At 37.8% G+C, this 111,790-nt stretch carries 115 protein-coding genes, 1 tRNA gene, 6 pseudogenes and 7 riboswitches; of the genes and pseudogenes, 26 read left to right on the forward strand and 96 right to left on the reverse strand.

What is annotated here, in order from left to right; genetic code table 11:
- The coding region (locus ACOI1D_RS03160) for an amino acid ABC transporter ATP-binding protein (RefSeq protein ID WP_422499163.1) at positions 1–380 on the forward strand (380 nt) is incomplete at its 5' end.
- A 57-nt stretch (positions 381–437) separates the two neighbouring features.
- Positions 438–1,028, forward strand: coding sequence for a DNA-3-methyladenine glycosylase (locus ACOI1D_RS03165; RefSeq protein ID WP_422499164.1), 591 nt, complete (start codon positions 438–440; stop codon positions 1,026–1,028).
- A 41-nt stretch (positions 1,029–1,069) separates the two neighbouring features.
- Here ACOI1D_RS03165 and ACOI1D_RS03170 read toward each other — a convergent pair whose 3' ends face one another.
- From ACOI1D_RS03170 to ACOI1D_RS03180, 3 genes are all read right to left on the reverse strand, one after another.
- Positions 1,070–1,276, reverse strand: coding sequence for a hypothetical protein (locus tag ACOI1D_RS03170; RefSeq protein ID WP_422499166.1), 207 nt, complete (start codon positions 1,274–1,276; stop codon positions 1,070–1,072).
- Positions 1,277–1,311: 35 nt separating this feature from the next.
- A complete protein-coding gene (locus tag ACOI1D_RS03175; protein ID WP_422499168.1) occupies positions 1,312–2,436 on the reverse strand; it encodes a glycerate kinase in 1,125 nt (374 codons plus the stop codon).
- Between the two features lie 500 nt (positions 2,437–2,936).
- Positions 2,937–3,164, reverse strand: coding sequence for a DUF2164 domain-containing protein (locus tag ACOI1D_RS03180; RefSeq protein WP_422499169.1), 228 nt, complete (start codon positions 3,162–3,164; stop codon positions 2,937–2,939).
- 106 nt (positions 3,165–3,270) lie between these two features.
- Between ACOI1D_RS03180 and ACOI1D_RS03185 the strand changes: the two genes are divergently transcribed.
- Positions 3,271–4,968 carry a M3 family oligoendopeptidase gene (locus tag ACOI1D_RS03185; RefSeq protein WP_422499170.1) on the forward strand — a complete coding sequence of 566 codons (1,698 nt, stop codon included), beginning with the start codon at positions 3,271–3,273 and terminating at the stop codon, positions 4,966–4,968.
- Between the two features lie 348 nt (positions 4,969–5,316).
- Here ACOI1D_RS03185 and ACOI1D_RS03190 read toward each other — a convergent pair whose 3' ends face one another.
- The 5 genes from ACOI1D_RS03190 to ACOI1D_RS03210 all read right to left on the reverse strand — a co-directional run bounded on the left by ACOI1D_RS03190 (position 5,317) and on the right by ACOI1D_RS03210 (position 9,520).
- Positions 5,317–5,514 (reverse strand): YwbE family protein, encoded by a 198-nt coding sequence (locus ACOI1D_RS03190; protein ID WP_422499171.1) that lies wholly within the window; start codon positions 5,512–5,514, stop codon positions 5,317–5,319.
- A 52-nt stretch (positions 5,515–5,566) separates the two neighbouring features.
- Positions 5,567–6,394: a MetQ/NlpA family ABC transporter substrate-binding protein gene (locus tag ACOI1D_RS03195; protein ID WP_422499173.1), complete on the reverse strand. Its 828-nt coding sequence runs from the start codon at positions 6,392–6,394 to the stop codon at positions 5,567–5,569.
- A gap of 17 nt (positions 6,395–6,411) precedes the next feature.
- Entirely contained in the window at positions 6,412–7,077 is a 666-nt protein-coding gene (locus ACOI1D_RS03200) for a methionine ABC transporter permease (protein ID WP_422499175.1), read from the reverse strand.
- Complete coding sequence (locus ACOI1D_RS03205; RefSeq protein WP_422499317.1) at positions 7,067–8,080, reverse strand: methionine ABC transporter ATP-binding protein; 1,014 nt, start codon at positions 8,078–8,080, stop codon at positions 7,067–7,069. The genes ACOI1D_RS03200 and ACOI1D_RS03205 overlap by 11 nt, the downstream gene beginning before the upstream one ends.
- Before the next feature lie 88 nt (positions 8,081–8,168).
- Positions 8,169–8,278, reverse strand: a riboswitch (SAM riboswitch).
- Positions 8,279–8,347: 69 nt separating this feature from the next.
- Entirely contained in the window at positions 8,348–9,520 is a 1,173-nt protein-coding gene (locus tag ACOI1D_RS03210) for a pyridoxal phosphate-dependent aminotransferase (RefSeq protein WP_422499177.1), read from the reverse strand.
- 258 nt (positions 9,521–9,778) lie between these two features.
- Between ACOI1D_RS03210 and ACOI1D_RS03215 the strand changes: the two genes are divergently transcribed.
- The 3 genes from ACOI1D_RS03215 (at position 9,779) to ACOI1D_RS03225 (ending at position 12,396) form a co-directional block, all read left to right on the forward strand.
- Positions 9,779–10,570, forward strand: a complete 792-nt coding sequence (locus ACOI1D_RS03215; RefSeq protein WP_422499179.1) for an HAD family hydrolase — start codon at positions 9,779–9,781, stop codon at positions 10,568–10,570.
- Between the two features lie 57 nt (positions 10,571–10,627).
- Entirely contained in the window at positions 10,628–11,089 is a 462-nt protein-coding gene (locus ACOI1D_RS03220) for a hypothetical protein (protein ID WP_422499180.1), read from the forward strand.
- A 419-nt stretch (positions 11,090–11,508) separates the two neighbouring features.
- Positions 11,509–12,396: a vanadium-dependent haloperoxidase gene (locus ACOI1D_RS03225; RefSeq protein WP_422499182.1), complete on the forward strand. Its 888-nt coding sequence runs from the start codon at positions 11,509–11,511 to the stop codon at positions 12,394–12,396.
- A gap of 176 nt (positions 12,397–12,572) precedes the next feature.
- Here the strand turns inward: ACOI1D_RS03225 and ACOI1D_RS03230 are convergent, their stop codons facing one another.
- The 7 genes from ACOI1D_RS03230 to nadB form a co-directional block, all read right to left on the reverse strand.
- Positions 12,573–13,181, reverse strand: a complete 609-nt coding sequence (locus ACOI1D_RS03230) for a queuosine precursor transporter (protein ID WP_422499184.1) — start codon at positions 13,179–13,181, stop codon at positions 12,573–12,575.
- Positions 13,182–13,237: 56 nt separating this feature from the next.
- Complete coding sequence (queF, locus tag ACOI1D_RS03235) at positions 13,238–13,735, reverse strand: preQ(1) synthase (protein WP_422499185.1); 498 nt, start codon at positions 13,733–13,735, stop codon at positions 13,238–13,240.
- 81 nt (positions 13,736–13,816) lie between these two features.
- Positions 13,817–13,864, reverse strand: a riboswitch (PreQ1 riboswitch).
- Between the two features lie 98 nt (positions 13,865–13,962).
- Positions 13,963–14,829 (reverse strand): chemotaxis protein, encoded by an 867-nt coding sequence (locus ACOI1D_RS03240; protein ID WP_422499187.1) that lies wholly within the window; start codon positions 14,827–14,829, stop codon positions 13,963–13,965.
- A gap of 77 nt (positions 14,830–14,906) precedes the next feature.
- The gene (locus ACOI1D_RS03245; protein WP_422499189.1) at positions 14,907–15,479 is read right to left on the reverse strand and encodes a transposase; all 573 of its coding nucleotides are present in this window, start codon (positions 15,477–15,479) and stop codon (positions 14,907–14,909) included.
- Positions 15,480–15,733: 254 nt separating this feature from the next.
- Entirely contained in the window at positions 15,734–16,843 is a 1,110-nt protein-coding gene (nadA, locus tag ACOI1D_RS03250) for a quinolinate synthase NadA (protein ID WP_422499191.1), read from the reverse strand.
- A 10-nt stretch (positions 16,844–16,853) separates the two neighbouring features.
- Positions 16,854–17,684: a carboxylating nicotinate-nucleotide diphosphorylase gene (gene nadC, locus ACOI1D_RS03255; protein ID WP_422499192.1), complete on the reverse strand. Its 831-nt coding sequence runs from the start codon at positions 17,682–17,684 to the stop codon at positions 16,854–16,856.
- The gene (gene nadB / locus ACOI1D_RS03260) at positions 17,684–19,216 is read right to left on the reverse strand and encodes an L-aspartate oxidase (protein WP_422499193.1); all 1,533 of its coding nucleotides are present in this window, start codon (positions 19,214–19,216) and stop codon (positions 17,684–17,686) included. Before nadB ends, nadC begins: the two co-directional genes overlap by 1 nt.
- A gap of 111 nt (positions 19,217–19,327) precedes the next feature.
- Here nadB and ACOI1D_RS03265 point away from each other — a divergent pair, with 111 nt between their 5' ends.
- Positions 19,328–20,473: an IscS subfamily cysteine desulfurase gene (locus ACOI1D_RS03265; RefSeq protein ID WP_422499194.1), complete on the forward strand. Its 1,146-nt coding sequence runs from the start codon at positions 19,328–19,330 to the stop codon at positions 20,471–20,473.
- Positions 20,474–21,007: a transcription repressor NadR gene (locus ACOI1D_RS03270; protein ID WP_422499196.1), complete on the forward strand. Its 534-nt coding sequence runs from the start codon at positions 20,474–20,476 to the stop codon at positions 21,005–21,007.
- A 98-nt stretch (positions 21,008–21,105) separates the two neighbouring features.
- Here the strand turns inward: ACOI1D_RS03270 and ACOI1D_RS03275 are convergent, their stop codons facing one another.
- From ACOI1D_RS03275 to ACOI1D_RS03330, 12 genes are all read right to left on the reverse strand, one after another.
- Positions 21,106–22,074: a sugar phosphate isomerase/epimerase family protein gene (locus ACOI1D_RS03275; protein WP_422499318.1), complete on the reverse strand. Its 969-nt coding sequence runs from the start codon at positions 22,072–22,074 to the stop codon at positions 21,106–21,108.
- Positions 22,075–22,107: 33 nt separating this feature from the next.
- Positions 22,108–23,148, reverse strand: a complete 1,041-nt coding sequence (locus ACOI1D_RS03280) for a Gfo/Idh/MocA family protein (protein WP_422499197.1) — start codon at positions 23,146–23,148, stop codon at positions 22,108–22,110.
- A 618-nt stretch (positions 23,149–23,766) separates the two neighbouring features.
- Positions 23,767–24,486: a ThuA domain-containing protein gene (locus tag ACOI1D_RS03285; RefSeq protein ID WP_422499198.1), complete on the reverse strand. Its 720-nt coding sequence runs from the start codon at positions 24,484–24,486 to the stop codon at positions 23,767–23,769.
- A gap of 20 nt (positions 24,487–24,506) precedes the next feature.
- Positions 24,507–25,262 (reverse strand): sugar phosphate isomerase/epimerase family protein, encoded by a 756-nt coding sequence (locus tag ACOI1D_RS03290; protein ID WP_422499199.1) that lies wholly within the window; start codon positions 25,260–25,262, stop codon positions 24,507–24,509.
- A gap of 52 nt (positions 25,263–25,314) precedes the next feature.
- The gene (locus ACOI1D_RS03295; RefSeq protein ID WP_422499200.1) at positions 25,315–26,310 is read right to left on the reverse strand and encodes a Gfo/Idh/MocA family protein; all 996 of its coding nucleotides are present in this window, start codon (positions 26,308–26,310) and stop codon (positions 25,315–25,317) included.
- Positions 26,311–26,340: 30 nt separating this feature from the next.
- A complete protein-coding gene (locus tag ACOI1D_RS03300; protein ID WP_422499201.1) occupies positions 26,341–27,420 on the reverse strand; it encodes a Gfo/Idh/MocA family protein in 1,080 nt (359 codons plus the stop codon).
- 21 nt (positions 27,421–27,441) lie between these two features.
- Positions 27,442–28,263: a carbohydrate ABC transporter permease gene (locus tag ACOI1D_RS03305; protein WP_422499202.1), complete on the reverse strand. Its 822-nt coding sequence runs from the start codon at positions 28,261–28,263 to the stop codon at positions 27,442–27,444.
- Between the two features lie 12 nt (positions 28,264–28,275).
- Entirely contained in the window at positions 28,276–29,607 is a 1,332-nt protein-coding gene (locus tag ACOI1D_RS03310) for a carbohydrate ABC transporter permease (protein ID WP_422499203.1), read from the reverse strand.
- 86 nt (positions 29,608–29,693) lie between these two features.
- Entirely contained in the window at positions 29,694–31,022 is a 1,329-nt protein-coding gene (locus ACOI1D_RS03315) for an ABC transporter substrate-binding protein (RefSeq protein ID WP_422499205.1), read from the reverse strand.
- 220 nt (positions 31,023–31,242) lie between these two features.
- Positions 31,243–31,989: an SDR family oxidoreductase gene (locus ACOI1D_RS03320; protein WP_422499206.1), complete on the reverse strand. Its 747-nt coding sequence runs from the start codon at positions 31,987–31,989 to the stop codon at positions 31,243–31,245.
- Between the two features lie 12 nt (positions 31,990–32,001).
- Entirely contained in the window at positions 32,002–32,991 is a 990-nt protein-coding gene (locus tag ACOI1D_RS03325) for a LacI family DNA-binding transcriptional regulator (protein WP_422499208.1), read from the reverse strand.
- 764 nt (positions 32,992–33,755) lie between these two features.
- Positions 33,756–34,400: an SDR family oxidoreductase gene (locus ACOI1D_RS03330; RefSeq protein ID WP_422499209.1), complete on the reverse strand. Its 645-nt coding sequence runs from the start codon at positions 34,398–34,400 to the stop codon at positions 33,756–33,758.
- Positions 34,401–34,550: 150 nt separating this feature from the next.
- Between ACOI1D_RS03330 and ACOI1D_RS03335 the strand changes: the two genes are divergently transcribed.
- The gene (locus ACOI1D_RS03335; RefSeq protein WP_422499211.1) at positions 34,551–35,678 is read left to right on the forward strand and encodes a M20 peptidase aminoacylase family protein; all 1,128 of its coding nucleotides are present in this window, start codon (positions 34,551–34,553) and stop codon (positions 35,676–35,678) included.
- 114 nt (positions 35,679–35,792) lie between these two features.
- Here ACOI1D_RS03335 and ACOI1D_RS03340 read toward each other — a convergent pair.
- The 3 genes and pseudogenes from ACOI1D_RS03340 to asnB form a co-directional block, all read right to left on the reverse strand.
- A pseudogene (locus tag ACOI1D_RS03340) lies at positions 35,793–35,905 on the reverse strand (chromate transporter); the annotation flags it as partial.
- 62 nt (positions 35,906–35,967) lie between these two features.
- Positions 35,968–36,417 (reverse strand): YkvA family protein, encoded by a 450-nt coding sequence (locus ACOI1D_RS03345; protein WP_422499212.1) that lies wholly within the window; start codon positions 36,415–36,417, stop codon positions 35,968–35,970.
- Between the two features lie 144 nt (positions 36,418–36,561).
- Positions 36,562–38,412, reverse strand: coding sequence for an asparagine synthase (glutamine-hydrolyzing) (gene asnB, locus ACOI1D_RS03350; protein WP_422499213.1), 1,851 nt, complete (start codon positions 38,410–38,412; stop codon positions 36,562–36,564).
- 282 nt (positions 38,413–38,694) lie between these two features.
- Here asnB and ACOI1D_RS03355 point away from each other — a divergent pair, with 282 nt between their 5' ends.
- From ACOI1D_RS03355 to ACOI1D_RS03365, 3 genes are all read left to right on the forward strand, one after another.
- Complete coding sequence (locus tag ACOI1D_RS03355; protein ID WP_422499214.1) at positions 38,695–39,156, forward strand: Lrp/AsnC family transcriptional regulator; 462 nt, start codon at positions 38,695–38,697, stop codon at positions 39,154–39,156.
- Positions 39,157–39,344: 188 nt separating this feature from the next.
- Positions 39,345–40,406, forward strand: a complete 1,062-nt coding sequence (locus ACOI1D_RS03360; protein WP_422499216.1) for a M42 family metallopeptidase — start codon at positions 39,345–39,347, stop codon at positions 40,404–40,406.
- 37 nt (positions 40,407–40,443) lie between these two features.
- Positions 40,444–42,126: a peptide ABC transporter substrate-binding protein gene (locus ACOI1D_RS03365; RefSeq protein WP_422499217.1), complete on the forward strand. Its 1,683-nt coding sequence runs from the start codon at positions 40,444–40,446 to the stop codon at positions 42,124–42,126.
- A gap of 271 nt (positions 42,127–42,397) precedes the next feature.
- On the opposite strand, the gene ACOI1D_RS03370 is transcribed toward ACOI1D_RS03365, so the two are convergent.
- The 13 genes from ACOI1D_RS03370 to motA all read right to left on the reverse strand — a co-directional run bounded on the left by ACOI1D_RS03370 (position 42,398) and on the right by motA (position 53,585).
- Positions 42,398–44,131 carry a PAS domain-containing sensor histidine kinase gene (locus ACOI1D_RS03370; protein WP_422499219.1) on the reverse strand — a complete coding sequence of 578 codons (1,734 nt, stop codon included), beginning with the start codon at positions 44,129–44,131 and terminating at the stop codon, positions 42,398–42,400.
- A gap of 30 nt (positions 44,132–44,161) precedes the next feature.
- Positions 44,162–44,818 (reverse strand): response regulator, encoded by a 657-nt coding sequence (locus ACOI1D_RS03375; protein WP_422499220.1) that lies wholly within the window; start codon positions 44,816–44,818, stop codon positions 44,162–44,164.
- Positions 44,815–45,486, reverse strand: coding sequence for a sensor histidine kinase (locus ACOI1D_RS03380; RefSeq protein ID WP_422499221.1), 672 nt, complete (start codon positions 45,484–45,486; stop codon positions 44,815–44,817). The genes ACOI1D_RS03375 and ACOI1D_RS03380 overlap by 4 nt, the downstream gene beginning before the upstream one ends.
- Positions 45,487–45,505: 19 nt before the next feature.
- Positions 45,506–45,778, reverse strand: coding sequence for a hypothetical protein (locus ACOI1D_RS03385; RefSeq protein ID WP_422499223.1), 273 nt, complete (start codon positions 45,776–45,778; stop codon positions 45,506–45,508).
- On the reverse strand, positions 45,765–46,076 hold the full coding sequence (locus tag ACOI1D_RS03390) for a hypothetical protein (protein ID WP_422499224.1): 312 nt from the start codon (positions 46,074–46,076) through the stop codon (positions 45,765–45,767). Before ACOI1D_RS03390 ends, ACOI1D_RS03385 begins: the two co-directional genes overlap by 14 nt.
- Positions 46,066–46,272 carry a hypothetical protein gene (locus ACOI1D_RS03395; RefSeq protein ID WP_422499225.1) on the reverse strand — a complete coding sequence of 69 codons (207 nt, stop codon included), beginning with the start codon at positions 46,270–46,272 and terminating at the stop codon, positions 46,066–46,068. The genes ACOI1D_RS03390 and ACOI1D_RS03395 overlap by 11 nt, the downstream gene beginning before the upstream one ends.
- A complete protein-coding gene (locus ACOI1D_RS03400; protein WP_422499227.1) occupies positions 46,262–46,786 on the reverse strand; it encodes a Rieske (2Fe-2S) protein in 525 nt (174 codons plus the stop codon). The genes ACOI1D_RS03395 and ACOI1D_RS03400 overlap by 11 nt, the downstream gene beginning before the upstream one ends.
- Positions 46,787–46,799: 13 nt before the next feature.
- The gene (locus ACOI1D_RS03405) at positions 46,800–47,363 is read right to left on the reverse strand and encodes a 4Fe-4S dicluster domain-containing protein (RefSeq protein ID WP_422499229.1); all 564 of its coding nucleotides are present in this window, start codon (positions 47,361–47,363) and stop codon (positions 46,800–46,802) included.
- A complete protein-coding gene (locus ACOI1D_RS03410) occupies positions 47,364–49,532 on the reverse strand; it encodes a molybdopterin oxidoreductase family protein (RefSeq protein WP_422499230.1) in 2,169 nt (722 codons plus the stop codon).
- Positions 49,519–50,616: a hypothetical protein gene (locus ACOI1D_RS03415; RefSeq protein WP_422499231.1), complete on the reverse strand. Its 1,098-nt coding sequence runs from the start codon at positions 50,614–50,616 to the stop codon at positions 49,519–49,521. The genes ACOI1D_RS03410 and ACOI1D_RS03415 overlap by 14 nt, the downstream gene beginning before the upstream one ends.
- A gap of 265 nt (positions 50,617–50,881) precedes the next feature.
- Entirely contained in the window at positions 50,882–51,832 is a 951-nt protein-coding gene (locus ACOI1D_RS03420; RefSeq protein ID WP_422499232.1) for a dipeptidase, read from the reverse strand.
- 219 nt (positions 51,833–52,051) lie between these two features.
- Entirely contained in the window at positions 52,052–52,807 is a 756-nt protein-coding gene (gene motB, locus ACOI1D_RS03425; protein WP_422499234.1) for a flagellar motor protein MotB, read from the reverse strand.
- Complete coding sequence (motA, locus tag ACOI1D_RS03430) at positions 52,785–53,585, reverse strand: flagellar motor stator protein MotA (RefSeq protein WP_422499235.1); 801 nt, start codon at positions 53,583–53,585, stop codon at positions 52,785–52,787. Before motA ends, motB begins: the two co-directional genes overlap by 23 nt.
- Positions 53,586–53,804: 219 nt before the next feature.
- Here motA and ACOI1D_RS03435 point away from each other — a divergent pair, with 219 nt between their 5' ends.
- Positions 53,805–54,161, forward strand: coding sequence for a nucleotide excision repair endonuclease (locus tag ACOI1D_RS03435; protein ID WP_422499236.1), 357 nt, complete (start codon positions 53,805–53,807; stop codon positions 54,159–54,161).
- A 98-nt stretch (positions 54,162–54,259) separates the two neighbouring features.
- Here ACOI1D_RS03435 and ACOI1D_RS03440 read toward each other — a convergent pair whose 3' ends face one another.
- From ACOI1D_RS03440 to ACOI1D_RS03485, 10 genes and pseudogenes are all read right to left on the reverse strand, one after another.
- Complete coding sequence (locus ACOI1D_RS03440; RefSeq protein WP_422499237.1) at positions 54,260–55,303, reverse strand: galactitol-1-phosphate 5-dehydrogenase; 1,044 nt, start codon at positions 55,301–55,303, stop codon at positions 54,260–54,262.
- A 34-nt stretch (positions 55,304–55,337) separates the two neighbouring features.
- Positions 55,338–55,487, reverse strand: a complete 150-nt coding sequence (locus ACOI1D_RS03445; protein WP_422499238.1) for a hypothetical protein — start codon at positions 55,485–55,487, stop codon at positions 55,338–55,340.
- Positions 55,488–55,578: 91 nt separating this feature from the next.
- A complete protein-coding gene (deoC, locus tag ACOI1D_RS03450; RefSeq protein WP_422499239.1) occupies positions 55,579–56,250 on the reverse strand; it encodes a deoxyribose-phosphate aldolase in 672 nt (223 codons plus the stop codon).
- A 25-nt stretch (positions 56,251–56,275) separates the two neighbouring features.
- Positions 56,276–57,307, reverse strand: a complete 1,032-nt coding sequence (locus tag ACOI1D_RS03455) for a zinc-binding dehydrogenase (RefSeq protein ID WP_422499240.1) — start codon at positions 57,305–57,307, stop codon at positions 56,276–56,278.
- A 51-nt stretch (positions 57,308–57,358) separates the two neighbouring features.
- Positions 57,359–58,621, reverse strand: a complete 1,263-nt coding sequence (locus tag ACOI1D_RS03460; protein WP_422499242.1) for a PTS galactitol transporter subunit IIC — start codon at positions 58,619–58,621, stop codon at positions 57,359–57,361.
- A 74-nt stretch (positions 58,622–58,695) separates the two neighbouring features.
- Positions 58,696–58,980 carry a PTS sugar transporter subunit IIB gene (locus ACOI1D_RS03465; RefSeq protein ID WP_422499243.1) on the reverse strand — a complete coding sequence of 95 codons (285 nt, stop codon included), beginning with the start codon at positions 58,978–58,980 and terminating at the stop codon, positions 58,696–58,698.
- A gap of 40 nt (positions 58,981–59,020) precedes the next feature.
- Positions 59,021–59,464: a PTS sugar transporter subunit IIA gene (locus ACOI1D_RS03470; RefSeq protein ID WP_422499244.1), complete on the reverse strand. Its 444-nt coding sequence runs from the start codon at positions 59,462–59,464 to the stop codon at positions 59,021–59,023.
- 64 nt (positions 59,465–59,528) lie between these two features.
- On the reverse strand, positions 59,529–60,437 hold the full coding sequence (locus tag ACOI1D_RS03475; protein WP_422499246.1) for a PTS sugar transporter subunit IIA: 909 nt from the start codon (positions 60,435–60,437) through the stop codon (positions 59,529–59,531).
- 45 nt (positions 60,438–60,482) lie between these two features.
- Positions 60,483–60,596: pseudogene (locus ACOI1D_RS03480) on the reverse strand (hypothetical protein); the annotation flags it as partial.
- Positions 60,568–61,581: a BglG family transcription antiterminator gene (locus ACOI1D_RS03485; RefSeq protein WP_422499248.1), complete on the reverse strand. Its 1,014-nt coding sequence runs from the start codon at positions 61,579–61,581 to the stop codon at positions 60,568–60,570. The gene ACOI1D_RS03485 and the pseudogene ACOI1D_RS03480, both read right to left, overlap by 29 nt.
- Before the next feature lie 256 nt (positions 61,582–61,837).
- Here ACOI1D_RS03485 and ACOI1D_RS03490 point away from each other — a divergent pair, with 256 nt between their 5' ends.
- On the forward strand, positions 61,838–63,007 hold the full coding sequence (locus ACOI1D_RS03490; RefSeq protein ID WP_422499250.1) for an acyl-CoA dehydrogenase family protein: 1,170 nt from the start codon (positions 61,838–61,840) through the stop codon (positions 63,005–63,007).
- Between the two features lie 95 nt (positions 63,008–63,102).
- Here the strand turns inward: ACOI1D_RS03490 and ACOI1D_RS03495 are convergent, their stop codons facing one another.
- Positions 63,103–63,960, reverse strand: a complete 858-nt coding sequence (locus ACOI1D_RS03495; protein WP_422499251.1) for a DUF5667 domain-containing protein — start codon at positions 63,958–63,960, stop codon at positions 63,103–63,105.
- Positions 63,961–63,974: 14 nt separating this feature from the next.
- Positions 63,975–64,505, reverse strand: a complete 531-nt coding sequence (locus ACOI1D_RS03500; protein WP_422499253.1) for a hypothetical protein — start codon at positions 64,503–64,505, stop codon at positions 63,975–63,977.
- Positions 64,506–64,574: 69 nt separating this feature from the next.
- Positions 64,575–64,663: riboswitch (cyclic di-GMP riboswitch) on the reverse strand.
- A gap of 167 nt (positions 64,664–64,830) precedes the next feature.
- On the opposite strand from ACOI1D_RS03500, the gene ACOI1D_RS03505 reads away from it, so the two are divergent.
- A complete protein-coding gene (locus ACOI1D_RS03505) occupies positions 64,831–65,103 on the forward strand; it encodes a holin (protein ID WP_422499320.1) in 273 nt (90 codons plus the stop codon).
- A 162-nt stretch (positions 65,104–65,265) separates the two neighbouring features.
- Here the strand turns inward: ACOI1D_RS03505 and ACOI1D_RS03510 are convergent, their stop codons facing one another.
- The 3 genes from ACOI1D_RS03510 to ACOI1D_RS03520 form a co-directional block, all read right to left on the reverse strand.
- Positions 65,266–65,976 (reverse strand): gamma-glutamyl-gamma-aminobutyrate hydrolase family protein, encoded by a 711-nt coding sequence (locus ACOI1D_RS03510; protein ID WP_422499255.1) that lies wholly within the window; start codon positions 65,974–65,976, stop codon positions 65,266–65,268.
- 30 nt (positions 65,977–66,006) lie between these two features.
- Positions 66,007–67,440 (reverse strand): 4-hydroxyphenylacetate 3-monooxygenase, oxygenase component, encoded by a 1,434-nt coding sequence (gene hpaB, locus ACOI1D_RS03515; RefSeq protein WP_422499257.1) that lies wholly within the window; start codon positions 67,438–67,440, stop codon positions 66,007–66,009.
- 206 nt (positions 67,441–67,646) lie between these two features.
- Positions 67,647–69,317, reverse strand: a complete 1,671-nt coding sequence (locus tag ACOI1D_RS03520; RefSeq protein WP_422499259.1) for a peptide ABC transporter substrate-binding protein — start codon at positions 69,315–69,317, stop codon at positions 67,647–67,649.
- 220 nt (positions 69,318–69,537) lie between these two features.
- On the opposite strand from ACOI1D_RS03520, the gene ACOI1D_RS03525 reads away from it, so the two are divergent.
- The 3 genes from ACOI1D_RS03525 to ACOI1D_RS03535 are packed head-to-tail and all read left to right on the forward strand — an operon-like array spanning position 69,538 to position 71,814.
- Entirely contained in the window at positions 69,538–69,663 is a 126-nt protein-coding gene (locus ACOI1D_RS03525; protein ID WP_422499260.1) for a cytochrome c oxidase subunit 2A, read from the forward strand.
- A gap of 22 nt (positions 69,664–69,685) precedes the next feature.
- Positions 69,686–70,159, forward strand: coding sequence for a cytochrome c oxidase subunit II (locus ACOI1D_RS03530; protein WP_422499261.1), 474 nt, complete (start codon positions 69,686–69,688; stop codon positions 70,157–70,159).
- On the forward strand, positions 70,156–71,814 hold the full coding sequence (locus ACOI1D_RS03535; protein WP_422499262.1) for a b(o/a)3-type cytochrome-c oxidase subunit 1: 1,659 nt from the start codon (positions 70,156–70,158) through the stop codon (positions 71,812–71,814). The genes ACOI1D_RS03530 and ACOI1D_RS03535 overlap by 4 nt, the downstream gene beginning before the upstream one ends.
- Before the next feature lie 565 nt (positions 71,815–72,379).
- Here the strand turns inward: ACOI1D_RS03535 and ACOI1D_RS03540 are convergent.
- Positions 72,380–72,649, reverse strand: a complete 270-nt coding sequence (locus tag ACOI1D_RS03540; RefSeq protein ID WP_422499263.1) for a hypothetical protein — start codon at positions 72,647–72,649, stop codon at positions 72,380–72,382.
- A gap of 202 nt (positions 72,650–72,851) precedes the next feature.
- On the opposite strand from ACOI1D_RS03540, the gene ACOI1D_RS03545 reads away from it, so the two are divergent.
- Positions 72,852–73,307, forward strand: coding sequence for a CoxG family protein (locus tag ACOI1D_RS03545; RefSeq protein ID WP_422499264.1), 456 nt, complete (start codon positions 72,852–72,854; stop codon positions 73,305–73,307).
- Between the two features lie 199 nt (positions 73,308–73,506).
- On the opposite strand, the gene ACOI1D_RS03550 is transcribed toward ACOI1D_RS03545, so the two are convergent.
- The 13 genes from ACOI1D_RS03550 to ACOI1D_RS03610 all read right to left on the reverse strand — a co-directional run bounded on the left by ACOI1D_RS03550 (position 73,507) and on the right by ACOI1D_RS03610 (position 83,399).
- Positions 73,507–73,704 carry a small, acid-soluble spore protein, alpha/beta type gene (locus ACOI1D_RS03550; RefSeq protein ID WP_422499266.1) on the reverse strand — a complete coding sequence of 66 codons (198 nt, stop codon included), beginning with the start codon at positions 73,702–73,704 and terminating at the stop codon, positions 73,507–73,509.
- A 124-nt stretch (positions 73,705–73,828) separates the two neighbouring features.
- Complete coding sequence (locus ACOI1D_RS03555) at positions 73,829–74,743, reverse strand: type II secretion system F family protein (protein ID WP_422499267.1); 915 nt, start codon at positions 74,741–74,743, stop codon at positions 73,829–73,831.
- A 4-nt stretch (positions 74,744–74,747) separates the two neighbouring features.
- A complete protein-coding gene (locus ACOI1D_RS03560) occupies positions 74,748–75,713 on the reverse strand; it encodes a type II secretion system F family protein (protein ID WP_422499269.1) in 966 nt (321 codons plus the stop codon).
- A complete protein-coding gene (locus tag ACOI1D_RS03565; RefSeq protein WP_422499270.1) occupies positions 75,710–77,131 on the reverse strand; it encodes a CpaF family protein in 1,422 nt (473 codons plus the stop codon). The genes ACOI1D_RS03560 and ACOI1D_RS03565 overlap by 4 nt, the downstream gene beginning before the upstream one ends.
- Positions 77,132–77,143: 12 nt before the next feature.
- The gene (locus ACOI1D_RS03570; protein WP_422499272.1) at positions 77,144–77,956 is read right to left on the reverse strand and encodes an AAA family ATPase; all 813 of its coding nucleotides are present in this window, start codon (positions 77,954–77,956) and stop codon (positions 77,144–77,146) included.
- A 30-nt stretch (positions 77,957–77,986) separates the two neighbouring features.
- A complete protein-coding gene (gene cpaB / locus ACOI1D_RS03575; RefSeq protein ID WP_422499273.1) occupies positions 77,987–78,706 on the reverse strand; it encodes a Flp pilus assembly protein CpaB in 720 nt (239 codons plus the stop codon).
- A gap of 9 nt (positions 78,707–78,715) precedes the next feature.
- Positions 78,716–79,621 (reverse strand): pilus assembly protein TadG-related protein, encoded by a 906-nt coding sequence (locus tag ACOI1D_RS03580; protein WP_422499274.1) that lies wholly within the window; start codon positions 79,619–79,621, stop codon positions 78,716–78,718.
- A gap of 15 nt (positions 79,622–79,636) precedes the next feature.
- Entirely contained in the window at positions 79,637–80,020 is a 384-nt protein-coding gene (locus ACOI1D_RS03585; RefSeq protein WP_422499276.1) for a TadE/TadG family type IV pilus assembly protein, read from the reverse strand.
- Positions 80,017–80,532, reverse strand: coding sequence for an A24 family peptidase (locus ACOI1D_RS03590; protein WP_422499277.1), 516 nt, complete (start codon positions 80,530–80,532; stop codon positions 80,017–80,019). Before ACOI1D_RS03590 ends, ACOI1D_RS03585 begins: the two co-directional genes overlap by 4 nt.
- An 87-nt stretch (positions 80,533–80,619) precedes the next feature.
- Positions 80,620–80,802 carry a Flp family type IVb pilin gene (locus ACOI1D_RS03595; RefSeq protein WP_422499278.1) on the reverse strand — a complete coding sequence of 61 codons (183 nt, stop codon included), beginning with the start codon at positions 80,800–80,802 and terminating at the stop codon, positions 80,620–80,622.
- Positions 80,803–80,832: 30 nt separating this feature from the next.
- On the reverse strand, positions 80,833–81,177 hold the full coding sequence (locus tag ACOI1D_RS03600; protein WP_422499280.1) for a DUF192 domain-containing protein: 345 nt from the start codon (positions 81,175–81,177) through the stop codon (positions 80,833–80,835).
- Between the two features lie 145 nt (positions 81,178–81,322).
- A riboswitch (cyclic di-GMP riboswitch) is annotated at positions 81,323–81,413 on the reverse strand.
- Between the two features lie 158 nt (positions 81,414–81,571).
- A complete protein-coding gene (locus tag ACOI1D_RS03605) occupies positions 81,572–82,240 on the reverse strand; it encodes an HAD family hydrolase (RefSeq protein WP_422499282.1) in 669 nt (222 codons plus the stop codon).
- A 49-nt stretch (positions 82,241–82,289) separates the two neighbouring features.
- Positions 82,290–83,399: a signal peptidase I gene (locus ACOI1D_RS03610; protein ID WP_422499283.1), complete on the reverse strand. Its 1,110-nt coding sequence runs from the start codon at positions 83,397–83,399 to the stop codon at positions 82,290–82,292.
- A gap of 278 nt (positions 83,400–83,677) precedes the next feature.
- Here ACOI1D_RS03610 and ACOI1D_RS03615 point away from each other — a divergent pair, with 278 nt between their 5' ends.
- From ACOI1D_RS03615 to ACOI1D_RS03635, 5 genes are all read left to right on the forward strand, one after another.
- A complete protein-coding gene (locus ACOI1D_RS03615) occupies positions 83,678–84,238 on the forward strand; it encodes a DUF1102 domain-containing protein (RefSeq protein WP_422499284.1) in 561 nt (186 codons plus the stop codon).
- A 170-nt stretch (positions 84,239–84,408) separates the two neighbouring features.
- A riboswitch (cyclic di-GMP riboswitch) is annotated at positions 84,409–84,492 on the forward strand.
- A gap of 60 nt (positions 84,493–84,552) precedes the next feature.
- Positions 84,553–84,957: a hypothetical protein gene (locus ACOI1D_RS03620; protein ID WP_422499285.1), complete on the forward strand. Its 405-nt coding sequence runs from the start codon at positions 84,553–84,555 to the stop codon at positions 84,955–84,957.
- Between the two features lie 24 nt (positions 84,958–84,981).
- On the forward strand, positions 84,982–86,094 hold the full coding sequence (locus ACOI1D_RS03625; RefSeq protein ID WP_422499286.1) for a DUF5305 family protein: 1,113 nt from the start codon (positions 84,982–84,984) through the stop codon (positions 86,092–86,094).
- Positions 86,081–87,793, forward strand: a complete 1,713-nt coding sequence (locus tag ACOI1D_RS03630) for a sensor histidine kinase (protein ID WP_422499287.1) — start codon at positions 86,081–86,083, stop codon at positions 87,791–87,793. Before ACOI1D_RS03625 ends, ACOI1D_RS03630 begins: the two co-directional genes overlap by 14 nt.
- A complete protein-coding gene (locus ACOI1D_RS03635) occupies positions 87,793–88,434 on the forward strand; it encodes a response regulator (RefSeq protein ID WP_422499288.1) in 642 nt (213 codons plus the stop codon). Before ACOI1D_RS03630 ends, ACOI1D_RS03635 begins: the two co-directional genes overlap by 1 nt.
- 42 nt (positions 88,435–88,476) lie before the next feature.
- Here the strand turns inward: ACOI1D_RS03635 and ACOI1D_RS03640 are convergent, their stop codons facing one another.
- From ACOI1D_RS03640 to ACOI1D_RS03685, 10 genes are all read right to left on the reverse strand, one after another.
- Positions 88,477–89,112: a helix-turn-helix domain-containing protein gene (locus ACOI1D_RS03640; protein ID WP_422499289.1), complete on the reverse strand. Its 636-nt coding sequence runs from the start codon at positions 89,110–89,112 to the stop codon at positions 88,477–88,479.
- A 43-nt stretch (positions 89,113–89,155) separates the two neighbouring features.
- Positions 89,156–89,641, reverse strand: a complete 486-nt coding sequence (locus tag ACOI1D_RS03645; protein ID WP_422499290.1) for an EAL domain-containing protein — start codon at positions 89,639–89,641, stop codon at positions 89,156–89,158.
- Between the two features lie 272 nt (positions 89,642–89,913).
- Complete coding sequence (locus ACOI1D_RS03650) at positions 89,914–91,443, reverse strand: methyl-accepting chemotaxis protein (RefSeq protein WP_422499292.1); 1,530 nt, start codon at positions 91,441–91,443, stop codon at positions 89,914–89,916.
- Positions 91,444–91,473: 30 nt separating this feature from the next.
- Positions 91,474–91,662, reverse strand: a complete 189-nt coding sequence (locus ACOI1D_RS03655) for a hypothetical protein (RefSeq protein ID WP_422499293.1) — start codon at positions 91,660–91,662, stop codon at positions 91,474–91,476.
- Between the two features lie 63 nt (positions 91,663–91,725).
- Positions 91,726–93,420 (reverse strand): methyl-accepting chemotaxis protein, encoded by a 1,695-nt coding sequence (locus tag ACOI1D_RS03660; RefSeq protein WP_422499295.1) that lies wholly within the window; start codon positions 93,418–93,420, stop codon positions 91,726–91,728.
- A gap of 27 nt (positions 93,421–93,447) precedes the next feature.
- Positions 93,448–93,807, reverse strand: coding sequence for a response regulator (locus ACOI1D_RS03665; protein WP_422499296.1), 360 nt, complete (start codon positions 93,805–93,807; stop codon positions 93,448–93,450).
- Positions 93,808–93,825: 18 nt separating this feature from the next.
- A complete protein-coding gene (locus ACOI1D_RS03670; protein WP_422499298.1) occupies positions 93,826–94,287 on the reverse strand; it encodes a chemotaxis protein CheW in 462 nt (153 codons plus the stop codon).
- 16 nt (positions 94,288–94,303) lie between these two features.
- Positions 94,304–96,271: a chemotaxis protein CheA gene (locus ACOI1D_RS03675; protein ID WP_422499299.1), complete on the reverse strand. Its 1,968-nt coding sequence runs from the start codon at positions 96,269–96,271 to the stop codon at positions 94,304–94,306.
- A gap of 24 nt (positions 96,272–96,295) precedes the next feature.
- Positions 96,296–96,757, reverse strand: a complete 462-nt coding sequence (locus ACOI1D_RS03680) for a chemotaxis protein CheX (protein WP_422499300.1) — start codon at positions 96,755–96,757, stop codon at positions 96,296–96,298.
- A gap of 183 nt (positions 96,758–96,940) precedes the next feature.
- Positions 96,941–97,034: riboswitch (cyclic di-GMP riboswitch) on the reverse strand.
- A gap of 193 nt (positions 97,035–97,227) precedes the next feature.
- Positions 97,228–99,015 carry a methyl-accepting chemotaxis protein gene (locus ACOI1D_RS03685; RefSeq protein WP_422499301.1) on the reverse strand — a complete coding sequence of 596 codons (1,788 nt, stop codon included), beginning with the start codon at positions 99,013–99,015 and terminating at the stop codon, positions 97,228–97,230.
- A 106-nt stretch (positions 99,016–99,121) separates the two neighbouring features.
- A riboswitch (cyclic di-GMP riboswitch) is annotated at positions 99,122–99,224 on the reverse strand.
- Between the two features lie 284 nt (positions 99,225–99,508).
- Here ACOI1D_RS03685 and ACOI1D_RS03690 point away from each other — a divergent pair.
- Positions 99,509–99,581, forward strand: a tRNA-Ala gene (locus tag ACOI1D_RS03690).
- Positions 99,582–99,671: 90 nt separating this feature from the next.
- Here the strand turns inward: ACOI1D_RS03690 and panD are convergent.
- The 4 genes from panD to ACOI1D_RS03710 form a co-directional block, all read right to left on the reverse strand.
- On the reverse strand, positions 99,672–100,064 hold the full coding sequence (gene panD, locus ACOI1D_RS03695) for an aspartate 1-decarboxylase (RefSeq protein WP_422499302.1): 393 nt from the start codon (positions 100,062–100,064) through the stop codon (positions 99,672–99,674).
- 197 nt (positions 100,065–100,261) lie between these two features.
- On the reverse strand, positions 100,262–101,005 hold the full coding sequence (locus tag ACOI1D_RS03700; protein ID WP_422499303.1) for an aspartate/glutamate racemase family protein: 744 nt from the start codon (positions 101,003–101,005) through the stop codon (positions 100,262–100,264).
- Positions 100,998–101,138, reverse strand: a complete 141-nt coding sequence (locus tag ACOI1D_RS03705) for a hypothetical protein (RefSeq protein ID WP_422499304.1) — start codon at positions 101,136–101,138, stop codon at positions 100,998–101,000. The genes ACOI1D_RS03700 and ACOI1D_RS03705 overlap by 8 nt, the downstream gene beginning before the upstream one ends.
- Positions 101,092–101,385 carry a GNAT family N-acetyltransferase gene (locus tag ACOI1D_RS03710; RefSeq protein WP_422499306.1) on the reverse strand — a complete coding sequence of 98 codons (294 nt, stop codon included), beginning with the start codon at positions 101,383–101,385 and terminating at the stop codon, positions 101,092–101,094. Before ACOI1D_RS03710 ends, ACOI1D_RS03705 begins: the two co-directional genes overlap by 47 nt.
- Positions 101,386–101,422: 37 nt before the next feature.
- Here ACOI1D_RS03710 and ACOI1D_RS03715 point away from each other — a divergent pair.
- Positions 101,423–101,927 (forward strand): annotated as a pseudogene (locus ACOI1D_RS03715) (phenylacetic acid degradation operon negative regulatory protein PaaX); the annotation flags it as partial.
- A gap of 588 nt (positions 101,928–102,515) precedes the next feature.
- Here ACOI1D_RS03715 and ACOI1D_RS03720 read toward each other — a convergent pair.
- The 10 genes and pseudogenes from ACOI1D_RS03720 to ACOI1D_RS03765 all read right to left on the reverse strand — a co-directional run bounded on the left by ACOI1D_RS03720 (position 102,516) and on the right by ACOI1D_RS03765 (position 111,583).
- Positions 102,516–103,238, reverse strand: a complete 723-nt coding sequence (locus ACOI1D_RS03720) for an aspartate/glutamate racemase family protein (RefSeq protein WP_422499307.1) — start codon at positions 103,236–103,238, stop codon at positions 102,516–102,518.
- 256 nt (positions 103,239–103,494) lie between these two features.
- The gene (locus ACOI1D_RS03725) at positions 103,495–103,635 is read right to left on the reverse strand and encodes a hypothetical protein (protein WP_422499308.1); all 141 of its coding nucleotides are present in this window, start codon (positions 103,633–103,635) and stop codon (positions 103,495–103,497) included.
- Positions 103,636–104,126: 491 nt separating this feature from the next.
- Positions 104,127–104,345 (reverse strand): annotated as a pseudogene (locus tag ACOI1D_RS03730) (Mur ligase domain-containing protein); the annotation flags it as partial.
- 138 nt (positions 104,346–104,483) lie between these two features.
- The gene (locus ACOI1D_RS03735) at positions 104,484–105,656 is read right to left on the reverse strand and encodes a carboxylate--amine ligase (RefSeq protein ID WP_422499309.1); all 1,173 of its coding nucleotides are present in this window, start codon (positions 105,654–105,656) and stop codon (positions 104,484–104,486) included.
- Between the two features lie 412 nt (positions 105,657–106,068).
- Positions 106,069–107,096 (reverse strand): annotated as a pseudogene (locus tag ACOI1D_RS03740) (IS3 family transposase).
- Between the two features lie 244 nt (positions 107,097–107,340).
- On the reverse strand, positions 107,341–107,712 hold the full coding sequence (gene dhaM / locus ACOI1D_RS03745; protein WP_422499310.1) for a dihydroxyacetone kinase phosphoryl donor subunit DhaM: 372 nt from the start codon (positions 107,710–107,712) through the stop codon (positions 107,341–107,343).
- 2 nt (positions 107,713–107,714) lie between these two features.
- Positions 107,715–108,332: a dihydroxyacetone kinase subunit DhaL gene (gene dhaL / locus ACOI1D_RS03750; protein ID WP_422499312.1), complete on the reverse strand. Its 618-nt coding sequence runs from the start codon at positions 108,330–108,332 to the stop codon at positions 107,715–107,717.
- A 30-nt stretch (positions 108,333–108,362) separates the two neighbouring features.
- A pseudogene (locus ACOI1D_RS03755) lies at positions 108,363–109,090 on the reverse strand (dihydroxyacetone kinase subunit DhaK).
- Between the two features lie 158 nt (positions 109,091–109,248).
- Positions 109,249–110,739 carry a glycerol kinase GlpK gene (gene glpK, locus ACOI1D_RS03760; protein ID WP_422499313.1) on the reverse strand — a complete coding sequence of 497 codons (1,491 nt, stop codon included), beginning with the start codon at positions 110,737–110,739 and terminating at the stop codon, positions 109,249–109,251.
- A 13-nt stretch (positions 110,740–110,752) separates the two neighbouring features.
- Positions 110,753–111,583, reverse strand: a complete 831-nt coding sequence (locus ACOI1D_RS03765) for an MIP/aquaporin family protein (RefSeq protein ID WP_422499314.1) — start codon at positions 111,581–111,583, stop codon at positions 110,753–110,755.
- Between the last annotated feature and the right edge of the window lie 207 nt (positions 111,584–111,790).

Consider the following 111,790-nt stretch of genomic DNA (forward strand, 5'->3'; position numbering starts at 1 on the left):
AAATAGCGGAAAAACTTTTAACAAAGGTAGGTCTTGCTGAAAAGATTGATGTGTACCCATACCAGTTGTCAGGTGGTCAACAACAACGTGTTGGAATTGCTCGTGCGCTAGCTATGGACCCACAGCTCATTCTTTTTGACGAACCAACATCAGCACTTGACCCTGAGCTTGTTGGTGAAGTACTAAAGGTAATGAAAGACCTTGCAGAAGAGGGCATGACAATGGTCGTAGTAAGCCATGAAATGAAATTTGCAAAGGAAGCAGCAGATGAAGTATTGTTCATGGATAACGGTATCATTGTTGAACGTGGTGACCCAAACGATATTTTTGACAATCCACAACAAGAACGAACAAAACAATTTCTTAGTAAACTTCAATAAAGAACAAAAGGCTGCCGTAACTGGTTGCCTTTAATTTTTAATTAAAGGAGAGCTAGTATGTACAATATGCTTAGCACAGATTTCTACAGTCAACCAACACTGGAGCTTGCAAAATCATTACTAGGATGTTTGCTGGTTAAAGAAACTTCTGATGGCACTGCATCCGGGATAATCGTAGAAACAGAAGCATACATGGGACCTGATGATCGCGCGGCACACAGCTTTGGGAACCGCCGCACAAAACGAACCGAGGTTATGTTTGGTGAGCCTGGTATCACATATACCTACTCTATGCATACACATTGTCTTTTCAATGTAGTGAGTGGTGAAGTAGGTTGTCCTGAAGCAATCCTGATCAGGGCAGTCGAGCCTATCGAAGGGATAGATTTGATGGCAAAAAGAAGACCTAAAGCAAAGAAACAAATTCAATGGACGAGTGGACCAGGAAAGTTAACGAAGGCTTTAGGAATCACAATGTCTGATTATGGTCATCCACTTAGCCAATCTCCCCTATGGATTTCAGACGGTAAGCAAATAAGCCCGAATCTTATTGAATCTGGTCCTCGCATCGGGATCCAAAATTCAGGCGAGGCAGTAGAATATCCATGGCGTTTCTGGGTAAAGGACAGCAAATTTTTATCAAGATGAAGGGAAGAATTACAACGTGAGTGAGAACCTTAGAAAAGATTCTATTCCTGCTTTTCCTTCATTTCCTTGTAGGCACTACAGAAATTATTATATGTTTCTTCCCCGAAACGATCTGCATTTTCTGAAAAAAATTCACTATTGGTTTGTTCCCTAGCTTCAACAAGGGTGCAACCGAGGGTATTCATTCGTAACTTGAAATATGACTTAAAATAATCCTTGCTTAATGTTGACCCATTTTTAATGACCAATGCTATCCCTCCTTTATCTCCCAGGAAAACTGAGGTTAGATAGAACGCATCAAGTGGACTACCGATTTCGTTTGTTCATATAGTAGTTCCTCAGCTTTGTTAAGACTCTCCTCCAGGGATAGTGGCTGGTTTATAATTGAAAAACAACCGGAAAATTGCCCACGCAGGCTATCAAGGTTTCCCGATAGGCTCCCTGAAATTAACACAACAGGAACGCGGTAGCTTTGCGCAAGTATAGCAATATAACCAGGTGCTTTACCGTAAAGTGTCTGTTCATCACTTTTTCCTTCGCCAGTTATAACCAGGTCTGCCTGTTTAATAGATGAATCTATTTTAGAGGCATCAGCGATTAATTTTGCACCCGAAACCAAACACCCTCCGATTGATAACATTGCAAATCCGATTCCACCCGCAGCCCCGGAACCCGCTACTTCTTGGTAAGACTGCCCGATTTCCGCTTCAATTAAGTCTGCGAACTCCTGTATCCCTTTATCGTACTGCTTAACTTGCTCTTCATCTGCACCTTTTTGTGGTCCATAAATAACACTTGCACCTCTGGGTCCACGTAATGGATTGTCAACGTCACAAGCCACGCGTATATCAAGTTCCCCAAGTCTTGTATCCATACAATCCAGACTTACCTTGTTAACCTCCAGCAGATCCTTTCCAAAACCACTTAGCTGTGTTCCATTCTTATCCCAAGCTCGTAATCCTAATGCTTGGAGCAGGCCTAATCCAGCATCATTAGTCGAACTTCCACCCAACCCAAGAATTATTGAAGTACACCCCTGTGCAAGCGCATCAAGTATTACTTCACCTACACCGTATGATGTTGTAATATCAGGATTTCGTTGATTAGATGGGATTAGATCTAGTCCAGCTATAGCAGCATATTCAATTATTGCTGTATTTTTGTCAACGATTCCATAGGTGGTTTCAATTTTATCACCTAATGGCCCTGTACAATTTATGGGTACACGTCTACTGTCAGACGACTCCAACAACGTTTCTAATGTACCTTCCCCACCATCTGCCATCGGTTTCTTGGTTACATTGCAGTTAGGAAAAATATCCAAAACAGCACGTTGCATAATATTTGCAGCCTGCGAAGCAGTCAAACTGTCTTTAAATGAATCCGGTGCAATCACTATATTTTTCATTGTAATGATACTCCCTTAGAGCTTTTTTTCTAATAATAAAGTTATTTTCAATATCTAGTTCTATTAACCAAAACATATGTTCTTGTTTATGTCAAGATTAAGCTTAAATACCTGTTTTTTTTTAACTTTATAGTACAACATTATAAATTACTAGTTGATCATTCCTATTCATTTTTAGAAAACTTGGCTTATCGCCAAGCTTTAATGGCAAAAGCCTTAGTTGCACTTATGCAGTAAGAAAAGATTTATACTTTCTTACCTGCTAAAATTAAAAAAACCACTAAGACTATCCTTAATGGTTTTCCTTAAAAATGTTATATCACCTTTACAAAAGTGACAAGATCCAGCCGATAACAACAATTGCGCCTATAATCATTAAAACAGTCCGAAGCATGAAATTCATCCTCTCATTCTTCATTAATTAGTGGTTATACTAAAATTACCCGAATTCGACTAATTATAAACTATAATATGTATATGCTGAACAAACGTTTCATATGTTACTTTTGAATTTCAAATAAATCATCCAGCTTACTCGTCATAAACGCATGAGCGTCCTCTACTCCCTTGTTATAAAATAGCGGTGCAATCTCTTCAGTAATAAAATCAAAAATTAATAAAGATGCTAAATGACTAATGTCTTCTCCACGTTCCTTTTCAAAATACCCCTTTATTAGCCCAGCCATGTCATCCTTTTGTTCTTTTGTTAGTTGAAACTTTGACTTCATCTAAATCCCCCTAAACTTGTTTTTATTCAGTATAACAATAATAGCATTTATAAAGCAGGAATTTGATGCATCATGTCGAATAAATAATTATTAGAGGAGGGTTTTAATGCAAACGTTTGATAATTTTAACTATGAACGCCCAAATCTAGGGAAAGAAAAAAGTGCGTTCACTAGTCTACTAAACACATTTAAGACAGCATCCTCGATTGAGGAAGCTAACAAAGCAATTAATGAAATTAACGAATTTCGAAATCATTTATCAACGCTGTTTAACCTTGTCTACATCCGCTCATCCATTGATACAAACGATGACTTTTATCAAAAGGAACGTGACTTCTTTGACGACATTGATCCCGAAATCAAAGAAATTAATACCGATTTCTACAAGGAGTTAGTCAAATCACCTTACCGTGATGATTTAGAAAAGCAGTGGGGAGAACAGTTATTCCAAATTGCAGATTTTGAAATCAAAGCATTTGATCCTAAAGTAATGAAGTTGCTTCAAAAAGAGAATAAGCTAACCTCTAAATATTCTAAGCTTGTAGCGTCAGCAGAAGTGGAATTTGAAGGGAAAACGTTAACTCTTGCCCAACTGAGTCCTTTTGCACAGGACAAAACTAGGGAAGTTAGAAAGAAAGCCGTTGAAGCAAGCGCTGGATTTTTTGCCCAGCATGCAGAGGAATTTGATACGATTTATGATCAACTGGTGAAAACCCGCCATGAAATCGCAACAACATTAGGATATAAGAACTTTGTGGAGTTGGGATATATCCGCATGCTTCGTATTGATTATGATGCTGGCAATGTATCTATTTTCCGAAAACAAGTTCGCGAATCCATCGTTCCTCTTGTTACAAAGCTTTACGAGAAACAAGCAGTACGAATTGGTGTTGATTCACTTAAAAGCTATGACGAATCATTTAAATTTAAAACAGGCAATGCAATTCCAAAAGGTACACCTGAATGGATTATAGAAAATGGAAAGAAAATGTATGAGGAATTATCAGCAGAAACAAATGAATTTTTCCATTATATGTTAGATCGCAAATTGATGGATTTAGAAGCGAAAAAAGGTAAAGAAGCTGGTGGATACTGCACGTTTATCGACGATTACCAGTCACCGTTTATTTTCGCCAACTTCAATGGTACCTCTGGTGATATAGATGTACTGACACATGAGGCAGGACACGCATTTCAGGTTTACGAAAGCCGTAATATTGGTATTCCTGAATATATCTGGCCAACCCATGAATCAGCTGAAATCCACTCCATGAGCATGGAATTTTTTACATGGCCCTGGATGGAATTGTTTTTCAAAGAAGATACGGAAAAGTACAAGTACTCCCATTTAGCAGATGGTTTACAGTTCTTGCCATATGGTGTTGCCGTTGATGAATTTCAACATCTCGTTTATGAGAACCCAGAGTGGTCACCAGATGAACGTAACCAGGCATGGAAAAAGCTCGAGAAAATCTATTTACCACACCGGGATTACGATGGAAATGAATACTTTGAGTCCGGTAGATTCTGGCAGCGCCAGGGTCATATTTATGATGTTCCTTTTTATTACATCGACTATACGCTTGCACAAATTTGTGCCTTCCAATTCTGGCAGCGCGCACAAGAAAATCATCAGTTAGCCTGGAATGACTACATAAAATTATGTCAACTAGGCGGTAAAAAGCCATTTCTCAGCTTAGTAGAATCAGCAAATTTGCAATCTCCTTTTAAAGAAGGAACCGTAGAATCTATAGTAGAGACTATTGAAAAATGGTTGGATTCAGTCGACGACAAATCACTTTAAGATTAGAAAACTTGGCTTATCGCCAAGCCTTAATGGCGAAAGCCCTAGTTGCACTTATGAATTAAGAAAGGACTTATTACTTTCTTACCTGCTAACAAAAGCGTAGGCGCCCGTTTATTGCCGTATGTCCTGTGCCCACGCAAAGTGGCGGTTTTAATCGAACATCCTTTATGAGATATAGGAAACATGAAGAGCGTAAGCTGTAGGACGTTCGACTAATGTCGAACTGTTATCGTAAGGAGGTCATGTGCGACACTAGGTAATGGGCGCTGGAGCTGGACGTGGCTGTTTAGGTGTCTTGTTAGAAAAAATAACCGCTACCCCCACTTAATAGAGGTAGCGGTTATTTTATTTGCCAGTACTCACACGACCAACCTGGCCGTCTTCAAGGCGAACTTTTATTCCGTGTGGATGAAATGAAGATTTTGTTAACAAATCCTTTACCACACCATTAGTCAGTTGACCAGTACGTTGGTCTTTTTTTAATACTACATCTACTTCCAGCCCCGGATGCACTTGATCCCGGTATCTTCCATCAACTGTCATGTTAACGACCCTCTCTAGCTAAAGCTAGTTTCATTATACATGAGAATCTTGCTTACTTCATCCACTCCGGCTTACCAAATCCTTTAAACTTCTCATCGATAATTTCTTCAAATTCCGGTGATTCAATAACTTCTTTGATATCCTTTGCCCAGTTTGTATCTAGATCTTTTGTATTTACAACTACCCTGTTGCGATAATCATCAGGCATATTTTCAAGAACCAATGCATCTAGTAAATCTAAATCTGCTGCTAGTGCATAATTCCCCGGTACTGCTGCCAAATCTTCAGTCTCAACGGTTCGCGGTAATTGCCCGGCTTCTACTTGTTGGAAAACAAGATTTTTAGGATTTTCAATTACATCATCAATAGTTGCACGTAGTGGATCAATATCGTCTTTAATTTTTATTAATCCAGCATCCTGTAGCATAATTAAAGTTCTTGCGAGATTAGTTGGATCGTTTGCAATTGTAATTGCACTACCATCCTCGATTGCTTCTAGTGAATCATATTTGTTTGAATAAACACCCATTGGAGCTGTTGGTACTATTTTTATTTCAGATAGATCCATGTTATGTTCTTTTTCAAAGGCTTCAAAATATATTTTATGCTGAAATAAATTGGCATCCAAGTCACCGTTGTGGAGCGCCTTGTTTGGTTGTATATAATCACTAAACTCCGTATTTTTAACCGTGTATCCTTTTTCCTCAAGTAATGGTTTCAATGCCTTTGTTACCATGTCACTATAAGGTCCGACCGTTGCGCCAAAATTGATTACCTTCTTGTCATCACCTGATCCACCAGTTGCACCCTCATTTGATCCACAAGCAGCAAGCACCAACACTATTAATAAAGTAAAAATTAATCCTAAACCTTTTTTCATTTTATAATTCCTCCCTTTTATCGTTTGTTTACTGCTTTTGCAATAAAGTCCCCTGTATATTGAATCACTTGAACTAGTACTATTAAGACTACTATCGTCGTGTACATTACTAAATCATCGTAGCGGTAATAACCATATCTTATCGCCAAATCTCCAATACCTCCGCCGCCAATTGCACCAGCCATCGCTGAATAACCGATTAAGCTAATTGTTGTAATTGTAAGGCCACTAATTATCCCTGGTTTTGCTTCAGGCAAGATAATATCCTTTATAATCATCCAAGGAGAGGCACCTACTGAAATCGCTGCTTCAATTACTCCTCTATCAATCTCCCTGGCTGAGGACTCTACTATTCTCGCAAAAAATGGAATAGCTGCAACGGATAACGGTACTGCCGCTGCAGTTGGACCAATTGTTGTCCCCAATATTTCGTTTGTAAAAGGTAACAGAAATATTAGTAGAATGATAAATGGAATGGAGCGAATAAGGTTTGTGACTATACCCGCAATACCTTTTACTACTTTATTTTCCAAAAAGAACCCTTTGTCAGTCACATATAACAGAATCCCAAGCGGAAGACCGATCACAATAGCAACAAGCAGCGCAATACCAACCATGTACAGTGTTTGAAAGAAAGCAGTATTTAACTCTGGCAAAATTTCAATCAACCGGCTAAATTCCATATTGAATCACCTCCACCTGTTTCACGCGATTCTCTAAATAAGCAATTGCTTTTTCCACTTCATCCTTACTTCCGTTCAATTCCATAATAAAGATTCCAAGTGGTGCATCCTGAATATATTCAACTTTTCCGTGTAAAATATTTCCGCTAACCTGAAAGCCCTGCAACATATCGGATACGATTGCTTCTTCAGCAAGCTTTCCTCGAAACTGAAGCTTTACTAGTGTACCCTCACACGCAGCCAGTAGCTTTTCAGGTAAAGTAAATTGTAATATAGTTTGAATAAAGTTTTTGGTTAGCTCCTCTTTTGGTTTTGAGAAAATGTCATATACGGGACCTCTCTCAACAATCCGGCCATCCTGCATAACTGCACAACGATGACAAATTTCTTTTACAACCTCCATCTCATGTGTTATTAAAACCACTGTGATGCCAAGTTCTGTATTAATTTTTTTCAATAAAGCCAAGATGGACTTGGTAGTGCTGGGGTCAAGTGATGACGTTGCCTCGTCACACAATAGCACTTTCGGATTATTCGCAAGCGCCCTGGCAATACTGACTCGCTGCTTTTGACCACCGCTTAGCTGAGCTGGGTAATGATTAACTTTGTCAGATAAACCTACTAATTCCAGTAGTTCTATTACTCTATATTTACGACTGACCTTTCCAATTCCCGCTGCTTTTAATGCAAATGACACATTTTCAAATACTGTTTTAGAAGCGACTAAATGAAATCCTTGAAAAATCATTCCGATTGATTGTCTTGCTGTTCGCAACTCTCTTGGTGACAACGTTAGTAAGTTAACACCGCCAACAAGGACAGCTCCTGAAGTTGGACGCTCCAGAATGTTCATACACCTGAGCAACGTACTTTTACCAGCACCACTGTAGCCAACAATCCCGTAAATTTCACCTTTGTTGACTTCCAATGAAACACGATCAACACCAACTACTTGTTGATTTTTTGTAAAATAAATCTTTTCTATATCCTGAAGTTCAATCATCAGCTGTCCCCTTTCTTGTCTCACTCTAAAGATTGGAACGTAAAAACCCCTCTTCCATAATGAAAGAGGGGTTGATTGTTGTATTCAATCCTTATCTCTCAGAATGGTAAACTTCATTCTGCAGGAAGTAGCACCACTCCAAAAGGAAGGTTGCTGTGACATTAACGGGCCTGATCCCTCCGTCACTCTGGATAAGATATGTAGTTGTTGTAAAAATTAATTAAGACTAATCATATAGCCGTTTGATCCGTTTGTCAATAACCTTTTTCAGAAAACTTTCAGCTCGCCTATTCTCCTGGCTGCCTCTGTCAATCTAGCTTCGTCTGCCAGCAATCCTACTCTGACGTAACCTTCCCCAGCAGCTCCAAACCCATTCCCTGGTGCTGTAACAACATGGGCTTTCTCCAATAATAAGTCAGCAAATTCCTCTGAACTATATCCTTCTGGTACTGGTAGCCATGCAAAAAACGTTCCTTTTGGAGCCTGTACCTTCCAGCCGAGCTCATTTAGTTTCTCGATGAAACAATCACGTCGACTTTCATAGATAGATACCAACTCCTCAACCGTATCCTGATTACCATTTAATGCCTCGGCTGCAGCATATTGTACACCACCGAACAAACTCACAAACAAATGATCCTGGATTAAGTTGAGACTCTCAATTACTGAGCTGTTCCCCACTGCAAACGCAACACGCCACCCAGCCATATTATAGGTTTTTGACAATGTATACATTTCTACACCAATGTCCTTCGCTCCCTTTGTCTGCAAGAAGCTCTGTGGTTTTTGACCATCAAAGCCAATTGAACCATACGCAAAATCATGAAGAACACAGATATTATTTTTTTTGGCTACAGAAACTGTTTCATCGAAAAAAGCTTTTGTTGCAGTCGCAGATGTCGGGTTGTTCGGGTAATTTAAAAACATCAATTTAGCTTCTTGAAAAACATCCTCAGAAATTTTTCTGTAGTCAGGCAAAAAATTGTTTTCCTCAAGCAGAGGCATTAATTCTGTTTTTGCATTTGCCAGTGCAATCCCAGACATGTAATCTGGATAACCTGGATCGGGCAATAATGCCAAATCACCAGGATTTAACAAACATTGACTTAGTTCTACGAGTCCAGATTTTGCACCAAATAATAGTGCTACCTCCGTTTCTGGATCTACCTCAACTCCATACTCCCTTTTGTAAAAATCCGCCATTGCTTTTTTCGCATATAAAAAGCCCTGAAAAGGAGAATATTTATGATTAATCGGATCTTGCGCTGCATCACGCAAAGCTTCTACTATATTCTCTGGTGTAGGTAAATCAGGATTCCCTTGCCCCAAATTTATTACGTCATGTCCCTCACTTTTTATTTGCTGAACCTTTTTTACAAGCTTCGCAAAAAACTGTTCAGGCAGCCGCTTTAATGTATCGGATTGCTCAAATTTATGCATTTACGTCACTTCCCCACTTTACTAATTGTAACTAATAATAGACTTGGTTGAAAAGTTTGTAAAGAAGGAAAAAGAAGCGACTAGGATCAAACAAAAATTTTGAAGAAATACTTCACCACTTGCTATATAACAATCAGTTCATTACGATTTCCGGTACTTAATATGCAAATCAATTACTGCTTCCCTTGTCGGAATCATGTTATAAAACAAGCAATTGTGATAGAATAAACTACATCTTAAACGAAAAAAGGAGATAACATGACTTACCATACACTATTTTTAGACATAGATGGCACTATTTTACGCCCCGACCATACAGTAATGGACTCAACTAAAGATGCTATTGAACAAGTTAAAAAGCAAGGCATCGATGTTTTTATAGCCACAGGACGTCCGCTTCATGAGGTTTATGGACTAGCCGAGGAATTAAAGGTGAACTCCTTTATAGGCTACAATGGCGCATTCGCTATCCACCAAAAAAATACATTAGTTAACGAGCCAATGAATTCCCAAACAACTGATTATTTTCTTGAGACCGCTCGTAAATTCCAACATGATATCGTCATTTATACAAGTGAGAAAAATTACTATACATCACTTAACTCCGATGCAACGAAAGCATTTATTGATGCATTTCATCTTAAAGAGAATGAACAACTTAGACCTGAACATCAGATAAACGATAAAATTCTCAGTATGACGCTGATCAACTTTGACGATAATGATTTAAAACATTATTCCACAGATGATGACTTGTATATGTCGCCAGTGAACGTAAATGGAATCAGTAATTGTTATGATGTCATCAGAAAACAGGTTAACAAAGGCGAAGCAATAAAAGTTATTCTGCAGAAATTTAACCAAACAAAAGATGGCGCAATAGCATTCGGTGATGGAATGAACGACAAAGAAATGCTTCAGGAAGTAGGCGAAGGTTTTGCCATGGGAAACGCACACCCCGACCTATTTCCCTACGCAAAACAACGCACAACAACCGTAACCGAATCCGGCATCTACAACGGCCTAAAACAACTAGGCCTTGTTGAATAATATGGTGCCTGGCACTTTTTCCATTTATTACCATAATTTTATCAAACGGAGGAACCTATGCTAACTTTTGAAGAAAAACTGACTGTAGTTAATAAATTTCCTGAATTAAACCGCAAGGACATATCAATGGGACGTGTGAATTTCCATTATGAAAATAGTGCTATCGACAAAAAAATAGTTGTTCATAACTTACATCCTAACGGCAATGGTTTTGTTTACGCCAAGAAAATTGGTGGCTACAAAACAGATAGAAATGGGATGATAAATGTTCGGGATTATTCAGAAAAAGAATTGTTTGAAATCATCCAGCAGGCCATCCAATCCCTTTCACCAGAGGCAAATACGGAAGTAATTCCGGACGATGAAAGCTGGATAAATGCAAATGAACAAACCTTGTTGCTCACTTATGAAGATGGATTATGGAACGTTTATGCAGGGCAAAACCTTGACGGATCTTTCCATTCCTATAAACAAGCTATACAATTCTTAGATGAAGAAGGATTTGAAAGAGCATTGTAAAAACAAAAGCGAAAGCAACGTATGATCTGCGTCCATGCCACATTGGGTAGTTTGGTTTTACCACCCTAATGTGGCATGCTTAATTGAACACACTTAAATAGATAAGCGTTAGTGAATTCACGTTCACTTATCGTAAAGAGGTCAATGCGCTTCACCAGGTAATGTTCGGGCGCATGCGCTGGACGTAACTGATTATGCACCTTAGTTTATCTACAGCCTAAAATTTTATAGTTTTCCTAAACAAAACTGGGTAATTAAAAATCCAGTTTTGTTTGAGTGTAAAAACAATTGTCTCAGTAACTTTTTTGGAAAATTCGGGTGCGCCTGTCACTTTCACCAATTATCCAAAAGTCCAAACTCTTTTGCAGATTACTCATATAATGATTTGTAAAAAGATGACATGTAGGGGGACAATTTTTATGAAAAATTACTTAAAGTGGTCGGAGGTACCTTATGCCGGAGAATCAAATCTACCTAATAATCCAGTTACACCTGTTGCAGGTTCCTGGCCATTATTTTATTTGAAAAGAGATGAACATGGAAGCTACCTTGATCCAAATGGTGAAAAAATGGTACTTCCGATAAAAAATCCTAATGGTATTAATTTTGAGAGAGAGTTGTTAGCTGTCAAGCATACCTTAAGAAATCTTACTCCGCTTCAGGAAAAGATTGCTACTTATTATGGATCAGGCTCCCCTACAAAACAATGGACACCAGTTATCGATCGTTTACTGGATTCTTACGTACCTGACCCCACACATGCTGCTAGGATATTAGCTGCCACACAAGCTGCTATTAATGACACATTACTAATAGTTTGGGATTTAAAATATCGTTTTGACGTTGCAAGACCTAACCAGTATGATCAAAATTTGCAAACATATTTGTGCACACCAAGATTCCCTACTTACCCATCTGGGCACGCAACAATGTCTGGTTGCGCAGAAACGGTACTAAGTTATTTATTTCCTAAAGAAGCAAGAAAGCTTCGAAAAATTGCTGAAGCCGATGCAAAAAGCCGTTTATATGCAGGCGTTCACTTTCCAATCGACAATGATGAGGGAATTGAATTGGGAAGATACATTGGCAAGAAGATTGTAGATTACATGAAAACACAACGGGACAGTTACTTGAACCAAATTGATATAGTTTATCGAGACGACCAGCATGCTCAAATCTTTCCAGACGATTACCACCAGTTTATCCCCTTCGAATTCGAAAACGACTGTACTTCTCTTGTTATGGGGCAAGAAACTTCAAATAAAGACCATAACACTCATTCTCCTAAGCCAACGTTATTTCTATAGATTAAATAAATGGGGGTCAGATATTATTTCTGATTCTTCTTATTAATACCCACACAGAAGATACTCTTCTTAACCCCATACTTGAGTCTCTAAAGTCAATTAAGACAATCTATGGAAATGTGATACTAGATAAAAACACGCCATCCGATTTGGGAGGCGTGTTTCCGAGTTTTTATCTATACCTTGTTTGATTTTTTTGCCAATCTAACTAATAAATAGGCAACAGGTGTATCCACCAATGCTATACAAAATTTAAAGATGTATTGAGTCACGATCATACTTATCAAAACATTAGCAGGAACAAGTCCCCAGAAAGCAATCGTAATAAACAATGTTGTGTCGATCAATTGACTTGTCATCGTCGAAAGATTGTTTCGTAGCCAAAGCTTTTTTTCACCATGTTTCTTTTTAAGACTATGAAAAATAGTAACATCTAAATTTTGACTTGCAATATATGCAATAAGGCTTGCTAGTATTACCCTAAAGCTACCACCTAAAATCATTTCAAATTCAACTTGTGCTCCGAATACTGGTGCAGCAGGGAGTTGAATGGCGATATAGATAAAGACTAATGCAACGATCTGTGTAACAAATCCAGCCTGAACTGTCTTTCTTGCAGCATCTTTTCCATAGACTTCACCAATAACATCCGTAATTAAATAGGTAGCCACATAAACAACTGCAGCCGCTGGCAGTATAAACTCACCGACACTAAACAATTTCACTCCTAAAATATTAGAAATAAGTAAAAGTCCTACAAATAATGCGTTTAAATAAATAAACATATAATCCTCTTCCTGTTGTGTTGGAATGGATCAAAGCAACCCTCTAGTAAAAAGTACTACCTATTATCAATTTTCTCGGGATAGAGATCATGATTCATCATACGGTGATCTGCCATTTTTTCAAACTTAGTTCCTATCTTTCCATAATTACAAAATGGGTCGATAGAAATACCTCCACGTGGTGTGAATTTCCCCCATACTTGTATATAACGTGGATCCATCAAGTCTATTAAATCATTCATGATAATGTTCATACTATCCTCATGAAAATCACCATGATTTCTAAAGCTGAATAAATATAGCTTTAAAGACTTGCTTTCAACCATTTTTACATCAGGAATATAGCTGATATAAACTGCACCAAAATCTGGTTGACCAGTTTTCGGACAAAGTGTAGTGAATTCTGGACAGTTAAGCTTTACAAAATAATCTCTGTTCTGGTGCTGGTTGTCAAATGTCTCCAAAACCTCTGGGGTGTAGTCGAAATGATAGGCTGTTCCCTGTCTCCCCAAAAGAGTCAAATCTGTTAAATCTTCATCGCGTCTGCCTTTCATTCTGTTTACCTCCTTTCCAATTGTTTTTTTAAGCGCAAAAAAACCACGAACCCAAGGGGCACATGGTTTGAATAATCACATATGTCCTTAGTTTTTTATAGAGGGTTAAAAGCTAAGAACCTCTCCCGAATTAACGGATATATTCTCCATTACACTCCGCTAATTATATAAGCGAAGAAAACCAAAGTCAATTTTATTTTATGAAAAGTTTTGGTTGGTGCCTGGCACTATTTCCAATTATTTACATTTACTTCTTTCCAAGTCCGAACTAGACCATTTACAATTGGGGTTATTACGTCCAGGTCTGTGTTATATTTGCTGTGGGAAAGCGGTGTCCAGCTTGTTGGCCACCCTCCGACATTGACCTGGATGTCTTCTGTAACGGCTACTTGATAGTGTTTGTTTAGGCCTTTTAAAGGAAATGCCAGAACATCATCTTTGTCATAAAAATTTATCCATTCACCTGTAACTTTGGGGTGAGCCCTTGCTAATCCAGGGGAAGGGACGTGAATCGGTTGTCCAAATTCAGGATAGCGCATAGACCAGAGTGCCAATGGACTACCCATTGTATAGAATAGTGCTAACGTTTCATCGCTATCAATTGGAGTTTGTGAAACAATTCCCATCGTCTTTGGTCCAATATTTTCACGTTTGAATTGTAGGTCATAAAAATAATTACTAGCGACAACAGATCCTAAGCTATGACTGATAATACACAGTGGCGCAGAATCCCCTGCCTGCTCCTTCAATTTTCGGATAGATTTTGCTACTATTGCATTAACACGATCATAGTTTTGATTTTCTTGCTTTGTTGGCTGGTATGCCACAGCATCTGCTAAAAACTCAATCACAAACCGCCTTAAATACAAATAGTCTAAGTCGGTATTCGCTTTCAGGCGTTCCGTCAGTTCCTGCTCTTCCTGCTCAAACACTGACGACCAGAAGACTGGTTCAAGTACAATTTCCTGGTCTGCATTTTCAACCCCCAGCTTCTCAGAAAACCGTTTTCTGATTTTGCGTATCATTTCATCTGCGAAATCGTGGTCTGGTGTTCCTGCACCATGCAGAAAAGCAACTGCAATTTTTTGTGTCATAGCACAACCTCCAAATTAATTTACCTATTAATAATAACTATACCGCTAAATAGAAGAGTCGTTAAGCTTAATTTGACCTACTCCATAAGTTCCAGTTTACTGGGAACATAATACTGTATAAAATTACAATAGTGAATATCTCTGCTACCTTTATGCCCTTGAAATAGATCGAGCAATATTTCCCGATTTATGTATCTCGGTATATCTGTCTCAGAAGATTTATAGTAGGAATAACTGCTCCAGGGATAGTCTTCCGCTCTAGCAACTATTTCTGCCTGAACTGGGTTCATATGAATATACCTACTTACAGCTAGCATGCCGGAACGATCATTGATAATTTCACTGAAATATCTTTTTTCAAAGACATGGCCTGTAAGTATATGTCTTATATTAAAATAATTTGCGTATCGCTTATTTATCAGTGCCATAACTTTAGAGATTGAATGCTCTTTTGAACGGAGCTGAAGATGATAGTGGTTTGACATAAAACAATAAGAGGCAATTTCAAATGAAGTTTTCTCATGAACATAATTAAGAATTTGAAGAAAAGCGTCATAGTCTTCATCATTCCTGAAAAGCGTATCTTTTCGATTTCCTCTACAGCTAATATGATAGAAAGAGTTAGGAACCCAAATTCTTGGCTTTCTCATACTGTTGCCACCCCCTTTTTAATACAATAAATTAGATTGTATTGGAAAGCAAAATGAAAAAATCCAATTAGTTACAAAGAAAGTCAGCTTTCTAGTAATCTTTTACAATTAAAATCTCAATTTCCTAAACATAAATCAAAATTTACCCTAAATTCAAAAAGAAAAAATCAATTTTATAAAAGTTCGGGTGGTGCCAGGCACAATTGGAAGTTGTCTCCTAATTGTGCCTGGCACCACACGATTTCCACCCGATTTTACACTCTTTCTAACATCCGTTCGAGGGCGACTTTTGCCCATTTGGAAATTTCCGAATCTACCTTAATTTGATTAAGAACGTCTCCTTTCTCGATTGTTTCCATTGTCCACAATAAGTGTGGAAGGTCAATCCGGTTCATGGTTAAACATGGACACATTTGCGGGTTTAAAGAGAACACTTTTTTGTCCGAATGCTGTTTCGTCAATCTATTAACAAGGTTCATTTCTGTCCCCACAGCCCACTTCGTACCAGGCTCAGCATTACTAATCTTTTCAATAATATACTTCGTTGAACCAGCGTAATCGGATAATGCAACTACTTCACGGCTACATTCCGGATGAACAATGATATTCACCTCAGGGTCGCTCGTACGAATGTCCTCTACATTTCCAATAGTAAAATTTTCATGTACCGAGCAATGACCCTTCCATAAAATCACACGAATCTTGTCTAAATCACCATCATACTCAAATCGTTCTAAAATCGGGTCCCAGACTGCCATTTGATCTAACGGAATCCCTAAATCATATGCCGTGTTTCGCCCTAAATGCTGGTCAGGCAGAAATAAAATCCGCTCTTTTTGAGTAAATGCCCACTCCAACATTTTTTTCGCATTAGATGATGTAACTGTCGCCCCACCATTTTTCCCTACAAAGCTCTTGATTGCTGCAGTTGAGTTGACATATGTTAATGGAATAATTGTGTCACCAACGGCTTGCTGCATCTCTTCCCAGCCACGTTCAGTCTGATCAATGTTAGCCATATCAGCCATTGAACAGCCTGCACGCATGTCCGGTAAAATTACTTTCTGTCCATCTCCTGTTAAAATATCTGCAGTTTCTGCCATAAAATGAACACCACAAAACACGATGTATTCCGCCTTTGAATTTTTAGCGGAAACCTGCGCTAGCTGTAGAGAATCACCTGTTACATCTGCGAATTGAATAACTTCATCCTTTTGATAATGGTGTCCAGGGATAAAAACCTTACTCCCAAGACTTTCCTTGATTTTCCTTACTCGAGTCTCCATTTCCTGAACTGGAATCGACTTGTAGTGATCTGGGAGCATCTGTTGGCCGCTATTTTGAATCATATCTAATAAACTCATTTTTACCCTCCTATTTAACTAACAGACTAATATCTAATGATGTTACGGAATGTGTAAGAAAACCTAATGAAATAAAATCAACACCAGTGTCCGCATAATCTGATAAATTTTTAAGTGTGATTCCCCCTGATGCCTCTGTATTAATATGCTTTGGAACAATATTCGTAAATTCACGTACCTCAGCAGGTTTTCGATTATCAAACATAATTACATCAGCCCCAGCTTCAACAGCCTCGAGAACCTGTTCCCGGCTCTCTGTTTCCACTTCAACCTTAACCATATGCCCACTTTTTTCGCGAACTGCTGCGACTGCCCTCGTTATCGATCCACAAAATGAAATATGATTGTCCTTTATCATGATCCCATCATAAAGTCCGAAACGATGATTTTTTCCACCACCCGCTACGACAGCGTATTTTTCAAGCATTCGCAGCCCTGGGGTTGTCTTGCGCGTATCGCAAAGCTGAATGGATCCATCATTTAGCGTTTCTACTGCTTGCCTTGTCATGCTTGCTATCCCACTCATTCGTTGGATCAAATTTAAAATTACCCGTTCTCCTCCAAGGATCGTAACAATTGGACCAGCTACTTCTGCAATTGACTCACCAGCTGTCACAGAATCTCCGTCTTTGTAAAAATAGGTGACCTCAACACTGCTATCTAATAATTGATAAGCTGTTCGGATAATTTGTAATCCAGATAGGATGCCTCCTGCTTTCGCATAAAATATTCCTCTTCCCAGCGCATCATGCTGGAAAATTGTGCTACTTGTGCAATCACCGTCTCCTATATCTTCTATTAAAAATGATCGAAGCATTTCCTGTAGTTTTATTTGATTCATCATTTAATCTCCTCATACTCTAGTTGGATGCGGATAATTTCTTCACGTGTCTCCCGTCCATTTAATAATGGATAATCCAATCGGTAATGTGTACCTCTACTTTCTCTTCGCATTAGTGCAGATGTGGTGATAAGCCATGCGGTTGTTAACATATTCACAATCTCAATCTCACTAAAAGAAAGATTAGTTAAATTAACCTGGAAGAAGTCAAACGTTTCTAGCCAGTCTTTCATTGCTAGTAAATCCGCTTCATTTCGCACTACCCCAACATGATGCATCATACGTTGTTTAATTGATTGTTTTGTTGGGAGCTTTATTAACTGGTTTCCTTTTTTCACAGAATACGATTTACGTATTGCCGCCTCTCTTTCTCTTGTCAAAATCGCCTCAGCAGTCATATTGCCAAAAACAATACCTTCTAACAATGAATTACTTGCAATTCTATTTGCACCATGAACTCCCGTACAAGCTACTTCTCCGACTGCATACAAACCATCCATTGATGTTCTGCCATCACGACCAGCTCTGACTCCACCAATCATAAAATGTGCCCCAGGTATGACAGGCAAAAGACCCCTTTCCACGTCTATTCCATTCTTCACACAAAGCTGATATATTGTTGGAAAACGACTAGAAAAATTAGTAACCTTGGTTATATCTAAATAAACGCGGCTTCCCTTATTTATTTTAGTAAATATGGTGCGTGCCACTATGTCCCGTGGTGCTAGATCCTTCAGCTCATGAACCCCCTCCATAATAAATTGTCCATCCTGGTCGATTAACCTAGCACCTTCTCCCCTGACTGCTTCTGAAATAAGACCTAATGTACGAATACCGTTATATAAAAGGGTTGGATGAAACTGAATAAATTCCATATCGGCAAGTTCTGCACCTGCACGATATGCCATTGCGACTCCATCACCAGTTACCGTTCTATCGTTTGATGTATACAAAAAAAGTTCCCCACATCCTCCAGTTGCAAGAATAGTAGAATCCGCAATTTGATTCATTACATCACCATTACAATTCTTTGTCGTTACACCAACACATTGATTATTCTCAACAATTAAATCAACTACGGCTTCATTTTCAATAATCGTTACTTTATTTTTCACTTTTTCCAGCATAAATGTAACCAATGCTTTTCCGGTACCATCTCCCTGAGCATGTAAAATTCTTCTCTTTAAATGGCCACCTTCTCTTCCCAGGTTCCACGTTCCATCTGCATTCAAGTCAAATTCCAGTCCACTTTTGACAAGTTCAGCTAATTGTCCAGGTCCACTTTGAATGAGCGTTTGCAGGTTTTCTGTATCGTTATGCTGACACCCAGCTACCAGTGTGTCTTGAAAATGATCTTCCCAACGGTCATCTGCATCAACAGCGGCTGCGATTCCACCTTGTGCCTGAAAGGAATTACTGGCTGTCTTGTTTGACTTTGTGAATATAATCACATTTCTATCCATAGCTAATTTGTCTGCTGCAGTTAACGCAGCTATTCCGCTTCCAACAATAATGATATCGTAAAAAGCCATCTTTTTATCTCCTTAATATTGTAATGTATATTTATATGTCTTGACACCTATATTTACACAAGATTAAACTGTTGACAAGAGTTTTTTTACTTTTTAGAAGGGAGTGCTCGTATGATTTATTTAGATTATGCCGCTACGACACCCATGTCAGAGGAGTCTTTAGCTATATTTAACCAAGTATCTAAATCTTTTTTTGGAAACCCAAGCAGTCTCCATGATAGCGGCGAACGGGCATCTCAGCTACTTGAAACCTGTCGGGAAGAATTAGCTGGATTACTGGGTTGCTTAAGCAAAGGTTTATTTTTTACAAGCGGGGGTTCGGAGTCAAATATTCTTGCTCTGACATCTCTAATTGACGCTCACAAAGTAAAAGGTAATCATCTGATTACAACCCTTTCTGAGCATTCATCTATCTATAATTTTTTTACTCATTTGGAAAATGGCGGTTTTGAAGTGACCTATCTTCCACTTGATCAGCATGGGCAGATTCGCTTAGAAGATTTACGAAAAGCTATACGTGAAACAACAATTCTTGCTTCTATTCAACATGGAAACGGTGAAATTGGTACCATTCAACCGATTGAATCAATTGGCAATCTACTTCATCAGCATCAGATTTTATTTCATTGCGATGCTGTTCAAACATTTGGAAAAGTTCCAATCAACGTTACCGCAAGTAAAATTGATAGTCTCTCTGTTTCCAGCCATAAACTGTATGGACCTAAAGGTGTAGGAGCAGTTTATATCAATCCTGCCGTTAAATGGAATCCACAGCTTCCTAACACAACTCATGAAAGTGGACTACGACCAGGGACCATAAATGTACCAGGAATAGCCTCGTTTGTTACTTCCGCAAAAACAGCATGTGATGATAGAATAGTAGAATATACAAGATTAATAGAAATTCGGGAAGCTTTAATTGAAAAACTAAGGAAATTCCCAATCAACGTTCATGTCGAAGGACACCCTTCAGAACTTCTGCCAGGAATACTTGGGCTTCGAATAGAAGGAATTGAGGGACAATATATCATGTTAGAATGTAATCGATATGGTATAGCAATTTCGACTGGAAGCGCATGCCAGGCAGGTAATCAAAAGCCATCAAGACTTATGAAAGCATTGGGTAGGTCAGACACTGAGGCAAAACAGTTTATTCGCCTATCATTTGGAAAACATACAACAGAACAAGATATTGAAACAACCGTTGACGTCTTAAAAAAAATCACTGAAAAATTTCACTTAAAGGGAGGTACATGAATGAGTAAACCAGAAAAATACACATCAGCCATGCGACAGGAAATGATTTTAAAAAGACTGAAGGATGAAGAAAGACCAATTACTGGAAGTGAGTTTGCTGAAAAAGCAAATGTTAGCAGGCAAGTGATTGTTCAGGATGTATCTATTTTAAAAGCCAAAAACGAACCAATTATCGCGACAAGCCAAGGCTATATGTATTTAGCAAAACCTACTGATGAGGCAGCTCATAAATTAATTGTAGCTTGTAAACATAGACCTGACCAAACTGGGGAAGAACTAACGATTATTGTAGATCACGGTGTTACGATAAAAGATGTTTCAGTTGAACATCCAGTTTATGGGGATTTAAACGCATCGCTTATGATCAGCAACCGGCATGAAGTCGAGCAGTTTATTAAACGAATACAAGACACAAAAGCCACCTACCTATCCATACTGACAGAAGGTGTTCACATGCACACACTAGAATCAGACTCAAAAGAAAAAATAGACGCCGCCTGCAAAGACCTAAAAGCAGCCGGGATCCTGCTATAACCTAAGTGCCAGGCACAATTGGAAGAAACTTCCAATTGTGCCTGGCACTTATCGAGCAAATTAAAAACCCGAGCTTGTTTGCTCGGGTTTTTTCATCTTTAGGCCCACCACATGTCGGCAGGCTTTTCTTCTATAAGAACACTTTTCAGATTTGCTACTGCTTTACTGAATCCTTCATCAATCGACATAATTGGATCTTCGTGCTCGATACTTACTACATAATCGTAGCCGTACGTTCTTAGTGCACTAATTATATTGGACCATTCCTGTATTCCATGACCATAGCCGACCGATCGGAAGCTCCATGCCCGCGTTTGCACATCTCCGTAAGGCTGCATATCTGTCAGGCCGTACATATTCACATTCTCCTGATCAATATATGTATCTTTGGCATGGAAATGATGAATGGCATTTTCCTTACCCAATATTTTAATCGCAGCTACTGGATCAATACCTTGCCACCATAAATGACTTGGATCTAGGTTTGCACCAATTGCATCACAGGTTGCTTCTCTTAATTTAAGCATTGTATGCGGCGTATGAACTAAAAATCCTGCATGTAACTCTAGTCCAACCTTAATACCATGATTCTTTGCGAATTGTCCTTGTTCCTTCCAATATGGAATCAGTTTTTCTTCCCATTGCCACTTCAGTATATCCGAGTATTCGCCTGGCCATGGTGTTACAGGCCAATTAGGATATTTTGCTTCCTCGTGATCACCAGGAGTCCCAGAAAATGTATTTACAACAGGTACATCCATTAATTCGGCTAATTTAACTGTTTTCACAAAGGCATCATGTGAATCTGTAGCAAATTGTTTATCTGGAGAGATTGGGTTACCGTGGCAGCTAAAAGCACTAATTTTTAACCCACGAGAATGAACCTTTTCCAGGTATTCTTTTCGCTTTTCCTCACTTGCCAATAAATTATCAACGTCGCAATGCGCATTACCAGGATAGCCGCCAGTACCTATTTCAACAGCCTGTAAACCAGAGGCCTTTGCATGGTCAAGCATTTCTTCAAAAGACTTCCCTGAAAATAACACAGAAAATACGCCTAACTTCATATAATCACCTTCATTCAAAATATTTTTCATTCATTAGTTAAAACGGACACTCTTTCCTGTTTCATTACTCTTGTAAATTGCTTCTATTAGTTTCGTTACCTGCATGGCTTGCTCTGGTTTTACAACTAATTCAGCCTCACCCATACAACTAGCAACAAAATTTTGAGCCTGCAGTAGTCCTATATTATCTTCCTTAGAGGAAAATTTCGCTTCGCTACTAAAAAATGTTCCATACTTAGGTTGATATAATTCAAATGGAAAGACATTAAAACCTCCGTCTACACCTGATACGCTAAGACTTGTTACATCTTCCTTAATATTTGCAGCCCATGAGCATTCAAGCATCAGCGATTGGCCATCCTCAAACGTAATATATCCTGTTACATGATCATCCACATCAAAGGTTTCATGGTCAAAACTTCCCCATTCATTCAGCTGATTTGGCGTTTTACTTAAACGGTTATACGTCTTCCCCATTACTTCAACAGGCTTTGGATCTCCCATCAACCAAATAGCTAAATCCAGCAAATGACAACCCCAGTCAATTAAACTGCCTCCACCCTGCAAGTCCTTATTGGTAAACACGCCCCAACCAGGAACTTTTCGACGTCTTAATGCCTGAACCCGTGTTACTAGTGGGGCTCCAATTTCGTTATTTAAAACTGCTTGCTTAGCAACTCGTGCTTCTTGTGAATGACGGAAGTGATAAGCAATTGATAACTGCGTACTAGTTTCATTCGCAGCAGCAATCATATCTTCACATTCTTTTGTCGTAATTGCCATTGGTTTTTCACACAGAACGTGAACGCCAGCCTTTAATGCCTGAATAGCTATATCTGCATGAAATTTATTTGGTGTACAAATCGTAACGGCGTCAACATGCTCAAACAATTCCTGATAGTCACTAAAAGCATTTGGGATATTAAATCTACCAGCTACTTCCTGTGCACGTTCACTATTCATATCCAGTACTGCAGTGATTTCTACACTGTCTTTTAACGCAAGATATGCCGGTATATGACGGTCCTGCGCAATTCCGCCCACACCGATAATTCCCATTTTTAGTTTAGTCATTGTATTACCCTTTCTGTTGTAAAATTTCAGGCCAGCTTCGGTGGTCTACTCTTTTGCTGTATTCTCTAACCTCTCACGCCCAGTAACTGGTGGAATTCCTCCCTTACTTACTCTTCGTAGTTGATGAAAACTGCGACGTAACAGTTGCATTTATTTCCTGCAAACCTTTACTAAATTGGTACTGATCCAGCGCTGCTGAAAAACACTCGCTTTCCGTGGGGAACGCTTCAGCCTCCTCGGAGCAAAAATCGCTCACTGCGGGGTCTTCAGACTGTTCCTTTCCCACTGGAGTCTCGCATTTTTCCTCCGCTTAGTTAGCTTTCTGTTTAAGGTAGTAGAATTCCTGTAAAAACGCAGAATTCTTAGTGTAGGCAGAATACGAAGACTCCTGCGGGAACAGCGCGAGTCCGAAGACCCCGGAAGAAGCGTTCTTTGCTTCTGAGGAGACTGAGGCCGTGCCCGCGGAAAGCGAAGTGTTCTGCCGGAACGGCGTCGATAAAATTTTCACTACGTCGCATTCTATAGTAGCAATACGTCTTTCAGTCTTTCCTTCACCTTTTAGGTGTCTAAGTCCTTCTGATATTGCACTGGTCAGTCCATACGTCACTGAACAGGCGTCTAAGCTTCTCCAATATTCTCCAGTGGTTTCGCATTACCATAATCATGCTTAGGTGTGTTTGTATTCTTCGCCCATTTCACACCATTTTTAATCACCTGTTGGATCTCCTTATTATGGTAAGTTGGATATGTTTCATGCCCTGGTCTAAAATAAAAAATCTTTCCTCTTCCACGCGTAAATGTAGCACCACTTCTGAATACCTCTCCGCCCTCAAACCAACTAACAAAAATTAATTGATCAGGTGCAGGGATATCAAAGTGTTCACCATACATCTCTTCTTTTTCAAGTTCAATATATTGGCCAATCCCTTCAGTAATAGGGTGACTTGGATCAACAACCCACAGGCGCTCTTTTTCATCTGCTTCTCGCCATTTTAAGTCACAGCCCGTCCCCATAAGCTTTTTAAATACCTTTGAAAAATGTGCTGAATGTAGAACTACTAGGCCCATTCCATCCAATACACGTTGTTTCACGCGCTCTGCAACTTCTTCCGTAACTTCCTCATGTGCCTTATGCCCCCACCAGACAAGTACATCCGTGTCATCAAGCACTTCTTCAGTTAAGCCATGCTCTGCTTCATCCAATGTTGCAGTTTTAACAGTAACATCCTCTTCTTGTAAAAATTCTGCTATTGTACCATGAATTCCTGATGGATAAATATCAGAAACTACTTGGTTATCTTTTTCATGACGATACTCGTTCCAAACTGTTACTTTCATTTATATTCACCTCATAATTTTTAGTTTAAAAGTTCCTTTAAATTGTCGAGATTTATTTTCGCACTTTCCATTGGTTCCAGGTCAAAATCCTCCTGCTCAACTACAAGCCAGTCAACATGATGTTCTTTTGCAGTTGCTAGCAGACTGTTCATATCAAGGATACCTTTCCCAATCTCAATACTCCGTTTTCTTCCCTCTATCTCTTTCATGTCTTTCATATGTAACGAAACGACACGGTTTCCATATTTATTCATAATAGCTGCAGGACTATAACCGGCATGAATTACCCAAAAGCAATCCAATTCTATTTTTACAACCTTTGGGTCAGTGTTCTCAAAAAGTAAATCAAACCCTGTACTACCATCAAACGTTTCAAATTCGAAATTATGGTTGTGATATGCAAATACCATTCCATTTTCGTTACAAACATGACCTATTGAATTAAGCTCTTCCGCTGTTCGTCGATAGCTATCAATTGACTCTCGTTTTTCTTCAGGTAGATACGGACATATAATTAAATTATTATCAATCTCTTGATTGTATAAAATTGTCTCTTTTAGCTTATCGCCTCTCAAAAGATCAAGACTAGTATGACTACCTGCCACACGAATATTCTTTTCATCCATCACTTGCTTGACTTGACGTGCTGATTTACCAAAAAAACCAGCAAATTGCACTGCCTCATAACCAAGGTCTGCAACTTTACGTACTGTGCCCAGGAAGTCCTTTTCGGTCGCTTCCCGCACAGAATACAGCTGAAGTCCTATACCACGCATTAGACACACTCCTCCCTGTAGAAAATATAAGACTGGTCTGTCACCCTGTTTTCTAAGAAGATAAAGTAACGCGACATCCTTCGAAATTTGACAAAGCAGCAGCATCGTTTATCTTTGTGAGATTAATAACATCTGTCTTAGTAATAGTTGGTTCAATACCACTTTTTATTTTGGCTACCCATTGTTCTAAAGGTTTTGGAACTGAAGGTACCTTTTCATCTAATACGAACCATTTCCCATGACCGTGATGAATACTTTTCATTCGGATTTCTCCATCAACACATAATAATGTTCCCTCTGTTCCATATAGCTCTAACTGGAAAGGGCTGCCATGTGATAGAAAACTAGTCTCAAGCACTCCCAGTACACCCGATTCATATTCTACAATCACTGCTGCGCTTTCATCGACCTCACTATTGGCACCTTGCTGCAAACGAGAAAATACGGTATTGGGAGTCCCAGCCAGACGATTGGTCAGATAAATTGGATGTGCACCAAGATCGATCAATGAGCCACCACCTGCCTGTTCTTTATTAAAAAAACGGTCTGGTAGCCAGCCCTGTGTACCACCCTCCGGTACCACAGCGCCATTATGGGCAAGACGACATCGAACCATAGTCAATGTACCAAGCCAATTCTCTTTCAAAGCTTTTTCGGCATAATAAAATTCTTTTTCCGTTAAACGTGGTAGAGAGACCATTAACTCGACACCATGTTTTTCAACCACGTTATAGATTTCTTCACAGTCTTCATTCGTAAATGCTAAAACTTTTTCCGTAAAAATATGCTTCTTCTTTTCAGCTGCAGCAAGGATAATCTCTTTATGAAGATTAGTGGGCGTGCTCACAACAACAGCATCTATATCTGGATTTGATAAAATAACGCCCAGATCTTTTTCAAAAGGGACGCCCAGTTCATCAGCCCACGCTTTCCCTCTGTCAACTTCCTCATCCCATACAGCTCCGATGGTCAATTGTTCATGCTCTAATACCTCACGCACATAATCATTCGCATGAACATGCCATCTGCTTAAAAGCGCAACATTCATTCTCTATGATCCTCCCAATAACCTCAGATTTTAATCGAAATATACTGCTTTTCCTGTCTTAGCCGATTCATAAATTGCTTCTAAAATTTGTGTCACTACAAGAGCTTCTCTAGGCTTAACAGTAGGTTCAGTGTCATTTAGCAGACTATCCACCCAAAGTCGTATTTCTAAATCGGTGTCACTCTCGGATTCTCCCTCATAAAAGGCAACCCCTGTATTATCAAGCTCTACATTAGTGGTGTACAGCTTTCCAAATTCCTCACCATTAATACGTAGACCGTCCTTCATGTCTGCGCCACCCTTAGTTCCGCTTAACGAACATTTCGCTTCATCAACATCTAATGAATTAAGTGCCCAGCTTGACTCTAGTACGATTGTAGCACCGTTTTCCATCGTGATAAATCCAAAGGCAGAATCCTCTACTGTAAACTTATCAGGATCCCAAGGGCCCCAAGCATTAGCAGCATCTTTATGTTTGCCTAATTTATGGAATGTTGAACCCATGACAGATTTCGGCTTGTAATTGTCCATCATCCACAGGGTCAAATCAAGTGCGTGTGTTCCAATATCAATTAGTGGTCCACCGCCTTGCTTTTCTTCATCCAAAAATACACCCCAGGTCGGTACCGCTCGGCGACGAATCGCATGTGCTTTGGCATAATATACTTCACCTAAATCACCGCGTTGAGTGACTTTACGTAAATATTGACTGTCCTGCCTAAAGCGATTATTATAACCAATTGTTAGCTTTTTGCCAGTTTCCTCTGCAACATCAATCATGCGTTCAGCCTCTTCAGACGTTTTAGCCATTGGTTTTTCGCACATCACATGCTTTCCAGCTCTCATTGCAGCAATGGAAATTTCCGCATGGGAAATATTCGGTGTACAAACATGTACAACATCAATCGTTGAATCAGTTAGTAATTCTTTATAATCTTTATAAACTTTTGCATCTGACGTACCATATTTTTCTGAAGCGATTTTAGCTTTCTTTTGATCGGTATCGCAAAACGCAACCATCTCCACCTGCTCTAATTTTTTTAAGCTTGGAAAGTGTTTTCCGTTTGCAATTCCTCCACACCCAATAATAGCAACTTTTAACGTTTTCATTATTTCATCATCCTTTTAAAGTTATTCTTTAACTGATCCTGAGGTTAAACCTGAAACAATCCGTTTTTGGAAAAATAACACCAGGATTACAATCGGAATTGTTACAATTACAGTAGCTGCGGAAATATCTCCCCATGGAATAGAATACTGGCTTTGATACATAGAAATACCAACAGGAACAGTACGCCATTCGTCAGCTGTATTAATCGTCAATGCAAATAAATACTCATTCCAGGCGGCAATAAATACAAGAATTCCCGTTGTGAAAATACCTGGTGCAGCTAATGGTAAAATGACTTTTCGAAACGTCTGAAACGGACTCGCACCATCAAGTTTAGCAGACTCTTCAAGTTCAAATGGTATTTTTTGAAAAAATGTTGATAGAATCCAAATAGATAACGGTAAACTAATAGTTATATAGGGAATAATTAATCCCAGATAACTGTTTCGTAATCCAAGTCCAGTTATAAGATTGAACATTGGAGATATTATTGCAATTTGTGGGAACATAGATGCCGCTAGCACTATTCCCAGTATTAGGCCCTTCCCTTTAATCGGCAGTCTCGTCACCGCATAAGCAGTAAATGACGCAAACGTTATCGATAGAATAGTAGTTAGTGACGAAACTACAAAGCTATTTAACATGTACCGAAGCAACGGTCGATTTGTTAAGGCAGCATTATACGATTCAAGTGTTGGGTTACTCGTAAACCATTTAAACGATGAGAATACTTCACCAGGTGGTTTAATCGACGTTAAAAACACCCAGATAAATGGAAACATGACTAGAAAAACAAATATAACCAAAAATAAGTAAAATCCAAATCCAGCTCGCTTATTCATTGTATCCCCCCCTTATTTCGAACGACCTGCAAATAATTCTGAACCAATTAATTTTACATAGACAATACTGATGACTGCTACACATAAAAACACGATTACGGAAAGTGTAGAGCCCTCTCCAAAGTTCTGTTGAGCAAACAATGTTTTATATGCATAAATCGAGATTGATTCAGTCGCATTAGCCGGTCCACCACCAGTTAATACATAAATCAGGTCGAACACTCGGAAAGCATCCAGTGTTCTGAACAGTAATGCAACTAATATAGACGACTTTAACAATGGCAGCGTAATATTCCGAAATTGCTGGAATTTATTTGCACCATCTACATCAGATGCTTCGTATAATGAAGCTGGAATTGTTTGCAGACCTGCCAATAGTAACAGCGCCATATATGGAGTCGTTTTCCAAACATCTGCAAAGATAACAGAAAACATTCCTCCATCTGCTGTTGAGAGTAACCAGGAAGCATCTGGAATAATGTGCAATAATTCCAGGTAATGACCAACAATACCTGATTGACCATCATATAAAAAGCCCCACATCATGGCAGCCACAGCTGTTGGAATTGCCCATGGAATCAAAACGGACGCCCTAATAATTCCTCTGCCTTTAAATGCCCGATTAATAAGTAGTGCTATTGCAAGCCCCAGCATCAACTCAAAGGCTACGGAAAGGACGGTAAAATAAGTTGTGTTCCATAAAGATCTCCACATTCGTATGTCTTGAAAATAGTTAACATAATTAGCTAAACCAACAAAGTTTGACTTCAAAATTGTATCACTTGTGGCTCCAAGCAGTCCTGCTGTTTGTTTGAATTGTTCACTTAATGCCTTATCACCGATAGACTCAGAAATCTTTGATAAATCTTCCTGATAAGAGTCCAAAGCTGACCGGTAGTCTTTTGCGAAGTCTGTCTCTATTTCCATGTACTTCAATTCCATATCTTTAACAGGTTTATAATTCATCAGCATCTCATTTATTTTATCTACTTTTTGTTTAATAGCTTCATCGCTAATTAAATCCTCATGATGACTGATTATCCCCTGTTCCACTGAAGTAATTGTTTCTTTAATCGCTTCCTTATCAGTTGATGATTTTAAATCTTCTAATTGGTTTTCAATATAAAAGTAGTTATTAAGATAGCTTTCAAGATCCATATTTGACCCAAGTAACGTTTCAGAACGGGCGGGATCATTCAACCTGTAATCAAACATACTATTCCAAAATGACTGAGCAACCGGCCATAGAATAACTACTACTACGAGAATCAAGGATGGAATAACCATCGCATAGCCCAATTGTTTTTCATTAAGCTCGAATCTGGCTTTTTTCTTATTACCCATAGTAACCCTCCTCACCTTTTAAACTGACAATATGTAAGAAAAAGCAAGATGAGGGTTTCCCACCTTGCCCTATAGTTTACTTCGTATTATTCACTAACTGCTTTTTCGATTTTTGTTTGCATATTTTTGGCAGCTTCCTCAGCAGTTTGCTCACCTGCTAAAGCTTTAGAAAGTTCAATTTGCAAAATATCAGAAATTACTGGATAGATTGGAGTTATAGGTCTTGGTACTGCGCTTTCCAATACTTTAACGAATTCTGGATTTGCAAATAATGGGCTAGCTTCTTTAATTTCTTCGTCATCATAAAGTGCTTTTAAAGTTGGAGCAGATCCACCTTCAATCGCAGTAATTTTTTGACCTTCAGGACCAGTCATGAATTTTACAAACTCCCATGCTGCCTGTTGATTTTCTGAATAACGGTTAATCATTGTCATCCAGCCACCTAGAGTAGACGCACTACCTGCATCACCTTTTGGAAGAGTAGTAATTTCTACATTGCCAGCAACTTTTGAGCGGGACTCATCAGCTGCAGATGCCTGCATGTAAGGCCAGTTACGAGCAAATACTGATTTACCTTCAATAAATGCAGTCTCTGTTTCGGTTTCCATAAAGTTTAAAATATTATCAGGTACAAAATCTGAACCTACAATCTCTTGCATTTTTTTAATTGCTTTAATTGTTTCAGGACTATTTGCTACAACGTTATTTTCTTCATCAATAATCTGCCCACCGTATGAAGCGATAAACTCAATTGCATTACAAACCAATCCTTCATATTGAGCAGCTTGCATTAAGTATCCAAACTCAGTTCCTTCTTTACCCTGTAATTCTTTTGCTTGTTTAATCAATTCATCCCAAGTTGTAGGAGGCTCTTCAACTATATCTGAACGATAGTAAAGTACGCCTGCATCCGTAAACTTTGGCATTGCCCATTGCTTGCCATTAAATTTACCAGATGCTACAGTACCAGGGAAATATGCACTCATATCAATGTTATCTTTTTCAATAAAACGGTCTAATTCCAAAGCGTAGTCTGCTTGAGCAAACTCAGCAGGCCAGATAACATCAGCATCAAAAACATCAATTTCAGAACTCTGCGCACTGAAAGTGGTTACATATTGATCATGCTGTGCTCCTGTATCTGCAGGCATCTCACGAAATTCTACATTAATGTTTGGATGTGCTTCTTCGAAAGCGGCAACTAGCTTCTCATTCGCACCTGTTGTATCCACACCCCGAGCGTAAACGATTGTAACTTCTTCTTCCTCAGCAGGTTCTTCTGTTTCTGTTGCTGGATCCTCACTTGAAGTATCCTTTGGCTCGTCTTTCGCGGTATCACCGTTATTACAGGCTACTAATAAAATCACCAATACAATTAACCAAAAACTGCCTAATCCTTTTTTCCAAAGCTTCAAAATAAATCCCCCTTTTTTGGTTAGATCCCACTATCTTGAAATGAATCGATTATAATTTTCAAAAAATGAAATCGATTACATCTGACTATTATTATACAATAACAAAATAGGTTGTCAATTACTTTTTAAAGAAAATTCGGTGCCTGGCACCACTCGAATTATGTCGAATTTTAGTTAAAATAAAGAGACATGGGTTTTTGTGTCCACCCATGTCTCGTCATTATTTTCTTAAAAATCCGCCTTCTGAATTTATTACCTGGCCAGTTATCCATGCTGCTTCATCACTTACAAGGAACTTAATTAATCGTGCAGCATCATCAGGCATTCCAATACGACCCATCCCGAACTTATTCGATAGTTCCTGCTTTACTCCTTCAGACATCCATCCCGTGTCTGTTGGCCCAGGATTTACAGCGTTCACTGTAATACCAAGATGTGCTACCTCAGCAGAAAGCGATAAGGTAAATCCAGTAATTGCTGCTTTTGTTGCACCATATGCTAACTCTTCCACCATAGGACCCTGTGCCTGGCCAGAAGTCATGTTCACAATCCTTCCAGCAGTACCCTTATCTTCTTCAAGTCGCCGTGAGAATTCAGCACATAGCAAAAAAGTCGCACGCATATTGACTGCGTAATGACGATCAAGCGTTAACGAATCAAGAGTCTGGTAGCCATCCCTGGTTGAATAGGCTGCATTGTTAACTAAAATAGTTGGCAAACCTAATTCAGTCTCTACCTTATCCAATATTTCATAAGGAGCATGAGAATTAGCTAAATCTATTTCCATGGAAGCACAGCGAACACCTAACTCAAGTAATTCTTGTTGAAACGTATTGGCCCATCCCTGGTTAGCTTCCCAGTAGGTGAAGAAAACTGCACATCCATCAGCTGCTAGCCGCCGACATGTCGCAGCACCTATTCCATTTGTGTGGCTTACACCTGTCACAACTGCAATTTTATCGGACACACCTGTTCCCCCTTATGTAGACTCACGAATAACTAATTCATGATCTAATATGATGCTTTCAACCTGCTTACCCTTGATCTTATTGATAATCATATTTGCTGACAAACAACCCATTTTATACATAGGTTGTGAAACGGTTGTAAGAGTGGGATGTGTCATATTTGAAAAGGCAATTTTATCAAAGCCTACCAAAGCCACGTCACGCGGTACCTGCAAGCCAGAAATATTAATTTCTTTCAATGCTCCAATTGCCAAAATATCTGACACAGCAAATACAGCTGTTGGTCTTTTCGATTCAGGCAAGTCCAGCAAAACCCTCATTGCGCGTTTCCCATCTTCAAAATCTAAATCCTCTGTGTTATAAACCCAGTCAGGATCTATTGTTAAGTCGAATTCTTTCATCGCCTTTACGTAGCCTCTGCGTCGTTCACGTGCAAACAAATATTTTTCATCATAATTGATAAGAGCAATTTTTTTCTGGCCAATTTTTATTAAATGTTTAACGGCATGATAAGCTGCCAGCTCGTTATTAATCGTGACATACGAAATGTTTGCATCTTCATCAAATTCACTGCATTGAACAATGGGATATTGACTTGCAAGCTCAACAAGCTTAATCTTGTTCACCGAAGGATCCATTGAAATTATCCCATCTGCCAGTCGGTTACGGATGAGGTTAAAATAAATAGATTCTCTGTGGGGATTTGAATCTGTTTCACAAAGAAGAATGTTATACCCCAGATTAATTGCTGTATCTTCAATACCATTAATAATTTCCGTGTAAAAGGGATTTGAAATGCTTGGAATAAGTACAAGCAGCAACCTGCTTTCTGAGTTTCTTAAGTTGCGTCCCAATACACTTGGTTCATAATTCAGTTCATTGATTGCCTGTTCCACTTTCAATCTTGTCTTTTTTGCAACAGTGTTTGAATTGTTGAATACCCGTGATACCGTTGCAACGGAAACCCCAGCTTTTTTAGCCACTTCTTGAATGTTTGCCATGAGATCCCTGCTTCCTATGTTGAAATCGATTACATTAATCTTATATTTACTGCAAATATTTGTCAATAAGACCGAAAAAATATATATGTATTACCAAGTAAGTTTCACGTCTTATAAAAATTGCTCTTATAATGCGCAGTTGATGAAAAGTGCGACATAACTGCTGTGTTGATTTCCGTTCCAAGCAGTCGCTTTCCGCGGGCAACGCTTCAATCAACTGCTTCATTAGTGAATGGTTAATGTGTAATTTAATGAATATGAATCAGGTAAACGAATTTGCAAAGCACCGTACCAGCGAAGGAAATACACTTAGACTCCTGCGGGAAAGCGAACAGGCTGCTGAAAAAGCGGTAAATTTTAAAAATTTAACTTTTCACTTCAAATTAGCATCTTGAATATACGTAGACTCCTGCGGGAAGTAAGAGATCGACGAGACCCCGCAGGACGGTAGTCCGAGGAGGCTCGGCACTCTCCCTAAGGTGCGCGAAGTATATTCGAAGATGCGATGGTAGATCGACACATTTTGTACCATATTTAAGTTTTTCAGCGGCCTCGAAAGCGAAGACGATGAGACCCCACAGTGAGCGTTCTTTGCGAGCTAGGCGGCTCAGCGCAAGCCCGCGGAAAGCTTAGTGTATTTCCGTAGCGATAAGTTACGTCGCAGTTCATAGATTTTACCAAATACAACAACCTTTTATAAAACAACATTAAAAAACCCATAACTCCCTCTGTAAAGGGGTTATGGGTTTCGACAGATTGATCGTCTATAAGCTTTTTAATGCTTCTTCAATCTGGACATCTCCTGAAATCATTTCAAACGCTTTATGATAAGCATTCTGTTCCTGAATTGCTGCAATCATTGTCTTTGCAACATCAGCACGTGGGACTGAACCACGTTCAACAGTGTCGCCTACCTTAATTTTACTTGTACTTTCATCGTGAGTTAGACCACCCGGACGAACGATTGTGTAATCCAATCCAGTGCTCATCAAATATTCATCTGCTTCTTTTTTCATTTTTAAATAGTGGTACATTCCCTCATTACCTTTTTCTGGTTCACCAAGCTCGCGCCCTGCTCCAAAGCTACTTAAAATAATAAATTTCTTGGTACCGGTTTTCTCTGTTGCTTTCATAAGATTAATCGCACCATCACGATCAACTGAAGTAGTTTTATCTGGCCCTGTTTTACTTCCTGAGCCTGCTGCGAATATCACAACGTCCATGCCTCTTACAGCATGACCGACATCTCCTTCTAAATCAGCAATAACTGGAATACCTCCGAGTTTTTCAAGCTCAGGTTTCTGTTCTTCCTTTCGAAGCATTCCATATGGTTCGTGTCCATCCTGTTTTAAATATTGTATAAGTAAACGGCCTGTATGTCCATTTGCTCCTGCTACTAGTACTTTCATTAAAATCTACCCCTTTCCTAAAAATCGTATACTTTATATGTTGCCGTTAGGCGTTATTATTAAACCTACTCAAATAAAGAAAGCTATTTTCCACAATATTTTATATAATAGTTAGTAACAACACTTACTAGACTAACGAGGATGGAATATATGAATTGGAATAACATCAACAAACGTGTTCAAGAAACCTTCACTTTTTTACATGATCACCCTGAAATTAGTTGGGAAGAAGTAAACACCACTAACTACATCGCACAACTCCTAAAAGTAAACGGTTGTAACGTAACCACATTTGATGACTGTACAGGCGTAGTTGGTGAGTTTGGAAATTTCACAAATGGAAAACCTGTTGTGGCAATCCGTGCAGATATGGATGCACTTTGGCAGGAAGTAAATGGTGAATACCAAGCCAACCACTCCTGCGGTCATGATGCACATATGGCAATGGCCTTAGGTCTACTTTGGGTGCTGAAAGAAAACTCTTTGGAAGATCAGATTGCCATTAAATTTATTTTTCAGCCTGCTGAGGAAAAAAGCTCGGGTGCTTTAAAAATGATCGAAAAAGGTGTGATTGACAACGTAGAATACTTATACGGAATTCATTTACGCCCAGCACAGGAAACACAGATGGGTTACGCAACTCCTGTAATTGTGCACGGAGCAACAAGAAAGTACCGTGCAACAATTAAAGGACATGATGCCCATGGTGCTAGACCCCATCTCAACCATAATGCAATTGAAATTGGTGCACAGCTCGTTAATATGATGAACAAAATCCATCTCGATCCGCGTGTACCACACACAGTTAAAATGACTTCCTTTCATGCAGGAGGTAAGAGTATTAATATTATTCCTGGTAGTGCTACCTTCTCACTGGATATGCGCGCCCAGTCAAACGAACTTATCGATTTACTTGAACAAAAGGTCAAAGGAATATTTGCTTCAATCAGTGATCTGTACGATATCACCATCTCAGTTGATGAAGTCAGTGGGGTTGTTGCTGCGAAAACGAACAAAGAGGCAATTGGAATAATGAAGCAAGCTATTACCAAATCCCTAGGTGCAGATAAAGTTGGTGCTCCCCTCGTGTCACCGGGTGGAGACGATTTCCATTTTTATACGTTGAAAAAACCAACACTTAAGGCAACGATGGTTGGACTTGGCTGTAACCTCAAACCAGGCCTGCACCATCCAGCTATGACATTTAACAAAGCAGCCATGCTAAATGGCGTAAAAATACTGTATCACGCAATCCTGCAAACCTATAAACTGAAATAGAACATGGCAATCGCCATGTTCTATTTGTGATGCCTGTCACTTGTCGAACTACAAGAAGAACCCACCGTAACTTAGGGCGGCAGCGATAACAAATGCTGGGTGGATTTTTATTCAGTCTTCATCGTTCATCCATTTATACTTTTCCACAACTTCTTTATGTATTAACGGAATTGATCCAGGTCCATTCCAATTCTAAAAAAGGCTACGAATATATTCCAATAAACCATCTGACTGCCCTCTGCTAATGGATGGATATTCCCTTTTAAAATACTAGGCTTATTACCAAGCGCTATTCATCTTCTTTTTGATCAACAACTAATTTCTCATCTATATCGTTTCTATCATAGTTTTTCCCAAAAAACTTCTTCATTTTTTCATCTGCCTTTTGTTTTATCGGCTCGTCGATATGAGAAATGATTCTGTATAGAGCATATACAATTACCGCACTATCATCCGTTAAACCCACAAGCGGTATAAAATCAGGTATGAAATCAATCGGCAAAATCAAATACCCTAAAGCACCTGCAATTGTTAGTTTTGCGGACTTGGGTGTGTTCGGGCTTTTAAAAGCATAAAACAGCAAAAAACTGTAATAGGCTAGCTTAGTCCCTAAAACCTTTGCATATTTTAGCATCTTGGTTGAAAATTTATTTTCAGAAAAGTGTTTTTGACTTCCCTCAATTGCTTGAGCAGGTTTGAATTTCTTTAGTTTATCTTTATAGTTTTTTTCATTGGACATATGTAATCCCTCCATCAATCTCTTACGTTAATGGTAGAGTTTCCCCCTGAGAAATGCAATTTATTAGACCCTCCACTAAGTTAAATACGACAAAATATGATAGTGAGCAAAAAAAACACCCCAATAAAGAGGTCAGTTAACTATCTATTCGTCGCAAACCTTTACATCATACGTTCTTAGCCAATGATCAATTTGACATAAATGGGCAATTAATTGTGGCCCTTTCATCAGCTGACCATACCACGGTTCTGTAAACTCTTTTCCTTCACTTTTAACAATAGCCTCCACTTTCTCTCGTTTCACGAAATCAAATAGTGGGGAAGTAGAGTCTGCCAATATCTCTTCCATCCAGTTCACTACCTGACGTGTATACTCCGGTTGAAACGTTTTAGGATAGGGACTCTTCTTACGATACAGAACATCATCCGGTAAAAAGTCTTCCATTGCTTTTCGTAAAATACCTTTCTCTCTGCCCTCATGCATTTTCATTGACCATGGAATATTCCAAACATATTCAACTAGCTTATGATCTGCAAATGGAACCCTGACCTCTAAACTGGCACCCATACTCATCCGATCCTTACGATCTAGCAACTGTGCCATAAACCAATGCATATTCAAATAAAATAATTCTCGTCTCTGAGCGTCAGGTTCACTCTCTCCAGCAAGCTTGGGAGTTTCATTAATTGTTTCTTTGTAACGATCTTTCACATACGTTTTAAGATCCAATCTCTTCTGCCATTCCGGGTGAAGCAAGTCTATCCTTGAATCCAATGATTTCATCCAGGGAAAACCATTCTCCTGTGAACTCGCTGGATCATGGAACCAAGGATAACCTCCAAAAATTTCATCTGCACATTCCCCAGATAAACTAACAGTTGTATGCTGTTTGATGCGACGACAAAACCATAGTAACGAAGAATCAATATCTGCCATACCCGGCTGGTCCCGTAACTCAACAGCTTCCTTAAGTAAATCTGCCAGTTCAAATCCAGTAATCACTTCATCATGGTGATTTGTTGACAAATGGTTGACGACTTTTTGAATCCATAATCGATCACTTGAAGGCTGAAATTTACTAGCCTCAAAGAACTGCTCATTCCCATCATAGTCGACGGAAAAAGTAGACAAGTCCCCCTTCCCTTTATCCTCAAAATAACCGGATGCTATAGCAGTAATCGCACTAGAATCCAGACCACCTGACAAGAATGTGGATACAGGAACATCTGCAACTAATTGCCGTTGAACAGCATCAACAAACAGACTTTTTACTTTCGCTGCTGTTTCCTCAACAGTATCAGTATGTTCATAACTTTTCACATTCCAATACCGCCATACATTTAATCCGGACTTTGAAAAAATTAATGCTTGACCTGACCTTAGTTCTTTAAACCCCTTAAATATACCGTGACCTGGCGTCCTTGATGGTCCTAAACCAAATATTTCGGACAAGCCTGTCACATCCACTTCAGCCTCAACATCGTCGTGAGCCAAAATAGCTTTTAATTCCGACCCAAAAATAAAACGTCCATTTTTCTCGAGATAAAATAATGGCTTGACACCAAGCCGATCTCTTGCCATAAACAACCGCTCTTCGCCAGCGTCCCAAACACCAAAAGAAAATATCCCATTTAAATAGTCAACACATTCCTCCTTCCATTCCATATAAGCTGTAAGTAAAACTTCTGTATCAGATGTTGTACGAAATGAGTAGCCTTTACTACTCAATTTTTTTCGTAAATCATCTGTATTATACAATTCCCCATTGTACACAAGTGTGTAAGTCACACCATTATGTTCCTTGCTCATTGGCTGTATTCCACCTTCAAGATCTACAACCGCAAGTCTCTTATGTCCAAATGCAGCGTGCTGACTCATCCATACCTGTGAATCATCCGGACCTCTTAATGACAATGTTTCTGTCATTTTTTCTAGCGCTGACCGCTCTTTTCTAACATCTTTTTGCCAGCTAACAATACCTGTGATTCCACACAAAATAAATCATCCTTCCCACGATAAACTTTTTCCACATGTCATTTTATGCAAGTAAGTGGGTGGCCGTCACTTTAAGTTAGTTTCTGCATCTTGCTTTGCAATCTATTGTAAAAATATTATTAAAAAAACTCTTGCAATCGATAGACAGACCTATTATACTATTGAAAATTACCCTTATCAGTACTAATTATATAAACTAATACTTTTATTAGTAATATTAATAAAAATTATTACTCTATAAGGTATTAAATTGATTATATTTTACCGTAAAGGAGGCGTTTTATGAGTCAGCATGAAAATAAGAAAGAAATCGATGAGCTAGACAAGGATATTATTAAATTTCTTTCTGAAAACGGTAGAATGTCATTCAGTGAAATTGCCGGTCATCTTGATGTTACCGAAAAAACTGTACGAACAAGATACAACAATATGGTTGATGCTAACATTATCAAAGTAATAGGCGTGGTTAATCAGATTGAACTGGGTATAAGAGTTGGGTCAATCATTCAACTTAAAGTTACACCCCAGAAGATTGATAACGTGATAGAAGATTTAAAGAAAGTAACTGTTATCCGTTATATCTCATCTACAAGTGGTGAATATCAGTTACTGGTTCAGGTGAATGTTCGAGACAACGATGAACTAAATCAAACAATAAAAACGGTTCAGCAAATACCTGATATAAGTTCGACGAATCTACTCATACAGACAGAAGTATTTAAAAATACATTTGATATCATTTAATTAAAGTAAAGGGGTTTAACAGCCCAAATTTAGAAAACTTGGCTTATCGCCTAGCTTTATGGCGAAAGCCTTAGTTGCACTTATGCAGAATGAAAGTTTTTATATTTTCTTTTCTGCTAAGAAATAAAAAAGATATTCTTTTTTACAATTAATTGTCATAATATTCATTTTTTAAGGAGGGGAAATACATGTTTTCTATTATTAAAACACTAACAGAGCTCCAAGGTCCCAGTGGGTTCGAACAACCTATCACTTCTTATATCAAGACAAAAATAACTCCGCTAAGTGATGAAGTAAAGGTTGACGGGATCGGGAATGTTATAGGCACACTTAAAGGAAATAAACCAGGTCCGAAAATTCTAGTAACAGCTCATATGGATGAAGTTGGCTTTATTGTTAAGAAAATTGAGAAGAACGGTTTACTCCGATTTGAAAAACTTGGTGGGCACGATGACCGGATATTGCTTGCTCAAAAAGTTTCAGTCCGTAGCAAGAGAGGAACAAAGCTTGGAATCATCGGTACCATGTCAGCACATTATCAAAAGTTTGACGATCCAAAAAGAGTACGTGATTATCGCCAGCTGTATGTAGATGTCGGAGCAAGCTCAGAGGAAGATGTTCAGAAAATGGGAATTGAAGTTGGTGATCCAGTTACATGGAATTCATCTGTGGAATATCTAGGCGATGAACAAAATGGAAAAATTGTTGGTAAAGGGTTTGATGATCGAGCAGGTTGTGCTGTATTAATACAATTACTTGAAAATCTTCAAAATCGAGATTTCGCTGGTGAGGTTATCGCATTATTTGCTGTCCAGGAGGAAGTTGGATTACGAGGAGCAAAAGTTGCCCTAGCCAATTTGGATTTCGACGTCGCAATAGCCATTGATGCAACGGTTACAAGTGATACACCAGAAGATGTAATGGACAGCACACTCACACTTGGTGGTGGAGCAGGGATAAAAGTCATGGATGGGAGCTTAATATCGCATCCGGCTGTCAAAGACAGACTAGTAGAACTAGCAAAATCAGAAGGAATTACTCATCAGTTAGAAATTTTCACAGGAATTGGAACAGATGCTGGAGCTGTTAATTTGGCTAATAAGGGCGTTCCCACAGGTGTTTTATCAATTCCTTCAAGAAATGCCCATTCACCTGTTGAGGTAATTGATTTAAATGATGTAGAGGCCGTAAATAAACTATTAACTTCATTCGTTAAAAATAACAGTAATGAAACAAAATTTACTTTTTAATCTAACAAAAACAACAACTGTGAGAGGAAGATTAATCTTGAACAAAATAAAACTGAGTCTATTGGTAACATTAGGTCTTTTATTAAGCCTATTAATGGCAGCATGCTCTACAAATGACGAAAGCGACAAAGCAACAAACCAAACAGAAAAAAGTGCATCGAAAAAGGAAGATGTTGAACAGGTATTTAACCTGATTAACGGAGACACAATCCCAACAATGGATTCAGCACTTGCCTCCGATGTATATGCATTAGATTTCCTTAATGCGAGCATGGAGGGGCTATACCGTCTTGGAGAAGATTCAAAACTCACACCAGGTATTGCTAAGGATCATACAATCAGTAAGGATGGTATGACATGGACATTTGATTTACGAGAAGATGCCGTTTGGTCAAATGGTGATCCTGTTACAGCACATGATTTTGTCTATGCGTGGCAACGTGTTATTGATCCGGAAACTGGTTCAGAATATGGCCCATACATGATGGGTGATGTTATTAAAAACGCAAAGGCTATCAATCAAGGTAAATTGCCCGTTGATAAATTAGGAGTAAAGGCATTGGATGACTATACATTGGAAGTAACCCTTCAAAAGCCGATACCATATTTCCAGTCTCTAACTGCTTTTGGTACCTTCTTACCACTTAACCAGGAATACGTGGAAGCGCAGGGTGAACAATACGGGACAAGCACAGACAAACTATTATTCAATGGACCTTTTATATTAAAAGACTGGAAAAGCACTGCAACATCATGGAATTTGGAGGATAACCCTGAGTACTGGGATGCAGACGCTGTTAAACTTGAAAAGATAACGTATGACGTTGTAAAAGATCCACAAACCGCTGTTGATTTGTACGAAAAAGGGAAAGTGGATCGTGCAGCAATATCTTCTGACTTAGTAGACAAATATGCCTCACATGAAGACTTTATCGTTACTCCTGAGCCTGGTTTATTTTATCTGAAATTTAACCAGAACAGCTCAGAAGCACTTGCCAATAAGAACATTCGCAAAGCTATGAGTAAAGCAATTAATAAACAAGCTCTAGTTGATGAAGTACTAAATAACGGCTCTACTGTATCAAGCGGGTTTATCCCGAAAGAGTTTGTAGAACATCCCAAATCAGGCAAGGGATTTCGTGAAATTAATGGTGAACTTGTAACCTACGATGCTGAAAAAGCTCAAACTCTATGGAAAAAAGGACTAAAGGAAATAGGCAAAGAAAATGTCTATATTGAAATACTAAGTAGTGACAGTGCAACGACTAAAACATTAACAGAATACATTGCTAACCAACTGGAGACAAATCTTCCAGGATTAGAGGTAACATTGAAACAAGTTCCATTTGAGCAGCGAATTGAACTTGGGACTAGTGGAGAATATGAAGTATTACTAGGAGGCTGGGCACCAGCATATCCAGACCCATATACATTTTTAAATGTGTGGTTGACAGATGGCGCTAACAACAATATGGGCTATTCAAACCCTGAATATGATGAATTAATTAAAAGTACTGTGAATGAGCTTGCACTTGACCCAGTCAAACGTTTTGAAGCATTTTTAGCAGCTGAAAAAATCTTAGCAGAAGATGCCGCTGTGGCACCACTGTATCAAAGTGCACGTGCGCAATTAATTTCTCCTAAAATCGAAGGGGTCGTTACAAATCCTACCGGTGCAGTTTACGAGTATAAGTGGGCACATGCAGTACCAACAGAATAATGAACAATAGAGAACAGCCTGAAAAAGAGTCCAACTAAAATTCAAAAACCCCCGATACCCTTAGTTTTAACAAAATTGAAGGGCCAAAGGGGGTTTTTATTTTGTTCTCATAAGCAAGCATAACTAAACCAAAAGAACAACATTACGAAAGGAATTAGTAGTATGAAAGATAACAAAGGTGAAACTAAGCTTTCGCCATTAAAGCCTGGCGATAAGTCATATTTTCTAATAAAAGAAATCTCACCCAATGCTTCATGCTGTCTACCGCTAATTACCTTGGAATTTCCAATATTATCGTTGTTCCTTTTTGTGGTGCTGATTTTACATTAATATTCCCATTTACTGACCGCGCACGTTCCTCCATACTGATTAGGCCCACACCATTAGATAATAATTGTTCCTTATCAAAACCTGCTCCTTTATCCTCGATTACTACCCTTATAGTATCTTCCGCCTCTCTGATAGTAACTGAGGCTCGTTTGACTTCTGCATACTTACGAACGTTAGTTAATGCCTCTTGAATTATTCGGTAAATCGTAATCTCGACATTACTTCCCAGTCTTTTTGTCAGGGTGCTATCAAAATAAACATCGATAAAATAGCTCTCAGAGAACCGGCTGAGGAATGAACGGATTGCAGGCATCAGTCCAAGGTCGTCAAGAACTGAAGGCCGTAGCGCCCAGGAAAAATCCCGCACCTCCTGAATTATTTCAGATGCTTCGCTTAGCATTTGGTCAACTAAAGGGTGATTCACTTCTGCACTTATGCGATTAATAGTAATTAAGTGACTATACAAATTTTGTCCTATTCCATCATGTATTTCTCTCGATAGCCTTTTTCTTTCATCCTCTTGAACATTAATGATCCGGGACATGGAATACTGCAATTCCTCTTCAATTCGCTTACGCTTCGTAATTTCAGAGCGCATGGCTAAATATTGATATGGCTTATTTGTGTCATCCAGGAATGGAACAATCGTGGTATCCACCCAGTAATAAGAGCCATCCTTCGCCTTATTTTTAATTTCACCCTGCCATACTTTACCGTTTCCGATTGTTCTCCATAATTCTTTAAAAAAACTGACTGGATGGTAGCCCGAATTAACAACTGCATGTGTATTACCTATTAATTCCTCGCGTGTGTAGTTTGATATTTCAACAAACTTATTGTTTACGTAAGTAATTTTCCCTTGTTTATCTGTAATAGCAACTATAGAAGACTCATCCAAGGCAAATTTTAAGTCAACGAGCTCCTGCATAGATTTTTTCAGTTTGTCTACAACTCGTTTATGCTCAGTAACCTCATTCCGTATCGCAAGGTATTGATGGGGTTTACCTTCCTCATTTAAAAATGGAACAATCGTCGTGTCTACCCAATAATACGACCCATCCTTTGCCTTATTTTTGAGTTCGCCTTTCCATATATCACCATTTGCAATTGTGCGCCATAGGTTTCGTATAAATTCCTTTTGGTGATGTCCTGAATTAATTACCCGGTGGTCTTGACCAATTAATTCTTCTTCCGTATACTGAGAAATTTTACAGAATTTTTCATTCACATACTTTATTTTTCCTGTTTGATCTGTAATTGCTACAATGGTAGATTCATCAAGGGCAAATTTCATATCTAACAGTTCGTCCAATACCTTCTGTGGTTCGATTCCAGACATAGATTGATTGTTACTTTTGTGGAGAACGAGGATCGTATATTTTTCCCCGTTTAGTATAAATGTGTTTTTACGCAGAAATAAGGGAAAGTGTTGCCCTCCATTGTTTCGTCCAAAATGGCGGATGACGGTTCCTTCTTCTACCGTAGATACAGATAGGTCAGGTATCAATTGCTGCAGCTCTTTGCCGGAACAATCATTTTCCAGATTAAATAACCACAGGGCCTGTTCATTAATGGAATGTATAATTTCTGAAGAATCTACAACAATTGTTGCATCTTCAGTAGCTTTTTGCTTGGAACGAATAATTCTGTCGCTATTTCTCATAACTGCTGGCATTCCCTCCTAGTATCGGCTTTCTACTGTTGTCTACTGCATCCCATATCCAAGTAATCCCTTTTTCAAAGCGTATGCTACTAGTTCAGGTCTTGTTTTCATCTGAAGTTTTTCCATTAGGTTACTCTTATGTGCTTCAACTGTTTTCACACTTATAACCAGTAATTCACCAATTTCCTTATTTGAATAACCCTTTGCAATCAACGTTAAAACTTCCTTTTCCCGGGCAGATAAAAGCTGGTAACTATCATAACCTTCCTGCTTCAAATTTCCCAAATACTCATCCATAAGCCTTTTTGTTGCTGAAGGGTGTAGGTATGCATCACCGCTACATACTGATTTAATCGCTTCAGTTAATTCGTGATGGGGTGCACTCTTCAGTACACAGCCTGAAGCACCTGCCTGTATTGCACGAAATAAATACTCTTCATCATCGTGCATCGTTAAAATTAAAATAGCCGTATCGGGTAATTGCTTTTTTAGTTCTGATGTAGCAGTCAAACCGTCTTTACCATGTGGCATACTCAAGTCCATTAGAACAACATCTGGTTTTAACTCCAAAGCGGCTCTGATTCCTTCATCGCCTTCAGATGCTTCACCAACTACCTCCATGTCAGGAACGGCATTTAATAGAACTTTTAACCCCATCCTTACTACCGCGTGGTCGTCTACTAATATAATTTTAATCATCCTTCTAACATCCCCCTAACCCTGATTGGCAGTACGAGTGAAACTTTAGTTCCCTCCCCTTCGATAGACGATATTAGACAAGAACCACCAGCAACTTTTACTCTTTGCTTCATTGCAGCAATTCCTTTAAAAGGATTATTTTCCATGGACCTGGAAACATTAAATCCTTTACCAGTATCAATAATATCTATTGTCAACGACTTTTCTTCCCATGTAAAATGAAGCGCTGTTTCACCGACATCTGCATGTTTAGCTGTATTTAGCAATGCCTCAACACACGACCTGTATATCGCCAAACTAACCAGTTCAGGAACTTCGCACTCTTCCCCCATTGATTTTACATGAACTTTAATTCCAAAGGTTATCGAAAATGACTTTACATAACTTTTTAATGCAGAGTTTAAACCCAAAGTTGGCAGGGTGATTGGATAAAGCCTTCCAGACAAAAGTCTAACATCTTTAATGGTATTGCTCATTAATAACGTCATCTCTTTTGCGTAATGTTTAAAATGCTCATTTTCTATACCCGTCTGTAGATACTCTAACCCCATGTGGATGCTGTAAAGATTCTGGCTGATATTTTCATGGAGCTCAAGTGCTATTTGTTTTGCCTCTAATTCGTATGACTCAATCAAACATGCACCCGCATGGTTATTACTTTGCTCCATCTATATCTTCTCCTCCCTATTATACCATTTTAATAGAATAATACAGCTTTGCTGACTCGTCATAAGCAGTCCATTTATCTTCTTTTTGATCAACATTACTAGTTAATGGAACGGCAAAAAAGAAGTGTTTATCGAAATAAATTCGCAGATGTGTTTCATCCGGACAAAGGGTCACTTTACTGACCTTACGTTTTACCCAAGGAGCCTGGTCTTCACTAGCACGACCTTGAATACACACTTCAACAGGTGCGTTAATGTATTTTTCTAAAGAATTAGCATTAACCGTTTCCACATTTACCGCTTCCTTTCTTAAGTGGAAGAACTTGCAGTTGATAACCTTGCAGCGTTTCCCAGAATTGTTCAGTTGCATTCTCTTCTAGATGATCGATCACGTCCTCTTCACATGACCATCTGCTCATTCCTTTCACTTCGGCAACCACAATTTCCATCCCGTCTTCTTCTTTGTTATCGAGGTACCAGTGAAGTCGTTCACGATTGAAAACACTTTCAAACATTGACTTTACATCACTAGCCAGTGTTCCTGTAGTTTTTTGGATAAAACAAAAATCCAGATATGTTTCACTTGGCATTGGTGCTTCCTCCTTTGTGGATCTCTTTTTTATAAATGAAGAAGGCAGTTGGGAACAACAATATATTTAGCCCCACATATAATAAAACTATCCAATAATTCTGGAAGAAAAACTGATGAACTAGTAATTGTGTGAAAATAATATTGAGTAATAGAATTACAGCTAATCCAATAACCCCTAAATAACTACGCTTCATAACGTTTCACCCTAACCGCGTAAACAGAACCCTTTTCAACTTTCACGACAATTTCTGGTAATGGTCTTCTTGGTGGGCCAGCAGTTGGAGCCCCAGTGTTAACGTCAAATTTACCATGGTGACACGGACAAATCATTTCCTTCTCTTCCTTAACCCAATAAACCGGGCACCTTAAATGTGTACAAGCGTTTTGATATGCAACATACTTATCTTCTTTTAACCGAATCAAGACTGCACTATCATTCTCACTTGGAAAATGAAATTCAGTTGAGTCACCAACAGCAAGGTCTTTCACATCCGTTATCCGGTAGTGTGGATATTCTTTATCCGAAAGTCCCATTAACTCTTTCGCAGCAACAGCACCCCAAGGAAGAGAGGAGACTGCAAAGATACCTGCAGCTCCAACCATTGTTTTCATAAATCCCCGTCTATCCAGTTGCCGTTCATTATTTCTATTTATATTGTGGGTATAATTATTATCCTTTTCAGAAACGTTGTTGTTCCAATCAGTCATTGTTTATATCCTCCTAAAACAATTTCGTTGTGCCTTGTAATATTCCAGGGAGATTAACTCTAACGTTTGTTTCTCCTTCAAGAAATGGCGTGCTAGTTACCCATTTATCGTTTCCAAGATCATGGCTTTTTTGTTTTTGTGCGATTTCTTCGTCAGTCAACCATTGAAGCGTATTAGAAGGGCAAACACTTGCACACATTGGTGGAATACCATCTTTTGTACGGTCAATACATAAATCACATTTGTACATTAGATTCTCTTCCTCATCAAACTTAGGAATCCCGTATGGACATGCAATTGTACAGTTTTGACAGCCAATACACTTTTCAGTAAGAGCAGACAATACAGCTCCAGTTTCATGGATTTGAATCGCTTGTGCAGGACAGCTTCTGGCACATGCCGGGTCTACACAATGTAGACACATTAACGGCATTGTCTGGCTGTTTACCAATGGATTCACGTCATAGACATAGTTCCTGTTTTTCTGTTCATGTCCTCCACATTGCGTACAAGCTGCAAGACATGAACGACATCCGATGCAATTATCCAATTCCATATACAATCTGCGTTTTTCCATTTAGAGCACCTTCCCAGCACTGATTTTTTCTATTTGAGCAGCGCAAACTTTAAATTCTGGCATTTTTGATATAGGATCAAGCGCTGCAATTGTTAGTAGATTAATTGATTGTTCGTGACCAAAATGATAAGGAACAAAAATAGTATCCTCTCGAATGGCTTCGGTGATTTTTACTTTATAATCACTTTTTCCTCTACGGGTAAATAGTAAAATCACTTCATCATGCTTAATACCATATTTTTCAGCAGTGATTGGGTGTACCTCAACATAAGGATCTGGACACATATCATTAAGAAATTGAATTCGGCGTGTCTGATTTCCAGATAAGTAATGATAGACCACCCGGCCTGTTGTTAAGCGTAACGGATACTTATCGTCCGGCTCTTCTGCTGGTGGGCGATAAGGTAGTGCACAAATCTTGGCTTTACCATCTGGATGATAAAACTTCTTATCAAGAAACATATGAGGAGTTCCCTTATCGTTTTCATCTTTACACGGCCAGAATACGCCATCCTGTTTATCGATTTTATCCCATGTAGCACCATAATAATCTGCAGCGCCGCCTTTTGAAGCTAGACGGAATTCATCTGCAACATCTTTCGCAGTTTTTAAGTGAGAGAAGTATTTACCTCTTCCAAGACGTTCAGCAAGTTCCACCTGGATTTGCCAATCTGGCTTAGACTCGCCTAATGGTTCCTGTGCTTTATTGATTTTAATAATCCGTCCTTCTAGATTAGTTACAGTACCCTCATCTTCTGACCAAGTGACAGTAGGCAGAATAACATCCGCAAATTCCGCAGACTCTGACAGGAAAAAGTCTGCACAGACCATGAAATCAAGACTTTTCAATGCCTTTCTGACAACATTCAGGTTGGGAGCGGAAACAGCAGGATTTGAACAAAGCAGATATAATCCACGAATTGTTTTCTCATTCATCAGTTCAAACATTTCGTATGCAGATACTCCCGGTTGCGGCATTTCTTCTGGCTCTATGCCCCATACTTTACTAACCTCTTTTACGTGTTCCGGGTTCGTTAACTTTCTATAACCTGGTAACAAATCAGACTTCTGACCGTGTTCACGTCCGCCCTGACCATTCCCCTGACCTGTGAACGTTGCAACACCGGCTTTCGGTCTGCCGATTTTACCGGTAACTAGCGCCATATTTGTATATCCTGAAACATTATCGACACCTTTACTCTGTTGCTCAATTCCTCTCGCAAACATCACAATTGCATTTGGAGCTTTGCCGTAAATCTCAGCGGCTCTTTCAATTTTTTCAACAGACACTCCAGTAATCATACTAGTGACTTCAGGTGTGAAATCTTTAACCAACTCTTTCGTTTCTTCAAATCCGTTTGTGTGGTCGTTTATAAATGATTCATCTGTATAGCCATTCTTTATTAATAAGTTTAATATCCCATTTGCTAAAGCTAAATCTGTACCAGGACGTAAATCCAGGTGGACATCTGCTCTTCTTGCAACCGGTGTCTCTCTTGGATCTGCGACAATTAAATAACCACCGCGTTCCTGTACAGCCCAGACTCTAAACATTGAAGTAGGGTGGCATTCCGCCGTGTTGCTTCCTGCGATAAACAGGCAATCTGTTTCATGCAGGTCTGTCCATGGTAAAGTTGAACCACGATCAACACCGAAACTTCTTAAGAAACCTCCAGCAGCACTCGCCATACAGAAACGACCATTATAATCTATATATCTAGTACCTAAACCAACTCTTGCAAACTTACCTGTTAAATAACACTTTTCATTTGTCATGGATACACCACTGAATACGGATAGACTGTCTTTTCCATAATCGGCTTGAAGCTCACCGAATTTTTCAGCAATCAAATCATAAGCTTCCTCCCAGCTTGCTTCACGAAAACCTTCCTTTGTTCCTTTTAAAGAAGCATCATCACGAATCAGCGGTTTAAGAATTCGATCATCATGGTTCGTTTGCTGGTAAGCTGTAACACCTTTCGGACACATCTTCCCAAGTGTTACTGGCCAATCGTATCTTGGTTCTACACCAATTATCTTATTTGTAGAGGTATTCACGCGCAAATTCATTCCGCACTGCATACCACAGTAGCTGCAATGTGTCTTTACTAATGTTTCATTTGGATGCCTTACATTTTCTATATCACGGAAAAATTTATCCTTTTGCATTTTGATTTGCCTCCTTGATTGGTACTTCATGTGTAGCGAATCCTGAGAACCTTGAAATTCGGTATTTTCTTCTGCAAGGAAGACATAATTCAGCTAGATTAAAGCCATCCTTCATATTAAACTCTAAATTGTTTTGCCCTAAAACATCGATTACATCACTTGACTGTTCAGTTGAAACAAACTCCGTATTACAAACCTTGCATTGTTTCATAGATTGTTCTCCGTAATGCTCACGGTAATTTTTGGCAAACACACTAAGTGGCCTGAAAGGAATGTGGGCAAGCTTCCCAAATGGTAAGTAGATCAATGTAATAATGACAGAGAACTGATGAATAAGTGACATTACATAGTGTCCTGCTCCGTGCAGAAACACATTAATAAACGTTAAAAGAAGGCCAGTTATACTAATGAATAATAAAAGATAAAGTGGTAAAAAGTCGTACATTATTTGATATTCGGCTCTTGCCTGCATATTTTTCAGCCTGCGGTAAAGGACCATACAAACGCCAGAAATTACCATGATTGCACTAAAGTTTAATGCGTTATAGGACATGAACGCGATAAAACCATCTGCCGGGACTGTCATTACATCCATTCCAAACAATACAATCGTGTACATACCACTCTCTGCCATTGTGAAGTACATCCAGCTGAACACCAGCGGAAATGTAACAAAACATGAGATAATGACACCCCACCCTATCAGCAGATGCTGTGACCATCGGTAAATTCCCCTATTCCAGATGAATTTGTATGTAGCCAGATGTTCAACTGATGTTTTCGGGGTTGATTTACGGAATAAAAGCTTAATGCCTTTCTTGATTATAAGCTTGGTCGGTGGCCGTTCTCCCCAGGCAATAAAGCGGTAAAAGAAACCTACCAGAAACACAATAGTTCCAACCATATAACCGTAGAGATTCATGTCAACATGTGTAAACATTCTAGTTCCTATAGTAGTAAGTAGCAGTAGCCCACTTACAGCAATAAACATTGATTTGGCAAAATGAGAAGCAAATGCATTATTAATAGAGTTGATTTTCTTTTTAGGTTTTTGAATAGACTTTTTGACTACAGTACTTTCCATCAGAATTCTCCTTCGATGTTCGTATTAGCAATTTCTTTACTTTTTCTATTATAAGATGTTTATTACTGTTCGGTAATTAGGGAAACTCCTAATCTTTCAGGTGAAATCCCCCTACTCTACTAAATAACTGGAAAAGGTAGGTTGATTCTTTCGGATAACGGTTGATTTTCTGACCACAATAAATCCCACAGCATCAAAAAAAACACCGCATAGCAACTTTTTTAAGTCGTCAATGCGGTGTTTCTAATCATGGATTCATACATTTTTACCCAGGCATGTTTTCTAAAAAGTTACGATAAGCGAAGCCTTTTACTTCATCCTCGGAATAGTGTTTTAGTAATTCATTAATTAAATTTTGATACTGTGAAGCATCCTCTAACCCAGTAACAAAGCATGTAATGCCATCAAAATCAGAACCAAATCCTATATTTTTCACTCCACCAAGCGAGCACATATGATCAATATGCTTTATCATATCTGGTATGGTGGCTTCCCTTTTTTCATAATTAATAAACGGTGGGTTAAAAACAACGTGAATGTTACCGTTTTTCTTAATCATTGCTTTAATTTGTTCATCATTCAAGTTACGCTTGTGGTCACATAGTGCACGAGCATTTGAGTGGCTGGCAATTGGAAACTTAGCCAACTCCATGACATCCCAAAATCCGTTAACAGTTAGATGGGATACATCAGTGTATACCAGGTTCTCGTTATTAAGCTTAACCAATTCTTTTCCAAGGAGAGTTAAACCGCCTCCACGTGGTTCTTGTGCCCCGTCAGCGCATAGGTTTGCAACATTCCACGTAAGACCTACTGACAAAACACCAAGTCTGTACAGATGCCGTAGCTTTGCTAAATCGTTCCCGATAGCATCAGCACCCTCCAATGTCAGAACTGCACCAATTTCCCCATCCTTCAGGTTCTCTAAATCTTTCCATGCCGTTATATGCTTCAATTCACTATTTTTACCCAATACTTCTGTGTAAAAAAGATCGATTTGTTCCAATGCATGCTGCCACTTTTCAACTGCTGGTACATCTGGGTGAACAAATATTGCAAAAAACTGCGCCATAGTTTGACCAGTCTTTAGTTTATTTAAGCTAGTATTCAAATCTTTTGAATCTGTAAAATTCAGTGAGTCATCGTTTGTTAGTACTCCTCTTTTCGCAAGTTGTAACTTTAACAAAGCATCACAATGTGTATCAATTATTTTCATTTAATAGCCCCTTTACCAGTAGTTTACTTGTACTCCTATCCATGCTAGAGCGACTACACAAAAAAATCAATATTTAAGATAAAATAATAGAAAATATCACAAGACAAAAGCCCAACCAAATCATCTATATGTCAGCATAATTCAGATGGGGTCTCAATTGGCGCCTTGCATTTTTCCCTTTAGGTGGTGCCTGGAACATATACCATATTTATACATTTTTTAATTGTAATTCGGTAAGATTAGTACTTCAACTCTTCTGTTTTTTGCTTTGTTTGCTTCTGTTGTGTTTTCCACAAGAGGTTGGTGTTCACCGAATCCTTTTGCACTGAATCTTGGGGGATCAAGTTTTTCATTCTTAAGCAGCAAACGCATAAAGTGTACAGCTCGCATAGCGCTCAATTCCCAGTTGGAATCAAATTCAGCATTATGCATGGGACGGTTATCTGTATGTCCATTAACTACAATATTTCTAGGAGGATCTGTGATTAAAAATGTAGAAACCTCTTTTGCAATTTTAACACCCGGCTCTTTAACTTTAGCACTACCTGGATCAAAGAACACATCATTAACAATAACAATAGACAGTCCATCACTACCCAATTCTGTCTTTAATACATTAGACAAATTGTTTTCGGATATATATAAATTAATTCTTGCTTGGAGATTTTTTAATTTATTCTTTTCTTCTAGTTTATTGCTAATTTCCTTTTTAGGTTCTTCCTTTTTTTCTTTTTCTTCATCAATTGGAACCTCGTTCGGTTTCTTTATTGGGACATCACTGTGCTCAAGTACACCCTCGCCCCCGCTAAGCTCACCATTAAATACTCGCGCAAGCTCTTCGAATTTTTCCGCATCTATACTACTCATAGCAAACAAAACAATAAATAATGCCAGTAGAAGAGTTAACAAATCAGCATATGGAAGTAGCCAAGATTCATCTATATGTGTTTCTTTAGGCTGTTTCTTTTTGCGCATTGGTTTCCTCCTGACTCACTTTTAATAGCTCTTTAGGCGAAAGATAAGAACCTAATTTATCTTTTATTATTTGTGGAGACTCACCATTTGCTATCGACAGTATGCCTTCTATCATTACTTGTTTTACCTGCGCTTCATTTTTAGACTTTTCCCGCAACTTATTTGCAAAGGGGTGCCATAACACGTAGCCTGAAAAAATACCCAATAATGTCGCAATAAAAGCTGCAGATATTGCGTGACCTAATGCTTCAGTATCCGCCATATTTCCAAGAGCGGCTATTAAGCCAATAACCGCACCTAGTACACCTAAGGTTGGTGCATACGTTCCGGCCTGGGTAAAAATAGAAATACCTTTTTGATGCCTTTCTTGCATAGCCTCAACCTTTTCCAACATTACGTCTCTTATAAAATCAGGAGATTGACCATCAACAACTAGTTGCATTCCAGAGTACAAAAAGGTATCATCTGTCTCATTGAGCTGACTTTCTAATGACAAAACACCTTCTCTACGGCTGATTTCTGACCAAGCTGTGAAAGTTGTAATTACTTCCTGTATGGTTTCACTTTTGTCTTCCTTAAAAATTATTTTGAAAAGCGTTGGCACCTTTTTAAGTGTGCTCAGCGGAAATGCAATACAAATTGATGCTATCGTACCTAAAAAAATTATTAGTAATGCTGCAGGATTTAGTAAAGCAACCGGACTGACTCCTTTTAAACTCATACCTACACCGATTGCGATAATTGCTAAAATGACTCCTATGACTGATGCCTTATCCATAACCTTACCCCCGTTAATATATATCTGTCTTTACTTTATATCGGTAATTCCATAGAGAATATGAACTCATTAATCAAAAAAAATAAAAATGTTCAGCACTCTAACAAGTGAAATTCGGTAGACTAAGGAAACTTCCCGCATATTATAAGGATAGGAGATGGAATTACAGATAAATCTGTGATAGTATTTACACCACTATAGAAAGAGGAAGTGATTTACATGATAAACATAACTATACCAACAGCCGATATTACCATTACGAAACAGGATGCTCCTGAATCGAATAATTTATATGGTTTTACTGACATGCACTTAATTCCTAGAGACAAAGGTGGCATTTTTATGTTTTACAATATTAATGATGAACTATTGTTTGTAGGTAAAGCTAGGAAGTTAAGACAAAGGGTAAAAAAACATTTTGAGGATAATGTGTCAGTTATCAAAGCACATAGAGATGAAGTATCAAAGATTGATGTGTGTCTTATTGAGGATCCTGTTGATAGAGAGATTTATGAAACGTACATTGTTAATCAGCTAAAGGCGAAGTACAATGTGGACAAAGCGTTATTCCGATAAGTAAGTTCTGAATGAGCACAGTATGTTTTCTCGGTATGACTTTATCCATTTAGCTGTACGAATAAAAAATTGAGTGGTGCAGACACCACCCGATTTTTTTATGGGTGAAACAATACTTTACCAAATGTCCCTTGCCTATTAATTATTTTGTTAAATATTTCTGGTCCTTCTTGTAGGTTAAGTTGATGGGAAATGATAGGCTTAACATTTAATTGACCCGTACTCATATAGTGTACAGTCGTAGCCCACTCTTCCCCTGGGAACGGTGCGGAGATTGCATTCCAGGATCCTAATACTGTTAACTCATTTCTAACAATTTTTTCAAAATAGAATCGTTCAATCGTAATATCAGCATAAGGGATACCCATAAACAAAACCTGTCCACCTTTTTTAGCCAAAGCAAAGACCTGGGCAGATGTAATTGGTGAACCTGCTGATTCAATGACTAAGTCTGCTCCTTGTCCATTTGTCTGGTTCAAAACTAGTTCATGTGACAAACCGTTCTTCGGGTTAATAAGGACGTCTGCCCCAACTTCTTGAGCAATTTCCAACTTACTGTCATCAATATCAATTGCGAAAACCTTTTTTGCGCCGAATATTTTTGCCCACTGAACCGCCAGTAATCCAATATTCCCACATCCCATTACTGCAACCGTTGCACCAGGTTGAATAGTCGTGTGATAAAATCCATGTACTACTACTGCTGAAGGTTCAATCATCGCAGCGGTATTAAAATCTACATTGTCGGGTATTTTCACTATGTTCTCTGATGGTAATTTGACTAAATCTGCGTATGCACCAGGATGTCTAGCTCCAATTACTGTGAGATGATCACACTGCGCCAGTACACCCTTTTTACAACTTTCACACTCTCCACAGTATAATGTTGGACATCCTGCTACTCGATCTCCAACATTCACAGCAGAAACTCCGGTACCTACCTTTACCACTTCTCCAGAGAACTCATGACCAAAAATCATGCCCTTAACATATGGTCCCAATTTATTATATCTTGAAATATCTGAGCCACAAATCCCTACAGCTTTAACCTTAACAATAACATCATCTGTTCTTTCAATAACTGGATTCTCGGCCTCTTCAAACCGTATATCTTGTTGACCATATAGTTTTAATGATTTCATTTATTTCAATCCCTTCGAGCACTCCGTTTAGAAGTTACTTTTCAGTTGCTTCTTTTTGTTTGTTCTTTCTTCTATTTACCATACCAATTAAACCCATTCCGACTACCAAACTATTAATGACAACCTGGTTTTGAAAATAGAAATCACCTAGTGATCCCCAAAATGGTCCTAACGCAAAATCCAAAAATGCCTCTACCATGTTAATCACCTTACTTTCTTTTATGCTGAAACGATTAAGTTAGATAACCGCTTAACCGTTTCGCAAATTCCTTAGATTAATATACTTCATTTGAAATTTGACCAGACATGATTGCCAAAGCTCCACTTGTTCCAATTCGGTTAGCACCTGCTTCAACGATTCTCACGGCATCTTCAAATGTACGTACCCCACCAGCTGCCTTGACACCATAATCTTTTCCGACAATCGAACGCAATAATTGTACATCTTCAACCGTTGCGCCACCGCCATTAAATCCTGTCGCTGTTTTCACAAAATCAGCACCGGCCTCCATAATTAAGTGGCACGCTTTTATCTTTTCTTCTCTTGTAAGCAATGCTGTTTCAATAATAACTTTCGTAGTCAAACCTTCCGAAGCCTTAACTACTTCAGCAATATCACTTTGGACAACGTCATATTCTTTCGATTTCATTGCCCCTAAATTAATCAGCATATCTATTTCACGAGCCCCATTTTTTATTGCTTCCTTTGTTTCCTCTACCTTTACATGTGTTGTAGCCCCTCCAAGGGAAAAACCAATTGGAACGCCAACCTTTACATCATGATCCCCTAAAATATGGTTTGCATATGCGACATAATATGGGTTTACAAAGACTGCTTTAAAACCATGTTCAATTGTTTCGTTGCAAAAAGTTTTAATATCCTCTTTAGATGCAGTCGGATTCAACAATGTGTAATCAATCATCTCAATTAAATCTTGCTTTTCCATTTGCTACAGCCCCATCCTATTCTAGTTATTCAACAGGAGTTAATAATATCTTTATCGCCTCACCACTTTTGATAGCAGCATAAGCTTCGTTCCATTCAGTAATATTAAATTCATGTGTTATCAATGCCTTCGCATCAACTAAGCCATCATTCATCAACGCCAGTGAGGGCTCCCAGTCGCTTGGTTTTTGACTACGACTTCCAACGACTTGAATTTCCTTTTGAATAACTTTTTCAAAATCAAACGGTATTTCTGATGATGGAAAAATTCCAATTTGTCCATATTGACCTTTTTTCCTTAATAGATCCAATCCCATTTTTACAGCGGGAATGGCTCCAGAACATTCAAACACAAGGTCTGCTCCATAACCACCTGTTAACTGATCTACCAGTTTATTTACATCCTCTTTGAGAATATCAACGGTATAATCAACCCCAATTTCCTTTGCTTTATCCAAGCGAACTTTATCATTAGTTAGACCCGTTATAACAACTGTTGCACCATAACTCTTAGCAACCTGTGCAGTAAGCAATCCAATTGGCCCTGGACCAAGAATAACTACAACATCACCTTTATTAATAGTAGTCTTTGATACTACGTGATGCGCACATGCCAAAGGTTCTGTCATCGAAGCTGATTGATAGTCAACATTTTCAGGTAGTTTATGAACACTTTCCTTTCGAGCAATCAGATACTTTGTAAAGCCACCGTCCTGCTGCGTCCCCAATCCTTTTCTATAGTTACACAAATTGAAATCACCAGTCTGGCAGTATTCGCATTCTCCACAAACATAAAAGGTTGTTTCAGATGTAACTCGGTCTCCAATTTTAAAATCTTTTACGTTTGCGCCTAAAGCAACAATCTCACCAGAGAATTCATGACCCAATGTAACGGGTACCTTCACTTTGTAATGACCCTCATACGTATGAATATCTGAGCCACAAATACCTGCATACTTTACCTCTATTTTGACTTGGTCCATACCAACTTTCGGCTCCGGTTTTTCTTGTATTTCAAGATTCCCAAAGCCAAGTTCTTTTTTCACTAAAGCTTTCAAGCGAATTCCTCCTTGCCTTATCTCTTACAACAATTCCTTCTGCTTTAGCAATCAATTAAACAATGCAAAGATTTTAAATAATACATAGTTAATTAAGTTTCCACCCTGGTCAATACTAGATATCTGACTAGCACCCTCTGGCATATTAAAGTCAGCATCAATAGCCATTTGTGTATGGAATGCCGCGATATCTGTAGCCATATATAATGACAATGCTATTACAATGGAACCTACGATTATAGAGTGAATAATATTACCTCTAGCAGCGCCAACTATATATGCAACAATAAATGGAATAGTAGCTAAGTCACCAAAAGGAAGTAAAGCATTTCCAGGTAATATTACTGCTAATAAAACTGTAATTGGAACTAAGATTAATGCTGTTGAGATTACTGCTGGGTGACCGATTAATACTGCAGCATCTAACCCGATAAAGATATCCCGATCTCCAAAACGTTTTTGTAAAAATTCTCTAGCAGACTCTGAAACCGGCATTAAACCCTCCATTAGAATCTTAACCATACGAGGCATTAACACCATAACTGCTGCCATAGCCATACCAATTTCGATAACATCACCAACATTGTACCCCGCTAGTAAGCCTAAACCAGCTCCTAATATTAAGCCCATAAATATTGGATCACCGAATATTCCGAACCTTTTTTGAATCGTATCCGGATCTGCATTCAACTTGTTTACACCAGGTATTCTTTGTAAAAGTTTTACTAGTGGAATCCCTAATATTGCATACGAAACTGTACTACCAGTTGCAACTGAAATACCAGGTAAATCATAATATTTTTCTACCATTGGTTGAGTCCAGTCAGCAATTTTTAAACAAATAATTTCGAACATAATGGCTGCTATTAACCCTTGAATTAAACTTCCAGTTAATGCATAAACCATCGCACCCATAAATGTAAAATGCCAAAAGTTCCAAATATCTACATTCATTGTTTTCGTAGTCTTGGTTAGAAGCATGATTACGTTTACTAATAATCCTAGCGGAATTACAAACGCCGCTATTGGAGATGCCCAGGAAATTGCAGCGGCAGCTGGCCAACCAACATCAATGACAGTTAAACTAATTCCGAATCGTTCAACCATCCCCTGTGCTGCAGGACCGAGATTGTTAACGAGTAGATCGATAACTAGGAAAATACCTACAAAAGCAACCCCGATAGTTAGACCAGAACGGAATGCCTTTCCTGGTTTCTGACCAAAAAATAAACCTAGTAAAAATATTGCAATTGGTAAAATTACTGTTGCACCTAAATCTAAAAACGCCTGAAGAAATTCAATTACTCCTTGCATGGTATCCGTCACCCTTTCTTTGAGTATTCTCGATTTTGTTGGGATGCCCTACAAAACCGAGAATTAGTTTGGTTTTACTTTTTTAATTCTTCCAAAATCTGTTGTTTTGTATCTGCAAGTCCTATACCAGTTAAGAATGAGCGTGCATTTATTACTGGGAATGGGTACTCTTTTTGAACGATAGTAGTGCTTATTAATAAATCAGCTGTTTCAACATATGAGCCAACTTCGGTAATTTTAATTTGTATAAGATTTGCTGCAATATTGTTGTCTTTAATCATTTCTTCAATTGCATTGTTAACAACCGTTGACGTAGCAATTCCTGCTCCACATGCGATTAATACTTGTTTTTTCTTCATGTCATTCACCTCCTTTAAATAGTTAAACTTAATCTTTCTATCAAAATATTTTTATATTTGTCTTACTTTTCTCACTCGCTAAGTAGTTCAAGGTTTCTTCATTTTGGAAAACCTGCATTAATTTTTGTAATAATGATAGTTGTGAATGGGCTTCATCCATTGCAAGCATAAAAACAATTTTGACAGGTGTCACAGCTTCTGCGTCACCCATAATTCCAAAATCAACTGGTTTCTCAAGTATTGCGACGCTTATCGTTTTTTTGTTTACATGCTCCACATCGGTGTGAGGTATTGCTACTGAAACACCTCTTGTGGGTAGTCCTGTAGCAAATTCATTCTCACGGGCAATAACTGCTGCACCAAAGCTTTCCTTTACAAGGCCCTTATCATATAAATTACTGGACATCTCAGACAGTACATCATCCTTGGTATCCCCTTCAATCTCTAATAGAATAATAGATTCATCAAAAAATAATTCACTCATCTCTCTGCACCTCTTTTTTAAAACTTCTCCCCAACTTTTGTAACATTATCAGTTCTGTATTACTTTATACTGAATAATTTTTTATAACAGAATAAATTTCTTCACTTGTTGTTGCACCAATAATGGTACGGCGACCTTCTTCAGAGCCTACCAATTGCATCAGTTGCATTAAGGCTCTCAGATGCTTATTTTTATCAACTGCAGCAATTACAATAATAATATTGATTTCGTATTCCTCAGCAAACTTAATGCCTTCATCCAATTTAAGTAAGCTCATCGATACATCATTAACCCCATCCTCCGGCGCAGCATGTGGAATTGCTGTATTTGGAGCTATTACAATGTAAGGATCTTTTTGACAATGATGAATCATAGCGTTAACATAATCTGTTTCAATATGACCACTTTTCACTAATGGGTACGCACTCATTCTGATTGCTTCTTCCCATGAAAATACAGATTTTTTAAGCGTTATTTTGTTTGGTGTAATCAACTCACTTAAATTGACCGCCGGTACTTCATGTTGTTTATGTTTTTCAAAACGTGCATCGTCCTGTGAAATGTATTGTTGCAGTTCCTTAGAAAGAGATGACTCATTTTCTATAACTGCATATTTTTTTACAATCCCAATTAAATCTTCAACGTTTATATCAAAGGGTATATATCCATGTAGCTCAAGCATGACTTGTTTTTTAAGTTGATACTTCTCTTCTCGTTCTAAAAATGAATTAGCGATAAAAAGTTTTTTATCAGTTTCCAGGAAGATAGGAGAGAATACAATATCGTAATCAAACTCGTACTGTTGAAACTCTCGTACAGATAGTGAATCCAGAAAAATAAATTCAGGGAATAATTCTCTTAGCTCGCTTAGCATTAACCTTGAAACAGATACACCTTTTGGACAGACAACAATGGCTTTCACTTTTTCATCAAGGCTATCTCCTTGCCTGCTTAACCAACCACCAATCAACATCGTCAGGTAAGTAGTTTCACTCTCTGGGATTTCACTTCCAATTAGCTTCTCTAGCGGCTTAGTAGATTTACGAACGAGATGGTGTAATTCATTAAATTCTCTACTTACGTTTGTTGAAGCGTCTACTACCTCAAGTAAGTTGGTACTTAATACGATAATAAGCTGGTTTTACATGCAACAAAAGCTTGCGAAGTAATTGGTCTCTGTCCTGCAAGGAAATACACGCTCGCTGTTCAAATGAGTGCAACATATCGTTTAGTGCCTGTTGTAGATTTGGAATTGCATCCTCTGGTAGAAATTCAGACCAATACACGTTCGCTGTCAAGATGTGCAATGTAATGAATAGCCTTTCTTCCAAAGCTACATCTACAACATCATATAAAATTTCTTCAGTAGCCCTGTATTCCTTGGTGTCAGATAACTCTTCATATTTGATATGAAAAGAGTCGATAGTATCACCATTATTTATTCGTCGTAAGACTAAAACCAGTGTATACGGCAATGTTTCAATTTTTTCATCGGTAAATTTTAGATTTAATTTATTTTCTATCTTTTCAATCCGTGAACTTAATTCCGAAATTTCATCCTGATTAATGTTAGCCATTTTCCAAAGCCATTCTTTACCATTGTTCATTTCCAGAACATTGTATATGGTATTAATTAAAAGTTTTCTAATATGGAACTCATTTCCATCCATTAAATAACCATGTTGCCTTGGATAACGTACGTGAAGGCCATGAGATGATACAAGTGATTCTGTACGTTTTAAATCATTGAGGATAGTATTTTTACTTACTTCCAAACCACTTGTGAAATGAACTAGGGATAACTCATCCTCGCTTGAGAGCAACATTAAAATAATCATATGCACACGCTGTTTCTCGGAAAGAATATTCATAGTTGCAGTTCCTGATTGTTCGCCATTTAGTTTTGAAAAAATTGTTTGATCAATAATAAAATGACCTTGTTTTGTTCGTTCAATTACGGGAAGGGTCTTAGATTTTAGCCAGTCATTGATTTTGTTAAAGCTGTATCCAAATTGTCTACGTGTTAAATTATATTTTCTTTCTAAATCTTTACTCATGACACTTGGATTGCTTATCAGCTCATCTAATAATTTGTTGCTTCGTTCATCGAGTTGCATGTTATCCCCCCTCACAATTAATAGTGTAGCACCCATTGAAAGCTTATTGTATCCGCTTTCATCACAGTTTATCGAATATCTATTGTACAGCATTGTGATTTACTTCATAAAATGAACAGCTTTCCGAAACATTAAAGTTACTTTATCAAATATTCCACTAAATAGTATATTCCTTTACACATTTAACAGCTTAGTGAAATAATAGTTATACCATAATTCCGACTGAACTTGTAGGAATAAAACTGGGAGGTCTATGATGAAGTTAGTTGACTTAAACACCACTGAAGAAAGAATAGAAGCATTAACTGAGAAAATAAAACCATTTGCGAAAAGAGCACATAAGTACGATGAAGATGGGTCATTTCCGTTTGAAAACTTTCAGGTTTTAAAAGAAATTGGGTATTCCGCATTAACTGTTCCTAAAGAATTTGGTGGATTAGGGATTTCTCTATATGAAATGCTACGCCTGCAAGAAACCTTGGCAATAGCTGACGGGTCTACAGCACTTTCCATTGGATGGCACATGGGTATTACGAAGTTTCTTGGGGAAGAACATATATGGAAAGATGATAAATATCAAAGTTATGCAAATGACGTGTTAACTACCGGAGCTCTCTTAAATAATGCTGCTACTGAACCAGCTACTGGAAGTCCAACCAGGGGTGGTAAACCAGAGACTTCAGCAAAGGAAGTCGACACTGGGTGGATAATCAATGGTCGCAAAACTTTTACTACTTTAGCCCCTATTCTGGATTACTTTGTAGTCAGTGCTTCTATTGAAGGCAAGAAACAAGTTGGTAACTTTTTAGTTAAAAGAGAAACTAGCGGTTTAGAGATTGAAGAAACTTGGGATTCAATAGCAATGCGGGGTACTGGTAGCCATGACCTGGTGTTAAACGATGTACATGTTTCAAAAGATGATTTTGTACAAGAAATATCATCTGGCAGCAAACGTGCTATGGGTTGGCTATTACACATACCAGCTTGTTACCTTGGTATTGCCCGGGCAGCACAAGCTTATGCTATAGACTTTGCGACAAGCTATTCACCAAACAGCATTGAAGGTACAATCTCAGACTTACCCAATGTAAAACAAAAGATTGGGGAGATGGAGTTACGCGTCATGCAAAGTCAGCATTTCCTTTATTCAGTTGCTCAAAAGTGGGATCAGAGTAGCCAGGAAGCTCGGCAAACCATGCAGTCTGAGTTAGGAGCTGTCAAGCTCTCTGTTGTTAATCAGGCAGTAGAGATTGTTGATCTGGCTATGCGTATTGCTGGGGCTAGAAGCTTGTCTAAACAAAATCCTCTACAACGATACTATCGGGATGTCCGTGCTGGTTTACACAATCCTCCAATGGATGACATGACTATAATCAAGCTAGCTTCAGAATCTATTCAGAGACAAAGTCACAATCCATCCCACTAGCTGTTTTACAGCAAAAATAAAAACCCTTCTCTTTAGCCAAGAAGGGTTTTTATTAGTACAAATTAAATTATAAAACAGACATGGTAGTCAATAGCCTACTCTTCAGCTTCTTCTTCGTTATCTACTGTATCGTCTTCTTCTTCTTTATCGTCATCTTGTTCTTTTGCCTGTTCTCTTTTCTCCTTAGCTGCTTCTTTTGCTTGTTCTCTTTTCTCTTTAGCTAGTTCTCTTTGCTCTTCTGCCTCTTTTTTAGCTTGTTCTCTCTGCTCTTCTGCTTCTTTTTTAGCCTGTTCCCTCTGCTCTTCCGCTGCTTCTTTTGCCTGTTCTTTTAGTTGTTTAGCTTCTTCTTTCGCTTGCTTTCTCATTTCCTTCGCTGCTTCTTCTGCTTCAGACTTTTCTTCATCGTTCTCGTCTGCGAGTTCCTCAACTTCAGCTTCTTCTTGCTCAACTTCCACTTCTTCTTCTGTATCATCACTATCAGCTTTTGGCTTTTCCTGATTCGCCAATGCTCTCAAGATTCCTTTTCTAGCCTGTTCTGGAAAATTAGCACGTTCTAGCAAAGCTGTTAATTGTTGTATGCTGTTCTTAATTTCCTCCTGTAATTCTTCATCAACGCCTGATAGGTCTTCACCTTCTGAAACTGCTTCATCTAAATTCAGTTCAGCTTCTTCAACATGTCCTTCAAAGTCCTTTACTAATTCTTCTGCAGTTTCCTGATCACCATTTTCAATTGCTAATCGAACTTCTCCAAGGCGTTCTTCTGCGTATTGATCCTGCAGCATTGCTCTGTCACTGTAATCATTTGTAAGTTCGTATTCAGCTTCTTCCATTAAACGTGTTGTATCATAGAAATCAGAATCTGGACTTATAACTTGATCACCTTCGTCTGCATAAACTTGTCCACCTACAACTAATCCTAAACCTAACGTTAATCCAGCTATACGTTTTAACATTTTAACACTCCTCTTTAATTTAACTTTATATTTTTTCTGAATCCATCTATATATTGCTTCACTTGTTGATAACCCTTATTTGGTGTCATGAAAGTATATACAAACGTATACTCATCTTGTTTTTCAAGGTAAATATCAGTCCTTATACTATTTTCCAGGTTTGATTTAAATGAGAGCTGCTTCTGATTATCTTCTATAATTTCAATGTTTCCTACGCCAGTTTTAAGCTCATCCTTAATCTCAGAAAAATTTTTCTCGGTAGCTACCGATGTTACAATTGCTTTTACATTATTATTGTTTTTAAAGCTTACTATTAACTTGTCTCCACTTACTTCATTCTCAAGTTTCCAACCGTCGGAATGTTGCACCTTTAAATTAAATGCTTCGTTTTGATAAATGTCCTGCTTTTGCTCAGATTGGTTAACAGACTTGGTACTCCCTTGATCTTCTTTCTTAACTGCTTCAGCATCTCCGCAAGCAGATAAAAATGCCAACAGTGTAATTAGTAGTAAGGCAAGCCATATGTATCCTTCCCAGATACGCAATAAATTCACTCCCTTCAGATAGCAAAAAAACACATCCCCATTACATGGATGCGTTTCATCTATCCAGTAATCGGTAGCTGGCAGGCATAGTCAATTATTAAACCGTAGCCCCTATAGCTTTGCGTCCTTGATTTTCATCAGGTTTGCCTTTATCAAATTACATTTTTACTAAGTTGTATTTATTATATCACGTAAACTCCAGGTTTCAACAAAATTTTCTGATATTCTGAGTCTTTTAATACAACTAAAAGTTATATATCTCCGTGTTCCGCACAAACAGCCAGTTATGGTATTACATACACTGGTACAAGGAGGGATTCAAATGATGCAAAATATACTAGTATTCGCTAGTATTTTATCACCAGTGGTTACTGCATTAGTCGAGTTAGCCAAAAAATCTATAAGCCTACCTAAAAACATTTTACCTCTATTAAGTATTGTTATAGGTTTAGGTGTTGGTGCTGCAGCATATCCATTTACTGATATGGACTTGGTATTAAGACTGTGGGCAGGCGGCTTTGCAGGGTTAGCTGGTACAGGTTTGTTCGAGCTTTTCAAGAAGCGAAAAGGCATTACAAAACAGCGGGGAATTAAATAATTACATCGTTTATGGTACCCGTCACCATCAAAAAGAACCGGGAAGTGTGTAATACACTCTCCGGTTTTTTATTTTTACAAGATTGGTGAGCAGCGATAAGTTACGTCGTAATTTTATTAACTATAAACGGAAACAAAACTTACCAAAAGAGCCTTTAATCTATTATCTTCCACAGGCTTTCATAAAGCCTTTAAATATATTAATTGAAGCCTTATCACCAGAAGCTATCATTTTTTCTGGATGCCATTGAAGTCCTAATATAAATGTATCACCTGTGCCTTCAATTGCTTCAATAATCCCGTCATTTGCCGTTCCACTTACAATAAAAGGATTAACAACTTTTCGATTTGTTTGATGATGCATGCTATTTACCTTAAGTTTTTCCATACCGGTCAAATGATGTAAAAGACTATCCTTTAAAACAGTTACAAAATGAGAACCATGCTCTTTCGGTGCCTTTTGCTGATGTTGCAGCAAATCACGATCAATTTGAGAATAGATGTCCTGGTACATGTCTCCCCCACCTGCAATGTTCAATACCTGACACCCTCTACATACAGCTAGTATCGGTTTTCCCATTTCTAGCATCTTCTTTATTAACAAAATTTCGAAAGCATCTCTGGCAGGTATGATAGTACCCAGATTAGGGTGTGGCTCCTCTCCAAATAAGGTTGGATCAATATCATATCCCCCTGTAGCGTACAGTCCATCAATTGTGTTAGCAAACTGAGTAATCATTTCCTCATCTCTTAAATTTGGCAACATAAAGGGTGTCCCGCCAGCATACGTAATAGCATTTATATCATCTGCATTTACCATGTATTTGTCTACATTTAGTTCCATTGAAGTTGTGACTCCGATTAGTGGATTCATTACAGTGCCCCCTATACTTATTCTTATCTTTTATTGTAGAATTTCATTCACTCGTTTAACATATTCTTCTTTATCATACGAAAAGTAAAGCTGACTTGAAAGTTTTATAGGATCCCCAAAGAAAAATTGTTCATATAACGTTTCACGGGTACCAAATGAACTCATTGTTAAATCCCAAGCTAGTCTAAACAGTTTAACCCGATCCTCTGCGTTCCCAGTTTTAGATTGCAAATACTGATCCAAATCCTGCCTCACATCTGATTTGAATGCACCTTCTGTTGGAATCGAGATCAATCCACTTGCTCCTAGCAGTTGAATGATTTCAGTAAATCTAGGATAAACACGCGGAAATATATTTATAGCTGTTAGTAATGTTATTCGGTCAGGTTCCATAAAACCCCACTCATTAACTTCAGCCTCGATCTCCGATTTTAAAACCAGGGACCTCATCGTCTCTAAAGCAATTATTATTTCTGAGGCTTTTGCCTGAACATGCTGATATTCAGCAATATTTATAGTTTCTATAATGGATTGAACAACACCTAAGACAAACTCAGTCTTAATAATTTGTCGTGAAACTACCTGGTGCAATGTAAATGGCAGGAACGTACTGGATGACATGAACTTGTTAGTGACCTCTATATTATCATAGTAAAAAACACGATCCCAGGGTACTAACACGCGATCAAATATAACAATGGAATCCATCTCTTCAAAACGGGAGCTTAATGGGTAATTAAACCTTGACTCACCACCGACAAATGATTCTCTGCAAATAAACCGCAAATTTTTAGTGTTACTTGGTATGGAAAAAGCAAATCCATGCGCTTTATCCATAACACCGCCTGGTGAAAAAACCAAAACTTCGTCAGTAGTACCGCCCTGCGTCGCCAATAGGCGGGCACCTTTAATAATAATTCCCTTATCAGTTCTTTCTACGATTTTGGCTGCGATTGGTTCTTCTGAATCTTCAAAGTAAAATTGCTCGCGATTCACCTGAGGGTTAATAAAAGTATGGGTCAAAGACAAGTCATTTTCCCGGGCGTATTCATAGAAAGCTGTTATATTTTCCGGGTAACAGTTTTCCTTTCCTTTGAGAAAGTCCACTGAAGATGCAAATGCAGTCAACACTGTATTCATATAGTCTGGACTTCTACCCATCAGTCCACAGTTCAATTTTGCCCAATGTTGAATCATACGCCTTCTTTTCAGTAAATCATTACGTGTTTTCGGCTGTAAATAAGACATACCTACACGGTCTCCTGTTGTTGGAGATGCATATGTCATACTATCTTTTAGTGATTCATTGTGTTGTAAATCATATAATTCTGCTTGGCTTTTCATTATTCCAGTGAATGCAGGGTGTTTAGAAATTTTCCCTGAAACTGACATTCCATCTACCCATACATTTGTATTTAATTGATCAATTCGATCAATATAGCCGTCTCCAGATATAGCTGGCATACGCACACCCCTAAATGTTATTTTTAGTGGATAGTCATACCTACCTACTTATAACATCTTATTAATTTCGGTTTGCAATTGTGTCTTAAAGGGCCCAAACACAACTGAATAAAGAACTTCAAGAATTCAACTCCGTAAAAATAAGCTACCGGTTACCATGTAGTAATAACCACACGGCAACCGATAGCTTTCTTTCATAAAACCAACTACTCAGCTACAGAAGCCCATTTATAATCATAAAGAGCTCCAAAAGAGTTATTTACAACACTCTTCATCTTTGGAGATATGAGCTGAGCACTTGCACTTTGATATACAGGTGCGATTGCAGCATCTTCAAACAGTATTTTCTCAGCTTGTAAAAACGCCTCATACCGTTCAACAGGTTTAAGTGCTAATTCGTTTGCAGTTTGGGCAAGTAATTTATCGTATTCAGCATTTGAATACCCCATTTTATTATTTCCACCATCTGTAATGAATAAATTTAAGAAAGTATACGGATCTAAATAATCGGGATACCATGATGCAAATTGAATGTCATAATCCATTGCATCATCTAGGGCTAACCTTTGCTCAAACGGTACTTGTTTCAATGTAACTGTCAGACCTTCAAGGTTTTCCTGTAATTGATTTGCAATAAATTCGCCCATTTCTTTAGAAGTTTTGCTATCACTGGACATGAATTCTAGTTCAACTTTGCTTGTTCCTAATTCTTTTAGACCTTTTTCCCATGATTCTTTTGCGGCGTCAACATTATAAGTAGAAAGATCACCACTTACTTCACGGAAGTCTTTACCAGTTTCAGGCATCGTTACGAAGTTTTTGGGTACAAATCCGTTTGCAACAATGGAACCGTCATTTAAAATTTCATTAACTAAGGCCTGTTTATTAAAGGCCTGGCTAATTGCTTTTCGAATATTTTCATTAGCAAGTGCGTCAGAAGTCGTTTGATTCATTTTAAGGTAATAGATTCCCGTACCAAGTGTGACCTCAAAGTCCTCATTTGTTCCATATACATCAACGAGTTCAGAAGCTAAATCGGTACGATCAAGTTTTTCTTTTTCATATAGGTCCACACCAACCTGTGGATCTTTTACAACATCATATGTTAATTTATTAAGTTTAACTGTATCAGCATCCCAGTAATCTTCATTTTTCTCAAGAACCCAAGAATCAGAGGTGCTATCCCAGTTTTCTAATTTGTATGGTCCATTTGCCAACAGCTTGTCTGAGCTTGTTGCATAGGAATCCCCTTGCTCTTCAACAAACTTTTTATTCAATGGATAATAAGTACCGAATGTTGTTAAAGACTCAAAATAAGGAATAGGTTTTTCTAATGTAACAACCAACTTATAATCTCCATCTGCTTCAACACCCAAAGTGTCAATATTCTTATCGCCATTACTAATTGCTGTAGCGTTTTTAAGAACGCCACCCATCATATATGGTCCATATTCTGATCCAGTATCAGGGTTAACTGCACGCTGCCATGCATATACAAAATCGTGCGCAGTTACTGGATCACCATTTGACCAAACCGCATCTTCACGTAAAGTAAATGTCCACGTAAGCGCATCCTCACTAACTTTGTGATCTGTTGCCATTCCATCTACAATTTCAGCGCCCTCACCTAAACGATAAAGACCCTCATTTGTACCAGTTAAAGCTTGGAATGCTAACATGTCTGTTGCCAGAGAGGAATCCATTGTAGGTATAACATCTGAAGCAGCTAAATTAAACTCTTGTTCAACGTCAGTACCTTTTTCAGCTGGTTTCTTTTCATCGTCAGTCCCCTCTGCTTGATCATCAGAGCAAGCCACCAACAACACACTTAAAATTAATCCTAAAGTAAAAAATAGTGAAAATTTAGATATTTTCATCTGTACGAATCCTCCTTAGTTGTTAAACAACACGCGCTAAACGTTGTTATTCTATTTTAAATTATACTATTTTTCAGTTTATTAAACAAGCGGTACTTTCTACCTAATTCCTGTTATTTCCTCAATAATCGACTTAGAATGCTTAACAGAAATGTGACATTTATCACTGATAATTAATGGAAACTCACTTATAGTATTTGTAGGAAATGGAGGGGTACTTATGGTTAAAAAAAATGAAAAAGAAAAAGAAATAAATTTAACAGGAACGCTAATAAGTGTTTTTGGATTGGGAATTTTCATCCTAATTGCATGGTTTAGTATGTACTTCTTTCACTTATCGCGATAAAGCATAGAAAGGTGGGTTGACCATGCATTTTCATAAATATGAAAAGATATGGCTAATTTTTGGGATTTCATCACTAATTATATTTCTTACTATTATAGGAGTCAGTGCCTTTTCTTTCGGTAATCATCCATCCGGGGGTGTACATTCGATTGATCCAGAGAAGGTTTCGGTCACTCCTCCGTTCGACAAGCCAGGGTTGTCGAAAATCGACGACAATACCTACCAGGCTGCAATTGTTGCCGAGGCTTTTGGATATCAGCCTGCGAAGCTAACTGTCCCAGTAGGTAAGAAAGTAATTTTCAAAGTTACAAGTAAAGATGTTACACACAGCTTTTCGATAGTTAACACAAATGTCAATATGATGGTGATACCAGGCCAGATTAACACGAAAGAATATATCTTCACCGAGCCTGGAAACTACTTAGTACTATGTAACGAATATTGTGGAACTGGTCATCAGTTTATGAAGACAGAAATTGAGGTGGTTGAACAATGAGTAAGCAAATAGCTGCACAAGATAGAAAACTTGCTATAACAAATCTGATAGTGGCATATATCGCATTTATTATAGGTACATTTTGTGGACTGCTTCAGGTATTCGTTAGAAATAATTCACTAGCCTTACCAGCCTGGCTTGACTATTACCAGGTATTAACAGCACACGGGGTTCTGCTTGCCTTAGTCTTTACAACCTATTTCATCTACGGATTCTTCTACACAGGAATGAGCAAAACATTAGGTACTTTCGGTAAAAAAGTCAGAGCCTTCTCATGGTTTGGTTTTTATATAATGACACTTGGGACACTTATCGCCGTTGTCCTGATTATATCCGGAGAAGCATCAGTACTTTATACATTTTACGCACCTTTACAGGCAAATGGATTTTTCTATGTTGGATTAGCTTTGTTCATAGTGGGAACATGGGTAAGTGGATTTGCTTTGATCGGTCATTACATTGCATGGAAAAAACAGCATAAAAAACAAATAAGTCCTCTATTCGCTTTCATGACAATCGCAACCCTTGTACTTTGGTTAATTGCATGTCTTGGGGTAGTTGCAACGGTTTTGTTCCAGTTTATTCCTTGGGCATTTGGCTGGGTCGATACGATCAACGTTGAATTAAGCCGATCTTTATTCTGGTATTTTGGACATCCATTAGTTTATTTCTGGCTTTTACCTGCCTACATGGCTTGGTATTTAGTTGTCCCTAAGCTGCTTGGTGCAAAAGTTTTCAGTGACTCTCTGGCAAGATTAACATTTTTGTTATTTATTTTATTTTCGATTCCAGTTGGATTTCATCACCAGCTTACGGAACCGGGAATTGAAAGTTTCTGGAAATTTTTGCAGACTGTCCTAACATTTATGGTAATTGTTCCTTCACTAATGACTGCATTTTCTATGATTGCTACATTTGAAATATCAGGAAGAGAAAAAGGAGCAAGAGGTGTATTTGGCTGGGTTAAAAAGTTGCCGTGGAAGGATGTAAGATTCACTTCTATTTTTATAGCTATGTTATTTTTCATTCCAGGTGGTGCAGGCGGCATCTTGAATGCGAGCTTCCAGTTGAACGAAGTTATTCACAATACATTATGGGTTGTAGGGCATTTCCATATAACAGTTGGGGCCCCAGTTGCGATGACATTTTACGGTCTTACTTTCTGGTTGATTCCCTATTTATCTGGTACGAAATTAACAAAATCAATGCAGAGACTTGCTTTCATTCAAATTTTTACATGGGCAGTAGGGATGTTTTTAATGTCCACTTCCCAGCACATACTTGGATTACTAGGTGCTCCACGAAGGACTGCCTATTCCGACTATGGAAATCACCCATCAACCTTGGCGTGGTTCGATGGTATCTTAACGAATCACGTTACCATGGCCGTCGGTGGCTCTATTTTATTCCTTTCTGCAAGCATTCTGGTATTCATTGTATTTCAAGGACTGTTTGGAACAAAAGCTAGCAATGAAGTAGATTACGTCGAGTTTCCTCTTGCTGAAAGTGATACAACTAATACCCCGCGTTTCTTGGAAAACTGGTGGCTGTGGATTGGTATTGCATTTGCACTTATTTTGATCGCATACACAATTCCAATAGCCGATATGATTCAACATGCACCACCGGGTTCTGGTGGATTTAAAACATGGTAGGAGCTGATTTAGAATGTTTACATTAGTACTTTCGTTTATCATAGTTTTTACAATTACCAGTGCAATTATCGTCGAAGTTAATACCAATGAGTGAAAAGCTAATAAGAGTGGTGCCTCTAAATCAGAGACACGCTCTTTTTGTTTAACCAAAAGGGTCTTTCGTGAATTTTGTTGCTTTTAGTTTTACAGTTGAAACAAACTGCGACGTAACTGTTATGTTTATTTCCTACCATCCTTTACAAAATTGATGCTGATCCAGCGCTTCTCTTCAAGGGGGAAGGAGTCCCATGAAACATAGGGGGCATGACATGTTTCTATCTTAGTGAAGGCAGAATACGAAGACTCCTGCGGGAACAGCACGCGTCCGAAGACCCCGGAAGAAGCGTTCTTTGCTTCTGAGGAGGCTGAGGCCGTGCCCGCGGAAAGCGAAGTATTCTGCCGGCACGGCGACTAAAAGATTTCACCACGTCGCAGTTTTCAGATTTTCTGTCAGAACAACAACCTTTTAGAAAACAGCCAACAAAAAAATTAACCACCCTTATCCGGATGATTAATGGTAGATAACCTACTCCATAGAAATATAGCCATTACTTTCCCTGATGATTTTATCCGCTTCGCCATAATCTTCATCTGCTATTTCAACATGAAGAACTTGCGGGTCATGACTATCCTTGGGTTCGTTTGTGAACAGGTTTTTGAGAATCTCAGTTACCTTGTCTCTTGAAAACTCTGGTACTCTCTCCACAAGTACTTGCTCGACTTTTAAGGTTTCAAGCTTAGCTTTTACACTCTCTGCGTCACTCTCAGTTTTGAAATAAGCATCAATTGTCTTCATTTTTCTGTCTCATTCCTTTCTTAAACCATTCTATACAGTACTATTACCCTATTAGCAATTTTAAAAACAACTATTCACCACTAATTCTTTTGGGGAATTCAATTTTTTTGTTCTCATTCATTCGTGCTGAGCATACACTAAACAGTTGTAACTTAAAAACAAAAAGTACCCATCAAGTGGTTCTTACAAGGAGGACGCCGAAATGCCAAGCGGGATTTGCAAACTAGAATTGGAAACTCCAATCAATTATGTCTGGCCGTACGTTAGCGATATGAATAAGTGGGCTCCAATGGTACCTGGCTATATCGAACACACCATTTTGAGTAAAAAACAATCAACCTGGAAATTTAAGGGCGATATTGGTGTGGTTCAAAAAGCAGTTAATTTGAGAATAGACATCACCAAGTGGCAGGAACCATCACTAGTAACCTTTAATTTAACCGGGCTAAATGAAAATTTTAAAGGAGATGGTTATTTCGAGGCTAGAGTAATAAGTGGAAGTAAGACAGAAATCACCTGTTATATCAGCATTATAGCTAAAGGGATGATGGGGCCATTGATTAACTCATTTTTAAAATCCTTCGTACCAAAAACAACAAATGAATTGACGAAATCCATTGCTCAAAAGATTAACGAAGTCGAAGTTGTCACTACATAAAGTGAAGTTTCATTCGATGGATCTACTCTTTTAGCAATCCTCCTGTACTGTTCACCGGATGATATGCGGTATAAACGGTAATCGTATTAAAATAAAGAAAGTATTTACTTCCCAGAAAAGGAACCGGATTTTACCCGGTTCCTTAACTTCTGGAAGATAGTACCCGAACACTCCAAAGAATCATCTTGTTGATGGTTCTTTATTTATTTCCGTTTCGCATACTTTCTTCAGCGACTTTGATCATTCTTTTGACCATCTCGCCACCCACGGATCCATTTTCGCGTGCAGTGGTGTCAGCTCCTGGCTGAACACCAAGTTCATTTGCAATTTCTTCTTTCATACTGTCAATTGCATTTCTCGCACCTGGCACCAACAAATCATTTTTGTTTTCTGCCATCATTGATCACTCCTTGTGGGATATAGAACAGAACGAATCTGTTCTGCTCTTATCATTTGAAGTAAGTGATTTTTTACACCTGTTAAATTTTTGATGTTAAATGAATTGTGAGTAAAAATCTTTATTAAAAAGCTCCAAGGAACCCTATTACTGCTGGTCCCAATAGTACGATGAATATACAAGGAAAGATAAATAATACAAGTGGAAATAGCATTTTAATTGGTGCTTTCATCGCCTGCTCTTCCGCTCGTTGCTTTCTTTTTTCCCTGATTTCAACAGATTGTACACTCAAAATTTGCACCATTCCAATCCCTAGTTGTTCGGCTTGAATGATACTTCCAATTAGGGATTTCACATCATCAATGACCACACGTTCGCGTACACCTGAAAGAGCCTGTCTTCTTGTTTTCCCTAAACGCATTTCTTCAAGACTTTGCTGAAATTCTTTTGATAATACACCATCTTTTTTTGCAACAACCTTGCTTAATGCTGAATCAAATCCTAATCCGGCTTCAATACTAACCGTTAATAAGTCCAGGAAATCGGGTAACTCTTTAAGTGCTTTTTTTCCTCGTGCTTTTGTTTTTTGTTTCAAGTAGTAAAAAGGAAAAAATGATGCAATAAGTAAACCAAAACATGCAGCTAATAGTGTAACTCCATCAGAGATATCTAGGATATATCCATACAATCCAAAAACTGCCGGAAGTACAACAAGTAATAATAACTGTACAATCCGAAACTCCACTGGTGTCATGCCCATAGGGTTTCCCGCTTGAAGCAATTTATTTTCAATTTTTTCTTTTTTAGCAGAAGATAAATTTTTCTTAAAGACCTGCTTTAATTGTTTCCAAAATGGTTCGAGCATTCGTTTGGAAAAGGTTAGTTTTTTCAACTGATTAGATGGTAGCACATCCTTCTGCGCATTCGTTCGCAGTACAGATGAAATCCGACTTTTTATTTTATGCTTCTTTTCTCGACGCAAGCTAACTACTCCATAAATCAACAATAGAATTGTTAAAAGATATGTTATATATAGCATAGAATTACACCTCGATTGTCGTTAGTTTTCGGATTAGAAAAAAACCAATGGTACATGAAACAATCGCAATTGCTACAAGGATAAGCCCAATTGGGTGGCTAAACAGCACACCAATATAATCGGGTTGTATAAGATATAGTACCAGGCCTAGGATTACCGGTAGCAAACCAATTACCATTCCAGATAATCTTCCTTGAGCGGTTAATGTTGCAATTTGTCCTTGTATCTTAATCCGATCTCGAATGGTTTGAACAATTTTTTCTAAAACCGTCGCCAGGTTTCCACCCACTTGCCGTTGAATAATAATGGCTTGAATCATCAAATCAAGATCGTCACTAGGCATCCGTTCCTTAAGGTTATTTAATGCTTCCTCCATTGCAGTTCCATATTGCATTTCACGTAACACCGTTCCCAGTTCTTCTTTCATAGGGGTCTTTGCTTCTTCCATGACAGACGTCAAAGCTTGCGGAAAACTGAATCCTGATTTTAGCGCCCCAACTACAGAAGAAATCATTTCAGGCAAATCATCATTAAATGCTTTCGCTTTGTCACTTTCCTTTTTTTTCAAAATAAACCTAGGAATTAGAAATCCGACTATCCCACCAATGGGCATTATAATTATACTTTCAACAAATAGATAAAGAATGCCAGCACCCAGTGCAACAGCAATCCACTGAAACATAACATATTCCTCAGGTTTTAACGGCACTCCAGCACGATACAACGAAATTTCTAGTTTATTGTTTTTAGCTTTAGTCAACAATTTTTTACGTATGTTTATTTTTGTCCGATTTAAATTTAATTTTAAACGAATCTTTTTTTCCTCAACTACATCTTCCTTATTAGCTGAGAAATATCGATCAATTCTACTTTTGACCGTTTCTTCCTTAACAGGCGTTAAAAATTGTAAAATGGATAAAAACAACAGAAAGGTTGTCAAGAAAATTAGTGGGATAATTAGACTTATCATCCTATCCACTCCTCCTGGTCAATGAATACATTTGGTGAAATGGTTATACCCGAATTCTCCAGACGTTCATAAAACTTTGGTCTGACACCGGTAGGTACCAATTTACCAATCACTTTCCCTTGTTCATCAAGTCCATCTTGCTCAAAGTTAAAAATATCCTGCAAAACAATTATTTCTCCTTCTAAGCCTTGAACTTCTGTTATTTTAGTAATTTTTCTGGTTCCATCCTTTAATCGGGACTGTTGAATAAACAAATCAATTGCACCAGCAATTTGTTCCCTGATCGCTTTAACCGGTAGTTCAATCCCTGCTAGAAGCACCATAGTTTCTAGTCGGGAAATCATATCTCGTGGGCTATTGGAATGCCCTGTTGCTAATGAACCATCATGCCCTGTATTCATTGCCTGAAGCATATCTAAAGCCTCTGCCCCACGTACCTCACCAATAACTACTCGATCAGGACGCATCCGCAAAGAATTTCGAACTAAATCTCGAATAGATACTTCACCTCTACCTTCAATATTTGGAGGTCTAGCTTCCAACGTAACAACGTGATCCTGTCCTAACTGAAGCTCAGCCGCATCCTCAATCGTAACGATCCGCTCATCACTTGGAATAAAGTTAGATAACACATTAAGAGTAGTTGTTTTACCCGAACCAGTACCGCCGCTAACAAAGATGTTCAGTCGTGCTTTTACACATGCGTCTAGGAAAACAGCCATTTCTTTTGTTAATGTACCAAATTGAACAAGATCCTCTATTACGAAAGGATCTTCAGAAAACTTCCGTATAGTTATAGTCGGACCTTTTAGTGCCAAAGGAGGAATGATTGCATTTACACGAGATCCGTCCGGTAATCGTGCATCAACCATCGGGCTGCTTTCATCGATTCGCCGACCAATTGGGGCTACGATTCTTTCAATTACATTCATCACATGTTCGTTGTCCCGAAATTTCACATCTGTTAAAACAAGCTTACCCTTTCTTTCGCAATATACCTGATTGGGTCCATTAACCATTACCTCTGATACATCTTCATCCAACAAAAGTGGGTTTATCGGTCCGAATCCAGTTAAATCATTAACAAGCTCATCAACTACCAGCTTTCGGTCGACTACTCCCCGAAATGATTCATCTTCTTTAATGATATCGATAACCATTTCATCAATTTTAGGTAAAATTTCTTCTAAGTTATCTAAATCCTTAATTTCCTGTAGTATTTTTTTATGTAATAGCCTTTTTATTTCCTTATGTTTCTCATTTTCCTTAGGCTGGACAGGCTTTTTAGGGGGGATACTTTTTTTGCTTGTTTCTTTCGATGGTAACGGTTGCTCTGATTTTTTTGTGCTTACAGTTTTCTCTGCTGTCACTTTTGGCTCCTGTTTATCTTTATCCTGCAATCGGCTAAGAAGACTCATTTCCTACCCCCCCTATTTTTTTGAAGAAAACAACTTTGAAACAACTGATTTTTTCTTATCGATACCACTGGACACTTTATGATTTGATAGTAAGTTTTCTGCTATCTTAAAAAATGCTTTTGACAAATCTGATTTAGTTTTACTCGTTACAAATGGAATTCCTAAATTTAGCGATTGAGAAGCAATTTTAAAATCATTTGGGATATATATTACATTCTCCTGTTCGAGCATGTTTGGTATATCTTCTGCTTTTATCAGGCTGTCCATATCATACCGATTAACTACTAGGATAACTTTGTCGCGAAGCCCTAATTTTCCTAGTGTTTCTAACATTAATCTAGTGCTTTTTAAAGCAGTCATTTCCAGATTAGTCACGAGTAAAATTTGATCTGCTTGTTCCATCATGTCTAAGGACTGCTCCTGGATTCCAATACCGGTATCAACTACAAGGTAATCAGATTGCTTTCGTAATAAATCTGACACTTTTAATAAAATTTCATTTGTAACAAGTTCTGCATATTCGGGTCTCTCGGGAGAAGGTAAAACGCCAACTCCTGATGAATGAGGAGTTATATAGTGGTCAATTGAACCTTGCTCAACTCTATCGAATTCTTCACAAACATCTTTCATTGTATAAGATGGCTGTAAATCCATCACAAGACTGACATCTCCAAATTGAAAATCAGCGTCCAGCAGATTGACGTTGAGATTTTTTTTATTCAACGCGATTGCCAAATTGACTGAGATAAGTGTTCTTCCTATCCCCCCCTTTGCACTGCACACAGCAATCATCTTACGGTTATATATTTGTTCTGCTTCTGCCATCATGCTTTCCTCCTTGATACCAACAAACGCTTAATCCCGATCATCAGGTGGAATAATACTCGGGCGCAAAATGAAGTGGATGTTGCCTGGTACTTTAGCGCGACTTCCGTCTTGTTCGGAAGCGTTAATTAAAGCAATAGCTTGTTCTGGTTTCAACTCAAGGGTAACTGCTTCATATCCCTCAGCTGTAGTACCTTCTGGTAATTCACCACTTGGCTTTTCAATCATTTTCTTTCCGACAGCAAGCACCCGAACATCGGAAAGTAATAACTCTGAATTTATTCCTTCTTTCTTTCCTTTGACATACTTATTGGTTACGATCACATCAACATGGTCTTCGGGATGAATTAAATTTGTAACAGACTGAACGTTTGCTACCGCAACAGAAACTGCCCGGAAGCCTTCCTTCACCTTTCGAGAAACAACTTCAGACTCTTCCTCTTGATCTTTCACCCGATGAGCAAGCACTATTTCACCTTTTTCAATGTTAGCTGTTGCATATTTTCCTGTAGCATTTGCCAAGTCAGTAACGGTTTGTGGATGGATATTTTCTTCTGGTACATTGACTACCTCAAGTACCTCTTTAGTAATTAATTGGTTTTCAGCTAATTTTTCTTTGGCTTTTACCACTTCAATCATTGGCGGTGCAGCTACATCAGTTGTTTCAAATTGTTTTGTGTAATTTAAAAATAGTACAGTTGTTATGATTCCCATTATAATCGCTAAAAAAAATATCATCTTTGAGCGCATATCTCTCACCTACTCAGTTAGTTTAATACTATAAGCTCCACGATTTACTGCATTAGGGTCTGCAAAGCCTTTGCCAGTTCTTTTCATAAAGATCCCCGTGATCGAAGTATCTGTTGCACTCATTGGTTCTTTAATATAAAAATAAGCAAACCCAGTTATTTGAACTTGTTTTACTTTATTTAATTCATTTGCATATGGTTTGTAGATAAGCGCGAGAATAACCCGATCACAATCCCGTGCATACATATCATTGCAACTATTTACCCTCGTTTGCACGACATCTCTAGTTTTTCCTGAAACATTACCTGATTCTGTGTTGACAATATCTCCAACCTGGAGTTCTTCACTGTATCCATCTCGAAATGTTTCTTCGTAGGTTTTTGCTCCTGGACCTGCCAGTGCAAGTATTCCAAAATTGCCGTATTCGGAATCACCTGACCCTACTTTTAGTGGATATTCTTCACCGAATTCCAACACGAAGCTTTCATCCACTCCAAGCGGAACAGCCCCTGTTGCTCGTCCCATCACACCTAGGCTCGCTGTTGCATCAGCTTTTATATTTACGGTCTCAATGCCAAACAACTTAGAGAAAGCAAGTGGTACATCTCTTTGTAGATTTACTTTGACACGATCATTTAATAGTACATTAACCGTGTCCAAAGCGGCGATCTCATTATGCTTAACAAGAACTTCATCAACTATAGATCTGACAATTGCTTCATCATTTGACGTTAATTCCTGTGCACCGGACAAGGCTGCAGCATTCGCCACCTTTTGTAAATCAGCTTTTGTCATATAGAGCCTACTACCATCCATTACAAGTCCAGTAATTGCCAATAAACCAGCAAATGCCAGTGACACGAGAATAAGGACATTACCATCTTGCTTTCTTAAAAGTTCCCTTATTATTTTCATGCTTAGATCCCTCACTTACTCTATTCTTATAGTCGAGTCGACACTTAGAACAAGCGACTCCGGAAAAATTGTCTCGATAAATGGGGTGAAAGGGGTAAGGGTATAATCTAGGTTTACTGTTATATATTCACCAGACTCTCTCATTTCTGGTTGGGGAGTAATGTCTACAAGAAGTTTAGTTGGATCACCCATACTTAAATTATTTCGGGCAAATTGAACAAGCTCTGTGTCAGTTTCACCTAACCCTCCAAGTCTTACTGTTTCCTGTGCGGTGAAATGAAGCGAAGAATACATAATGGTCATCCTGCCGATATCAATGATACCCACTAGTAATAACAAAAGAACTGGTAGGATTAACGCCATTTCCACCAATGATTGTCCTTTTTCCTCTCGGATCATAATAAAACAGCTCCATTAAGAAAAAATGCAAGAGCTGCCCCACCAGCAATTGCTAGCCCATATGGGTATGTACTTTCTAACCCTTCTTTATCAAGACCAAGAGGTATCCTCATGCCATAAGTAATACCGCTTATCGAATAGGTGATTGATTTTAAACGTTGAAATGCTCCTTTACGAAGCAACAAAATAATTAGACCAATTAAACCACCAATAAAACCCATATAAATTGCTGAAATAAATACAAATGACGACCCTTTAATTGCTCCTATTAGCGCTAGCAGCTTAACGTCACCTGCACCCATACCACCCATTAGATAAGGTATTAAAAGAATAACAAGTCCGCAGCTAAAACCTAGTAAACTACTGAATAAACCAGACCAACCTAACAAAATTCCATTTAATAGAAAAGCAAGAAGCAATGATGGAAAAATGACATTATTATAGATCTTTCTGCTTTTTAAATCGGTTATTACACAGATTACTAGGACGATTATTAATAATAGATTTAACACATCAATGCCCTCCCTTCTATTTTTTTAACAAAAAAGCTTTACATATGTAAAGCTTTATTTGCTCTTTTAATTGTTATAATAATACCATTATGGTGTATTAGCTGTTGTCAGTGATGCCACGACATTATCGAACATAGTTTTTATTTGTCCTCGCATTGTAATTAATACCGCAACCACTCCTACAGCAATTACTCCCAACACTAAACCATACTCAGTCATACCTTGTCCTTCTTCTTCTAAAAATAAGCCTTTTAATTTTTTCATCATCATAATAAATCTCTCCCTTTTCTTAAATAATTTTTATAAGACGAATTCAACTTCATTTCCAATCTCTGTACGAGTGTGACTAACTGTTCCTGCTGGTAACTCGATTACTGAAACTGCATCGGCATAGCGACTTCCAACTTTTCCTGGGGTTAATGCTTCATCAATAGCGACAACTATGTTTGCTGCGTTAAGATAAATAATATCAATGGAATAATTCATGAAGAATGTATGGACGGATTGACAGGGTTTGATATGCATGCCAGTTCCTAAGTCAAGTTTGTCCGTGAACATCAAGCCTCTTAGTCGTTTAAAAAAACTGTATGCCTGATTGACATTTACGGCGATTTCCTCCTCGTTACTTAGGTTTACTAGCTTCAATAATTACACCTCCTATGGACAATAAAAATAACCCGCCTTTACCGAAAGGGGGGTTACTGCCTAGTTATTTCAACAATTAAATAGATTTGTAGTGCTAGAAAGGCGCTACTTATCTACCCATTATTAAAATACTATTCCCTGATCCTTCGGTAACTGGCTAGCAATATGCGAAGATTAGCATATAGCCCCTATAGCTTTGCGTCACTGGCTTTCACCAAGTTTTGCCTTTATCGAGATACAGAATTATTCTTTTTTCGACTGCTCTCTTGTTTTTATAATAGTTTAATAACAGAACAAATAGAATCCTACAATAGTACCATTTTTTTACAAAAACCCCCACAAATAAACAATCTCTTGATTAACTAAAAAAAGACAACTGATATAGACAGCTGCCTTAAGACGCAAATATTGACCAGTTATTTTTCTTTGCTGCTTCTTTCATACCCTGGTCAGGATTAACTACTATAGGATACTTCACAAATTGAAACAATGGTATATCACTTTTACTATCAGCATATGCCCAGGTTTCAGCTGGATGAGATTCATCCTCCTGATGAACTTCCATCCACTCTTTTACTTTATTAACCTTTTCGATTCCATTTACTATAGAACCAAGATTACCAGTACATATTCCATTTTGGTCAAATTGTAATTCGGTACTAATTACATGAACGTTTAAATCAAGTTTCTTGGTAAAAGCTCTAAGAAAAGGAAAAAGGGCACCAGACAGAACAATAACAGTATCTCCTTGTTTTTGATGTTCACGTATTTTATGTACAAGGTCCTGATTTGCATCTTTAATACCTATCTCTACTAGTTTTACAAAAAAATCATCTAATTCCTGGGATGTTTTTCCCTTAAACGATTGTGCAAAGGCCCTGAAAAATTGTAATCGAAAAGCATTTTTTCCATTAAGTAAGCCAGAAACTGTAGCTTTTACAATCCCTGCACCAACAACAACCCACTGCTTAAAGACGAACTCCTTTTTTGCCGCTTGAAACATAACCTTAAACGAATTCCCTTGGTAAAGGGTACCATCGAAATCAACTGTTACAACTGCCATTTCCTATCACCTCTACATCAACTATAATGCTGCATTAAGGGGATGTACACTAGAATGGCAATGAACTCTGTATTTTTCTTTTTTTCCTTCTTAATAGCTTAGCTGTTTTCCTTCTCATCTTTCCATTAACAAACGGATAAACCATCAAAGGTAATCCTGGCACTAGTGAAACCGAGACGAGCGCTAACCAATAACTTTGCTCCGAGAGGAAATAGATTAGCGATGCTGGCAAAAATGGATAAAACAATCCTACCCTTATAGATGATTCGTATTTCCCTGGAATTTCAGCTTTAACTGTATAGGTGGATTTTATTTGTTCCCCTTTTGATAGAATCACCCTTTCATGACTCAACTCAATCTGCTTGTCACTCGTATTAATGGTTCCGATTAATGGAAAAGCACCATTATTGCTAAGCTCCGACAATGGACGCGAAACCTTATCGCCCACCTTTAAGATCCCGACATCACTCCCCATTATTACTCCCTGGCTTTTGTCAGATACCTGGTACGCCAAACCGAGGTTCTGTCCAGAAGTAAGCATTGTTCCACCCATAATAACTGCAATCGTTAATCCACCCACTATATAAATCAGCTGTAATTCCATCCCCTGACTCTTCTTTTTACGCTTTTTTGTAAACTTAATTTCCCCGAAGGCAATTAGTCCTGCAAGAACCAATGCGATTACTGGTATTAATAACGGATTGCTTTGAAACTTTTCCGCCCACAACGATAAGTAGCCAATTTTCGGAATAACAATTGGTGTTTCTCCAATCGTTATTGCTTTCCCTGCAACCCACTCCTGTTTAATAGGTACAGTACCATCGGAACTTTGATCTGTATACTTATTGGCATCACCTTTTGTAATGAACCCTTCTTCACGGCTCCCACTCATTACACGATGAGCGATCCAGCCCTGTTTTGAAAGACTCCCTTCTTCTGTTTTAAAAAATATAATATCTTCTTTATGTATAGTTTTCTCTTCTTTTAAATTTTCAATGATGACCATGTCCCCCCGTTCCCAAACAGGGTGCATACTGTTTGAACGGATAACAGTAAGTAACATAGGTTCTTTTGTAATAGCTGATCCAATAGCTGCGACTAATGAACATAAGACTACTATTACTAGAACAACATTTATTATTCTCGAAACTACCTTCATAGATACAACTCCTTTCCTCTATTTTATTGTAAATCTATATCAAATTAAGCCCTCTAAAGTAGAATTCATCTGGTACAAAAGTATACCCTTCCATAAACTTAAGTAGCAGACAAAAGAAAAAAGTAGTAGTAAATCTAGTAAATAGTAGATTAATAAAGTAGACAAATGATATTTAATAAGCCCACTTAAGAGTGACGATATCAACCGATAAACCACCTATACTTGGTTTATCAACAAAACACGGCGATATGCCGAAAAAATTCTAGGAGGAATTATAAATGAAAATGAAAAAAGGATTATTAATGGTAGTTTTACTACTAGCTCTTTCCAGCGTGATGGCAGCGATGTCATTTACGACTGCTAGTGTAACGAGTGGCATGTCGTTTAATGTTAAAAATACAAACGAATCGCTCTTAGCACTTTCAGCAAGTGACGAACACAATGCATCGTTTTACAATACAGCTGGTGCAGATAAACTAATTATTGACTTGGACAAAGGTTATAATGGTGACGACTTTGGCGTTCAAAACAATAGTGATTACACTTGGGACGAGTTATTTACAGTTAAAAATAATTCTGAACACGCAATAAATGTTTCTGTAAGCACTAACCCTAAAGTTGGTATTGCAGGAATTAACACTTATTTAAAAAGTACTGAAGACTCTTGGACTAGAATAAATGGAATGTATAGTTCAGGGGATGGAGAATATACTTTTGTACTTGAACCTAACGAAGAAAGACAGATTGATCTTAAATTAGAATCTATGCAAGGTTCAAATAAACATGAAGGTCAAAGAGACTTCGATTTAATCGTTGATGCCAGCAAAGTCTCCAAGTAATATAAGTTTTTTTAAAACATCCCTAAATTGAATTTAGGGATGTTTTTGATTTCCTTATCATACGGATAAGACATAACTACCCACTATTCGGCAAAATTAGAACCAATCATTGTACACTATCTGACATAATATCCACCACAATCTAGTTATAATTAACTATGATAATAACTGGATTACTAGGAAACTGTGATATACGTCCTATATGTGGGCACCAGGGACGTATGGAGTTAGTGGTGCAACCGGCCTGATTAGAACTGGACAATTTGTTCAGTTTGATTAGGCTTTTATTATGAACTTTTTTAGGAGGATGAAAAATGAAATTTATGATTTCGCTGACGATGCTTTTTATCACTGCAACAATTTCACTTCTACATACCACTAGTTTTACAACAGCCGAGGTAAAGAATAACACAAAACTATCAGTGGTCTCTGAGGAGAATGCATTGGTCGCAATAACCTACACGAATAGTAAACAATTTGTAGTAACAAACAACACAAGCTCAACAATTAAAATAGAACGAATTGAGGTTAGTGGAGAATTTGACCATGAAATTGTTGATTTAGGAAAAAAAGGATCTCACTTTATCAGCCCTGGTGCAGTTCAACCATTTAATATTACCGGAGATCCAAATAAATTAACCGGAAAGGTAATTCAGGTAACAACAAATTGGAATAATGGTAGCGCAGTAATTAAATCAACAATACCAGATATCAAATAGAGAAAAATAAAAGGGGTAATAGAAATGATTAAGATCATAAGAAATCTATTAAATCGAGAAAACAAGAAAATTATGTTTAGCCTTGTCACATTATTAATTATCTCAGCTTCTGTTTCCGTTTATTCCTTTCTACAGCCTACAACGATTACGAACCAAATTAATGACAATACTGCACAGTTTCAAACAACGTATGATTATAAGGCCACCGTTACACCTAATGTACTTAACCCAAACGGCGGTACAATCGAGGTTGGCGATACAATTTTCAAAAAGGTGACAACAGCTATACCTTTCGACTTAAAAACTACAGTAAAATCAGAAAATCCTTTAACGATAAAAGGAACACACGAAGTAAAGTTACTAGTGAAAGCAGGAGAGCTATGGGAGAGAACGTTCCCATTGGAAGAAAAACAATACTTCGAACAAACAGGGAAAGATTTATCAATTGTCGATAATGCTTATACAATAGACATTGCAAAACTCAAAACGTTTATAACACAAGTTGAAGAAGAAATCGGTGTTAGACCTGAACAGTATGCGTTGGAAGTGATCCCAACAATTCAAGGAACGATTAACTTTAATGGAAAAGAAGAGGAGATTCAGCCACAGGAAAGGCTAGTATTTCAATACGCCTATGATGAAATTAACCTAGCTAGTGAGAAAACTTTTACATCTAATGCCTCATTTACCACGACTCAAACAATTAAGAGTACATTTCAACTAATAGGAGTTCCGCTTCCTCTTATTCCAGTCCGAACAGCTAGTACTATATTGTTTATTCTGTTACTAATCTCTGTTAGTTATGCATATAGAGATTTAGTAATCAGTCGCCACGCTCCTTCCTTGACACAAATGGAAAGAATCAATAAAAAGCATGGAAGCAGAATCATACCAGTCACTCAAAAAGTTACCACTGCAGATAAGTCGATTTTTACACTAGACACGTTTAAGTCGATCATAAAAATTGCTGATGAAAAAGAACTTCCTATTTTTTGCTGCAAAGACCATCAAGACGGTGGAGCAGCATATTTCATTGTTGATGGGGATTATATGTACAACTATGAAACTAGTAGAACAGAATTAATACGGAGTGCAAAAAAAGTAGAAGAAAGTGACAAAGCCTATGCAAGAGGTTAATCGCTTTTATCGTTTACTAATCAAGAATCCTAGCAGTAAATTGCGTCTCGTATTTTTATATCGCTATATTTCTCTTCTACTAACTTCATTCTTTTATATACTTGGCCCGCAATCACCATTTATTTTTAAGGCAGGAGTGGCAGTTTCACTGGGAATTTCAGCCTTGATCTTAACCGATCTATATAGAAAGTACGAACATAATACTACAATACTAAAATCAATTGTAATAACAGAAACAATAGGACTGACGTTGTTGCTAATCCCTACAGGTGGTATATCGAGTCCATTTATATGGTATGCACTTAATCCAGTTTTGATTGCAGCAAGCTTTCTGACACCCTTATTTTGTTGGACATCTTTAACATTCTACCTTGGAAGTACTACACTGTTTGCCTATAATGTATTCCGTACTAACGATATAGGAATCTTTTTACAAGAAAAGTCCTATTTCTATTTGGTCTGTATATTAACAACGCTGCTAGCAAGCTTATATGCTAGTCTAACGAAAGAACTCGACTCAAAAGCTTCTCAACTAAAGATAAAGCAGGAAGAATTATTAGCGGTGAATAAAGAAATTACTGAAACAAATCAAAAGTATTCAGAAACATTAGAACACGTCATGTCGCTTTACCACTTAATGGAAAACCTTGCATCAGAGAAAAGTCCTGAGAAGCTAACTAATGAAATAACTAATTCCTTAGTTAAATGTACACAAAGTGATGAAGCGTTCTTTTGGTTAGCAGATCTGGATTACAAAAACAGTTACATAGCTAGTACTTCAAACAGTACTGAAATCGAAATGGCAATCAAGGAAAAGCTGAACAAGCTGAAAGGAAAAAGGGAAGCGTTCGTTAGCAAGATTAATAAAGAATTGTTTTGGATAAAAGTAATTAGAACATCAGGTAATGTCGGGATTTTAGGAGTTAAAATATCAAGTTCCAGTGAAGCCAAAAACACATTTTTTCTGAACCGTCCTTTCGAATTTTTAGCAGATCTTAGTGAAATAATGGTAGAGAGAATACACATGGACAATGTAATGAACCAAATGCTTCTAATCGAAGAACAAAATCGGATCGCCAATGAAATCCATGACAGCGTTTCTCAAAGATTGTTCGGGATTGTTTGTTCATTACACAGCTTACAAGCAAAAAGTGAAACCATAACAAAGGAAGAATTACATGCAGAATACCAATTTCTTTCCCAGTCAACGAACACAACAATAAAAGAACTTCGGTCAGCTATTTACCGGCTAAGTACAGTTAAGAAAGGTGAAGAACCTTTTCTTGTCCGCTTAAAAAAATATTTGGACGAATATGCGAAACTAAACGATGTCAGAATCACCTACCATATAACTGGTGATGAATCTTTAATAGAGAACGATTTAAAGCAAGCGCTCTACCGGATAATATGTGAAGCCTGTGGTAATGCAGTTCGCCATGGGAAATGTGGTGATATTCAACTTAAATTAACATTACTAAATAACAAAACAACACTAGTCATTCAGGATAATGGGATAGGAATTAGTTCGAACTATGTTACCGATGTGGAGGAAAAAGGCATTGGCCTTCTTAACATGAAAAGTATTGTAAAATCGTTTGCTGGCATATTCTCTATAGGTGGTAAATCTGGTATGGGAACAGAAATTGATATCGAAATCCCAAATAAAAAGATACAAAACAAGCAAGGGGTTGCTGGATAGTGAAAATTATTATTGTAGATGATCATCCTTTAGTAAGGCAAGGGCTTACATCAGTACTTTCCTTAGACGAAACAATTGAGGTTTTAGGAGAAGCGACTAACTGTAAAGAGGCATTACACTTAATCTATACGGCACAACCCGATTTAGCTTTAGTAGATCTCCGCATTGCTGGTGAGTCTGGTTTTGACATAATAAAGGAATCAATACGCCAAGGAGCTACATGCAAATTTGTTATTCTAACATCGTCAACAGAAGAAGATGACTTTACACGAGCGAAGGAACTAGGTGTACATGGCTATATATTGAAAGAAGCTTTACCTGAAGAATTGATTCATGGATTACGTGTTATAAGTAAGGGCCGGAAATATTATGACCCTGGTGTCCTTGATTTGGTTATGCAGAATGAAAACATAGCTGACACACACATTGAACAGCTGACACCAAAAGAAAAAGAAGTAATAATTGAGTTAGGCAAAGGCCTTTCGAATAAAGATATTTCAAAGACTTTGTTCATTACCGAATATACAGTTAAAAAACATGTTAGTCAGATATTGGCTAAACTTGGATTGGTAGACAGAACACAAGCAGCACTGTATGCGAACTCAAAAGGGTTAGTAACTTATAGTGTAAATGAAATATAGTCACTCCAGGCTCCCATTTTTCCTGGAGCTTTCCTTTTCATTTCAAACTGCAATCCAATTATTTCTAATTGCAAATAAAGCCGCTTTAGTCCTATTCTCCACATTCAATTTCCTCAAAATAGATCTAACATGATTATTAACAGTTGTAGAAGTTATGAAAAGGCTACTGGCAATGCTCTCGTTATTTTGTCCTTCAACGATCTTTTCAAGCACTTCCCATTCTCTACCTGTTAAAACTTTTTCAGGTCTTTTTAATTCCTTACTGGTAACTTTTATATAATTATATAAAAGGAAAGGGGATAAGTCCGGATGTATATACTGCTTTCCATTCAAAATACTCTTAATCGCAAAAACCAATTCGTCCGATTCCATCCCATTATAAAAATATCCTTGTAGATCTAATTTAAACAATTCGTTTAAGCGATCACTTCTTAAATCAGATGTCCATGCAACTATTTTAATATCATTTTTTAAGCAATGATAAATGAGGTCCGAATTATCTACTTTTATATTCATGTCAATGATAAGTAAATCCGATTCCTGAGCAGCTTCATAAAATGAATTCTGTTGATCAGGATTACACTTGCTTACACTATGTTCACCCAGCTTTTCATTTAGGACTTTAACAATCCCGTCAAGGAATATTCCAGGTTCCTTAATAATCGTTATTTTGCTCATTATTTAACACCTCTAATCGTACCGCATTTTTTAAGTATAGAAACTAATTGGTTGTGGTCGACCCAAAAAGTATCCTTGTCCATAGGGAACACCCAATTCTTATGCTTTTATAGATCTTTTTCACGTTCAAATACTTCCAACACCATTGTGGTATCACCTTCAAAAGGTCGAGCATTAATTTGATTAACCTTTGTTTTCGATGTGAATTGGAAAGCTCATAGGAAAAATAACGGTCTACCTTGGCAATATCTGGCTTAAGCTCTAAAATAGATTGAAGGGTTGATTCACCTTTTCCAATGTCATCAAGAGCAATTAGAAACCCTAGTTGTTTTAACTCTCCTATACTTTGCTGGATTGTTTCTAGACCGGCTACTCTTTCTGCTTCATTTATTTCAAAAAAGATTGACCGTGTATGAATAGCGGTATTAGATCTGATTTTCTTTATATAATGTTGAAATTCAGGATTGGTTAAAGTAGAAGGAAAAATGTTTATATATAGCTTTGACTCTTCCAGATTTGATTTTTCCATATTTAAAAGTACTGATTGCTTTTAAAATTGCTTTCATATCAAATAACCGATTATTTTCCTTAGCATACTTAAACAGTAGCTCTGGATTATTAAAACCATTAGAACGCAGTAAAACTTCATAGCCGTGTGTTAGCTTGTTTGATAAATCCATAATGGGCTGAATCACGTGGTAAAAGTTAGACTATTCAATCAACGAGAAATAGTTTTTACGCTTAAGATAATAGGATAGCCCCCTTTTTGTGCGATCTACCCTATTTTGGAATTACACAATTCTACAGTTTAAACTGGCGCACTAATCCATTCAGCTTTTCAGCCAATTTGGCAAGTTGGTCCGAACTGTCTGACACTTCTTCCATGGAGCTGCTAGTTTGTTGAGAAGAGGCAGATGTTTGTTCCACACCAGCAGCAGATTCTTCAGAGATTGCTGCAATTTCTTCGATAGATTTATTCATCTCTTGGCTATTGGAAGCAATAGTCGATAGATTATCTGAAATCGTTTTAATATTTTGCACCATATCTGTTACTGCTGTACTTATTCCTTTAAATGTTTCACCGGTTGTTCTTATTTGATTTGTTCCTTGTTCAACTTCACTATAGCCTTGATTTAATGAATTAGTTACAATACTAGTTTCATTTTGAATACCACTAACGATGCCAGTAATATCTGCTACTGAAATAGAAACTTGTTCTGCAAGCTTCCTTACTTCATTAGCCACCACTGCAAAACCTTTACCATGTTCTCCTGCTCTTGCAGCTTCAATTGCAGCATTTAATGCAAGCAAATTGGTTTGGTCAGCAATATCTTTAATTACAGAAACTAATTTTGATATCTCTTTAGACTGTGAATCCAATCCTTGTACCTTTTGTACTGCATCCTGTACAATTTGATCTATTTTCGTCATTTGCTGAGTGGACGATTCCATTAATCGAGTGCCTTCACTGGTCAGATTAAGGACTTCGTTTGATGATTGTTGAATAATCTTTCCACTTTCATCAGTTTCCTGGACCTTGGATGTAAAAGAAACCATAGAGGAAGAAAGCTCACTTGCACTATTTGCCTGTGTCTCTGAACCTGAAGCTAATTCCTGCATAGTAGTTGCAATTTGCTGTGATCCAGCTTTTACTTCATTCGCTGATTGCGTTAATTCCTCACTCTGACTGCTGACAGTCTCTGACACATCTGAAACTTCTTTAATTACTCTTCTTAAACTCTCACTCATGGTGTTTATTGCAGTTGCAAGGCGTCCAATTTCATCTTTCCCTTCATAATCTATCTTTTCAACAGCTAAATCTCCTTCAGCAATTCTGTTACTAGTTTGAACTACTTTATTAAGGTTACGTGAAACGATGCGACTTATAAAAAATACAAGTATCGAACCGATTACTACAGAAGCAATCATTGAAGCAACCTGAATAATAAAGGTTAATTGCTGACTTTCTTTAGCTTGTTTAACTGCTTGAGCACGTTCATCGTTTACTATTGTAAGAAGACTTTCTAGTAAACCAACTGTTTCTGATCTTAATGAATTAACATTTCCGGCATAATTACTTGCCAGCGCGACAAATTCACTTTCTACTGCCGGAACAACTTTTTCCGTAAATAATTCGTTCATTTCTTTGTCGTTAGCAATAATTTGATTAAACAATTTTTGTTGGTCTGCAGTATCCATCTTTTTTCTTACTTTGGCTTCTAGCTTATTAAATGTCTCGCGACGTGCCTCATATTCATCTGCAAATAGATTGTCTCCACTTTGAATGTAGCTAATTACACTAAGGCTTTTAGAGCGACTCAATGATCCCATTTCAGTTATATCTATTGCTCGTTGTCCCCTTCATTCTAATTCATTAACATTTTCACCAATGTTCCCAATTAATGTAGAGACAACTGCTGTTGATATTCCGAATAAAATAAATACTACAGCTATTGTAATAGCATATTTCTTGCCTATATTTAAATCTCTAAAATTAACTTTAAAGCCCTTAAGCATATGTAGTTTCTCCCCTGTTGATTGACTGTACAAACAATAATTGAATGAAATATGATAGTCCGCTTTAAGAACTATCATATTTAGTAGTTTATTAATCTATAGTTTAAATTGACGTACTAGATCATTAAGTTCTTCTGCTAATTTTGCAAGGTGTTCTGAGCTTCCTGCAACTTCTTCCATCGAGCTACTCGTTTGCTGCGATGAAGCAGCCGTTTGCTCTACCCCAGCCGCCGATTCTTCTGAGATTGATGCTATTTCTTCAATTGACCCACTCATCTTTTGGCTATTTTCCGCAATGTCAGAAAGGTTTCCTGAAATTGTTGTGATGCTATTAACCATTTCAGTTACTGCATCACTAATTCCGTTAAATGTTTCACCGGTAGTCTTAATTTGACTAGTTCCTAGCTCAACTTCTGAATAGCCACTTTGTAATGATTTCGTGACTGTACTGGTTTCATTTTGAATGTTATCGACAATCCCGGTAATATCTGTAACAGACACCGAAACCTGTTCTGCAAGTTTCCTGACTTCATCAGCTACCACTGCAAAACCTTTTCCATGTTCACCAGCTCTGGCAGCTTCAATTGCAGCATTTAAAGCAAGAAGATTAGTTTGGTCTGCAATATCCTTTATAACAGAAACTAACTTTGAGATTTCCTGAGACTGAACATCTAAACCCTGTACCTTTTGAACTGCATCCTGAACAATTTGGTCAATCATCGCCATTTGTTTTGTTGAAGATGCCATCAGCTGACTACCTTCATTTGTCATTCCTAGTACTTCATTAGATGATACTTGGATTTGTTGTCCGTTACTATTTGCCTCGCCTACTTTTGTAGTGAATGCTGTCATAACAGAAGACAATTCACTAGCACTATTTGCCTGTGTCTCTGATCCAGAAGCTAATTCCTGCATCGTAGTTGCAATCTGCATTGACCCTTCTTTTACTTCGTTAGCTGATTGAATCAACTCTTCACTTTGTCCTGTTACAGAATCTGATACAACATTAATTTTGTTCAATAGTTCTCGTGTATTAGTATTCATTTCGTTGGTAGCAACAACTAGTTGTCCAATCTCATCCCTTGTATTTGCTTCTAATGGTTCCTGGCTTAAATCCCCACCAGCGATTAACTTCATACGCTTCATTACTCTAATGATTGGTTTTGTAATCATGTTTGAAGTAGTTAAAGCTATGACTATACCAAGCACCACAACTAAAAGAGACACTCCAATTCCTACAAGTGATGTAGTCTTGCCACTGGATAGGATATTATTTCCCGCTTCGTTGATTAGGTTTTCTCTTGTTGATGCCATTTCCTCAAATCCGGCGATTATTTCATTGGCAAGTGGCTTAACTTCTGTAGATAATATTTCCATAGCCTCTTCTTTATCACCACTGTCATACGCAGCAAAGACCTTATCTGTAGCAGTTCCCCACTCGATTTTCTTAGCAATAAGTTCATCTACTTTTTTTGAATCACTTAACTTTAAGACTTGCTCTTCAAGCCTTATGCTTTCCTCCAATTCAGCATTGAATTGTTTCCTGAAATCACTTTCTTCATATAATAAAAATCCGCGTATTAGTGCAGTTCTATGTGCCATGTTATATGTAATCTTTTCATCAGCTATCAGCAATGGTAGCTGTTCTTCTACAATATTCTCAGTATCATTATTCGTTTTTTCTAATGCTAAATAGTTATATGCTCCCAGCATAAGAACCAATACAATTACTAGAGAAAAGCCTAACAAAATTTTCTTTTTCACACTATTAAAATTCACTATCTTTTTCATACAAAAATATCCCCTATTTTTCAAGATTTAGTTTAATACTTTCTCTACAGATTCTTTAATTCGATCAGGTGTAAATGGTTTTACTATGAAATCTTTAGCACCTGCCTGAATAGCTTCAAGTACCATTCCCTGCTGTCCCATAGCAGAACACATAATCACTTTGGCATCGGCATTTAGCTTCTTGATTTCTTTCACCGCGTCTACACCGTTCATCTCTGGCATCGTAATGTCCATTGTAATAAGGTCCGGCTTTAACTCCTGATATTTTTCAACTGCATCCCGTCCATTTTCTGCTTCTCCAACAACTTCGTGTCCTAATTTTGTCAAATTATCTTTTAATTGCATCCGCATAAAAGCTGCATCATCCGTTATTAAGATTCTAGCCATCACTGTTATCCTCCTAGATTATCCTTCTATTACTTCCTGAATTTCATTTAATTCCTCAAGATTTAAAATACATTCAAAATCTAATAAAATTAAAAGTTTACTTTCCAATTTTGCTACTCCACTAATAAAAGCCTCATTAACGCCACCAATTATTTTAGGGGCATCCTCAATCACATTCGGGTCAATGTCAATAACATCTGTTGCACTGTCCACGATTAGTCCGACCTGTACATTGTTTACGTCGACTATCAGAACCCGCGTTTCACCTGTAATGCTTGTACTCCCTATCTGTAATCGCTCTTTCAAATCAACTATTGGGGTAATATCGCCACGAAGATTTATGACTCCTTTGATAAATTCCGATGTGCCTGGCACTTTAGTAACTTCATTAAGTCTTTCTATTGAACGAACATGTTGTATATCAACGCCGTACTGCTGCTCCTTTAACTGAAACACTATAACTTTCAAAAATTCTTCCATCAGTAGTCCCTCTTTTCTATTTAATCAGTGCATTCGGATCTATTATCAATGAAATTTGTCCATCTCCTAATATCGTTGCTCCTGAAATACCAAATACATTACCTAAGTAATTGCCCATTGATTTCAAGACAACTTCCTTTTGACCAATCAATGAATCTACTAATAAACCAGTCATCTTGCTTCCTTTTTTAACGACAACTATAGAGTAATGTTTTCTAGTCTCAGACTCCTCCTCAGTTGTAACATGAAATATTTCTGTTAAAGAGACAAGCGGAATGACTTCACCTCTGAAGTCCAATACCTTTTGACCGTGAACAAACATAATTTGTTCTTCCTCTATTAATACCGTTTCTACAATGGAAGAAAGGGGAACTGCATAGGTTTCGCTTTTGACTTTAACCAACAGGGTTGACAGGATGGAAAGTGTTAAAGGTAATTGAATAGAAAACTTACTTCCCTTTTCAGGTTCCGATTCGATAAAAATACTTCCCCCCAGCGATTCAATTTTACTTCTCACTACATCCAAACCAACGCCACGTCCTGAGATATCAGTAATTTCATCAGCTGTACTAAATCCGGATGATAGAATTACCTGATAAACTTCTTGGGCAGATAGTGTTTCTACCTGTTCTGGGGTAAACAATCCATTTTCAATTGCTTTTTCGATCACTTTGTCCCGATTGATTCCAGCGCCGTCATCCTCAATTTCAATTATTACATGGTTACCACTATGAAAAGCCCTTAGGTTCAGATCACCTTCTTCTTGCTTCCCAGATTGCTTCCGCTTATCTTGGGATTCAATACCATGATCAATTGAATTTCTAATCAAATGAACTAACGGATCTCCAATTTCATCAATTACAGTTCTGTCTAGCTCAGTATCAGCTCCAGTGATTTCCAACTTTATTTTCTTGTCTAAATCTTTCGCTAACCCTCTGACCATTCTTGGGAATCGATTAAAGACTTGTTCTATTGGTACCATTCTCATGGAGAGAATCAAATTCTGTAAATCCTCTGAGACTCTTGTCATATGTTCAACTGTTTCCGTTAGTTCTTTGTCTTGTCTTTTCTTTGATAGGTCTTCTAATCTCCCCCTATCAATAACAACCTCCTCAAATAAATTCATCAACTCGTCTATCCGTTCACTGTTTACACGAATTGTTTTAGATGAGACTGCTTTTTCTATTTTTGCTTCTTCACTACTATCTTTTTCTGAATTATCTTCTCCAGGGGTTTTCATACGTTCTTTTGGAGTATAACTTTCCACTTCAACCTTTTTTATTTCTGAAATCTTATGTATATGTACCTTAATTTCATCAGGTTCTTTAGTTGATAAGAGAATAAGTGAAAACTCCTGTTCGAAATTTTCATCCTCCAAATCTTCTACAGTAGGATAGGATTTAATAACCTCTCCCAATTCTTTTAATACTTCAAAAACCATATATACTCGTGCAGCTTTTAGCATACAATCTTCAGTCAATCCAACTACTATGTGTAAAGCTTCATATCCCTGTTCCTTTGCCTGAGAAACAACTGTACTCTGATATTCATCCAATTCAAGGTTAAAATTCTCAATCGTTTGTATATCCTTTTGTTCAACAGGTGTTCCACTTTCAATTAGTTCTAATCGAGAAACAAGACCAGAAACATCCTTCTTTCCATCCCTACCTTGAGCAATTTCATTTACCATTTCCTCTAAGTACACAATTGCTTCAAACGTGACATCAATTACATCTGAACTTACTGCTAACTCACCGTTGCGAATTTTGTCGAGCACATTTTCCATATGATGTGTTAATGATGCAATATCAACAAACTCCATTGTTGCCGCCATACCCTTTAACGTATGTGCAGAGCGAAAAATCTCATTAACGATCATTAAATCCTTGGGTTGCTTTTCTAAAATTAACAGGTTATCATTAACGGCTTGTAAATGTTCACGACTCTCGTCAAGAAACATTTCTGTGTATTGATTCGTTTCCATCCAATACTTCCTCTCTGGATTACTTTAATCTAGTAATAAATAAATTTCCATTTCTCCTATTTCTTCAAAGACTACTGTTACTTTGAGAGCTTTATTGAAACCAGATAATGTTGTATTCCCCTGAATAATTGTTGGTGAAGTTATGCCTGTGTTGATTCCTTCTTTAACTATATTTGTTGAAAGACTTCCAGCAATCATATTACCTAGTTCGCCGCTAAACGACGTAAGCATTTCACCTTCTAAAGCCATGCCAAACATAGATTCACCAATTGATCCAAATACGTTTGTATCACCCGACAAAACTAATTTACCTTTGACATCACCAGTAATACCAATTAATACACCAAACTGTATTTGCAGCATTTGCTCAAGTAATGAAGGTTTCGAAATTTTATGCTCTATCGGTACGACAGTTTTTAAAGAAATGTATCTTCCGTTCAGTAATTCTTTTACAGACCTATTTCTTTCTTCAGTTGTAATTGCCAATATATCCAACTCCTCTTTATTAAATAAAGTCTTAGAAAACTTGGCTTTTCGCCAGACCTGATGGCAAAGCCTTAGTTGCGCCTATGCAGAAGGAAGTTTTTATACTTTCTTTCTGCAAAAAAAAAAATAGCTATCCCTTTCAAACATGGAATAGCCAACAGATTTAAATAATACTATTTAATCATTGGTAGCCAGGCGATCATTGCGTGTTATTTAACCACACTTTATACCCTTTGCTTTGCGTCCTAATCTTTCGAATAGTTTGCCTTTATCAAATGTATGCAACTTTATAACTATTACTTTAGTCATGATAAATTATTGCTGCCTAAAAGTCAACATAAATCGACAAATTTTTTAAATGAATACATACTCTCTTTTTATCGGCACAAAAGGACGAGAGTTCAATATTTAAAAAATTGTAAGGAGAATTAATGGCCGCTAATACACCACCAACTCTCACAAGAACTAGACTATAATTTAAAACGAATCACTTGCTCATTTAGCTGTTCTGCTAGCTGTGCAAGCTCATCAGCACTATTTGATACTTCCTCCATTGAGCTACTGGACTGTTCTGCAGATGCAGCTGCTTCCTCAACACCTGCTGCTGTCTCCTCTGAAACAGATGCAATTTCTTCTATTGATCTACTCATCTTTATACTATTTCCAGATATATCCTTAAGGTTCTCTGAAATGGTTTGAATTTTAGACACCACGTCGTTGACAGACTGATTTATTTTTTCAAAGGTGTCCCCAGTTACACCTATTTGTTTTGAACCTTCATCCACTGCTTTATAGCCATCTTCTAATGAAAGTGCAACACCGTTAGACTCTTTTTGAATTTTACTAACTATATCTGTGATATCCTCAACTGAATTGCTTACTTGTTCTGCCAGTTTACGAACCTCGTTTGCAACAACCGCAAACCCTTTACCACTTTCCCCAGCACGGGCAGCTTCAATTGCTGCATTCAAGGCTAAAAGATTCGTTTGGTCTGCAACATCTTTAATTACAGAAACTAATTTAGATATTTCTTTTGATTGAGAATCAAGCCCTCTAACTTTACCTAAAGCATCACTAACAATCTGATCAATATTTTTCATTTGTGCAACAGACTTTTTCATTAGCTTATTACCTGTATCAGTCATGATAAGTACATCCTGTGATGATTTGGAGACTTCCTCCCCATTTTCATAGGCTTGTTCAACTTTACTATTAAACTGTTCCATTAGTTCGGCTAAATCAGTAGCACTGTTTGCCTGTGTTTCTGCACCAGATGATACTTCCTGCATAGTTGAAGCGATTTGTTCACTACCGCCTTTTACTTCACTTGCAGATTGAATAAGTACCTCACTTTGACCAGTAACCCGTTTTGATGCATTAGTTACTTGATAGACAATGTTATGCAGGTTTTCCTTCATTTGATTTACGGAACCAGCCAATTCACTCAGTTCATCTTTGCTATTTGTGGTAATTGGTTCTCCCGTGAGATCTCCTTTTTCAATTTGTTCCATTCCACTTTTAATTCTTCTAATGCTCTGAAGCAGACCCTTTACAAAGAAGTAGACGATTGTTAGACCTGCAACAATGGAAATCACTGCCGTTATTAACGTCGTTTTTAAAATATCATTACGTAATAATGTTGCTAGTTTAGACATTTCGAAATCCATTCCAACTACACCTATCACGTTTCCGTTTGAGCCCGTGATTGTTTTTGCTAATGTAATGGTTGATTTACCTGTACCAGTATCAATATATGGAGTAGTCCAGACGACCTCTCCTTCTGCTTCAGTAGCTTTTTTATACCACTCGGTTGTTCGTGGATCATAACTAGTTAAATCAACTTCTTCTGGAGGAATATTATTTAAATAAAATGCGCCTTCATCTGTAGACATATATAGATTTAAAAGATAATCGTAGTCCGCAGAAACATCTTTAAGATATGATTCATAAAAGGAAGTTTTAATTGGATCATTTACTGTTGGCATATTTACAAACTCTTTTTCAGCATCAGTTGGAAATGCATATGTTTCTGGGTTCATCTCTGCTGATTTTGAGATCTTAGTTAGGACGCTCTCATACTTAGCAAATACTTCTTGTGACTTTTTAGACATTGCTTCTATATCTTCTTTTTGAAGTACTGCTTTTTCTAAAATGGCAGTTTGCTGATAGGAAAAATAACCTACTAAAGATAGTGGAATTATTAATAAAACTATCATGAAAATTGGTAATTTATATTTTATTAGTTTGAGTTTATTCATCTAGATTTCCCCTTTTTTTTCATACTTTTTTTGTGATAAAAAATAGCTATCCTAATTAATAGAATAGCCAACACAATTTAATATATATGTATAATTAAATTGACGTATTGGTAACCAGGCTGTCATGACATTTGGAATTTATCTTCCATGTATGCGGTAGACCCTAAGCTTTGCGTCCTATCCTTTCAGATAGTTTGCCTTTATCATTTATTATAGTACTTTTTATCTAGTTATAAAGTAATAGTAGTTTACTTCTATTTATAAATCAACAACAATCGACAATACAGGCATTGCTGATATTCTATATATCGACATAAACCCAAAATAATAAATAGTTGGAAATTAATTATTCATATGTAATCCATATCAGTACTTACATAGTGTTCCTATAACTCAATGATAGTTTTAGCTGATACGGAAGAATTTTATAATCTATCAAAATTAAGGTTGAAAAAGATTCAAATAAAGCATATAATTAAATCTGGTTCATCAGGGGGCATTAGCTCAGCTGGGAGAGCGCCACGCTGGCAGCGTGGAGGTCAGCGGTTCGAGCCCGCTATGCTCCATACTTTCCTAAAAAAAAAGAACGACACCACTTTCTCTAAAAGAAAATGGTGTCGTTCTTTTTTGTTGTCCTTCATCTAATTAATAGGGTATTAAATTTTCACGCCTTCTGGCCAATGTAGATCATGCTCTTCAACACTAGTAATCTCGTTATTTTCATCAACAAACACTACTTTTGGTTTTAGGTGTTCTATTTCTTCATCAGTAAATAGTCCTTGACTTAGAATTATAACCAAATCACCTGGTGAAAATAAATTTGCTGGCGGGCCGTTTAAACAAATACGATTTGAACCCTCTGGAGCTGGAATTGCATACGTCTTCCATCTGGCTGCATTTTTTAAATTTGCAATCTGCACCATTTCATATGGTTTTATATTAGCCTCTTTCATTAACTGATAGTCAATCGTTATACTACCAACATAATCAAGTTCAGCTTCAGTTACTGTAGCTCTATGTATCTTTCCCTTACACATCATTCGTTGCATGTAAAATTCCTCCTCAATTAATCTATCTAATTAGTATAAAGTAAACAATAGGACATCTCAACGATAAATAACTTAAAAATCGGCAAAAAAAGCTAAAACCCGAGCTTGCTGCCAATCGGATTTTAGCCTTTTTCACTATTTTATTTTTAAACCAGGATATATTAAGGAAGGCCAGAATACAAATCAGTTAATACCCTTTACCTTTTCACTTCATAACCACAACTTTCAATCGCTGCTTCAGCAAGCACTTGAAGTGAGTCGATGTACCTCCCATTTAGTAAAAGGTCGTGCTTTACAAGTGATAGCTCTGTACACCCTAAAATAATTTTATCGCAACCAGCATTAAACATAGCTTGTTCAACAGTTGTCCACTTCTCTCTGGTCACTGGCTTTCCTGCTTTAATGTCGTCATAGATAATTGACATGACGACTGATTGAATATAGGTATCCGAAACTGTATAATCTATCCCGAATTCCTTACATTCTGCTTGGTAAACGCCCGTTTGAATCGTACCAGTCGTTGCTAAGATCCCTATATTTTGATTACCATTATAGACTGCTCTTGAAACAGTCTCACGAATCATATTAATAACAGGTAAGTCAGTTCCTGCCTGAATACGATTTAAAAATGAATGAGCTGTATTACATGGCATTGCAAGCACTTCTGCACCGGTAGATTCAAGTCTGTGCGCATCAGATATAATCAAAGGTACAGGATCTTCATTACTTTGGTCTAAAATAAAAGCCGTGCGGTCTGGTATGTTTGTATTATTTGTAATAATCATATTTACATGGTCCTGATCTTTTTCTGCAACTGTCTTTCTTACAATCATCTCACCTATGAACATCGTAGCCAACGGACCAACTCCGCCGATGATACCTAATGTTTTTTTATCCACGATTACCTCACCTTCTTCATGTCTATTTTTCGCCTTACTCATTCTGTTTGTTTGGTTTTTTACGTAATCGTTTTATCATTGGAATAACTCTTTCAAGTATTGTATACATAAATGGTTTATACACCTTGTCAATTTCTTCGATGTACTCCGTTGACTCTTCTTTTGTATAATCCATCTGATTTTTCGAAAAAGCCACCAAAGTCATACTGTGTAGCGCCTGTTTCTATTCCCCATTTAATCATTTCATAATTCATAAGATGATTAGGGTTAAAATTCCTTTTTACATTGGTACTCACTGCATAAAGATAGTACATCAGCTTATCCTGATCATCATCCTTTGAAATAAGACGGAATAATCCTGGATTGTCATAAAGCTTGTAAAGTTCATCCGAATAAGATACTTCAGGATTAAATTTTAACATAATTGATTTTTTCTTTGCTAACTTCTCAGCTTCTTTAATCAACTTCCCTAACAAACATTATGGTGATGTAATTTGGATTGCTTATTACGGATGCTAAAAAAGTTTGGCCATAATGAACAAGCTGTGCTTGCAGTCATTTCCCGTATGAATAAACAGGGCTGGGTAAAGTCAGAAAAACAGGGAAATAAAGTTATTATTCGTTAACAGGACAGGGAAACCAAGAATGAATGAAGCATCTAAGCGTATCTATAAATTAGAACAAACTGAATGGGATAAGATGAAGGATGCTCATTTACACCATTCATGAAGAAAAACGCCATTTGCCCTGATGAACTAAGAGACAAGAGTTGATTTGGAGTGGTTTTGGCCTTTTGTCAAATAGCTGTTGGATCACGCGCAATCCACTAGAGCAACAAATCAACAGTCTCATTGACAAATATGGAGTCGCCCCATATGTTACTTTCTTCCTAGCGACATATAAGGGAATGAGTGATCATTCCCTTATCGTTGAAAAGTGCTGGGACCTAGAAAATATAAATGAACATTCGCATGCTCGGTTACGGCGTGTGCACCGCATTTTTATCAGACCTCCCAGGGTAAGCGCACATTCTACCTCTCCAAGTCGCCACTTCATTTACACTGTGTACAATTCGGCAGTAATGACTTTAACTTGTTTGCAAGTCTCGCCCAAGTACATCTAGCTATTATGAAACTCGTGTTCCTAGAGGTGGAGATTTTCCACCGACTTCCTTCAGATTCTGGGTCATCCCAGACACTCTTGTCTTAAGTCTTAAGCTAACCACTACTACTGCCTTCGTAGCTCAGGACTTCAACCCTAAAGGAATGTGTGCATGCCTGGTACACAAAATAACCGATCTCTCTTTACAAGAGGGACCGGTTATTAATGTTATATAATTCGTATTTCATTCGTTATTTTCTCAGGGTATGATCACTGCTATCATACAATTTTAAAGCTTTTGACTTGGGATAACTTAAGCTGTATATACTTTAGTTCTTAATTTGTTAATCGCAACTCCCATACACAAGCGCCATCTTTAGAAAGAATCCGACAAAAACTCATTAAACTTTAAATCATTCTGAAAGTTTATTCAGAATTCCCCCTATTGAAATTATAGAACTTCCGTGACCTTTTTAACCTGCTTACCTGATTGAATGATTGATTGTTCTACTAAAACCCGCATGGCATCAACTGTATATTGTTCTGCTTCATCACTTAATGGTATGCAGGATAATTCAGTGCAACCTAAAATAATGCACATACATCCCTCTTTAAATACTAGTTCATTTATTATCCGATCAAGTTCACTTGGATCAATTGATTCATCGGCTTTGAAACGATAGATAATTTCCATTATCAAGCTTTGAATTTGTTCGTTTGGAACAACCGCTTCCATTCCAAATTTTTGACACCCCTTTTGATAAATGCCACTATTGATCGTACCATTTGTTGCTAGAATGCCAACTTTGGCGTCACTTCCATATGTTTCCCTAATGAACTTCGACGTTTCGTCAATCATATTAATAATGTTTATGCTGGTCATCGCTTGCATAGTATCAAAAAAATAATGGGACGTGTTACATGGAATCGCAATATTGGCCACATCAGTTTTTTCAAATAGGTCAAAATCCTTTTTTACCGCAGCCAAAAAGGCTGTTTCTTTTTTATTTAATATCGCATCGGTCCGATCAGGAATTGTTGCGTGATTTAGGATGATCATATCTAGGTGGTCCTGGTCTTTTCTGGCTAGCGTATGTTCAATGACTTGTTCAAAAAATAATGACGTGGCCATTGGACCCATACCGCCTAACACCCCTAGTTTTTTTTGTTCCATTGGTAAACCACCTACTTTATAACCCTATAGTTTTAAAAATTGTTGCTTTTAATGTAATGCTTTTAATGCTATTTCTGTTTATCAAATAAAATTTCCTGAATGCCAATAATTTGCATTGTTTCGCGACATTTACCTGCGATTAGGATTATATCATTTTTTCCACTGATGTCAATGGTATTGAATAGCTAGTTCACGATCCATAATTGCATTATAATTGCCATTAAACTATCCATTGCTTTGGAAATTTAATCAATAATCATAACCGGATCAGTTTTTTCGGATTACCTAATGTTACCACAGATAAATCAGCAAACTTTGCTACCATGCGACTCATGCTAATTAGCTTTTCTTTCCCTTTATCACTAGCATCTTCGTAAACACCAAATACGAGGATCAATCTCTCTTTTATCGCGCAGGATATTGCTGCCAGGCTGTTGTAAACTTAAATCTCACCAAGTAGTTTCACTTTATGTACTTCCTTCCAGATGGTGTGTTCACAGTATGCTTTTCGATTGTTCCCGTATGTAAGTAGAACGGTTCCTTAGTCTTAAACTCGTTGGATCAGTTTTCGACCATATTCCTCATCCACATTGACGATATTAAATTCATTTATTAGATCAAACAAATGTGCCCTTGTCTTAAAATTTCATCCCTACCTTTATGCAATTCCAATTGATCTGGCGATAGGTTGATGAATATGGTCCATACTGGACTTACTATATGCGAACCGCTTCAATTTAACGCATGTGAGGAGACTTCTATGATACTATTTTCGTTTTCACGTCCACCAATTGCGAAAAAAACTGTTGAAGATTTAACGAATCTGGTGTGGTGTTTTATTTTTGAATGTGCTCATTACGGATATCGTCCCAGTTGTTCCAATTAGATTTAGTTGTTGGTAGGATTATCGCAAAAATCAGTAGCACCCCGTGCTAAAGCATCCCGTGAATTAGCGACTTGCAAAACGATAACATCTTCCTGCACGTGGTGTATATCTTTTTCAACAATGGTGGTTGATGCACCCTTGTTAATTGCAGTTTCAACAAATTGATATCCATCAACAGCAAAACTTAAAATTGCGACAAAAATACCACCCTTGACAACTTCTCTGGAGTTATAGGCATTGCCTTTATTTCCTTTGCTGAATCACCTATTATTCTAGTATAGGTGAGATCTTGTAATACAGAGGATAATAACATCATTTCAGCTCCTCACTCTGCTACTATACCGCTTAGTTTCTCGTGGTTAACGGGAAATTAATTTGCCGACTTTTGACTTCATAAAAGCTATACCCGGTTTCGGATCATTTATATCCCAGATTGCGTTCACTTTAGGACGCACAAGTGACATTAGCACTTTACCAATGGAGAGCTGTCCGGTTTTTAAGTAATCTTTCACCGCTAGCATATCTTCATACCCGTACCAAAATGCTGTGTTTGTTTCCGATTGAATTGCTTTTGGCTCCAATGGATTCCCTGTAAGTTCCATATAGGTAATGTATGGCATATTCAAACCGATCTTGTACAACATATGATTAAAGTTTGTCATACGCGCATTAATCTCAATTAGATAATAATCACCTGTTTGTGCATCTTTTTTAAATTCAATTTCGGCAAAACCTTTAAAACCAATTGCTTCAAAAAATTTAGAGCCGATCTGATACAGTTCTGGCACATGTTTTTGCACGGTAAATACTGATGCACCGAAATTGATTGGATATTGACGGTGTTTTTGGCATGTAGCCCAATGTGTAACCTTCGCATCCTGATTTAAATATGCATCAAACGTGTACATATGGTCGTCAAATCCCGGAATAATCCGTTGTACAATTACTTCTAGATTTGCATCCTTTGCCTTCTGTAAGGCCTCATCCAATTCCTCTCTTGTATGCACTTTAAACAATTTCTGTCTGAACTTCGAAACAAACGTTGGTGAATCTGTAGGTTTAACAAGACATGGAAACTGAATAATCGAGTCAACTTTTTCATAAAAATTAGAATCTGTCACTTGAATGGTTTCCGGAACCTTTATTCCTTTTTCAATTGCTAGCTGATGCAGTGTGTCTTTATTCATTACTTTTCTGTAAAGCCCTTGTTCCGTTTGTGGAATCAAATAATAGCCCTTGAGCTCGTCCAGTCTTGTATCTATCACTTCCAAATAAGAATCATGACATGGAATCAGGACTGGCTTTGCATCTTGTTTTTTTGCGTAGTCAATTAAAAAGTCAAGAAACGCATCAGAGTCATTTTTATAGTGTGGCGCAATCAATTTTTCCGAGCAATACTTCGACTCCGCACCATATCTCTCTTTTTCTGTGTAATCAACTGCTACCGTGTTAATGCCGTTTATCCCTAAACATCTAATCGCACTTAAACCTATATAATAGTTATTCCCTAAAATTACTGCCTTATTTTCCATACTATCTACTCCTTAATTACTACAGTTTATATACAACTATTATACATAAAAATTCACCTTATGAATATGTTTGACATCCTGTTATAGGTGTCAAGTTTTTTTTCGATGAAGTTATAAGACCAATATTTCTGGCACTCTATTTTTGTACACTTTTTTACTACCATGCTTATCTTGCTGGCAAGAAGTAGGGATGACGTAGAATTCGCGCCATTCTTACGGTCCTTTTTACGGCACAGTATCTAATTTCATGATTTTTGATCTTGAAGTACACTCTCGTAGATGTCCACCCAAAGCTTAACTTAAGATAATTTTATTTATATTCTTTTAAGGATTTTCTAACGCCATCCCTAAACTCGCTTTTCCCGCCCCCTAATGTACGATTTGGTATGTCAACACTAAATTGAACAAATATTTAAAGGTTCACTAACTTGTATTCAGTTGGTGTTAAGTAATCTAGTGATCCATGAATTCGAATATGATTAAACCAGTGAACGTAATCAAAAAGTTCCAAGTCAAGGTCGTGTTGGCTAGGGAAAAAGGAACCATGAACGAAGGTTGCGAGCGCCTGGTCGATGATTTGGTTTTTAAACTCACTACCTCGATCGGTGTGAAATAATTCGAGACGATTAAGATTGTATTTAACAGATGCAAAGGCACGTTGAACTAATGCTGCACTCTTTTGAGGGCCTGCACTATGACCAATAAATTTCACGGTTATATAAATCAATAAGTACACAGATATAATGCCATTTTTGTTGAACACGGACATAAGTCAAATCACTTTTAGTTCTTGATCCTGATCGAATTCCCGGTTCAACCTATTCCCGATTTCTGATTCATTGCAACTTGTTTTGCAACTTGTTTTAGAACGCTTGAACTGAGCTATCGTGTACTTGGAAACAAGTCCCTGTTCTTTCATAATGCGTCCGATACGGCGGCGAGAAACCGTCCAGCCCAACTTTTCAAGTTTTTTCTTAATCTTTCTTTGACCATAAATATTTCGATTGTCTTTAAAGATTTTAACGATTAGCTTTGTCAATTCTTCATCCTGGTCATCGCGGATTTGTGCTTCATAATAATACGTACTTCTAGCAATTTGCAGGACGTCGCACATTGCTGATACCGAGTATTTGTGGCGATTGTTCCAAATCACATCTACTTTCGTCCCATGATCAGCGCGGCTTGCTTTAAAATATCATTCTCCATCGCAAGTTTTTGGTTTTCTTTCCGTAATCGGATAAGTTCCTCTTCTTCAGGCGTGCGATTATCTTTCTCTTCGAAAGATCCACTAGTCTGGGATTGCCGAACCCACTTATCAAAGGCAGATGGCGTCAGCTCGTATTCTTTGATAATCTCAGACCTAGGTTTTCCTGAAGCATGGAGCTGAACGATTTGGTCCTTAAATTCTTTTGAAAAACTCCTTCTTACTCGTTTGGTCATAATAATTCTCTTCAGCTTTTAGTTGAACCAAGTTTAAATGACCGTAACTGTTCTGTCCAACTAAGTGTAACCTATCCATCTTAGGTGCACTAGATGCAGGAAGGAAATTTTTTAGACTCCTTCCTGCATACCTAAATAAGCCTCAAAAGTTTTATCGAAACAACTTTCAAGACTTTTTTAATGGAATTATAAACTCAAATATTAAATTCTCTAAGATAAGAATCAATTACTTACTTTTGGCAGCTCAAACGCGGTTAACTGCCTCAAGCACATCTTCCAATGATTTACCCATACCTGACTCAACCGCCGCAACGTATGCTCCCTCTACTAAAGGAACATCCTTAGCTACCTTAATGTTGTCGTAATTAGATAACTCGATTGCAAGCTCAGCATTCATCATGGCACTACCTAAATCATATAGCAATAAAACTCCTTTTACACTATGTGCTCGTTTAGTCGCCTCTAAAATCTTATCTACACTTGTTCCAATTTCATCTTCTTCAGTACCTCCAGCTAGTTCAACCGGTACTTCATGTATTACTTGTCTAATGATATCCTTAATACCCTCGACCACTTTTGGGCTGTGTGAAATTAAAACTATTCCAACGTAATCCATGTTTACTCTCCTTCCAAAAAAACCTCTGCAAGTGCTTCAAATAAATAGTAAGAAGACATAGAACCTGGATCAATATGCCCTAACGAACGATCACCTAAATATGAAGCTCTCCCTCTTGTTGCTTTTATGTCTTTTGTTGCTTCCATCGAAAGTTTAGCAGTGGAAATCAAACGTTCAGGTTTTAATTCAATGCTATTTTGAAATAAATAGAGCACTGGTGCCCATACGTCAACCATTGTTTTTTCACCTTCATTTGCTTTTCCTCGCATCTTTATACCTTTTAACGCTTCATCCAAAGCATTAGTAAAAGTAACAAAATCAACATCCTTATCTTTTACCTCTGTCGACATTTTCAAGAAGGCAGTACCATAAAGGGGACCAGATGCACCACCTATCTTACTAATTAGGGTCATAGCTACATCCTTAAATACATCTGACACCGTTTCGTAATTTGAAGTTCCCAGTTTATTGGCTACCTCATTAAATCCCCGAGCCATATTAATTCCATGGTCACCATCACCGATTGCCTGATCAAGTTCTGTCAATAATTCTTTATTCTTTTGTATCTTATCGTTCATTATCGCAATCCATTTTAGACTGTCCTCAACTTGTAATAACACATTATCTCCTCCAGGAATGGTTACTGAGTTCTAAAATGCTGGTGTATTTGAAACTGTATCAAGTAACGCCTTCAATTCCTCATCTAATTTTAATAGTGAAACAGAACAACCAGCCATTTCTAGTGAAGTCATGTACTCACCTACAAATGTTTTGTACACCCTTATTCCTTTTTCTTGTAATATTTGATTTACTTTTGCGTTAACGATGAAAAGTTCCATTTCTGGTGTTGAACCGAGTCCATTAACCATAACAGCTACTTCAGAACTGCTATAATCAATATCTTCAAGTATTTTTTGCGTGAGTTCTTTAGCTATATCATCTGCACAGGTTATTTCTTTTCTTTTGATCCCAGGTTCACCATGAATACCTATACCGATTTCCACTTCATCATCACCCAGTTCAAAACTAGGCTTTCCTGCAGCAGGAACTGTACAGGGACTTAGCGCCATTCCCATAGACCGCCTGAACCGCTATCTACTGCCTTTATTGCCTCAAAAACCTGGTCAGGTGTAGGAGAAGTAAATACTTCACCTACAACAGCAGCATCGAGCATTCCAGTACCCACATAACCTGCGTGGGCAGGTTCATGCCCACTACCTCCGCCGCTAACCAAACCTACCTTATTCTGAACTGGTGCATCCTTTCGAACTATAATTGTTGAGTTTGGCAATACTTTTAAGCTGTTTGGAAAAGCTGCTACCACACCTCTAAGCATGTCCTCCACAACTTGATCTGGATTATTAATAATCTTCTTCATGTTCATTTCCCCTTTCCTCAAACGTTTTCTCTTAATTCCTATTACTAAGATTTAGAAAAAAAGGAGACATACTTACCTAAGATATTAATCTATAAGGTAATGTTGTCTCCTATTATCACTAGTAACTATTCAATCAATTTAATTTCACTGACTCGTGTTTATTTAAACGACCTCGTTGCTTCAACAGCTTTTTGCCACCCAGAGTAAAGTTGGCCACGATCCTCTTCATTCATATCACTTGTGAACGTACGTTCTTTTTTCCATTGTTTTGCTATTTCTTCACGGTTTTCCCAATATCCAACCGCCAAACCTGCTAAGTATGCCGCACCCAATGCCGTTGTTTCACTCACCTCTGGGCGCTCTACTGGAACACCTAAAATATCACTCTGGAATTGCATTAAAAAGTTATTTTTAACAGCTCCTCCATCAACACGTAATGCTTTAAGGTTAATTCCAGAGTCCGCAATCATAGCGTCTAATACATCCTTTGTTTGGTAAGCAAGGGATTCTAAGGTTGCACGTACAAAATGCTCTTTTGTAGTTCCACGTGTAATACCAAATACTGCACCACGTGCATCACTATCCCAGTATGGTGTACCTAGACCTACAAAAGCAGGTACAAGATAAACTCCATCTGTCGAATCCACCTTGATCGCCAAGTCTTCACTTTCAGATGCACTTTCAATTATCTTTAAGCCATCGCGTAACCACTGGACAGCTGAACCAGCTACAAATATACTTCCTTCTAGCGCATACTCAACCTTCCCATCAATTCCCCATGCAAGAGTTGTAAGCAGACCATGCTTAGAATGAACAGCTTTGTCTCCAGTATTCATTAACATAAAACAACCAGTACCATATGTGTTCTTTGCCATTCCACTTTCATAGCATGCCTGACCAAATAATGCAGCTTGTTGGTCGCCCGCAACACCAGCAATAGGAACCTCATGACCAAAGAAATGGTAGTCTACAGTATTCCCATAAACTTCTGAAGATGGGCGGACTTCAGGAAGCATACTTGCTGGAACTGTTAAAATATCCAACAACTCTTGATCCCACTGAAGATCATAAATGTTATACATTAATGTACGAGAAGCGTTGGAATAATCGGTAACGTGCCTTTTACCACCAGTCAGTTTATAAATCAACCATGTATCGATTGTTCCAAACATTAACTCTCCGTTATCAGCTTTCGTTCTAGCTCCCTCAACATTATCTAGTATCCATTTCACTTTAGTTCCAGAGAAATATGCGTCGATAAGTAATCCGGTTTTTTCTCTAAACAAGTCACTGTGTCCTTGTTCACGCAGTTCTTTACAAATCCCATCGGTTTGACGAGACTGCCATACAATAGCTTTATACACGGGCTTACCTGTATTTTTGTCCCAAACAACTGCTGTTTCTCTTTGGTTAGTTATACCAATACCTGCTATTTGTTCAGGTTCTACATCTGTCTTACGTAATACCTCTGCCATTACAGCTAGAACTGAAGTCCAAATTTCATTAGCATCGTGCTCAACCCATCCCGGCTTTGGAAAGAATTGTTCGAACTCTCTTTGCGCCGTGCCAACAATACCACCCTCGTGGTTAAATAGAATAGCGCGTGAACTTGTTGTACCTTGGTCTAAAGATAAGATAAATTTTTCCATTTTAAAATCCCCCTTAACTAATTTTTTTCTCAACTTTACCTGCTACTGTAGCACCTTTCTTTAATTCTGAGGAGGCAGCACCAAATAATATTACTGCAACTACAATACTTAGTCCCCAAAACAGCCCTGTATATTCACCTAAGAAAATTGCACGATAGAAAATAGCTCCATAGATTCCTCCAAACGCCGGTCCAACAACAGGAATCCAAGCGTAGCTCCAATCTGATCCTCCCTTTCCTGGAATAGGAAGAAGTGCATGGGCGATTCTTGGCCCTAAGTCACGTGCTGGGTTGATCGCATAACCAGTTGCTCCACCTAATGACATCCCAATCGCAACGATTAGGCCACCTACTATTAATGGGTTTAATCCTTCTGTGAATTCATTAGCGCCAATAAACATTAACCCCATAACTAGTATAAATGTCCCGATAATCTCACTAACTAGGTTCGAAAAAGGACTACGAACAGCAGGATCTGTTGAAAATACCGCTAGTTTTGCTCCCGTATCTGTTGTTTTACCCCAATGTGGTAAATAATTCAGAAATACTACGACTCCACCAATAAAAGCTCCTATCATCTGAGCGGTAATATACATTGGAACTTTCGCCCATGGGAACTCACCAGCTGCAGCAAGTCCTAGAGTCACTGCAGGGTTGATATGTGCACCTGAAAAGCTTCCGACAGCATAAACAGCCATCGCAACAGCAAGCCCCCATCCTATTGTAATAACAACCCATCCTGCTCCTTCTGCTTTTGAATCCTTTAACACGACACCTGCAACTACACCCCCACCAAAGATTATAAGAATCATTGTACCAATTACTTCTGCTAAAAACTCCGACATTTTCTAACACCCCTTTTTTAGTGGAAAACTGTAACAAGCTCAGCATTTATAAAAACAAAAACTAAAAGCCCACACTTAAAACAGTATACTTCCCCTAAGAAAGTACATTGTTTGTAGTGTGGGCTCCTAATCTCAATCCCGTTTACTTAACTTGTCTATTTAAGGTTAATACTTTTTGTAACCGCTGTCAATATGTTTTTATATTTT

The organism is Virgibacillus sp. DJP39 (genome assembly GCF_049310925.1).
Lineage (GTDB): Bacteria > Bacillota > Bacilli > Bacillales > Amphibacillaceae > Virgibacillus_F.

Excerpts from the sequence above, each read along its gene's own strand:
- ACOI1D_RS03615 (WP_422499284.1), top strand. The coding sequence starts at position 83,678 with ATGAAAATGAAAAAAGGATTATTAATGGTAGTTTTACTACTAGCTCTT.
- ACOI1D_RS03190 (WP_422499171.1), bottom strand. The coding sequence starts at position 5,514 with ATGACAGTTGATGGAAGATACCGGGATCAAGTGCATCCGGGGCTGGAA.
- dhaM (WP_422499310.1), bottom strand. The coding sequence starts at position 107,712 with ATGGATTACGTTGGAATAGTTTTAATTTCACACAGCCCAAAAGTGGTC.
- ACOI1D_RS03415 (WP_422499231.1), bottom strand. The coding sequence starts at position 50,616 with ATGGAAAGTACTGTAGTCAAAAAGTCTATTCAAAAACCTAAAAAGAAA.
- cpaB (WP_422499273.1), bottom strand. The coding sequence starts at position 78,706 with ATGCGCTCAAAGATGATATTTTTTTTAGCGATTATAATGGGAATCATA.
- ACOI1D_RS03205 (WP_422499317.1), bottom strand. The coding sequence starts at position 8,080 with ATGATTGAACTTCAGGATATAGAAAAGATTTATTTTACAAAAAATCAA.
- ACOI1D_RS03595 (WP_422499278.1), bottom strand. The coding sequence starts at position 80,802 with ATGATGATGAAAAAATTAAAAGGCTTATTTTTAGAAGAAGAAGGACAA.
- ACOI1D_RS03375 (WP_422499220.1), bottom strand. The coding sequence starts at position 44,818 with ATGATTAAAATTATATTAGTAGACGACCACGCGGTAGTAAGGATGGGG.
- ACOI1D_RS03525 (WP_422499260.1), top strand. The coding sequence starts at position 69,538 with ATGGTTAAAAAAAATGAAAAAGAAAAAGAAATAAATTTAACAGGAACG.
- ACOI1D_RS03370 (WP_422499219.1), bottom strand. The coding sequence starts at position 44,131 with ATGCCAGCAGTTATGAGAAATAGCGACAGAATTATTCGTTCCAAGCAA.
- ACOI1D_RS03475 (WP_422499246.1), bottom strand. The coding sequence starts at position 60,437 with ATGTTGATTGGTGGTTGGTTAAGCAGGCAAGGAGATAGCCTTGATGAA.
- ACOI1D_RS03665 (WP_422499296.1), bottom strand. The coding sequence starts at position 93,807 with ATGGCTAGAATCTTAATAACGGATGATGCAGCTTTTATGCGGATGCAA.
- ACOI1D_RS03330 (WP_422499209.1), bottom strand. The coding sequence starts at position 34,400 with ATGAAAGTACTAGTAGCAGGAGCAAATGGACATACAGGCCGTTTACTT.
- ACOI1D_RS03610 (WP_422499283.1), bottom strand. The coding sequence starts at position 83,399 with ATGAAGGTAGTTTCGAGAATAATAAATGTTGTTCTAGTAATAGTAGTC.
- ACOI1D_RS03175 (WP_422499168.1), bottom strand. The coding sequence starts at position 2,436 with ATGAAAAATATAGTGATTGCACCGGATTCATTTAAAGACAGTTTGACT.
- ACOI1D_RS03420 (WP_422499232.1), bottom strand. The coding sequence starts at position 51,832 with ATGAAAATAATTGATACACATTGTGATGCTTTGTTAAAGTTACAACTT.
- ACOI1D_RS03735 (WP_422499309.1), bottom strand. The coding sequence starts at position 105,656 with ATGGAAAATAAGGCAGTAATTTTAGGGAATAACTATTATATAGGTTTA.
- ACOI1D_RS03215 (WP_422499179.1), top strand. The coding sequence starts at position 9,779 with ATGACTTACCATACACTATTTTTAGACATAGATGGCACTATTTTACGC.
- ACOI1D_RS03275 (WP_422499318.1), bottom strand. The coding sequence starts at position 22,074 with ATGAAGTTAGGCGTATTTTCTGTGTTATTTTCAGGGAAGTCTTTTGAA.
- ACOI1D_RS03710 (WP_422499306.1), bottom strand. The coding sequence starts at position 101,385 with ATGTTAAAATTTAATCCTGAAGTATCTTATTCGGATGAACTTTACAAG.
- ACOI1D_RS03380 (WP_422499221.1), bottom strand. The coding sequence starts at position 45,486 with ATGGAGCAAAGTAATAACCATGCGGGTGCATGTTTGATTGAGTCATAC.
- ACOI1D_RS03185 (WP_422499170.1), top strand. The coding sequence starts at position 3,271 with ATGCAAACGTTTGATAATTTTAACTATGAACGCCCAAATCTAGGGAAA.
- ACOI1D_RS03720 (WP_422499307.1), bottom strand. The coding sequence starts at position 103,238 with ATGGAACAAAAAAAACTAGGGGTGTTAGGCGGTATGGGTCCAATGGCC.
- ACOI1D_RS03675 (WP_422499299.1), bottom strand. The coding sequence starts at position 96,271 with ATGGAAACGAATCAATACACAGAAATGTTTCTTGACGAGAGTCGTGAA.
- glpK (WP_422499313.1), bottom strand. The coding sequence starts at position 110,739 with ATGGAAAAATTTATCTTATCTTTAGACCAAGGTACAACAAGTTCACGC.
- ACOI1D_RS03660 (WP_422499295.1), bottom strand. The coding sequence starts at position 93,420 with ATGAAAAAGATAGTGAATTTTAATAGTGTGAAAAAGAAAATTTTGTTA.
- ACOI1D_RS03535 (WP_422499262.1), top strand. The coding sequence starts at position 70,156 with ATGAGTAAGCAAATAGCTGCACAAGATAGAAAACTTGCTATAACAAAT.
- ACOI1D_RS03265 (WP_422499194.1), top strand. The coding sequence starts at position 19,328 with ATGATTTATTTAGATTATGCCGCTACGACACCCATGTCAGAGGAGTCT.
- hpaB (WP_422499257.1), bottom strand. The coding sequence starts at position 67,440 with ATGCCAGCTATATCTGGAGACGGCTATATTGATCGAATTGATCAATTA.
- ACOI1D_RS03405 (WP_422499229.1), bottom strand. The coding sequence starts at position 47,363 with ATGGAAAAACGCAGATTGTATATGGAATTGGATAATTGCATCGGATGT.
- panD (WP_422499302.1), bottom strand. The coding sequence starts at position 100,064 with ATGCAACGAATGATGTGTAAGGGAAAGATACATAGAGCTACAGTAACT.
- ACOI1D_RS03305 (WP_422499202.1), bottom strand. The coding sequence starts at position 28,263 with ATGAATAAGCGAGCTGGATTTGGATTTTACTTATTTTTGGTTATATTT.
- ACOI1D_RS03395 (WP_422499225.1), bottom strand. The coding sequence starts at position 46,272 with ATGAAGCGTAGTTATTTAGGGGTTATTGGATTAGCTGTAATTCTATTA.
- ACOI1D_RS03295 (WP_422499200.1), bottom strand. The coding sequence starts at position 26,310 with ATGAATGTTGCGCTTTTAAGCAGATGGCATGTTCATGCGAATGATTAT.
- ACOI1D_RS03325 (WP_422499208.1), bottom strand. The coding sequence starts at position 32,991 with ATGGCAAACATTCAAGAAGTGGCTAAAAAAGCTGGGGTTTCCGTTGCA.
- ACOI1D_RS03220 (WP_422499180.1), top strand. The coding sequence starts at position 10,628 with ATGCTAACTTTTGAAGAAAAACTGACTGTAGTTAATAAATTTCCTGAA.
- ACOI1D_RS03470 (WP_422499244.1), bottom strand. The coding sequence starts at position 59,464 with ATGAGTGAATTATTTTTTGATGAATCTATTATTCTATTAGAGATTGAA.
- ACOI1D_RS03410 (WP_422499230.1), bottom strand. The coding sequence starts at position 49,532 with ATGCAAAAGGATAAATTTTTCCGTGATATAGAAAATGTAAGGCATCCA.
- nadA (WP_422499191.1), bottom strand. The coding sequence starts at position 16,843 with ATGAGTTTATTAGATATGATTCAAAATAGCGGCCAACAGATGCTCCCA.
- ACOI1D_RS03270 (WP_422499196.1), top strand. The coding sequence starts at position 20,474 with ATGAGTAAACCAGAAAAATACACATCAGCCATGCGACAGGAAATGATT.
- ACOI1D_RS03510 (WP_422499255.1), bottom strand. The coding sequence starts at position 65,976 with ATGAATCCACTAATCGGAGTCACAACTTCAATGGAACTAAATGTAGAC.
- ACOI1D_RS03460 (WP_422499242.1), bottom strand. The coding sequence starts at position 58,621 with ATGCAAGGAGTAATTGAATTTCTTCAGGCGTTTTTAGATTTAGGTGCA.
- ACOI1D_RS03555 (WP_422499267.1), bottom strand. The coding sequence starts at position 74,743 with ATGCTATATATAACATATCTTTTAACAATTCTATTGTTGATTTATGGA.
- ACOI1D_RS03280 (WP_422499197.1), bottom strand. The coding sequence starts at position 23,148 with ATGACTAAACTAAAAATGGGAATTATCGGTGTGGGCGGAATTGCGCAG.
- ACOI1D_RS03685 (WP_422499301.1), bottom strand. The coding sequence starts at position 99,015 with ATGAATAAACTCAAACTAATAAAATATAAATTACCAATTTTCATGATA.
- ACOI1D_RS03505 (WP_422499320.1), top strand. The coding sequence starts at position 64,831 with ATGCAAAATATACTAGTATTCGCTAGTATTTTATCACCAGTGGTTACT.
- ACOI1D_RS03240 (WP_422499187.1), bottom strand. The coding sequence starts at position 14,829 with ATGACACAAAAAATTGCAGTTGCTTTTCTGCATGGTGCAGGAACACCA.
- ACOI1D_RS03465 (WP_422499243.1), bottom strand. The coding sequence starts at position 58,980 with ATGAAGAAAAAACAAGTATTAATCGCATGTGGAGCAGGAATTGCTACG.
- ACOI1D_RS03345 (WP_422499212.1), bottom strand. The coding sequence starts at position 36,417 with ATGTCCAATGAAAAAAACTATAAAGATAAACTAAAGAAATTCAAACCT.
- ACOI1D_RS03700 (WP_422499303.1), bottom strand. The coding sequence starts at position 101,005 with ATGAGTAAGGCGAAAAATAGACATGAAGAAGGTGAGGTAATCGTGGAT.
- ACOI1D_RS03530 (WP_422499261.1), top strand. The coding sequence starts at position 69,686 with ATGCATTTTCATAAATATGAAAAGATATGGCTAATTTTTGGGATTTCA.
- ACOI1D_RS03705 (WP_422499304.1), bottom strand. The coding sequence starts at position 101,138 with ATGGATTATACAAAAGAAGAGTCAACGGAGTACATCGAAGAAATTGAC.
- ACOI1D_RS03490 (WP_422499250.1), top strand. The coding sequence starts at position 61,838 with ATGAAGTTAGTTGACTTAAACACCACTGAAGAAAGAATAGAAGCATTA.
- motB (WP_422499234.1), bottom strand. The coding sequence starts at position 52,807 with ATGCGCAAAAAGAAACAGCCTAAAGAAACACATATAGATGAATCTTGG.
- ACOI1D_RS03565 (WP_422499270.1), bottom strand. The coding sequence starts at position 77,131 with ATGAGTCTTCTTAGCCGATTGCAGGATAAAGATAAACAGGAGCCAAAA.
- ACOI1D_RS03520 (WP_422499259.1), bottom strand. The coding sequence starts at position 69,317 with ATGAAAATATCTAAATTTTCACTATTTTTTACTTTAGGATTAATTTTA.
- motA (WP_422499235.1), bottom strand. The coding sequence starts at position 53,585 with ATGGATAAGGCATCAGTCATAGGAGTCATTTTAGCAATTATCGCAATC.
- ACOI1D_RS03580 (WP_422499274.1), bottom strand. The coding sequence starts at position 79,621 with ATGAAAATAATAAGGGAACTTTTAAGAAAGCAAGATGGTAATGTCCTT.
- ACOI1D_RS03495 (WP_422499251.1), bottom strand. The coding sequence starts at position 63,960 with ATGTTAAAACGTATAGCTGGATTAACGTTAGGTTTAGGATTAGTTGTA.
- ACOI1D_RS03200 (WP_422499175.1), bottom strand. The coding sequence starts at position 7,077 with ATGGAATTTAGCCGGTTGATTGAAATTTTGCCAGAGTTAAATACTGCT.
- ACOI1D_RS03585 (WP_422499276.1), bottom strand. The coding sequence starts at position 80,020 with ATGATCCGAGAGGAAAAAGGACAATCATTGGTGGAAATGGCGTTAATC.
- ACOI1D_RS03570 (WP_422499272.1), bottom strand. The coding sequence starts at position 77,956 with ATGGCAGAAGCAGAACAAATATATAACCGTAAGATGATTGCTGTGTGC.
- ACOI1D_RS03310 (WP_422499203.1), bottom strand. The coding sequence starts at position 29,607 with ATGGGTAATAAGAAAAAAGCCAGATTCGAGCTTAATGAAAAACAATTG.
- ACOI1D_RS03390 (WP_422499224.1), bottom strand. The coding sequence starts at position 46,076 with ATGCCAAGTGAAACATATCTGGATTTTTGTTTTATCCAAAAAACTACA.
- ACOI1D_RS03435 (WP_422499236.1), top strand. The coding sequence starts at position 53,805 with ATGATAAACATAACTATACCAACAGCCGATATTACCATTACGAAACAG.
- ACOI1D_RS03485 (WP_422499248.1), bottom strand. The coding sequence starts at position 61,581 with ATGCAACTCGATGAACGAAGCAACAAATTATTAGATGAGCTGATAAGC.
- ACOI1D_RS03630 (WP_422499287.1), top strand. The coding sequence starts at position 86,081 with ATGCAAGAGGTTAATCGCTTTTATCGTTTACTAATCAAGAATCCTAGC.
- ACOI1D_RS03645 (WP_422499290.1), bottom strand. The coding sequence starts at position 89,641 with ATGGAAAAATCAAATCTGGAAGAGTCAAAGCTATATATAAACATTTTT.
- ACOI1D_RS03640 (WP_422499289.1), bottom strand. The coding sequence starts at position 89,112 with ATGAGCAAAATAACGATTATTAAGGAACCTGGAATATTCCTTGACGGG.
- nadB (WP_422499193.1), bottom strand. The coding sequence starts at position 19,216 with ATGGCTTTTTACGATATCATTATTGTTGGAAGCGGAATAGCTGCGTTA.
- ACOI1D_RS03225 (WP_422499182.1), top strand. The coding sequence starts at position 11,509 with ATGAAAAATTACTTAAAGTGGTCGGAGGTACCTTATGCCGGAGAATCA.
- ACOI1D_RS03180 (WP_422499169.1), bottom strand. The coding sequence starts at position 3,164 with ATGAAGTCAAAGTTTCAACTAACAAAAGAACAAAAGGATGACATGGCT.
- ACOI1D_RS03335 (WP_422499211.1), top strand. The coding sequence starts at position 34,551 with ATGAATTGGAATAACATCAACAAACGTGTTCAAGAAACCTTCACTTTT.
- ACOI1D_RS03355 (WP_422499214.1), top strand. The coding sequence starts at position 38,695 with ATGAGTCAGCATGAAAATAAGAAAGAAATCGATGAGCTAGACAAGGAT.
- deoC (WP_422499239.1), bottom strand. The coding sequence starts at position 56,250 with ATGGAAAAGCAAGATTTAATTGAGATGATTGATTACACATTGTTGAAT.
- ACOI1D_RS03210 (WP_422499177.1), bottom strand. The coding sequence starts at position 9,520 with ATGCATAAATTTGAGCAATCCGATACATTAAAGCGGCTGCCTGAACAG.
- ACOI1D_RS03300 (WP_422499201.1), bottom strand. The coding sequence starts at position 27,420 with ATGAAAACGTTAAAAGTTGCTATTATTGGGTGTGGAGGAATTGCAAAC.
- ACOI1D_RS03540 (WP_422499263.1), bottom strand. The coding sequence starts at position 72,649 with ATGAAGACAATTGATGCTTATTTCAAAACTGAGAGTGACGCAGAGAGT.
- ACOI1D_RS03550 (WP_422499266.1), bottom strand. The coding sequence starts at position 73,704 with ATGGCAGAAAACAAAAATGATTTGTTGGTGCCAGGTGCGAGAAATGCA.
- ACOI1D_RS03230 (WP_422499184.1), bottom strand. The coding sequence starts at position 13,181 with ATGTTTATTTATTTAAACGCATTATTTGTAGGACTTTTACTTATTTCT.
- ACOI1D_RS03440 (WP_422499237.1), bottom strand. The coding sequence starts at position 55,303 with ATGAAATCATTAAAACTATATGGTCAACAAGATATACGGTTTGAAGAG.
- ACOI1D_RS03285 (WP_422499198.1), bottom strand. The coding sequence starts at position 24,486 with ATGAAAGTAACAGTTTGGAACGAGTATCGTCATGAAAAAGATAACCAA.
- ACOI1D_RS03245 (WP_422499189.1), bottom strand. The coding sequence starts at position 15,479 with ATGAGAAAGCCAAGAATTTGGGTTCCTAACTCTTTCTATCATATTAGC.
- ACOI1D_RS03400 (WP_422499227.1), bottom strand. The coding sequence starts at position 46,786 with ATGACTGATTGGAACAACAACGTTTCTGAAAAGGATAATAATTATACC.
- ACOI1D_RS03765 (WP_422499314.1), bottom strand. The coding sequence starts at position 111,583 with ATGTCGGAGTTTTTAGCAGAAGTAATTGGTACAATGATTCTTATAATC.
- ACOI1D_RS03290 (WP_422499199.1), bottom strand. The coding sequence starts at position 25,262 with ATGCGTGGTATAGGACTTCAGCTGTATTCTGTGCGGGAAGCGACCGAA.
- ACOI1D_RS03545 (WP_422499264.1), top strand. The coding sequence starts at position 72,852 with ATGCCAAGCGGGATTTGCAAACTAGAATTGGAAACTCCAATCAATTAT.
- ACOI1D_RS03625 (WP_422499286.1), top strand. The coding sequence starts at position 84,982 with ATGATTAAGATCATAAGAAATCTATTAAATCGAGAAAACAAGAAAATT.
- ACOI1D_RS03670 (WP_422499298.1), bottom strand. The coding sequence starts at position 94,287 with ATGGAAGAATTTTTGAAAGTTATAGTGTTTCAGTTAAAGGAGCAGCAG.
- ACOI1D_RS03605 (WP_422499282.1), bottom strand. The coding sequence starts at position 82,240 with ATGGCAGTTGTAACAGTTGATTTCGATGGTACCCTTTACCAAGGGAAT.
- queF (WP_422499185.1), bottom strand. The coding sequence starts at position 13,735 with ATGAAAGGCAGACGCGATGAAGATTTAACAGATTTGACTCTTTTGGGG.
- ACOI1D_RS03560 (WP_422499269.1), bottom strand. The coding sequence starts at position 75,713 with ATGATAAGTCTAATTATCCCACTAATTTTCTTGACAACCTTTCTGTTG.
- nadC (WP_422499192.1), bottom strand. The coding sequence starts at position 17,684 with ATGAATCAAATAAAACTACAGGAAATGCTTCGATCATTTTTAATAGAA.
- ACOI1D_RS03195 (WP_422499173.1), bottom strand. The coding sequence starts at position 6,394 with ATGAAAAAAGGTTTAGGATTAATTTTTACTTTATTAATAGTGTTGGTG.
- ACOI1D_RS03165 (WP_422499164.1), top strand. The coding sequence starts at position 438 with ATGTACAATATGCTTAGCACAGATTTCTACAGTCAACCAACACTGGAG.
- ACOI1D_RS03360 (WP_422499216.1), top strand. The coding sequence starts at position 39,345 with ATGTTTTCTATTATTAAAACACTAACAGAGCTCCAAGGTCCCAGTGGG.
- ACOI1D_RS03650 (WP_422499292.1), bottom strand. The coding sequence starts at position 91,443 with ATGGGATCATTGAGTCGCTCTAAAAGCCTTAGTGTAATTAGCTACATT.
- ACOI1D_RS03620 (WP_422499285.1), top strand. The coding sequence starts at position 84,553 with ATGAAATTTATGATTTCGCTGACGATGCTTTTTATCACTGCAACAATT.